Annotated in this window: 93 protein-coding genes, 1 tRNA gene, 2 pseudogenes and 1 riboswitch; of the genes and pseudogenes, 41 read left to right on the top strand and 55 right to left on the bottom strand. The window is 71.7% G+C overall.

Going from position 1 to position 100,376, the window contains the following annotated elements:
- From MOX02_RS32135 to MOX02_RS10755, 4 genes are all read left to right on the top strand, one after another.
- On the top strand, positions 1-472 hold a 472-nt coding region (locus tag MOX02_RS32135; protein ID WP_373866732.1), incomplete at its 5' end, for a DUF6504 family protein.
- Positions 469-3,819 (top strand): error-prone DNA polymerase, encoded by a 3,351-nt coding sequence (locus MOX02_RS10765; RefSeq protein WP_147025787.1) that lies wholly within the window; start codon positions 469-471, stop codon positions 3,817-3,819. The genes MOX02_RS32135 and MOX02_RS10765, both read left to right, overlap by 4 nt.
- A gap of 48 nt (positions 3,820-3,867) precedes the next feature.
- Positions 3,868-4,305 (top strand): hypothetical protein, encoded by a 438-nt coding sequence (locus MOX02_RS10760; RefSeq protein WP_147025786.1) that lies wholly within the window; start codon positions 3,868-3,870, stop codon positions 4,303-4,305.
- On the top strand, positions 4,302-4,643 hold the full coding sequence (locus MOX02_RS10755; protein WP_147025785.1) for a hypothetical protein: 342 nt from the start codon (positions 4,302-4,304) through the stop codon (positions 4,641-4,643). The genes MOX02_RS10760 and MOX02_RS10755 overlap by 4 nt, the downstream gene beginning before the upstream one ends.
- A 17-nt stretch (positions 4,644-4,660) precedes the next feature.
- On the opposite strand, the gene MOX02_RS10750 is transcribed toward MOX02_RS10755, so the two are convergent.
- Positions 4,661-5,200 carry a formaldehyde-activating enzyme gene (locus MOX02_RS10750; protein WP_147025784.1) on the bottom strand — a complete coding sequence of 180 codons (540 nt, stop codon included), beginning with the start codon at positions 5,198-5,200 and terminating at the stop codon, positions 4,661-4,663.
- 265 nt (positions 5,201-5,465) lie between these two features.
- Here MOX02_RS10750 and MOX02_RS10745 point away from each other — a divergent pair, with 265 nt between their 5' ends.
- Complete coding sequence (locus tag MOX02_RS10745; RefSeq protein WP_373866731.1) at positions 5,466-5,645, top strand: hypothetical protein; 180 nt, start codon at positions 5,466-5,468, stop codon at positions 5,643-5,645.
- Between the two features lie 19 nt (positions 5,646-5,664).
- Here the strand turns inward: MOX02_RS10745 and MOX02_RS10740 are convergent, their stop codons facing one another.
- From MOX02_RS10740 to MOX02_RS10710, 7 genes are all read right to left on the bottom strand, one after another.
- Positions 5,665-6,111: a hypothetical protein gene (locus MOX02_RS10740; protein WP_147025782.1), complete on the bottom strand. Its 447-nt coding sequence runs from the start codon at positions 6,109-6,111 to the stop codon at positions 5,665-5,667.
- 134 nt (positions 6,112-6,245) lie between these two features.
- Positions 6,246-7,958: a PAS domain-containing protein gene (locus MOX02_RS10735; RefSeq protein ID WP_147025781.1), complete on the bottom strand. Its 1,713-nt coding sequence runs from the start codon at positions 7,956-7,958 to the stop codon at positions 6,246-6,248.
- Positions 7,959-8,121: 163 nt separating this feature from the next.
- Positions 8,122-11,871 (bottom strand): methionine synthase, encoded by a 3,750-nt coding sequence (metH, locus tag MOX02_RS10730; RefSeq protein WP_147025780.1) that lies wholly within the window; start codon positions 11,869-11,871, stop codon positions 8,122-8,124.
- A gap of 64 nt (positions 11,872-11,935) precedes the next feature.
- Positions 11,936-12,853, bottom strand: a complete 918-nt coding sequence (gene metF / locus MOX02_RS10725) for a methylenetetrahydrofolate reductase [NAD(P)H] (protein WP_147025779.1) — start codon at positions 12,851-12,853, stop codon at positions 11,936-11,938.
- 71 nt (positions 12,854-12,924) lie between these two features.
- Positions 12,925-13,941, bottom strand: a complete 1,017-nt coding sequence (locus MOX02_RS10720) for an ArsR/SmtB family transcription factor (protein WP_147025778.1) — start codon at positions 13,939-13,941, stop codon at positions 12,925-12,927.
- A gap of 55 nt (positions 13,942-13,996) precedes the next feature.
- Positions 13,997-14,911, bottom strand: a complete 915-nt coding sequence (locus tag MOX02_RS10715; protein WP_147025777.1) for an ROK family protein — start codon at positions 14,909-14,911, stop codon at positions 13,997-13,999.
- A gap of 7 nt (positions 14,912-14,918) precedes the next feature.
- Positions 14,919-16,319: a dicarboxylate/amino acid:cation symporter gene (locus MOX02_RS10710; RefSeq protein ID WP_147025776.1), complete on the bottom strand. Its 1,401-nt coding sequence runs from the start codon at positions 16,317-16,319 to the stop codon at positions 14,919-14,921.
- Positions 16,320-16,543: 224 nt separating this feature from the next.
- Between MOX02_RS10710 and MOX02_RS10705 the strand changes: the two genes are divergently transcribed.
- Positions 16,544-16,972 carry a L,D-transpeptidase gene (locus MOX02_RS10705; RefSeq protein ID WP_238179910.1) on the top strand — a complete coding sequence of 143 codons (429 nt, stop codon included), beginning with the start codon at positions 16,544-16,546 and terminating at the stop codon, positions 16,970-16,972.
- A 30-nt stretch (positions 16,973-17,002) separates the two neighbouring features.
- Here the strand turns inward: MOX02_RS10705 and MOX02_RS10700 are convergent, their stop codons facing one another.
- The 6 genes from MOX02_RS10700 to MOX02_RS10675 all read right to left on the bottom strand — a co-directional run bounded on the left by MOX02_RS10700 (position 17,003) and on the right by MOX02_RS10675 (position 23,307).
- Positions 17,003-17,944, bottom strand: coding sequence for a CYTH domain-containing protein (locus MOX02_RS10700; protein ID WP_147025775.1), 942 nt, complete (start codon positions 17,942-17,944; stop codon positions 17,003-17,005).
- Positions 17,945-18,206: 262 nt separating this feature from the next.
- On the bottom strand, positions 18,207-18,638 hold the full coding sequence (msrB, locus tag MOX02_RS10695) for a peptide-methionine (R)-S-oxide reductase MsrB (RefSeq protein WP_147025774.1): 432 nt from the start codon (positions 18,636-18,638) through the stop codon (positions 18,207-18,209).
- A 69-nt stretch (positions 18,639-18,707) separates the two neighbouring features.
- Entirely contained in the window at positions 18,708-19,865 is a 1,158-nt protein-coding gene (locus MOX02_RS10690; protein WP_147025773.1) for a YihY/virulence factor BrkB family protein, read from the bottom strand.
- Positions 19,866-19,964: 99 nt separating this feature from the next.
- A complete protein-coding gene (locus tag MOX02_RS10685) occupies positions 19,965-21,485 on the bottom strand; it encodes a malonate--CoA ligase (protein ID WP_147025772.1) in 1,521 nt (506 codons plus the stop codon).
- Positions 21,486-21,550: 65 nt separating this feature from the next.
- On the bottom strand, positions 21,551-22,960 hold the full coding sequence (locus MOX02_RS10680; RefSeq protein WP_147025771.1) for a malonyl-CoA decarboxylase: 1,410 nt from the start codon (positions 22,958-22,960) through the stop codon (positions 21,551-21,553).
- A gap of 143 nt (positions 22,961-23,103) precedes the next feature.
- The gene (locus tag MOX02_RS10675; protein WP_147025770.1) at positions 23,104-23,307 is read right to left on the bottom strand and encodes a hypothetical protein; all 204 of its coding nucleotides are present in this window, start codon (positions 23,305-23,307) and stop codon (positions 23,104-23,106) included.
- A 329-nt stretch (positions 23,308-23,636) separates the two neighbouring features.
- Here MOX02_RS10675 and MOX02_RS10670 point away from each other — a divergent pair, with 329 nt between their 5' ends.
- Positions 23,637-24,809 carry an MFS transporter gene (locus MOX02_RS10670; protein WP_147025769.1) on the top strand — a complete coding sequence of 391 codons (1,173 nt, stop codon included), beginning with the start codon at positions 23,637-23,639 and terminating at the stop codon, positions 24,807-24,809.
- Here MOX02_RS10670 and cobD read toward each other — a convergent pair.
- Complete coding sequence (cobD, locus tag MOX02_RS10665; protein ID WP_147025768.1) at positions 24,802-25,812, bottom strand: threonine-phosphate decarboxylase CobD; 1,011 nt, start codon at positions 25,810-25,812, stop codon at positions 24,802-24,804. The two genes, MOX02_RS10670 and cobD, sit on opposite strands and share 8 nt — an antisense overlap.
- Here cobD and cbiB point away from each other — a divergent pair.
- Complete coding sequence (gene cbiB, locus MOX02_RS10660) at positions 25,811-26,803, top strand: adenosylcobinamide-phosphate synthase CbiB (protein WP_147025767.1); 993 nt, start codon at positions 25,811-25,813, stop codon at positions 26,801-26,803. The two genes, cobD and cbiB, sit on opposite strands and share 2 nt — an antisense overlap.
- A gap of 12 nt (positions 26,804-26,815) precedes the next feature.
- Here the strand turns inward: cbiB and MOX02_RS10655 are convergent, their stop codons facing one another.
- From MOX02_RS10655 to cobU, 3 genes are read right to left on the bottom strand one after another with little or no spacing between them, the layout of a single operon-like run.
- The gene (locus MOX02_RS10655) at positions 26,816-28,270 is read right to left on the bottom strand and encodes a cobyric acid synthase (RefSeq protein WP_174804907.1); all 1,455 of its coding nucleotides are present in this window, start codon (positions 28,268-28,270) and stop codon (positions 26,816-26,818) included.
- Between the two features lie 16 nt (positions 28,271-28,286).
- On the bottom strand, positions 28,287-28,889 hold the full coding sequence (gene cobO / locus MOX02_RS10650; RefSeq protein WP_147025766.1) for a cob(I)yrinic acid a,c-diamide adenosyltransferase: 603 nt from the start codon (positions 28,887-28,889) through the stop codon (positions 28,287-28,289).
- The gene (cobU, locus tag MOX02_RS10645; protein WP_174804906.1) at positions 28,886-29,428 is read right to left on the bottom strand and encodes a bifunctional adenosylcobinamide kinase/adenosylcobinamide-phosphate guanylyltransferase; all 543 of its coding nucleotides are present in this window, start codon (positions 29,426-29,428) and stop codon (positions 28,886-28,888) included. The genes cobO and cobU overlap by 4 nt, the downstream gene beginning before the upstream one ends.
- 118 nt (positions 29,429-29,546) lie before the next feature.
- Positions 29,547-29,740: riboswitch (cobalamin riboswitch) on the top strand.
- Positions 29,741-29,775: 35 nt separating this feature from the next.
- On the opposite strand from cobU, the gene MOX02_RS10640 reads away from it, so the two are divergent.
- From MOX02_RS10640 to cobJ, 9 genes are read left to right on the top strand one after another with little or no spacing between them, the layout of a single operon-like run.
- Positions 29,776-29,958 (top strand): CbtB domain-containing protein, encoded by a 183-nt coding sequence (locus tag MOX02_RS10640; RefSeq protein WP_147025765.1) that lies wholly within the window; start codon positions 29,776-29,778, stop codon positions 29,956-29,958.
- 27 nt (positions 29,959-29,985) lie between these two features.
- A complete protein-coding gene (locus tag MOX02_RS10635) occupies positions 29,986-30,729 on the top strand; it encodes a CbtA family protein (protein WP_147025764.1) in 744 nt (247 codons plus the stop codon).
- A complete protein-coding gene (locus MOX02_RS10630; protein WP_174804905.1) occupies positions 30,722-31,117 on the top strand; it encodes a DUF1636 domain-containing protein in 396 nt (131 codons plus the stop codon). Before MOX02_RS10635 ends, MOX02_RS10630 begins: the two co-directional genes overlap by 8 nt.
- Before the next feature lie 21 nt (positions 31,118-31,138).
- Positions 31,139-32,173 carry a cobalamin biosynthesis protein CobW gene (cobW, locus tag MOX02_RS10625; RefSeq protein WP_147025763.1) on the top strand — a complete coding sequence of 345 codons (1,035 nt, stop codon included), beginning with the start codon at positions 31,139-31,141 and terminating at the stop codon, positions 32,171-32,173.
- A gap of 11 nt (positions 32,174-32,184) precedes the next feature.
- Positions 32,185-35,598, top strand: a complete 3,414-nt coding sequence (gene cobN / locus MOX02_RS10620; protein ID WP_147025762.1) for a cobaltochelatase subunit CobN — start codon at positions 32,185-32,187, stop codon at positions 35,596-35,598.
- Complete coding sequence (gene cobG / locus MOX02_RS10615) at positions 35,595-37,031, top strand: precorrin-3B synthase (RefSeq protein ID WP_147025761.1); 1,437 nt, start codon at positions 35,595-35,597, stop codon at positions 37,029-37,031. The genes cobN and cobG overlap by 4 nt, the downstream gene beginning before the upstream one ends.
- A gap of 10 nt (positions 37,032-37,041) precedes the next feature.
- Positions 37,042-37,674 carry a precorrin-8X methylmutase gene (locus tag MOX02_RS10610; protein WP_147025760.1) on the top strand — a complete coding sequence of 211 codons (633 nt, stop codon included), beginning with the start codon at positions 37,042-37,044 and terminating at the stop codon, positions 37,672-37,674.
- Positions 37,674-38,459 (top strand): precorrin-2 C(20)-methyltransferase, encoded by a 786-nt coding sequence (locus tag MOX02_RS10605; RefSeq protein WP_147025759.1) that lies wholly within the window; start codon positions 37,674-37,676, stop codon positions 38,457-38,459. The genes MOX02_RS10610 and MOX02_RS10605 overlap by 1 nt, the downstream gene beginning before the upstream one ends.
- Entirely contained in the window at positions 38,456-39,223 is a 768-nt protein-coding gene (cobJ, locus tag MOX02_RS10600; RefSeq protein ID WP_147025758.1) for a precorrin-3B C(17)-methyltransferase, read from the top strand. Before MOX02_RS10605 ends, cobJ begins: the two co-directional genes overlap by 4 nt.
- A 62-nt stretch (positions 39,224-39,285) precedes the next feature.
- On the opposite strand, the gene MOX02_RS10595 is transcribed toward cobJ, so the two are convergent.
- Positions 39,286-40,020, bottom strand: a complete 735-nt coding sequence (locus MOX02_RS10595) for a cobalt-precorrin-6A reductase (protein ID WP_147025757.1) — start codon at positions 40,018-40,020, stop codon at positions 39,286-39,288.
- Between MOX02_RS10595 and cbiE the strand changes: the two genes are divergently transcribed.
- From cbiE to MOX02_RS10575, 4 genes are read left to right on the top strand one after another with little or no spacing between them, the layout of a single operon-like run.
- Entirely contained in the window at positions 40,019-41,263 is a 1,245-nt protein-coding gene (cbiE, locus tag MOX02_RS10590; RefSeq protein WP_147025756.1) for a precorrin-6y C5,15-methyltransferase (decarboxylating) subunit CbiE, read from the top strand. The two genes, MOX02_RS10595 and cbiE, sit on opposite strands and share 2 nt — an antisense overlap.
- Positions 41,242-41,661 carry a cobalamin biosynthesis protein gene (locus MOX02_RS10585; protein WP_147025755.1) on the top strand — a complete coding sequence of 140 codons (420 nt, stop codon included), beginning with the start codon at positions 41,242-41,244 and terminating at the stop codon, positions 41,659-41,661. Before cbiE ends, MOX02_RS10585 begins: the two co-directional genes overlap by 22 nt.
- Positions 41,658-42,434: a precorrin-4 C(11)-methyltransferase gene (cobM, locus tag MOX02_RS10580; RefSeq protein WP_147025754.1), complete on the top strand. Its 777-nt coding sequence runs from the start codon at positions 41,658-41,660 to the stop codon at positions 42,432-42,434. The genes MOX02_RS10585 and cobM overlap by 4 nt, the downstream gene beginning before the upstream one ends.
- Entirely contained in the window at positions 42,431-43,759 is a 1,329-nt protein-coding gene (locus MOX02_RS10575) for a cobyrinic acid a,c-diamide synthase CobB (protein ID WP_147025753.1), read from the top strand. The genes cobM and MOX02_RS10575 overlap by 4 nt, the downstream gene beginning before the upstream one ends.
- Positions 43,760-43,842: 83 nt before the next feature.
- Here MOX02_RS10575 and MOX02_RS10570 read toward each other — a convergent pair whose 3' ends face one another.
- A complete protein-coding gene (locus MOX02_RS10570; protein ID WP_147025752.1) occupies positions 43,843-44,247 on the bottom strand; it encodes a helix-turn-helix domain-containing protein in 405 nt (134 codons plus the stop codon).
- Positions 44,248-44,687: 440 nt separating this feature from the next.
- On the opposite strand from MOX02_RS10570, the gene hmuQ reads away from it, so the two are divergent.
- Together hmuQ and MOX02_RS10560 are read left to right on the top strand one after the other, a co-directional pair.
- Positions 44,688-45,023: a heme-degrading protein HmuQ gene (gene hmuQ / locus MOX02_RS10565; RefSeq protein WP_147025751.1), complete on the top strand. Its 336-nt coding sequence runs from the start codon at positions 44,688-44,690 to the stop codon at positions 45,021-45,023.
- Positions 45,024-45,259: 236 nt separating this feature from the next.
- Positions 45,260-46,765 (top strand): exopolysaccharide biosynthesis polyprenyl glycosylphosphotransferase, encoded by a 1,506-nt coding sequence (locus MOX02_RS10560; protein WP_147025750.1) that lies wholly within the window; start codon positions 45,260-45,262, stop codon positions 46,763-46,765.
- 10 nt (positions 46,766-46,775) lie between these two features.
- On the opposite strand, the gene MOX02_RS10555 is transcribed toward MOX02_RS10560, so the two are convergent.
- Positions 46,776-47,276 (bottom strand): Fur family transcriptional regulator, encoded by a 501-nt coding sequence (locus MOX02_RS10555; RefSeq protein ID WP_147025749.1) that lies wholly within the window; start codon positions 47,274-47,276, stop codon positions 46,776-46,778.
- Between the two features lie 136 nt (positions 47,277-47,412).
- On the opposite strand from MOX02_RS10555, the gene MOX02_RS31160 reads away from it, so the two are divergent.
- Genes MOX02_RS31160 through MOX02_RS10545 form a run of 3 tightly spaced genes read left to right on the top strand, consistent with a single transcriptional unit; the run spans position 47,413 to position 49,354 of the window.
- The gene (locus MOX02_RS31160; RefSeq protein ID WP_170267799.1) at positions 47,413-47,574 is read left to right on the top strand and encodes a hypothetical protein; all 162 of its coding nucleotides are present in this window, start codon (positions 47,413-47,415) and stop codon (positions 47,572-47,574) included.
- Complete coding sequence (locus tag MOX02_RS10550; RefSeq protein WP_147025748.1) at positions 47,571-48,479, top strand: metal ABC transporter ATP-binding protein; 909 nt, start codon at positions 47,571-47,573, stop codon at positions 48,477-48,479. The genes MOX02_RS31160 and MOX02_RS10550 overlap by 4 nt, the downstream gene beginning before the upstream one ends.
- Before the next feature lie 50 nt (positions 48,480-48,529).
- Positions 48,530-49,354 carry a metal ABC transporter permease gene (locus MOX02_RS10545; RefSeq protein ID WP_147025791.1) on the top strand — a complete coding sequence of 275 codons (825 nt, stop codon included), beginning with the start codon at positions 48,530-48,532 and terminating at the stop codon, positions 49,352-49,354.
- A 10-nt stretch (positions 49,355-49,364) separates the two neighbouring features.
- Here MOX02_RS10545 and MOX02_RS10540 read toward each other — a convergent pair whose 3' ends face one another.
- Positions 49,365-49,967, bottom strand: coding sequence for an exopolysaccharide biosynthesis protein (locus tag MOX02_RS10540; RefSeq protein ID WP_280525315.1), 603 nt, complete (start codon positions 49,965-49,967; stop codon positions 49,365-49,367).
- 336 nt (positions 49,968-50,303) lie between these two features.
- Here MOX02_RS10540 and bcsS point away from each other — a divergent pair, with 336 nt between their 5' ends.
- Together bcsS and dnaE are read left to right on the top strand one after the other, a co-directional pair.
- A complete protein-coding gene (gene bcsS / locus MOX02_RS10535; RefSeq protein WP_238179433.1) occupies positions 50,304-51,032 on the top strand; it encodes a cellulose biosynthesis protein BcsS in 729 nt (242 codons plus the stop codon).
- A gap of 470 nt (positions 51,033-51,502) precedes the next feature.
- The gene (gene dnaE / locus MOX02_RS10530; RefSeq protein WP_147025747.1) at positions 51,503-55,063 is read left to right on the top strand and encodes a DNA polymerase III subunit alpha; all 3,561 of its coding nucleotides are present in this window, start codon (positions 51,503-51,505) and stop codon (positions 55,061-55,063) included.
- Between the two features lie 51 nt (positions 55,064-55,114).
- Here the strand turns inward: dnaE and MOX02_RS10525 are convergent, their stop codons facing one another.
- Positions 55,115-55,798 carry a gamma-glutamylcyclotransferase gene (locus MOX02_RS10525; protein ID WP_147025746.1) on the bottom strand — a complete coding sequence of 228 codons (684 nt, stop codon included), beginning with the start codon at positions 55,796-55,798 and terminating at the stop codon, positions 55,115-55,117.
- 41 nt (positions 55,799-55,839) lie between these two features.
- Entirely contained in the window at positions 55,840-56,262 is a 423-nt protein-coding gene (locus tag MOX02_RS10520; RefSeq protein ID WP_238179431.1) for a hypothetical protein, read from the bottom strand.
- Between the two features lie 102 nt (positions 56,263-56,364).
- On the opposite strand from MOX02_RS10520, the gene recO reads away from it, so the two are divergent.
- Entirely contained in the window at positions 56,365-57,096 is a 732-nt protein-coding gene (recO, locus tag MOX02_RS10515; protein ID WP_147025745.1) for a DNA repair protein RecO, read from the top strand.
- 49 nt (positions 57,097-57,145) lie between these two features.
- Positions 57,146-59,392 carry a DNA topoisomerase IV subunit A gene (parC, locus tag MOX02_RS10510; RefSeq protein ID WP_147025744.1) on the top strand — a complete coding sequence of 749 codons (2,247 nt, stop codon included), beginning with the start codon at positions 57,146-57,148 and terminating at the stop codon, positions 59,390-59,392.
- Positions 59,393-59,463: 71 nt separating this feature from the next.
- Here the strand turns inward: parC and infA are convergent, their stop codons facing one another.
- Together infA and MOX02_RS10500 are read right to left on the bottom strand one after the other, a co-directional pair.
- On the bottom strand, positions 59,464-59,739 hold the full coding sequence (infA, locus tag MOX02_RS10505; RefSeq protein ID WP_147025743.1) for a translation initiation factor IF-1: 276 nt from the start codon (positions 59,737-59,739) through the stop codon (positions 59,464-59,466).
- A 200-nt stretch (positions 59,740-59,939) separates the two neighbouring features.
- The gene (locus MOX02_RS10500) at positions 59,940-61,046 is read right to left on the bottom strand and encodes a branched-chain amino acid ABC transporter substrate-binding protein (protein ID WP_147025742.1); all 1,107 of its coding nucleotides are present in this window, start codon (positions 61,044-61,046) and stop codon (positions 59,940-59,942) included.
- Between the two features lie 201 nt (positions 61,047-61,247).
- On the opposite strand from MOX02_RS10500, the gene MOX02_RS10495 reads away from it, so the two are divergent.
- The 4 genes from MOX02_RS10495 to MOX02_RS10480 are packed head-to-tail and all read left to right on the top strand — an operon-like array spanning position 61,248 to position 63,895.
- Positions 61,248-61,571, top strand: a complete 324-nt coding sequence (locus MOX02_RS10495; protein WP_147025741.1) for an XdhC family protein — start codon at positions 61,248-61,250, stop codon at positions 61,569-61,571.
- Positions 61,571-62,263 carry an XdhC family protein gene (locus MOX02_RS10490; protein WP_147025740.1) on the top strand — a complete coding sequence of 231 codons (693 nt, stop codon included), beginning with the start codon at positions 61,571-61,573 and terminating at the stop codon, positions 62,261-62,263. Before MOX02_RS10495 ends, MOX02_RS10490 begins: the two co-directional genes overlap by 1 nt.
- Positions 62,260-63,297 carry a molybdopterin-binding protein gene (locus MOX02_RS10485; RefSeq protein ID WP_147025739.1) on the top strand — a complete coding sequence of 346 codons (1,038 nt, stop codon included), beginning with the start codon at positions 62,260-62,262 and terminating at the stop codon, positions 63,295-63,297. Before MOX02_RS10490 ends, MOX02_RS10485 begins: the two co-directional genes overlap by 4 nt.
- A complete protein-coding gene (locus MOX02_RS10480) occupies positions 63,290-63,895 on the top strand; it encodes a nucleotidyltransferase family protein (protein WP_147025738.1) in 606 nt (201 codons plus the stop codon). Before MOX02_RS10485 ends, MOX02_RS10480 begins: the two co-directional genes overlap by 8 nt.
- A 15-nt stretch (positions 63,896-63,910) precedes the next feature.
- Here the strand turns inward: MOX02_RS10480 and MOX02_RS10475 are convergent, their stop codons facing one another.
- Positions 63,911-64,069, bottom strand: a complete 159-nt coding sequence (locus tag MOX02_RS10475; protein ID WP_174804904.1) for a DUF2256 domain-containing protein — start codon at positions 64,067-64,069, stop codon at positions 63,911-63,913.
- A 2-nt stretch (positions 64,070-64,071) separates the two neighbouring features.
- Complete coding sequence (locus MOX02_RS10470; protein WP_147025736.1) at positions 64,072-64,938, bottom strand: methionyl-tRNA formyltransferase; 867 nt, start codon at positions 64,936-64,938, stop codon at positions 64,072-64,074.
- A 171-nt stretch (positions 64,939-65,109) separates the two neighbouring features.
- Here MOX02_RS10470 and MOX02_RS10465 point away from each other — a divergent pair, with 171 nt between their 5' ends.
- On the top strand, positions 65,110-65,844 hold the full coding sequence (locus MOX02_RS10465; protein WP_147025735.1) for an SDR family NAD(P)-dependent oxidoreductase: 735 nt from the start codon (positions 65,110-65,112) through the stop codon (positions 65,842-65,844).
- A complete protein-coding gene (locus tag MOX02_RS10460) occupies positions 65,810-67,465 on the top strand; it encodes a cryptochrome/photolyase family protein (protein WP_147025734.1) in 1,656 nt (551 codons plus the stop codon). The genes MOX02_RS10465 and MOX02_RS10460 overlap by 35 nt, the downstream gene beginning before the upstream one ends.
- Before the next feature lie 12 nt (positions 67,466-67,477).
- On the opposite strand, the gene MOX02_RS10455 is transcribed toward MOX02_RS10460, so the two are convergent.
- From MOX02_RS10455 to MOX02_RS10350, 22 genes are all read right to left on the bottom strand, one after another.
- A complete protein-coding gene (locus tag MOX02_RS10455) occupies positions 67,478-68,191 on the bottom strand; it encodes an ABC transporter ATP-binding protein (RefSeq protein ID WP_147025733.1) in 714 nt (237 codons plus the stop codon).
- 21 nt (positions 68,192-68,212) lie between these two features.
- Complete coding sequence (locus tag MOX02_RS10450) at positions 68,213-69,520, bottom strand: lipoprotein-releasing ABC transporter permease subunit (RefSeq protein WP_147025732.1); 1,308 nt, start codon at positions 69,518-69,520, stop codon at positions 68,213-68,215.
- 7 nt (positions 69,521-69,527) lie between these two features.
- A complete protein-coding gene (gene proS / locus MOX02_RS10445) occupies positions 69,528-70,853 on the bottom strand; it encodes a proline--tRNA ligase (protein WP_147025731.1) in 1,326 nt (441 codons plus the stop codon).
- A gap of 572 nt (positions 70,854-71,425) precedes the next feature.
- A complete protein-coding gene (locus tag MOX02_RS10440) occupies positions 71,426-72,745 on the bottom strand; it encodes a sugar MFS transporter (protein WP_147025730.1) in 1,320 nt (439 codons plus the stop codon).
- A gap of 96 nt (positions 72,746-72,841) precedes the next feature.
- A complete protein-coding gene (locus MOX02_RS10435; protein WP_147025729.1) occupies positions 72,842-73,165 on the bottom strand; it encodes a DUF1467 family protein in 324 nt (107 codons plus the stop codon).
- A gap of 13 nt (positions 73,166-73,178) precedes the next feature.
- Positions 73,179-73,583, bottom strand: a complete 405-nt coding sequence (gene mce / locus MOX02_RS10430) for a methylmalonyl-CoA epimerase (protein ID WP_147025728.1) — start codon at positions 73,581-73,583, stop codon at positions 73,179-73,181.
- A 73-nt stretch (positions 73,584-73,656) separates the two neighbouring features.
- Complete coding sequence (locus tag MOX02_RS10425) at positions 73,657-75,330, bottom strand: ribonuclease J (RefSeq protein ID WP_147025727.1); 1,674 nt, start codon at positions 75,328-75,330, stop codon at positions 73,657-73,659.
- A 19-nt stretch (positions 75,331-75,349) separates the two neighbouring features.
- On the bottom strand, positions 75,350-76,159 hold the full coding sequence (locus MOX02_RS10420) for a biotin--[acetyl-CoA-carboxylase] ligase (protein WP_147025726.1): 810 nt from the start codon (positions 76,157-76,159) through the stop codon (positions 75,350-75,352).
- A gap of 7 nt (positions 76,160-76,166) precedes the next feature.
- Positions 76,167-77,612, bottom strand: a complete 1,446-nt coding sequence (gene nuoN, locus MOX02_RS10415) for an NADH-quinone oxidoreductase subunit NuoN (protein ID WP_147025725.1) — start codon at positions 77,610-77,612, stop codon at positions 76,167-76,169.
- 14 nt (positions 77,613-77,626) lie between these two features.
- A complete protein-coding gene (locus MOX02_RS10410) occupies positions 77,627-79,147 on the bottom strand; it encodes an NADH-quinone oxidoreductase subunit M (RefSeq protein WP_147025724.1) in 1,521 nt (506 codons plus the stop codon).
- 34 nt (positions 79,148-79,181) lie between these two features.
- Positions 79,182-81,317 carry an NADH-quinone oxidoreductase subunit L gene (nuoL, locus tag MOX02_RS10405; RefSeq protein ID WP_147025723.1) on the bottom strand — a complete coding sequence of 712 codons (2,136 nt, stop codon included), beginning with the start codon at positions 81,315-81,317 and terminating at the stop codon, positions 79,182-79,184.
- Between the two features lie 76 nt (positions 81,318-81,393).
- The gene (nuoK, locus tag MOX02_RS10400; protein WP_003598182.1) at positions 81,394-81,699 is read right to left on the bottom strand and encodes an NADH-quinone oxidoreductase subunit NuoK; all 306 of its coding nucleotides are present in this window, start codon (positions 81,697-81,699) and stop codon (positions 81,394-81,396) included.
- Between the two features lie 143 nt (positions 81,700-81,842).
- Positions 81,843-82,463 carry an NADH-quinone oxidoreductase subunit J gene (locus MOX02_RS10395; protein WP_147025722.1) on the bottom strand — a complete coding sequence of 207 codons (621 nt, stop codon included), beginning with the start codon at positions 82,461-82,463 and terminating at the stop codon, positions 81,843-81,845.
- Between the two features lie 122 nt (positions 82,464-82,585).
- On the bottom strand, positions 82,586-83,074 hold the full coding sequence (gene nuoI / locus MOX02_RS10390) for an NADH-quinone oxidoreductase subunit NuoI (RefSeq protein WP_147025721.1): 489 nt from the start codon (positions 83,072-83,074) through the stop codon (positions 82,586-82,588).
- Positions 83,075-83,099: 25 nt separating this feature from the next.
- Complete coding sequence (gene nuoH / locus MOX02_RS10385; protein WP_147025720.1) at positions 83,100-84,122, bottom strand: NADH-quinone oxidoreductase subunit NuoH; 1,023 nt, start codon at positions 84,120-84,122, stop codon at positions 83,100-83,102.
- 11 nt (positions 84,123-84,133) lie between these two features.
- Positions 84,134-86,215: an NADH-quinone oxidoreductase subunit NuoG gene (nuoG, locus tag MOX02_RS10380; RefSeq protein ID WP_147025719.1), complete on the bottom strand. Its 2,082-nt coding sequence runs from the start codon at positions 86,213-86,215 to the stop codon at positions 84,134-84,136.
- Between the two features lie 40 nt (positions 86,216-86,255).
- Complete coding sequence (nuoF, locus tag MOX02_RS10375; protein ID WP_147025718.1) at positions 86,256-87,557, bottom strand: NADH-quinone oxidoreductase subunit NuoF; 1,302 nt, start codon at positions 87,555-87,557, stop codon at positions 86,256-86,258.
- 17 nt (positions 87,558-87,574) lie between these two features.
- The gene (nuoE, locus tag MOX02_RS10370) at positions 87,575-88,918 is read right to left on the bottom strand and encodes an NADH-quinone oxidoreductase subunit NuoE (RefSeq protein ID WP_147025717.1); all 1,344 of its coding nucleotides are present in this window, start codon (positions 88,916-88,918) and stop codon (positions 87,575-87,577) included.
- Between the two features lie 14 nt (positions 88,919-88,932).
- Positions 88,933-90,123, bottom strand: coding sequence for an NADH-quinone oxidoreductase subunit D (locus tag MOX02_RS10365; protein ID WP_147025716.1), 1,191 nt, complete (start codon positions 90,121-90,123; stop codon positions 88,933-88,935).
- Positions 90,124-90,133: 10 nt separating this feature from the next.
- Positions 90,134-90,781: an NADH-quinone oxidoreductase subunit C gene (locus tag MOX02_RS10360; RefSeq protein ID WP_147025715.1), complete on the bottom strand. Its 648-nt coding sequence runs from the start codon at positions 90,779-90,781 to the stop codon at positions 90,134-90,136.
- Positions 90,782-90,790: 9 nt separating this feature from the next.
- Complete coding sequence (locus MOX02_RS10355; RefSeq protein WP_147025714.1) at positions 90,791-91,378, bottom strand: NuoB/complex I 20 kDa subunit family protein; 588 nt, start codon at positions 91,376-91,378, stop codon at positions 90,791-90,793.
- Positions 91,379-91,425: 47 nt separating this feature from the next.
- Complete coding sequence (locus tag MOX02_RS10350) at positions 91,426-91,791, bottom strand: NADH-quinone oxidoreductase subunit A (RefSeq protein ID WP_109890497.1); 366 nt, start codon at positions 91,789-91,791, stop codon at positions 91,426-91,428.
- A gap of 413 nt (positions 91,792-92,204) precedes the next feature.
- Between MOX02_RS10350 and MOX02_RS10345 the strand changes: the two genes are divergently transcribed.
- Positions 92,205-92,281 (top strand) — tRNA-Asp (locus MOX02_RS10345).
- 161 nt (positions 92,282-92,442) lie between these two features.
- Here MOX02_RS10345 and MOX02_RS10340 read toward each other — a convergent pair.
- Positions 92,443-93,291, bottom strand: coding sequence for a helix-turn-helix transcriptional regulator (locus MOX02_RS10340; protein ID WP_170267807.1), 849 nt, complete (start codon positions 93,289-93,291; stop codon positions 92,443-92,445).
- 302 nt (positions 93,292-93,593) lie between these two features.
- Between MOX02_RS10340 and MOX02_RS10335 the strand changes: the two genes are divergently transcribed.
- Entirely contained in the window at positions 93,594-95,690 is a 2,097-nt protein-coding gene (locus tag MOX02_RS10335; protein WP_170267804.1) for a TonB-dependent receptor, read from the top strand.
- Complete coding sequence (locus MOX02_RS10330; protein ID WP_147025711.1) at positions 95,690-96,889, top strand: PepSY-associated TM helix domain-containing protein; 1,200 nt, start codon at positions 95,690-95,692, stop codon at positions 96,887-96,889. The genes MOX02_RS10335 and MOX02_RS10330 overlap by 1 nt, the downstream gene beginning before the upstream one ends.
- An 87-nt stretch (positions 96,890-96,976) precedes the next feature.
- Here MOX02_RS10330 and MOX02_RS10325 read toward each other — a convergent pair whose 3' ends face one another.
- Entirely contained in the window at positions 96,977-97,297 is a 321-nt protein-coding gene (locus tag MOX02_RS10325) for a hypothetical protein (RefSeq protein ID WP_147025710.1), read from the bottom strand.
- Positions 97,298-97,586: 289 nt separating this feature from the next.
- Here MOX02_RS10325 and MOX02_RS10320 point away from each other — a divergent pair, with 289 nt between their 5' ends.
- Positions 97,587-98,087: a CAP domain-containing protein gene (locus MOX02_RS10320; RefSeq protein ID WP_147025709.1), complete on the top strand. Its 501-nt coding sequence runs from the start codon at positions 97,587-97,589 to the stop codon at positions 98,085-98,087.
- A gap of 4 nt (positions 98,088-98,091) precedes the next feature.
- Here MOX02_RS10320 and MOX02_RS10315 read toward each other — a convergent pair whose 3' ends face one another.
- The 3 genes and pseudogenes from MOX02_RS10315 to MOX02_RS10305 form a co-directional block, all read right to left on the bottom strand.
- Positions 98,092-98,355 (bottom strand): hypothetical protein, encoded by a 264-nt coding sequence (locus MOX02_RS10315; protein ID WP_147025708.1) that lies wholly within the window; start codon positions 98,353-98,355, stop codon positions 98,092-98,094.
- Positions 98,356-98,498: 143 nt separating this feature from the next.
- Positions 98,499-98,804 (bottom strand): annotated as a pseudogene (locus MOX02_RS10310) (arsenic resistance protein); the annotation flags it as partial.
- A 73-nt stretch (positions 98,805-98,877) separates the two neighbouring features.
- Positions 98,878-99,232 (bottom strand): annotated as a pseudogene (locus tag MOX02_RS10305) (ArsR/SmtB family transcription factor).
- Between the two features lie 271 nt (positions 99,233-99,503).
- Here MOX02_RS10305 and MOX02_RS10300 point away from each other — a divergent pair.
- Positions 99,504-100,241: a hypothetical protein gene (locus MOX02_RS10300; protein WP_147025788.1), complete on the top strand. Its 738-nt coding sequence runs from the start codon at positions 99,504-99,506 to the stop codon at positions 100,239-100,241.
- Positions 100,242-100,376: the final 135 nt, after the last annotated feature.

Below are 100,376 nucleotides of genomic sequence, written 5' to 3'. Positions count from 1 at the left end.
GTCCCTCTCCCGAACGGGAGAGGGGACCCGCGCCGCCCGGCCGATCACCAGTTCCGTCGTGCCGACCGCGGGCGACATGATCTTCCGGCCATCCCCTCTCCCATTCGAGAAAGAGGGTTTCGAGCCCGTCACCCGCGTCAGCCTCCACTGGCCCGGCCCCGATCAGGGCCTGCGGCCCCGCCCCCTAGTCCTGTTCGAGCGCAGCGAGGCGACGGAGGTGGTGGCGCTCGCCCCCGAGGGGCCGCCGGAGCGGTTCCGCTGGCGGCGGCGGCTGCACCGGGTCGCCCACGCGGAGGGGCCGGAGCGGGTCGCCCCCGAGTGGTGGCGCGGGCCGGGCAAGAGCGGCCCGGCCAAGACCCGCGACTACTACGTGGTCGAGTGCGAGTCCGGGCGCCGGCTCTGGCTCTACCGGGACGGCGCCCACGCGACCGGCGAGCCGGCGGGCTGGTTCGTGCACGGGCTGTTCGCGTGAGCGTTCCTTACGCGGAACTCGCGGTCGCCACGAACTTCTCCTTCCTGCGCGGCGCCTCGCACCCGCAGGAATACGTGGAGCAGGCGGTCGCCTACGGGCTCTCGGCCATCGGCATCGCCGACCGCAACACGGTGGCGGGGCTGGTGCGGGCCTACGCGGCGGCGCGGGTGAAGCCGGAAGGGCTACGGGACCGGAGCCGGCCGGAAACCTGGAGGATCCGCTTCCTGCCGGGCGTGCGCCTCGTCACCGAGGAGGGCTTCGAGGCCGTCACCTACCCGATGGACCGGGCGGCCTACGGGCGGCTCTGCCGGCTGCTCTCGGCCGGCAACCGGCGCGCGCGGAAGGGCGCGTGCCGCTTCGCCTTCGCCGAGATGCTGGAGGCGGCCGAGGGTCAGATCTTCATCGCCATGCCCCCGGGGCGCCGGCTCACGCCCCCCGAGGGCTTCGCGGCCCGTCTCGAGGCGCTCGCCGCGGCGGCGCCGGGCCGGACCTATCTCGGCGGCGCCCATGTCCGCCGCGGGGACGAGCGGCGCCGCCTCGGCCTCCTGGCGGAGCTCGGCGAGCGCCTCGGCGCGCCCCTCGTGGCGGTCTCGGACGCGCTCTACCACCACCCCGACCGGCGCCCGTTCCAGGACGTGGTGACCTGCATCCGCGAGGGCTGCCGCCTGACGGAGGCGGGCTACCGGCTGGAGGCCAACGCCGAGCGCCACCTGAAGCCGGGGCACGAGATGGCCCGCCTCTTCGCCGACCATCCGGAGGCGGTCCGGCGCACCCTGGAGATCGCGCAGGCCTGCGGCTTCTCCCTCGGCGAGCTGACCTACGAGTACCCGGACGAGCCGGTGCCGCCGGGCCGGACGGCGCAGGAGTATCTGGAGGCGAAGACCTTCGAGCGCGCGGCCTGGCGCTTCCCGGACGGGCTGCCGCCGGGCGTCGAGGCGACGCTGCGCGAGGAACTGAGGCTCATCGCCCGGATGGACTACGCCCGCTACTTCCTGACGCTGTTCGACCTCGTGGAGTTCGCCCGCAGCCGGGGCATCCTCTGCCAGGGCCGCGGCTCGGCGGCGAATTCCGCCGTCTGCTACTGCCTCGGCATCACCGCGGTCGATCCGGCCAAGCACCGGCTGCTGTTCGCCCGCTTCATCTCCGAGAACCGGAACGAGCCGCCCGACATCGACGTCGATTTCGAGCACGAGCGCCGCGAGGAGGTGATCCAGTACCTCTACGCCAAGTACGGCCGCGAGCGCGCCGCGATCTGCTCCACCGTGATCCACTACCGGCCCCGCTCCGCCATCCGCGAGGTCGGCAAGGTTCTGGGGCTCACCGAGGACATCACGGCGGCGCTCTCCGAGACGGTCTGGGGCTCCTGGGGCAAGGACCTGCCGGACAGCCACGTCACGGAGGCCGGGCTCGACCCGGGAAACCCGGCGATCCGGCAGGCGGTGGACCTCGCCGTCGCCCTGATCGGCTTCCCCCGCCACCTGTCGCAGCATGTGGGCGGCTTCGTGCTGACCCGCGCCCGGCTCGACGAGACGGTGCCCGTCTGCAACGCCGCCATGCCCGATCGCACCTTCATCGAGTGGGACAAGGACGACATCGACGTGCTCGACCTGATGAAGGTCGACGTGCTGGCGCTGGGCATGCTCTCCTGCCTGAAGCGCGGCCTGGACTTTCTGGAGCGGGATTACGGCGCCTCCTACCCGACCCTGGCCGACCTGCCGCAGGAGGACGCGGCCGTCTACGCGATGCTGAGCCGGGCGGATTCGGTCGGCGTGTTCCAGGTCGAGAGCCGGGCGCAGATGTCGATGCTGCCGCGCCTCAGGCCCCGGGAATTCTACGACCTCGTGGTGCAGGTGGCGATCGTGCGGCCCGGCCCGATCCAGGGCGACATGGTCCACCCCTACCTGCGCCGCCGGGCGGGCGCCGAGCCCGTCGACTACCCGGCCCCCCACCCGGACCACGGGCCGGCCGACGAGCTCGAATCCGTGCTGAGCCGGACCTACGGCGTGCCGCTCTTCCAGGAGCACGCCATGCAGATCGCCATCACGGCGGCGGGCTTCACCCCTGCCGAGGCCGACGGCCTGCGCCGGGCCATGGCGACCTTCCGGCACGTCGGCACGATCGGCGTCTTCGAGGAGAAGTTCGTGGGCGGCATGACGGGCCGCGGCTACCCGCGCGACTTCGCCGAGCGCTGCTTCGCGCAGATCCGGGGCTTCTCCACCTACGGCTTCCCCGAGAGCCACGCGGCGAGCTTTGCCCTCCTCGTCTACGCCTCGGCCTGGATGAAGTGCCGGCACCCCGACGTCTTCCTCGCCGCGATCCTGAACGCCCAGCCGATGGGCTTCTACCAGCCGGCCCAGCTCGTGCGGGACGCGCGCGCCCACGGCGTCGAGGTGCGCGGGCCGGACGTGAACGCGAGCGACTGGGACTGCACCCTGGAGCCGGCCGCGGAGGCTCCGCCCCCCGGCGTGCCGCGGCGCCTCGCCGTGCGGATCGGCCTGCGCCAGGTGAGCGGCCTGCCCGAGGCCGCGATGCGCCGGCTCGTGGCGGTGCGGGGCAACGGCTACGCCAGCATCGAGGGTCTGCAGGCGGCGCTCGCGCTTCCTCGCAACGCCCTGGAGCGGCTCGCCGAGGCCGACGCCTTCCGCTCCCTCGACCTCGACCGGCGCGCCGCCCTCTGGATGGTGCGCACCCTCGAGGGCACCTCGGCGCGCAGGGCGGCGAAGGCCGCCGCGGAGGCCGGCCCCGACCGCCGGGCGCATCTCCTGGAGACGCCGCTGCCCCTCTTCGCCTTCCACGCCGACGACGGCCTGTTCCGGCACGAGCCCGCGGTGGCGCTGCCCGCCATGCCCCCGAGCGAGCAGGTGGCGGAGGATTACGTCTCGACCGGCCTCTCGCTCAGGGGCCACCCGATCGCCTTCTTCCGGGAGCGCCTCGCCCGGATCGGCGCGATCCCCGCCCGCGACCACGGAGACGAGGCGCTGCCCCCGAACAGCCGGGTGACGGTGGCGGGCCTCGTCCTCACCCGGCAGCGGCCGGGCACCGCCAAGGGCGTCGTGTTCCTCACGATCGAGGACGAGACCGGCATCGCCAACGTCATCGTCTGGCGCAAGGTCTTCGAGGCGAACCGGCGTGCGGCTATGACCGCCCGCTTCCTCGCGGTGCGCGGCCGCGTGCAGCGGGAGGGCTCGGGGGAGCACCGGGTGGTGCACGTGATCGCCGAGCGCTTCCGCGACCTCACGGACGAGCTGCGCGCCTTGCGGGAGGGCGGGGTGCGGCTGCCGGCCGAGACCAACGATTTCGGCGCGCCCCTCGACCGGCGGGTCTACCGCAGCCGGGACTTCCACTGACGCCAAGCGCCGCCTCGACAAGCGGCGGCGCCCGCGTAGAGTGCCGCCATGCTTCGACTCGCCCTCGCCCTTCTCCTCCTCGCGCCGGCCGCCGCCCGCGCCGACAGCTGCAACGGGCTCGCCCAGCAGATCGCCGCCGCCACGGGCGGCAAGGTCGGGCGCCGCTCGGGGCCGAGCATCGACATCAAGGTGCCGGGCAGCATCAAGCTCGACCTCACCTGCCGGGCCGAGCCCATCGTGCAGGCGAGCTCCGGCGACCCGACGCCCTCCGCGGCCTTCTTCCAGGATCTCTCGATCGCCTCGCAGCTCCTCGTCGGCGAGTCGCCCGGCACCGTCCAGGCGATCCTGACGAAGGCCTATCAGGCCTCGCTCGCCGAGCGCCGCAAGTCCTTCATCCAGCAGAACGGCTGGTCGGCGAGCTGCTACACGGACAGCGCCGGCTCGATCCGCACCCTCTGCTCGGTGGGACGGATCCCGCCGGGGTGACGGGCGCACTGGCCCTCGCCGTCGCGAGCGCGGACGGCGCCACGCAGGTGCTCGTCCTGCCGATCACCCACGCGCCGCCCTATCGGCCGGACGACGCGATCGAGATTCCCGCGGATGTCCGGAGGGCGTCGGGACTCGACGATGCGCCGCAATGGGTCGTCATCAACGAGTCGAACGTCTTCGCGTGGCCGGGCCCGGACCTTCGGGCGATCCCCGGCCGAACTCCGCCCACACACATCTATGGACGCCTGCCAGGCCGCTTCCTGCTGACCGTCGCGACCGCGTTCCGGGCGCGCAACCGCGGCAGCACCAGAGCCCAGGAGGTGCGACGCCCCTGACGCCGGCGCCCCGCCGATCAGTACTCGATCACGTCCTCAAGGGCGTAGTGCTTGACCGTCTTGCGGTTGGCGATCAGCTCGTCGACGGTCGGCTCGCCCTTCAGCGCCCGGGCGATGGCGAGCTTCGTCGCCTCGTAGTTCGTCCGGTAGAGGTCCTTGCGGTCGAGGTTCGGATCCTCGGCGCAGCGCGGGTCGAGCCAGATCATGATGATCATGCAGAGCTCGTCGACGCCCTCTTTCGGCAGGACGCCCTCGATGATGCAGTCGACGATCGCGTCGCCGGTCGCGGCCTGGACCACGCCGCCGAGGAGCTCGACGTACTCGGCCGTGTGGATCGTGGCCTTGGTGGTCATCATCGTGGCCGGGCGCACGAGCTGGTTGAGGTCGCGCACCACGAACATGCGGGTGTGGCCCTGGGCCTGCCCCATCATGCCGGCGAAAGCGTGCCCCGCCGGCCCGCGGGTGGAGCCGATCAGCACCTCCGGCATCGCGTCCGTGTACTGCCCTTCGGCGGCGAGCACCGTCGCCTCGCCCGTGCGGAACCAGATCTCGGACATCGCGTGACATTCCCTCGCTTCTGTGACGAGGGCGCGTAAAGCACCGGGGCGGCCGGGGCGTCAATCGGACGGGCCGATCAATCGAGCGGGCGAGCCATGCGATTTTGCGGGAGGCCCGCCCGCTCCGTCCCCGAAGGCGCTGGCCAGCGCCCGCGCGATGCGCCATGCAGGGCGGGCACCGCGGGGCGCGTGCGGGCCAAGAGGCGCGATGCCGATGAACGGATCAGAGAGGAGCCGCGACAGAAGCCGCGACTGGAGCCTTTCGGTGGCCGCGGCCGAGGACGGGGTCCGCCTCGAATTCGGCCTGAACGACCTCGACGGACGCCCCCTCACCGCCATCCTCGATCTCGACCGGGGCGAGGCCCGCAACCTCGCCCGGGCGCTGCTCGCCGCCGCCGGCGACGCGATGGAGCGGACATTCCCACACCCGGCGAGCGGGGATTAGGCCCCTCGCGCGGACGCGCTCAGCGCACGCCGACCTCGCGGCGGCCCGGCAGGCGCGGCACCCGGCTTCCGCGGGGCTCGACTGGTCCGGCGCAGGTGTAGGCGAACTCGGTCTGCAGGTCGGTGAAGATGGTCTCGCCGGAGATCCGGCAATCCTCGCGCAGGGTCTCGTCGAGGTAGGTGCGGGCGGCGAGGCGGAAGCGTTCCGTCCGGGTCGCCGCCGGGTCGTGCCCGGCATAGCGGTCGCCGATGCCGCAGCCCGTCACTTCCCGCAGGGCGTTCGAGACGATCAGCATCCGGCGCTGCTGGCGCTGGTCGTAGACCTCATAGGGATCGTTGCAGCCGATCGTCACGACCTGCGGCGTGAGGCTCACATAGGTCTTCGAGATGTAGGAGAAGCCGGTGCAACCCGCGACCGACAGGCCGAGGGCGAGAACCGGAACGAGCCGTCTGCCTGTCATCGCCATCCCGACCGGGCTCTCCTCGGATCTCCCGCCGCCGCCCGCATTGAAGCGGCTCCCGGCCCGCGGTCAAGCTCGGTCAGGACACGCTCGGCGGGAAAGGCGGGACTGTGCCCGGTTCCCGATGGGGGAGCGCCGCCCTAGGCCCAGGCGGCGAGGCCCTCGCCGATGCTGCGCACGTCCACCGCCGCGTTCTGCATGCTGACCGAGATGTCGCGCGTCACGGCACTCTGCTCCTCGATCGCGCAGGCGGCCTGCGTCACGAATTCCTGCACCGAGGAGATCCCTTTGCTGATCGAGGCCAGGGTGTCGGCGACCTCGTCGGAGACGCCCTGCATGGCCGCGATCTCCTCCGAGATCCGCGAGGTCGCCACCGTCGCCTGGTTGGCGAGGTTCTTCACCTCGTTGGCCACGATCGCGAAGCCCTTGCCGGCCTCGCCCGCGCGCACGGCCTCGATCGTCGCGTTGAGGGCCAGCAGGTTGATCTGCTCGGCGATCTTCGTGATCGCCTGAACCACCCCGTCCATCGACTGGGCCGCCTGCCGCAGGCGCATCTGGGCGTGGTCCGCGACCTCGGCCTCGCCGTTGATCGTGTCGACGGCCATCTTCGAGCGCACCATGACGCCCGCGATCTCGGAGACCGAGGCGCTCATCTGCTCGGCGGCCGCGGCCACCGACTGCACGTTGCTCAGGGTCTGTGCCGTCGCCCCGACGGCGCGGGCACGCGCCTCCATGTTGAGCGTCACGTCGGTGGCGTACTTCACCACCTTGAAGGGCCGGCCGTTCATGTCGAGGATCGGGTTGTAGGTCGCCTGGATCGAGACCTTGCGCCCGTTGCGGCCGACGCGCTCGAAGATCGCGGAGAAGAACTCGCCCCGGCGCAGGCGCTGCCAGAACTCGTCGTACTCGCGGCTCGCCGCGTAGGCCGGCTCCACGAACATGCGGTGGTGGTGCCCGCGGATATCGCCGACCCGGTAGCCCATCGCGTCGCAGAAGTTCTCGTTGGCGTCGAGCACGACGCCGTCGAGATCGAACTGGATCACCGCCTGGGAGCGGCTGATCGCCTCGAACTGCCCGGTGAAGTCGGCCGTCCGCAGCTTGGTCGCCGTGACGTCGGTGGCGAACTTCACCACCTTGAAGGGTCGGCCGTCCCTGTCGAGGATCGGGTTGTAGCTCGCCTGGATCCAAACCTCGCGCCCGCCGTGGGCGACGCGCTTGAACTCGCCCTGCTGGTACTCCCCCGCCCGCAGCTTCTGCCAGAACGAGGCGTAGTCCCACCCCTCCACCGCCGCCGGCTCCATGAAGATCCGGTGATGCTGGCTGACCACCGCCTCGCGCTCGTAGCCGAACAGGCGCAGGAACACGTCGTTGGCGTCGAGGAGGGTGCCGTCCATCGCGAGGTGGGCCACGGCCTGGGACTTGTTGACCGCGGCGACCTGCCCGCGGAAATCGGCGTTGCGCCGCGTCTCGTCCGTGACGTCGGTGGCGAACTTCACCACCCGGACCGGGCGGCCGTGACGGTCGAGGATCGGGTTGTAGGTCGCCTGGATCCAGACCTCGCGGCCGCCGCGGCCGATCCTCTTGAACTCGGCCGACTGGTAGTGGCCCCGCTTCAGGTCCTGCCAGAAGTCCCGATAGGCCTCGCTCTCGGCGACCCCCGGCTCGACGAACATGCGGTGGTGCCGGCCGCGAACCTCTTCGAGGTCGTAGCCCATCAGCGCGAGGAAGTTCGGGTTGGCGTCGAGGATGGTGCCGTCCATCGCGAACTCGATCGTCGCGAGCGAACGGTCGAGCGATCGCAGCAGTGCCTCGCCGTCGCTCCTCTGCTCCTTGCTCTGCTTCAACCACGTCATGACGACCTCCCGATTTCCAGGAGGTTAGGGGCGGCACATTTAAGAAAGACCTTGATCCAAGCCGAAGTTCTGGCGGGAACGAAAGACCGCAAATGCTCTTTGCGGCCCTCGATACTGCAGCTTTGGCAGATTTCGCCTCACCGAGACCCGGAGGCTCTTCCGCTTACTCCGCCGCAGCGCGGAGATAGCGTGCCGGGTCGTAGTTCAGGATCGGACCGAGCCAGCGCTCGATCTCGGCCACGTCCATCCCCTTGCGGACGGCATAGTCCTCCACCTGATCGCGCTCCACCTTGGCGACGCCGAAATAGTGCGCCTCCGGGTGGGCGATGTAGAGGCCCGAGACCGACGAGCCCGGCCACATGGCGTAGGATTCGGTGAGCTTCACCCCCGTCTGCGCCTCGGCGCGGAGCAGTTCGAACAGCGTCACCTTCTCGGTGTGATCGGGCTGGGCCGGGTAGCCGGGCGCGGGGCGGATGCCGTCGTACTCCTCCCGCATCAGGTCCTCGGGCGAGAAGGTCTCGGCGGCCGCGTAGCCCCAGAGCTCCCGGCGCACGCGCTCGTGCATGCGCTCGGCGAGGGCCTCGGCGATTCGGTCGGCCAGGGCCTTCACGAGGATCGAGCGGTAATCGTCGTTCGCCCGCTCGAAGCGCTCGGCGATGCGCACCTCCTCGAGCCCCGCGGTGACGACGAAGCCGCCGACGTAGTCGGCGATCCCGCTCTCGGCCGGGGCCACGAAGTCCGACAGGCAGGTGTTGGCGCGACCGTCGCGCTTCGTCAGCTGCTGGCGCAGGCCGTGGAAGGTCGCGAGCCGCTCCTGCCGACTCTCGCCCGTGTAGAGGGCGATGTCGTCGCCGACGCTGTTGGCCGGCCAGAAGCCGACCACGGCCTTCGGGTTGAACCAGCGCTCCTCGACGATCTGGCGCAGCATGCCTTGCGCGTCCTCGAACAGGGCGCGGGCGGCCGGCCCCTGCTCCGGATCCTCGAAGATCGCGGGGTAGCGGCCCTTGAACTCGTAGGTCTGCAGGAAGGGCGTCCAGTCGATGTAGGGGACGAGCTCCGACACCTCGTAGCTGCGGAAGACGCGGGTTCCGGTGAAGCTCGGCTTCGTCGGCGCGTAGCCCGACCAGTCGATCTTGAAGGCGTTCGCGCGCGCCCTGGCGATCGGCAGGCGCTGCTTGTCGGCCTCCGAGCGGGCGTGGGCATCGGCCACCTTGCGGTACTCGGCGCGCACCTTCTCGATCGTGGCCGCGCGGGTCTCCTCGGAGATCAGGCTCGACACGACGCCGACCGCGCGGCTCGCATCGGTGACGTAGACCGCCTGGCCCTGGCTGTAGGCCGGGTGGATCTTCACCGCCGTGTGGACGCGGCTCGTGGTGGCTCCGCCGATGAGGAGGGGCACGTCGAGCCCCTCGCGCTCCATCTCGCCGGCCACGTGCACCATCTCGTCCAGGGAGGGCGTGATCAGGCCCGAGAGGCCGACGATGTCGACGTTCTCGCGCTTGGCCGTGTCGAGGATCTTGGCCGCCGGCACCATCACGCCGAGATCGATGATCTCGTAGTTGTTGCAGGCGAGCACGACGCCGACGATGTTCTTGCCGATGTCGTGGACGTCGCCCTTGACGGTCGCCATCAGCACCTTGCCGGCGGCCCTGCGCGCACTGCCGCCGTTGGCCTTCTTCTCCTCCTCCATGAAGGGCTCGAGATAGGCCACCGCCTGCTTCATCACGCGGGCCGACTTCACGACCTGGGGCAGGAACATCTTGCCCGAGCCGAACAGGTCGCCGACCACGTTCATGCCGGCCATCAACGGACCCTCGATGACGTGGAGCGGGCGCTCGGCCTGCTGGCGGGCCTCCTCGGTGTCGGCCACGATGTACTCGGTGATGCCGTTGACCAGCGCGTGCTCGAGCCGCTTCTCGACCGGGGCCTCGCGCCAGGACAGGTCGGCGGTCTTGGCCTGGGCGGCCCCGCCCGTCTTGAAGCGCTCGGCGGATTCGAGGAGCCGCTCGGTGGCGTCGTCCCGGCGGTTCAGCACCACGTCCTCGCAGAGATCGCGCAGGTCGGCCGGGATCTCGTCGTAGACCGCGAGCTGGCCGGCATTGACGATGCCCATGTCCATGCCGGCATGGATCGCGTGGTAGAGGAAGACCGCGTGCATCGCCTCGCGCACGGGCTCGTTGCCGCGGAAGGCGAAGGAGAGATTCGAGACGCCGCCCGAGATGTGGGCGTGGGGCAGGGTCTCGCGGATCTGGCGGGTCGCCTCGATGAAGGCGACGCCGTAGGGGCTGTGCTCCTCGATGCCGGTGGCCACCGCGAAGATGTTCGGGTCGAAGATGATGTCCTCGGGCGGGAAGCCGACCTCCTCGGTGAGGATCCTGTAGGCGCGGCTGCAGATCTCGACCTTGCGCTCCAGCGTGTCGGCCTGGCCCTTCTCGTCGAAGGCCATCACGACGACGGCGGCGCCGTAGGAGCGGCAGACCTTCGCGTCGTGGATGAACTTCTCCTCGCCCTCCTTCATCGAGATCGAGTTCACGATCGCCTTGCCCTGCAGGCACTTGAGGCCGGCCTCGATCACCTCGAACTTCGAGGAATCGACCATCACGGGCACGCGGGCGATGTCGGGCTCGGCGGCGACGAGGTTGAGGAACTCGACCATCGCCTTCTTCGAGTCGAGCAGGCCCTCGTCCATGTTGACGTCGATGACCTGAGCGCCGGCCGCCACCTGGTCGCGGGCGACGTCGAGGGCCGCCGCGTAGTCGCCGTTGGTGATGAGCTTGCGGAACTTGGCCGAGCCCGTGACGTTCGTGCGCTCGCCCACGTTCACGAAGGGGATCTCCTTCGTGAGCGTGAAGGGCTCGAGCCCCGAGAGCCGCATCAGCGGCGCGATCTCGGGCATTCTGCGCGGGCTCTTGCCGGCCACCGCCTCGCTGATGGCGCGGATATGGTCCGGCGTGGTGCCGCAGCAGCCGCCGACCATGTTGACGAGGCCGCTCTCGGCGAACTCGCCCACGAGCGCGCCCATCGCCTCCGGGCTCTCGTCGTAGAGGCCGAACTCGTTCGGCAGGCCGGCATTCGGGTAGGCGCAGACCAGGGTGTCGCAGACGCGCGACAGCTCGCTGATGTGGCCGCGCATCTCGCGGGCGCCGAGCGCGCAGTTGAGGCCGAAGGTGAGCGGGCTGGAATGGCGCAGCGCGTGCCAGAAGGCGGTCGGCGTCTGGCCCGACAGGGTGCGGCCGGACAGGTCGGTGATCGTGCCCGAGATCTGGATCGGCAGCCGGATGCCGGTCTCCTCGAAGACCTGCCAGGCCGCGGCCACGGCGGCCTTCGCGTTCAGCGTGTCGAAGATCGTCTCGATCAGGATCAGCTCGGCCCCGCCCGCGATGAGGCCGCGCACCTGCTCGGCGTAGGCGTCGCGGACCTGATCGAAGGTGACGGCGCGATAGCCAGGGTTGTTCACGTCCGGAGAGATCGAGAGCGTCCGGTTCGTCGGGCCGATGGCGCCGGCCACGAAGCGGCGGCGCCCGTCCCGCTCTTCCGCGAGCTTGGCCGCCTCGCGGGCGAGCCGCGCCCCCTCCGCGTTCAGTTCGTGGATGATCGACTCCATGCCGTAATCGCCCTGGGCGATCGTGGTGCCGGAGAAGGTGTTGGTCTCGCAGACGTCGGCGCCCGCCAGAAAGTAGTCGAGGTGGATCTGCCGGATGGCGTCGGGCTGCGTCAGGATCAGGAGGTCGTTGTTGCCCTTCTGATCGTGGGCGTGGTCTTTGAACCGGTCCCCGCGAAAATCCTGCTCGGTGAACTTGAGACGCTGGATGACGGTGCCCATCGCCCCGTCGAGCACCAGGATCTTCTCCCGCGCGCGCTGGCGCAGGGCGCGCTCGATCTCGCGGCCGTCGACGGGGGCAAAGTCGGTCATCAGGTCTCTCGGGTTGCTACGGTCATCCCCCGCCCCGCGCGGGCAGGCGTGAATGCTGCGGATGTCAGGCCGCCGCGCGCTCCGCCGCCGCGGGGCGCTCGGCGCGCAGGCCGAGCAGGTGGCAGATCGCGTAGACGAGGTCGGCGCGGTTCATCGAGTAGAAGTGGAAGTCGTGGATGCCGCGGTCCACGAGGTCGAGCACCTGCTCGGCCGCCACCGCGCCCGCGATCAAGCGGCGGGTGTCGACGTCGTCGTCGAGCCCCTCGAAGCGGTGGGCGAGCCACTCGGGCACCGAGGCGCCGGTGCGGCGGGCGAAGTTCGCCGCCTGCTTGAAGTTCTGCACGGGCAGGATGCCCGGCACGATCGGGATGTCGATGCCGCGCGCCCGCACCCGGTCGACGTAGCGCAGGTACACGTCGTTCTCAAAGAAGAACTGCGTGATGGCCCGGTCCGCGCCCGCATCGACCTTCGCCTTCAGGGCGTCGATGTCGGCGTCGAGGGAGGCGGCCTCCGGGTGCTTCTCCGGGTAGGCCGAAACTGAGACCTGGAAGTCGCCGATGCGCTTGATGCCCGCGACGAGGTCGCAGGTCTGCCGGTAACCGCCCGGATGGGGCGCGTAGGCCGAGCCGACGCCCTCGGCCGGATCACCGCGCAGCGCCACGATGTGACGCACGCCGACGTCCCAGTAGGAGCGCACCACCTCGTCCACCTCGTCCCGGGTGGCGTTGACGCAGGTGAGGTGGGCGGCGGGCTTCAGGTTCGTCTCGCGCACCATGCGGGCCACGGTGTTGTGGGTGCGCTCGCGCGTCGAGCCGCCCGCGCCGTAGGTCACCGAGACGAAGCTCGGGTGCAGGGGTGCGAGGCGCTCGATGGACGACCAGAGCGTCCTCTCCATCTCCTCGGTCTTCGGGGGGAAGAACTCGAAGGAGACCCGGATCGGGCGGCAGCCCTCGCGGCTCGCGCGGTAGGTGGAAGCGGGCATGGCGGTCCTCTTGTGGTTCCGTTCGACCCGCCCCGGCTCGGCCGGCGCAGGCGCTGCATTCCTGCGGGCGGTCAGGCGACCGCACGCTCCTCGGCGAGATCGTCCAGGCCCTCTCGGCTCTCCTCGGCGAGCCAGAGGGTGACGGTGAGCTGGTGCTCGGCCTGCGCGGTCGGGGCGAGATCGCGGGTCTCAACGGAGCCGAGCCCGGCCTCGGCGAGCCAGGCCGACACCTGCTCGGGGGCGAAGCCGAGCCGGCGATGGGCCTGCGACTCGCGCAGGAACTCGAGATCATGCGGCGCGAAATCGACCACCAGAAGGCGCCCGCCCGGCGCGACGAGGCGGGCCGCCTCGCGCAGGGCCCGGGTCGGATCGTCGAGATAGTGCAGAACCTGGTGCACCACCACGAGGTCGAAGCTGCCGCGGCCGAAGGGCGGCGCGTGGATGTCTCCCTGGCGCAGATCCACCCGCGACAACCCGAGCCGCTCCAGATTCGCGCGCGCCACCGACAGCATGGCGTGGCTCGAATCGAGGCCGGTGGCGCGGCCGGCGCGGGGGGCGAGCAGCGCCAGCATGCGGCCGGTGCCGGTGCCGAGATCGATGAGGCTCTGGATCGGGCGCGAGCCCAGCACCTCGAGCACCGCCGCCTCGACGGTGGCCTCCGGCACGTGGAGGGAGCGGAGGCGGTCCCATTTCGGGGCGAGCCGCGCGAAGAAGCTCTGCGCGGCCTCCGCGCGCTGCGCCCGCACCGCCTCGCGCCGGGCCTGATCCTCCGAGAGCGGCGGCACCCCGCGGTCGAGCCCGGCGATCAGGGGATCGACGAGGCCCGCGGCCCCCTCGCAGAGGCGGAAGAAGGCCCAGGCGCCCTCCCGGTGCCGCTCGATCAGCCCGGCCTCCACAAGGAGCTTCAGATGGCGCGAGATGCGCGGCTGCGACTGGCCGAGGATGTCGGTGAGGTCGGAGACCGAGAGCTCACCGTCCGCCAGCAGGGCCAGGATGCGCAGGCGCGTCTCCTCGGCCGCCGCGCGCAGGACGCCGAGGGCGTCCGCGAAGGGGACCGGAGCTGCCGCGATGGTGCGCTCGTTAGACATAAAGATATCTTTATGTGCGTCGCGAGCCGTTGGCAAGAGTCTTTGTCGACCCGCCTCAACCCTCGTTCCACAGCCACGCCGCGCCGCGCACGCCCGAGGCGTCCCCGTGCAGGCTCGGGCGGACAGGCGTGTCGAACGCGTCCGAGAAGACGTGGGGCGCGGTCGCGGCGGGCAGCCCGGCGAGGAGTTCGGGCACCCGGGAGAGCCCGCCGCCGATGACGATGACGTCGGGGTCGAGGATGTTGACGACGTGGGCGACGGCGCGCCCGAGCCGGTCGAGATAGACGGAGAACGTGGCCCGCGCTCCCGCGTCGCCCGCGCGGAGCGCGGCGACGATCGCCTCGCCCGAAAGGGGATCGCCCGTGCGCCGGGCGTGGTCGGCCGAGAGCCCGGGCCCGGACAGGAAGGTCTCGATGCAGCCGCTCCGGCCGCAGTAGCAGGCGGGGCCGGGGCGCTCGTCGCCGCGGGGCGCCGGCAGCGGGTTGTGGCCCCACTCCCCCGCGATGCGGTCCCGCCCCGACAACACCCGGCCCCGGATCGCGATGCCGGAGCCGACCCCGGTGCCGAGGATGATCGCCCAGACGGTCTCGGCACCCGCCCCCGCGCCGTCGACGGCCTCCGAGACGGCGAGGCAGTTGGCATCGTTCTCGACCCGCACGGGGCGGCCCAGCGCGGCGCAGAGGTCGGCGACGAAGGGCCGGCCGTTGAGCCAGGTCGAGTTCGCGTTCTTGATGAGCCCGGTGCGGGCCGAGACCGCGCCCGGCATGCCGATGCCGACGCTGCAGGCGCCCTCGGCCTCGGCCTCCAGGCGGCGGACGAGGCCCGTCACCGCCTCGACCGTCGCCCCGTACGCCCCGCGCGGCGCCGGGATGCGGCCCTCGGCGAGGGCCCGGCCCGCCCGGTCGAGGACGATGCCGGCGATCTTGGTGCCGCCGAGATCGATGCCGAGGCGGAAGGTCTCCGCGCTCATTCGCCCGTCACTGCGCGGCGGCGACCTTCGGGGCGCGCTCGCTCGTATCCATCGGCTCGGGCGACTCGTCGGAGATGTGGGTGCCGATCGAGACCGGGTGGGCCATCACCTCGTTGAGCTTCGTCGCGTCGAGCTCGCCCTCCCAGCGGCTGACGACGACGCAGGCGACGCCGTTGCCGATGAGGTTCGTCAGCGCGCGGCACTCGGACATGAACTTGTCGATGCCGAGCACCAGCGTCATCGCGGCCACCGGCACCGGGTTGTTCGGGATCGCGGCGAGCGTCGCGGCGAGCGTGATGAAGCCGGCCCCCGTCACGCCCGAAGCGCCCTTCGAGGTCAGCATCGCGACGATGATGATGGTCGCGTACTGGCCGATCGAGAGGTCGGCCCCCACTGCCTGCGCCAGGAACAGGGTCGCGAGCGTCATGTAGATGTTGGTGCCGTCGAGGTTGAACGAGTAGCCGGTCGGGATGACGAGGCCGACCACCGAGTCGGAGCAGCCGAGGCGGCGCATCTTCGTCATCATGTGCGGCAGCACGGTCTCCGAGGAGGAGGTGCCGAGGACGATGAGCAACTCGTCCTTGATGTAGGCGAGGAAGCGGAAGATCGAGAAGCCGGCGAAGCGCGCGATGCCGCCTAGCACCACGATCACGAAGAGCAGCGCCGTGACGTAGAAGGTTCCGACGAGCCAGGCGAGATCGACCACCTTCTGGATGCCGTACTCGCCGATTGTGAAGGCCATGGCGCCGAAGGCGCCGATCGGCGCGAGCTTCACGATGAGGCCGATGATGCGGAAGAAGACCTGACCCGCCGTGTCGATGGCGTGAGAGATGCCCTCGGCCCGCGCGCCCATGCCGGTGACGACGACGCCGGTGAGGATCGAGATCAGCAGCACCTGCAGCAGGTCGCCGGTGGCGAAGGCGTCGAAGAAGCTCTTCGGGATCAGCGCCATGATGTGGGCGACGGTTGAGTCGGCAGCCGCCTTGCTCGCGTAGGTCGCGACCTTGCTGGCGTCGAGCTTCGACGGGTCGGCGTGGAAGTCGGCGCCGGGCTGGATGATCTCGCCGACGAGGACGCCGATCAGGAGCGCGACGGTGGACACCACCTCGAAGTAGATCAGGGCCTTGAGGCCGACGCGGCCGACCTTCTTGAGGTCGCCGATCGAGGCGATGCCGTGAACGATGGTGCAGAAGATGATCGGCGCGATCATCATCTTGATCAGCGCCACGAAAGCGTCGCCGAGCCATTTCAGCGACTTGCCGAAATCCGGGTAGAAATAGCCCACCGCGATGCCGAGCGCGATCGCGATCAGGACCTGGATGTAGAGGACCTTGTACCAGGGCTCGCTGGCTGTCGCTGTCGCGGGGGCGGCCGTCGTCGGTGCTGCGGGGGTCGTCGCCTGGGACATGTCCTCACCCGTGCGCGCCGCTGCGCGCCCTTCCTGATCTCTGTTGGTTTTTCGCGACGCTAACGAAGTTGCCCCGGGCGCTCAACTCGGCCTCGGTAGTCGGACTCGGCCGGAGTGTTACAAAAGCTGTCGATGTCGCGGAAGACGATCTTCCCAAGACGGCCGCGCAGCCTCACTCAGGGAGTGATGCGGCCGGCATAGGCCGCGCACCGACGAGCCGCGCCGTGCCCCTCCCTCACGCCCTGCGGAACGCCGCTCTGGCGGTCCTCCTCCTTCTCGCGGGCGGGGGACCGGCCTGCGCCGGAATCGTCGCGCGGATCGATCAGTCGAGCCAGCGCATGCGGGTCTACGTCGACGGTATGCTGGCCTACGACTGGCCGGTCTCGACCGCCCGTCGCGGCTTCGTGACGCCGAACGGGAGCTACCGGGTCGGGCTGATGGCGCCGATGTGGCGGTCGCGGAAGTACCACGGCTCGCCGATGCCGCACGCCATGTTCTTCCGCGGCGGCTACGCCATCCACGGAACCTACGCGGTGGGCCATCTCGGCCGCCGGGCGAGCCACGGCTGCATCCGGCTGAGCCCCGGCAACGCCCGCACGCTCTTCCAGTTGACCCGGATCTACGGCGGCGCGCGCGTGCTGATCCGGAACTGAGCGCCGCCGGAGGACCGGCGGCGCCCGTCCTCAGTTCTGCTGCTGGGTCCGGCGGGGCCGCACGGTCCAGCGCTCGAAGGCGGAGGTCGTGTCGTCCTCGCGGGGCGCCTCGTTCTGCGCCTCCTGCGGCTGGTGGATCGCCGCGCCGAGGGCGGCCGACAGGCTCTCGATCACGTCGTCGATGCGGGCGTCGCCCTGAGCGGCCTCGGGCTCCTCGGGAGCGGCGGCCTGCGGCTCGAGCTCCGGGGCAGGCTCCGGCGCCGGGGCCTCGGGAGCGGGCGCGGCGATGACGGCGGCCGCGGCCGCGGCCGGCGCGGCGGCCGCAGCCGCCGGGGCACCGGTGCCGGCGATCCGGCGCAGCGCGTTCACCACGCCGTCGTCCTCACCGGACTTTCCCTCGGCCGGGCGGCCCTCCGCGGCCTTCGGGGCGTTGTAGCGGCCGAAGCCGAAGCGGGGCTCGATCAGGTCGAGCACCGCGTCGAGGGCGGCGTTGTTGATGGAGATCTCGCCGGCCTGCGGCGGCCCCTGGAGCGCCACCGTGTGCCGCTCGTAGGCCGCGTCCTGCGAGACCTCGCGGCCGAACCAGACCGGGGCGACGAAGGAGTTGGCGTCGTTCTCGTTGTCGAAGGCGATGCTGATGAGGTCGAGGCTGCCGGGGCTCACGTAGCGGTCGATCCGCACCTCGCGGCCGTTCACGTTCAGCGTCGTGCGGTCGTAGGCCGCCTTGCCGGTGCAGACGTCGAGAAGGGCGTCGCCGTGGGCGCGCGGCACGTCGGTGCGCTCCTCGCTGGCGCTCCCGTCCTGGCCCGTCGTCACGAGGATCAGGTGGCACTGCTGCCCATCGACGCGCACGAAGGAGGTGCGGCCGGCCTGGGGCGCGAAGTAACCTTCGGTGATGCGGGACCCGCCGCGTTCCTTGCGGATCAGACGCACCAGGGACGGTGCCACGAGAAACCGCCGAACGACACTCATACTCAGCCTCCGCGCATTCGCCGCCCGCCGCCGACGGGTGGACGCTCGTACCGTCATGTCTCGGAGGACCGAGGCTGGATGCGAAGACTTTCGGTTGCCGCGCCAACAGCTTTGCCGCGAAACCCGAGAATCTTCGCCCCGCCCCGCCTATTCCTCGGTCTCGCGAGACATTTCGGCTCAGGGTTCATCAGGGACTAAGGAAAAAGGCGTCGAAATCAAGACCGCGGACGGACCGACATCTACCGTACGAACCCTTTCCCCATCAAAGGGATGCTTGGCCGCCGGCGGCCGGTTCGAACGTCAGCGCCGCCCCGTTCATGCAGTAGCGCAAGCCCGTGGGCGGGGGACCGTCATTGAAGACGTGGCCGAGATGGCCCTTGCAGCGGGCGCAGTGGACTTCGGTGCGCACCATCCAGTGGCTGCGGTCGGTCCGCGTCTCGACGGCGTCCGGCAGCGGATCGAAGAAGCTCGGCCAGCCTGTCCCGGACTCGAACTTGGTGCCGGTGACGAAGAGCGGCGTGCCGCAGCCGGCGCAGGCGAAGGTGCCGTCGCGCTTCTCGGCGAGCAGGCAGCTCGTTCCGGCGCGCTCGGTGCCGTGCTCACGCAGGACCCGGTACTGCTCGGGGGTGAGCGCGGCGCGCCATTCCGCCTCGGTGCGGGCCTCGGGGCCGGTGCCGGCGATCGTGTCGGCCATGGTGTCCTCCAGTGTGTCTCGGGTCTCGGGCCCGATATGGTGACAGGCCGCCCCCTGCGGGAGGCGGCGTCACGCCGCCGCCCCGACCGAGTCCGCCATGCGTGCCTCGCGGGCGCCGAGCGGCAGTTCGGGGCCGGTGGTCGTGTCCCGGACCGTCTGGTGCTCCATCTCGGCGTTGATCTCGCCGCCGAGCAGCACGATCGTGGCCGAGATCCAGATCCAGGTCATGAAGCCGATCACCGCGCCCAGCGACCCGTAAGTCTCGTTGTAGTTGCCGAAGTTCGCCACGTACCACGAGAAGAGGAGCGAGGCGACGAGCCAGAGGATGCAGGCGACGAGGCTGCCGGTGCCGACCCAGCGCCAGCGCGCGCGCTCCCGGCTCGGGCCGTACCGGTAGAGCACGGAGAGGCCGGCGAGCAACACCACGAGGAGCGCGGGCCAGCGCAGCAGCGCGATGAACCACGCGCTGTCGCTGATGCCGATGAAGGCGAACACCACCGGCAGCACCACGATCGAGGTGAGCGCGAAGATGATGAACAGGAGCGCGCCGGCCGTGAAGGTCAGCGACCGCAGGTTCAGCATCAGGAAGGAGCGTTTCTCCTCCTCCTCGTAGACGACGTTAAGGGCGTCGAACATCGCCTTCATGGCGGCGTTCGCGCTCCAGAGGGAGATCAGGAGGCTCGTGAAGAAGGTGACGCCGAGGGCGCCCCCGCCCTTCGAGGCGATCCGCTTGACCTGGTCGCCGATGATCTCGACGGCGCCGGAGGGCAGCACGCCCTGCAGACTGGCGAGATGCTGGTTGATCACGCCGACGTCGGCGAAGAGCCCGTAGCAGGTGACGAGGGCCGCGACTGCGGGGAAGAGGGACAAAAGCGAGTAGAACGTGACGCCCGCGGCCACGGACAGGACCCGGTCCTTGTTGAACTCGAGATAGACCCGGACCGCGATGTCCTTCCAGCCGGCGCCCGTGATCTCGGTGGGGTTGCGGGCCTTGCGGCCGCGCTCCGGCTGCGTCGCGCCGACGAGCTCCGCGGCGCGACCCGTGTGGGAGCGGGCGCCGCCGTCGCTCGCGCGGACCGGCTCCGCCTCGGGCAGCGAGGACGGGCGGCGGCCCTTCGGCGCGGCGGCGAGCGCGATCAGCGCCGTGCCGACGAGGAGGGTCCACAGGATCGAGCCGCCCGCGCCGGGCTCGGGCGTGGCGGGCGGGCGGGACGGGGACGCTGTCATGCGGGATAGGGCTCGGGAGGCTGCGCGGGGCCCCGCGCACGGAGCCAAGAACGTCAGCGCGGACGCGCCGTTCCGCGCACCCTACAGGCGCGCGGCGCCTCAAGACCGATAAAGCTGTGCATGGATCTCGCGCAGGACGTTCTTCTGCACCTTGCCCATGGCGTTGCGCGGCAGGTCGTCGGCGAAGAGCACGCGCTTCGGCAGCTTGAACTTGGCGAGCCGCCCTTCGAGATGGGCGAGCACGGCGGCCTCGTCCGGGGCGTTCTCGCCCCCGACCACGACGGCGGTGACGCCCTCGCCGAAATCGGCGTGGGGCAGGCCGATCACCGCCGATTCCACCACGCCCGGCAGGCCGTCGATCTCGGTCTCGATCTCCTTCGGGTAGACGTTGAAGCCGCCCGAGATGATGAGGTCCTTGCCCCGCCCGACGATGTGGACGTAGCCGTCCGGATCGACCTTGCCGAGGTCGCCCGTGATGAAGAACCCGTCCGCCCGGAACTCGGCGGCGGTCTTCTCGGGCATGCGCCAGTAGCCCTTGAACACGTTCGGGCCCTTGACCTCGATCATGCCGACCTCGCCCGCCGGCAGGTGCGCGCCGGTGTCGGGGTCGACCACCCGCAATGCCACGTCCGGCAGCGGGAAGCCGACCGTGCCGGCGATGCGGGCGCCCTCGTAAGGGTTCGAGGTGCTCATGTTGGTCTCGGTCATGCCGTAGCGCTCGAGGATGGCGTGCCCGGTGCGGGCCTGCCACTCCCGGTGCGTCTCGGCGAGCAGCGGCGCCGAGCCCGAGATGAAGAGGCGGACCGAAGCGGCGGCCTCCCCCGTCAGGCCGGGCTCCTTGAGGAGGCGGGTGTAGAAGGTCGGCACACCCATCATGGCGGTGGCCCGGGGCATCAACTCGAGGATCTTCTTCGGATCGAGCCGGGGCAGGTACAGCATGGTGCCGCCCGTGGCGAGGACGATGTTCGTGGCTACGAACAGGCCGTGGGTGTGGAACACCGGCAGGGCGTGGATCAGCACGTCGTCGGCCGTGAAGCGCCAGAGATCGACCAGGGTGCGGGTGTTCGAGGCGAGGTTCTCATGCGTCAGCATGGCGCCCTTCGAGCGCCCGGTCGTGCCCGAGGTGTAGAGGATGGCCGCGAGGTCGTCCGGCGCGCGCTCGACGTCGGCGAGGGTCGTGGCCGCGGCGTCGGCCGCCTCCGCCATGCTTCCGCGCCCGTCGCCGCCGAGGGTGCGCAGCGCCTTCACGCCCGCCGCCTCAGCGACGGGCTCCAGCGCCTCGCGCCGGCCCGGGTCGCAGACGAACAGGGCGGGCTCGGCGTCCGAGAGGAAGTACGCGATCTCCGCGCCCGTATAGGCGGTGTTGAGGGGCAGGAAGACCGCCCCCGCCCGCACGGCGCCGAGATACAGGAAGATCACCTCCGGGCTCTTGTCGACCTGCACGGCGACGCGGTCGCCGACCGTCACGCCGAGGGCGACGAGGGCGTTCGCGTAGGCCGCGGAGCGCGCGAGGAGATCGGCGTAGGTGAGCGTCGTGCCGTCCGGCGTCTCGATGAAGGTCTTGGCCGCGGGGTCGGCGGGCAGGCCGGCCCGCACGAGGTCGAAGAGGTGGTTCGTCATGCGCGGGTGCCTAGCACATCGCCCGTTTTTCTGACGAGGGGTGGCTCGTCCGCAGGATCGGGGGTTCAGGCGTCGGCAAGCGCCACGGCCCGCGGCGGCGGGAGGTTCGCGCGCAGCTCGCGGCTCACCGTGCCGGAGGCCGCGACCGTGCCGAGGTTGGCGTAGGTCTCGTGGTTCTTCTCGATGGCCGAGAGATCGTAGAGGTAGTTCACCATCAGCCCGTAGGATTGCTTCATGCCCTTTGGCGAGGTGTCGCCGAGGAAGTTCAGGCGCTCAAGCCGTGCCCCGTTGCCGAGGTGGAAACGGGCGACGGGGTCGAGGGGCCGGCCGCGGTCGTTCTTTGCGCGCAGGAAATAGGCCGCCGCTCCCGGCAGCATCGCCTTGCGCACCGCCTCGCACTTCGCCTTGTCGCCCTGCCAATCCGACTGCTCCAGGAGGCGCAGGGTCTCGACATCCTCCTTGCTCAGGCCCTGCGGCGCGTCGGCGCGGCGCTCGCGGTCGAGCCAGCGGGCGAAACCCGGCACCGGCGAGAGGGTCACGAAGGTCTTGAGGGAGGGGATCTCGCGGGCGAGATCCTCCACCACCTGCTTGATCAGGAAGTTGCCGAAGGTGACGCCGGCCAGCCCCCGCTGGCAGTTCGAGATCGAGTAGAACACGGCGGTAGTGGCCGCGCGCGCGGGCAGCGGGTCGCGCTCGTTGGCGAGGATCGGAGCGATGGCCGCGGCGATGCCGCCGGTGAGCGCCACCTCGACGAAGATCAGGGGCTCGTCCACCAGGGCCGGGTGGAAGAAGGCGAAGCAGCGCCGGTCCGGGGGCTCGATGCGGCGGCGCAGGTCGTCCCAGCCCTGGATCTCGTGCACCGCCTCGTAGCGGATGATCTTCTCCAGGATGTGGGCGGGCGTCGTCCAGTCGATGTGGCGCAGCACCAGGAAGCCCCGGTTGAACCACGAGGCGAACAGGTGCTCGAAATCGCAGTCGAGGCTGTCGGCGGCGTCGATCAGGTCTGGCTCCGCCCCCTCCTCTCCGCGCAGGGCCGCGCGCAGGTCCATCAGATCCTCGCGCATCCGCACCAGGGCGAGCGTCCCGTCGCGGGCGAGGTTGAGGCGGCGGATGAGCTCCTGGCTGCGGGGCTCGGCCGCCTCGTGCAGGTGCCCGAGGCGCGCGCGGGTCGGGTCGGCGCGGTAGGCCGCGATGGCCGCGTCCACCGCGCGATGGTCGGCGTCGAATTCCTGCGCGATTAGGCGCAGGAAGGCGTGGCGCTCGGGCCGGGGGAAGCTCGCGTAGCGGTCGAGGATCAGGCGGGCGAGCGCCACGCCCGAAGCCTCGCCGCGGCGGGAGATCAGATCCTCGCAGAGCTTGACGAGTTCGGGCGCGTTCGCCTTCGCGGCGAGGTCGCCGCGGCCGAAGCTGATGAGGTCGCGGCCGCGGTCGCTGATCGTCTGAAGCAGGTCGCCGAAGAAAGAGATCGCCGCCATGAAACGCCGTCCGCTCCGTCGCCACCTGCTCCGAGGTCGCTACCCGCTCAGGATGTGCGGCCGTCGTGACGGGACGGCCAGCGCAGCCGTTCTAGGCCGGGCGCGCCGGGAGGACCAGAGGTCTGCCCCCCGGCGGCGGCGGTTCAGGCGCGATGAGGTTCCGTCGCCGCGATCTCGCAACGGTCCGCCCGCTCGCGCCAGTCATCGACGCCGTGCAGGCGCGCGAAGCGGAGTTCGGCGGCCCGCCGCGCACGCTCCGGATCGCGCGCCCGCGCGATCTCCACGGAGCCGACGGTGAAGGGCACCCCCAGAATCTGCTTGGCGAAACTGACGCGGTAGTTCGGCATGCGGAACTCCCTGTTGTCCAGCGAAAGCCTGTCGCGGGTGCGAATCAGCGAGCGGCGATCGTCGCACCCCGATGAGAGCCCGAAACGCGAACGTTTCCAAGGGCACTCGGCGCGGCAGCCGGGCATAAGTCCTTCTGCCGCAACGATTGTGATATGGTGGTGAGCGAACCCTGATGAAAGGGGTGAACATTGTTCGCCGATCCGCGAGCGGGACGGGGTCGTTTCCCGCCACTTGCGCGAGGCGGGCCAGGCCGGCGCCCAGGGCGGTTGCAGGACCGGAGCGGGCAGCCTAGGGGCTCTGACGGCCTCCCCGCACCAAGACCCCTCCCTTGCAGACACCCCATCTCACGACCCGCGCCCGGCTCGGGCTGACGCTGATCGCGGGCGGCGCCGTCGCCAACATCTATTACAACCAGCCGCTCCTGGCGCTGCTCGTCTCCGAGTTCGGCGCGCGGGCGGCGGTCTGGGTGCCGACCGCCTGCCTGATCGGCTACGGGCTCGGCATCCTCGGCCTCGTGCCGCTCGGCGACAGCCTGCCGCGGCGCAGCCTGATCATGGGCCAGCTCGCCGCGCTGAGCCTCGCGCTGCTGCTGGCCGGGGCGAGCCCGGACCTGTCGGCTCTGGCGCTCGCGAGCCTCCTGATCGGCTTCCTCGCCTCGGCGGCGCAGCAGGCCGTGCCCTTCGCGGCCGAGCTCGCCCCCGACGCGAGCCGCGGGCGCATCGTCGGCCAGGTGATGACGGGGCTCCTCACCGGCATCCTGCTCGCCCGCACGGTGAGCGGCCTGTTCGGTGCGCAGTTCGGCTGGCGGGCCGTGTTCTTCGCGGCCTCCGGCGTGGCGATCGCGATGGCGGGAATCGCCGCTGCGACGCTGCCGCGCACGCCGCGGACGAAGCCCCTTCGCTACCGGGCGCTGATGCTCTCGATCCTCTACCTCGTGCGGACGCAACCGACCTTGCGCACCGCGACCCTGTCGCAGGCCCTGCTCTTCGCGAGCTTCAACGCCTTCTGGGCAACGCTCGCGCTCCTCGTCGAGGCGCCGCCTTTCGACCTCACGGCGGCGGGTGCCGGCCTGTTCGGCGTGATCGGCGTGGCGGGCGCGCTCGTCGCGCCCATGTCCGGCCGCTTCACGGACCGGCGCGGGGCGCGCCCCGTCGTGGTGGCGGGCAGCCTGTGCGTCGTCGCCGCCTTCGCGGTGCTCTGGATCTGGGGCGGCACGTCGCTCGTCGGCGTCGGCGTCGGCGTGCTCCTCGTCGATATCGGGCTGAACGGCGCGCTGATCGCGAACCAGACCCGGGCCTACGCCCTCGTCCCCGGCGCGCGGGGGCGGATCAACACGGTGCTGTTCACCGCGATGTTCGTGTTCGGGGCATTCGGGGCCTATGCTGGCTCCCGAGCCTTCCTGGCTGCGGGCTGGCCGGGCGTGTGCGCGGTCGGCGCGGTCCTATCGGGCCTCGCCTTCCTCGTCGCCGTGCTCGACAGGCCCCGGCCGCCGGCTACCTGAGGATCCGCGACAGGCGGCACCACGCGGCCTTGTCGGGCGGCAGGCCGAAGCGCAGGCGCTGCGGCGCCTCGGCGAAGCGGCGCACGTAGATGCCCGCCCCGCCGAGGCGACGGAACAGGGCAGGCCCATCGGGGAAATCCGCGGTGCGGAACAGAGCGGTGCCGCCGACGACGCGGCCGCCGCCCCGCGCGATCATACGGTCGAGGCGGCCCGCATCAGCCCGGCGGGCCAGGGCGGCCGCCTCCCGCCAAGGCAGGTCCGCGAGGGCGGCGCGCCCGATCGCGAGGGCCGGGCCCGAGACCGCCCAGGGCCCGAGCGCCGCGGCGATCCGCCGGCCGAGCGCGGCTTCGGCCACCGCGAAGCCGAGGCGGATGCCAGCGAGCCCGTAGGTCTTGCCGAAGGAGCGCAGCACGACGAGGCCTGGCCCCGCGTCTGAGCACAGGCTCCGAACGGGCTCCAGGTCCGCGAACGCCTCGTCCACCACGAGGAGGCCGCCCCGCGCGCGCAAGCGCTCGGCCAGCGCGAGGAGGTCCGCCGCCGGCCAGGCGCGGCCGTCCGGGTTGTTCGGGTTGACGACGACGACGACCTCCGCCCCGCCGACCCCCTCGAGATCCGGCACGGCCGTGACGGCGTGGCCGCCCCGCGCCCAGGCGGCGGCATGCTCGGCGTAGGTCGGCGAGACCACCGCCACGCGCGAGCGCGGCCGCAGGCGCGGCAGGGTCTCGATCAGGATCTGCGTGCCCGGCGCGGCGACGATGCCGGCCGGGTCGGCGCCGTAGGCCGCGGCGGCGGCTCCCAGGAGGGCGGCAAGGTCGCCCGGCGCCGGCAGCCGCTGGAGCAGGCTGGCCGCCAGCGGCGGACAGGGATAGGGGACCGGGTTGATCCCCGTCGAGAGATCGATCCACGGCTCGGGCGCCGCCGGGAACAGGCTGCGCGCGGCGTCAAGGTCGCCGCCGTGGCTCACGACCGGCGCGCCGCCCCCCGCTCCTCCCTGAGACCCCATGTCCTGGACCACCCTCGCCCATCCGCCCGACACGCTCATCATCCTCGCCCTGGCCCTCGTGATCGAGGCCGCGGCGGGCTATCCGGACGCGCTCTACAGGGCGCTCGGCCACCCTGTCACCTGGATCGGTCGGTTGATCGCCGCCCTCGACCGCGGCCTGAACCGTGGCGAGACGGGCGCGCGCCGCCTCAAGGGCGTCCTCGCCCTCGTCATTTTGCTCGCGGCGGCCGCGGGCGCCGGCCTCGCTCTGACCGCCGTCGCGGGGCTCGGAGGGCCCGTGCTCGGCCTCTTCCTCGTCGCGCTCCTCTGCGCGAGCCTGCCGGCCCAGCGGAGCCTCGACCAGCACGTCGCCCGCGTCGCCGCGGCCCTGCGCCGGGAGGGCCTGCCGGGAGGGCGGCGGGCCGTCTCGATGATCGTGGGGCGGGACCCGGAGACGCTCGACGAGGCGGGCGTCTGCCGCGCCGCCATCGAGAGCCTCGCCGAGAACTTCTCGGACGGCATCGTGGCCCCGGCCTTCTGGATCGGCCTCGGCGGCCTGCCCGGCGGCCTCATCTACAAGGCGGCGAATACCGCCGACAGCATGATCGGCCATCGCACGCCCCGCCACGCCGCCTTCGGCTGGGCCGCGGCCCGGTTCGACGATCTCGTGAACCTGCCCGCCTCCCGCCTCACGGCGCTGCTGATCGTCGCCGCCGCCCGCCTCACCCGCGGCGCCTCGGCCCGGGGCGCCTGGGAGGCCGTGCGGCGGGATGCCCGCCGCCACCGCTCGCCGAATGCCGGCTGGCCGGAGGCGGCGATGGCCGGCGCCCTCGGGCTCCGCCTTGCCGGCCCCCGGGTCTACGGGGGCGAGCGCGTCGCCGATGCCTGGATGGGGGACGGCCGCGCCGAGGCGACGCCCGCCGACATCGAGCGGGCGCTCCGGGTCTACCGGACCGCCTGCGCGCTGCTGTTCGGACTGGCGGCGGTGCTCGCCACCCTGCTCGCGGCCTGACGGGCCGCCGGTTCACCGCGCCAGGCCGAGCAGCCGGTCGCAATCGACATGCGCCTCGATGTGCCGGGCGAGCGCGTCCAGCGTCGCCTCGATTCCGGCCTCGTAATCCGTACCGGCCGACGCGGCGCCGAGGCGCGCGAGCCAGGCCGCCCGCTGACGGTCGTCGGCGAAGAGTCCGTGGACGTAGGTGCCCATCACCTGCCCGTCCGCGGAGACCGCCCCGTCCACACGGCCCTCCGCGAGGCGCAGCAGCGGGCGCGCGGCGTCGGGCCCCACGGTCTCCCCGATATGCATCTCGTAGCCGGCAAACGGTACGTCGTCGGCGACGCTCCGCCCCGTCACCGCCTCGAGCCGCTTCAGCGGCGTCATCACCGTCTCGACGTCGAGCAGGCCGAGGCCCGTGACGCTGCGGGCTTCGCCCTCGATACCGTGCGGGTCGCTGATCGTCCGGCCGAGCATCTGGTAGCCGCCGCACAGGCCGAGCACCCGGCCGCCCCGGCGCAGGTGCGCCCGGATATCGATGTCCCAGCCCTGCTCCCGAAGATAGGCGAGGTCCTCGATCGTCGTCTTAGAGCCCGGCAGCAGGACGAGGTCGGCGTCGCCCGGGATCGCCTCGCCGGGCCGCACCAGCACCACCCGCAAGCCGGGCTCCGTGCGCAGGGGGTCGAGATCGTCGAAATTGGCGATGCGGGGTAGAACCGGAACGGCGACCGTGCGCGCGCCATCCCCCGCCTCGGAGCCCCGCAGCCCGAGCACGTCCTCGGCGGGCAGGCGGGCGGCCTCGGGGAAGTGCGGCACGAGGCCGAGGCTCTCCCAGCCGGTGCGCTCGGCGATGATCCGCATGCCGTCCGCGAACAGGCTCGGATCGCCCCGGAAGCGGTTCACGATGAAGCCGCGCACCATCGCGGCGTCAGCCTCGTCGAGCACGGCCCGGGTGCCGACGAGGCTCGCGATGACGCCGCCCCGATCGATGTCGCCGAGGAGCACCACCGGCGTGCCGGTGGCGCGGGAAAAGCCCATGTTGGCGATGTCGCCCGCGCGCAGGTTGACCTCGGAGGCCGAGCCCGCGCCCTCGACGAGGACGAGGTCGGCTTCCTCCCGCAATCGGCCGAAGCTCTCCAGCACCGAGGCCAGGAGCCGCGGCTTCCAGCCCTGATAGTCGCGCGCCTTCGCGGTACCGACCATGCGGCCCTGCACCACCACCTGCGAGCCGACCTCGCTCTGGGGCTTCAGCAGGACGGGGTTCATGTGCACCGAGGGCGGGACGCCGGCCGCCCGCGCCTGCAGCGCCTGGGCGCGGCCGATCTCGCCGCCATCCGCCGTGACGGCGGCGTTGTTCGACATGTTCTGCGGCTTGAACGGGCGGACGCGCAGGCCCCGGCGCACGAAGGCGCGGGCGAGGCCCGCCACGATCAGCGACTTGCCGACATCCGAGCCCGTGCCCTGGATCATGAGGGCACGGGTCATGCGCGGATCGCGCCCATCAGAACTCGATCCCCTCCTGCGCCTTCACGCCCGCCGAGAAGTGGTGCTTCACGTTGCCCATCTCGGTGACGAGGTCGGCGGCCTCGACAAGCGGCGCCTTGGCGTTGCGGCCAGTCACGACGACGTGCAGGTCCGGCCGCCGCGCCCGCAGGACCGCCACCACCGCCTCGACGTCGAGGTAGTCGTAGCGGAGCGCGATGTTCAACTCGTCGAGGACGAGCAGGCGGATGGTCGGGTCCGCCATCAGGGCCTGCGCCTGAGCCCAGGCCTGCGCGCAGGCGGCGATGTCGCGGGCCTTGTCCTGCGTCTCCCAGGTGAAGCCCTCGCCGAGCGTGTGCCAAGCGACGCGGTCTCCGAACGCCTGCAGCGCGTGCTTCTCGCCTGTGTCCCAGGCGCCCTTGATGAACTGCACGATGCCGACCCGCCAGCCGCGCCCGAGGGCCCGCACCGCGAGGCCCAGCGCCGCCGTCGTCTTGCCCTTGCCGGGGCCGGTGTTCACGATGAGGAGACCCTTCTCGATCGTCTTCGAGGCGACCTCGGCGTCCTGCACGGCCTTGCGCTTCAGCATCTTCTCGCGGTGGCGCGCGTCCTCGTCGCTCATCCGATCTCTCCTCCCTGTCCCGTCGCGGGCTTGACGACCATTGGGAGCCCGGCGACCACGAACACGACGCGGTCCGCCTCGCGCGCGAGGCGCTGGTGGAGGCGCCCCGCGGCGTCGCGGAAGGCCCGGGCCATGGCGTTGTCCGGCACGATGCCGAGCCCGACCTCGTTCGAGACGAGGACGAGAGGCCCCGCGGCCTCCGCGCAGGCCGCCGCGAGATCCTCGCACGCCTCGGCGAGGTCGGCCTCGTCCAGCATCAGGTTGGTGAGCCAGAGCGTCAGGCAGTCGACGAGCACGGGCCCTCGTGCCTCTCGGATCGCGTCGGCGAGGTCGCGCGGCACGTCCCGCGTCATCCATCCCTCGCTCCGGCGCTCGCGGTGGAGGGCGATGCGCGCCCGCATCTCGTCGTCCCAGGCCCGCGCCGTCGCGAGGTAGGTCCAGGGCGGCGGGCAGGACTCGATCAGCGCCTCCGCGTGCGTGCTCTTGCCCGAGCGGGCGCCGCCGAGCACCAGGGTCATGCGGGGAGCGGCCTGAAGCATCGGGCTCCTTTGCCCCAAGCGCCCATCGCGGTCAAAAGCCCTGTCCCCGGCCTCCGTCCCCAGTCGAAAGAATCGCGTGAGGTGAACCGGCCCGCGTTGTGCGGGACCGCGCGACAGGCTAGAAGCCTCGGACGACGGTGCCCCGGCGACGGGGTGAAAAGGGAATGCGGTGAGGGGTTTCGGCCTCGATTCCGCGGCTGCCCCCGCAACTGTGAGCGGTCAGCTCCTGCCAGGACGCCACCGGGGCCACCGGGAAGGCGGCAGGCGCGACGACCCGCGAGCCAGGAGACCTGCCGTCCCCCGCTTTCCTCGAACGCCGCCGGCGGGGCGGCCGGAGACCTGACCCGATGTCGACGAACGTCCAGACCCTCGGCACCACCGGCACCCGCGCGAGCGAGGGCGCCGCCGCGATCGTGATCGCCGCCTTCCTCGGCATCGGCCTCGTGTTCCTGGCGGGCTTCGCGCCGGCCTCGGCGCTGCACAACGCGGCGCACGACTTCCGGCACACCCAGAACTTCCCCTGCCACTGACCGCTCTGCCGGACCCGCAGAGACGTCATGATCACCCGGCTCCTGTCGGCGGCCCTCGTCGCCGGCTTCCTCGCGGCCGTCGTCGCGACGGGCCTGCAGCTCGCGCTGACCTCGCCGCTCATCATCGCGGCCGAGCGCTACGAGACGCACGCCGCCCTCGACGCGGATGACGCCCGCCTGCCGATCGTCCTCGCCCACAGTTCGGGCCACGACCACGGCGACGGCAAGGCTCAGGCCGAGGCGGCGTGGCAGCCCGGTCCCGGCCTGCCGCGCATGGCCTTCACCGGGCTCGCGACCCTGATCGGCGGCGTCGGCTACGCCCTGCTGCTCGGGGCCGCGATGCTCGCCTGCCGCCGCGAGCCGACGCCCGAGCGGGCGCTCGCCTTCGCGTTGGCGGGGTTCGCCGCCGTGGCGCTCGCCCCCGCCCTCGGCCTGCCGCCGGAACTGCCGGGCAGCGAGGCCGCGCCGCTCGCCACCCGGCAGGCGTGGTGGCTGATGACCGCCGCCGCCACGGCGATGGGCCTCTACCTGATCCTGATCCGGCGGGCGGCCGTCACGATCCTCGGCGGCCTCGTGCTCATCGTCGCGCCGCATCTGGCCGGGGCGCCGGTGCCGCCCGCGGAGACCTCCGCCCTGCCCGCTGTCCTCGCGGCCCAGTTCGCCGCGCGCTCCCTCGGCATCGCCTTCGTGTTCTGGGCGATGATCGGCCTCGCCTTCGGCTGGGCCTGGCAGGTCTTCGGGCACCGGGCCGAGGCGCCGGCCCGTGCCTGATACCGCCTCGGAGCCGGTGGTGCTCTACGTCTGCACCACCTGCCGCGCGGAGGGGGACGGGGACGGCCCGCGTGCGGGCGCCCGGCTCCTCGCGGCGATCCAGGCGGAACTTGAGGCCGGACCGGCGGGCGCCCTGCGCGTCGAGCCGGTGGAGTGCCTCTCGGTCTGCAAGCGGCCCTGCACCGTGGCGGTCGCCGGCCCCGGCCGGTGGACCTACGTCTACGGCGACCTCGATCCCGGCCACTCCGCCCGGACCATCCTCGACGGGATCGGCTTCTACGCCGAGGCTCCGGACGGCATCGTGCCCTGGCGGGCGCGGCCGGAGGCATTCCGCAAGGGCGTCGTCGCCCGCATCCCGCCGCGCGGCGAAGGGCCCGCCGGCCGCTGAGCCAGTTCCTGCGAGACACCCATGAGCATCGTCGAGAAGATCCCCTGCACCATCGTCACCGGCTTCCTCGGGGCCGGCAAGACGACCCTCGTGCGCCACGTGATGGAGAACGCGGGCGGGCGGCGCCTCGCCATCCTCGTCAACGAGTTCGGCGATGTCGGCTTCGACGGCTCCTTCCTCGCCGCCTGCGGCGTGCCCGGCTGCACCGAGGAGGCCATCGTCGAGCTGCCGAACGGCTGCATCTGCTGCACCGTCGCCGATGATTTCGTGCCTGCCCTCAACACCCTGCTGGAGCGGTCGGAGCCGCCAGAGCACATCCTGATCGAGACATCGGGCCTCGCCCTGCCGAAGCCCCTTGTCCAGGCGTTCCAGTGGCCGGCGATCCGCTCGCGGGTGACGGTCGACGGTGTCGTCGCGGTGGTGGACGGGCCGGCGGTCGCCTCCGGCGCCTTCGCTGAGGATCCGGACGCGCTCGCCGCCCAGCGCGCGGCGGACGCCAGCGTCGAGCACGAGAATCCGCTGGAGGAAGTGTTCGAGGACCAGCTCCTCTGCGCCGACCTCGTGGTGCTCAACAAGGCGGATCTGCTCTCGGAGACCGAGCGCGCCGGCGTGCGCGCCGAGATCGAGCGCCAGCTGCCGCGGGCCGTGAAGGTGGTGGAGACGGCCCACGGCGCCATCGACGCCCGGGTCCTTCTCGGCCTCAACGCGGCGGCCGAGGACGACCTCGACGCGCGCCCCTCCCACCACGGCGAGGGCGAGGACCACGACCACGACGATTTCGAGACGGTCGCCCTGCCGGTCCGCCCGGCGCGGACGCCGGCCGACCTCGCCGCGCGGGTCGAGAAGGCCGCCGAGACCGCGGGCGTGCTGCGCATCAAGGGTTTCGCCGAGGTCGAGGGCAAGCCGATGCGCCTCGTGGTGCAGGGCGTCGGCACCCGCGTCGCCCACCATTTCGACCGGCCCTGGCGCGCCACGGAACCCCGCGACGGCCGCCTCGTCGTGATCGGCCTCAAGGGCTTCGACCGCGACGCGGTCGCCGCGGCGCTCGCCGGATGATATAAGCCGCCATGCACCTCGTCCGCATCGATACGGTCTCCCTCGACGAGGGCGAGGCGGCGGTCGATCTCGGGCAAGCGCCGGGCGACATCGTCTTCCTCTCCTTCACCGATTCCGATCTCGCGGGCGTCGCCGCCGCCCACGCATCGGCCGGACCGGACGCGCCCACGCTGCGGCTCGCCAAGCTCGCGCGCCTGCGCCACCCGATGTCGGTGGACCTCTACGTCGACGGCGTGATCGCCCGCGCCCGGATCGTGGTGATCCGCTGCCTCGGGGGCCTCGACTACTGGCGCTACGGAATCGAGCGCGCCCACGCCGCGGCCGTCGCCAACGGGGTGGCGCTGGCAGTCCTGCCGGGCGACGACCGGCCGGACCCGCGCCTCGACGCCTACGGGACGGTGCCGGGCCTCTCCGCCGATCTCGACGCCTATTTCCGCGCGGGCGGGCCCGACAACCTGCGCCGGATGCTCGGGCGCCTCGCGGCCGAGATCGGCCGGCCCGTCGCGGTCGAGCCGCCGGAGCCGCTGCCGCGGGGCTTCGGGTGGTGCCCGGGCTGCGGGCCGATCCCCGTCGAGACGACCCTCGCGGCCGCCGGCTCTCCGATGGCGCTCCTCCTCGTCTACCGCTCCGCCGTCCTCGGCGGGGACACCGAGCCGGTCGCCGCGCTCGCGTCGGCGCTCCGGGCGCGCGGGATCGGCAGCGCCGTCGTCGCGGTGTCGAGCCTCAAGGACCCCGCGGCCTTAAAACCGCTGCGCGCGCTCCTCGCCGCCCGCCGCCCCGACATCGTGGTGGCGACGACCGCCTTCTCGGCGCGCGAGGACGCGCGCTTCGTCCTTGATGGCGCCGATTGCCCGATCCTGCAGGGCTTCACGGTCGGCGCGCCCCGCGCCGCCTGGGCGGCTTCTTCCCGCGGCCTGAACGCGGCCGACCTGGCCATGCAGGTGGCGCTGCCGGAATTCGACGGGCGGCTCTCCGGATTCCCGATCTCCTTCAAGGAGGAGGCGCCCGAGATCGAGGGCTACGTCGAGCGGCGGGCGGTCCCGGATCCGGAAGGCATCGCCGCCCTCGCCGACCGGGCCGCCGCCTGGGTCCGCCTCGCGCGCCGGCCGCGTGCCGAGCGCCGCCTCGCGATGGTCCTCTCCGACTATCCGGCCCGCGGCGGGCGGGCGGGCTTCGCGGTCGGCCTCGACACGGCGGAGAGCGCGCGAGCCATCGCGGCGGACCTCGCGGCGGCGGGCTATGCCGTCGGGCCGATGCCGGACGCGGACGCCCTGATGCGGGCGCTGACGGAGGGCGAGCCGACCTTCGCCGTGCCGCTCGACGATTACCGGGCATGGCTCGCAACCTTGCCGCCCGAGGCACGCGAGGCCCTGAGCGCCCGCTGGGGACCGCCGGAGAGCGATCCGGCGCTCATCGACGGGGCGTTCCGCTTCAGGTCGGCCGCAGGTCCCCCGTCCCACACGGGAGAGGGACAGGGTGAGGGATCCAGGTCGATCCGGATCTGTCGCACCCCTCACCCCAGCCCTCTCCCGAGCGGCAGAGAGGGCGCGTCGAGCCGTGCGGCCGGCGGCCTCGAAATTTTCCTCCAGCCCGACCGGGGCCGGGGCGGCGACCGAAAGGCCGGTTACCACGACCCGGACGAGCCGCCGAGCCACCCCTACCTCGCCTTCCATCTCGGGCTGCGCCGGCACTTCGACGCGCTGATCCATCTCGGCACCCACGGCACCACGGAGTGGCTGCCCGGCAAGGTGGTCGCCCTCTCGCCGGTCAGCTGGCCGGCGCTCGCGGTCGGCGCGCTGCCCGTGATCTACCCCTTCGTCGTCGACGATCCCGGCGAGGCCGCGCCCCTGAAGCGGCGCCTCGGCGGGATCGCGCTCGGCCATCTGACCCCACGGATCGAGCGGGCCGAGCTGTCGCCCGCGGCAGCGCGCCTGCGCGAGCTCGTGGAGGAATATTCGTCCGCGAGCGTGCTCGATCCGCGCCGCGCCGCAATCATCGCGCGGGCGATCCTGGAGGACGCGGAGGCGGCGGGCCTCCTCGACGGCGCCGGCATCGCGGCCGACACGCCGATCGAGGACGCCCTCACCGCCCTCGACGCGCATCTCTGCGACCTCGCCGAGACGGCCTTCCGCGACGGGCTCCACGTCTTCGGCCGCGCTTCCGAGGGCACCGAGCCCGAGCGGCGCGCCTGCGCCGAGGCCGAGCGGCTCGGCCTGCTGGCGGCGCTCGACGGGCGCTTCGTGCCGCCCGGCCCCGCAGGCTCGCCCTCGCGCGGGCGCACCGACGTGCTGCCTACGGGGCGCAATCTCACCACTCTCGACCCGCGCGCCCTGCCGACGCGGGCCGCCGCGACGCTCGGCGCCAAGGCGGCCGAGGCGGTGGTCCGCCGCTACCTGCAGGACGAGGGCGATTACCCGTCGCGCATCGTCATGGACCTGTGGGCGTCGCCGACCCTGCGCACCGGCGGCGAGGATGTCGCCCACGCGCTCGCGCTGATGGGCGTGCGCCCGGTCTGGGACCATGCGAGCACCCGCGTCACCGGCTTCGAGGTTCTGCCGCTCGCGCTCCTCGACCGGCCGCGCATCGACGTGACGGTGCGCGTCTCCGGCGCCTTCCGCGACACCTTCCCGGAGACGCTGGCGCTCCTCGACCGGGCCGCCCGCGCGGTGGCCGCCCGCGACGAGGAGGAGGATGCGGAGAACCCGCTGGCGGCTGCCCGGCGCCGCGGCGAGGCCACCGCGCGCGTCTTCGGCGCCGCCCCCGGCCAGTACGGGGCCGGCGCGGCCGAGACCGCCCTCGACGGTGCCTGGGAGACCCGCGACGATCTCGGCGCCGCCTACCTCGCCGCGACCTCCTACGCCTACGGCGACGCCGAGGGGATGGATGCGGGCTTCGCCGAGCGGGTGGCGCGGGCCGACGCCTACGTCCACGCCTTCGACGTGGCCGAGCGCGACCTCCTCGACGGCGACGCGGGCGCCGACGCCATGGGCGGCTTCGCGGCCGCCGCAGCAGCCCAGGGGGTACGGCCCGCCCTCCTCAGCCTCGACGTCGCCGACCCCGAGCGCCCGAAGGCGCGCACCGCCCGCGAGGATGTGGCGCGCCTGATCCGCGGCCGGCTCGCCGAACCGCGCTGGATCGCCGCCCAGCTCCGCCACGGCTACCGCGGCGTGCAGGAGTTGGCGCAGGGAATCGACGCGGTGTTCGTGCTTGCCGCCACGACGGACGCCGTGCGCGGCGCCGACCTCGACCATCTCTACGGCACCTGGATCGCCGACCCCGAGACCTTCGAGCGGATCGCGGCGGCGAACCCGGCCGCGACGCGCGCCATCCTGGAGCGGTTCGAGGAGGCGCGGCGGCGCGGCCTCTGGGAGAGCCGCCGCAACGCCATGCCCCCCGACGCGCTGATGCCGGAGGCGGCCGAATGAGCCTCGCGCGCCGCGTCCTTCCCGCCGCCGCGTCACGGCGCGGCTGGTGCCCGGGCCTCGCCCGGCCGATGGCCACCGGCGACGGGCTGCTCGCCCGCGTCCACCCGGCGCAGGGCAGGTTGAGCCTCGCGCAGGCGCGCGCCGTGGCCGAGGCCGCGCGCCGCTTCGGCAACGGCCATATCGACGTGACGGCCCGCGCGAACCTGCAGATCCGCGGCGTCACGGAGGCGACGCGCGGCGCCCTCGTCGCCTGCCTCGAAGCGGCCGGCCTCGGGGACGCGCGGGGCGACGGCGGCCCGCAGCGGCTGACGCTGGCGAGTCCGCTCGCCGGCCTCGAACCGGAGGAGCGGATCGACGTGCCGGCGCTGGCGCTGGCGATCGAGGCAACGGGACGCCCGATCGCAGGGCTGCCCGCGAAAACCCTGGTGAGCCTCGACGGTGGCGGCCGCTTCGGGCCAGGCGAGGCCGAGGCCGACATCGTCCTGACCGCGGGCTCAGACGGCCGGGTCGCGCTCGCCCTCGCCAGCGCGGACGGGCCGGACCGGATCGGTGAGATCGCCGAGGCGGAAGCGGCCGGCGCGGTGGCGGATCTGCTGGCCGCCTTCGCCCGCACGGGACGGCGGCGCGTGCGCGACCTCGACCCGGACGAGCGCCACGCTCTCATGCGCGCCGCGGCCTGCCTCACCTCTCCCGTCCGGGAGAGGTCGGGTTCGCGGGACGTGGACCGGGTGAGGGGCGCGACATCTCCGGACAACGCGAACCCCTCACCCCAGCCCTCTCCCGAACGGGAGAGGGGGTCCGTTGCGGCAAACGGCGACCGGGCCCGGGAGAGCGGGCTGCCGCCTGCGGCCGGCCTCCTCACCCTCTCCGCCACTCGCACCATCCTCGCCCTCGAGGCACCGTTCGGCCGCTGCGACGGCCACTCCCTCGATGCCCTGACGCGGATTGCCGCAACACTCGGAGCCTCCGAAATCCGCCTCTCCTCCACCCGCGGCTTCGTGCTGGCGGCGCCCGATCCCGCCGCCGCCGAGGTCGCCCTCGCGAATCTCGCCGCCGCCGGCTTCATCGTGGCTCCCGACGATCCCCGCCGCGCGGTCGCCGCCTGCCCCGGCGCGCCGGCCTGCGCCTCGGGCGCGACATCGGCACTCAGCGACGCCGCCCGTCTGGCCGACGCCTTCCGGGCGCTCGCCGCCCGCGGCCTCACCATGCACGTGTCCGGCTGCGCCAAGGGCTGCGCCAGACCGGGCCGCTCGGATCTCACCCTGGTCGGGCAGGCGGGGGGCTACGGGATCGTTCTCGGCGGAGGTCCCGGCGACGAGCCGGCTCTGCAACTGACTTTCGAGGCGGCGCTCGAACGCGTAAGGAGGGCGGATTCCGCGCACGGCCTCGACCGAGAGTTCGGGGTCCCTGCCATCCCACGTTCCGACCTGTGAGTTACGACCGATGAGCGCGCGCCTCGACTACCTGCGCGACGGGCAGGCCATCTACGCCCGCTCCTTCGCCATGATCCGCGCCGAGGCCGACCTCGCCCGCTTCCGCGGGGCAGCCGAGCGCGTCGTGGTGCGCATGATCCACGCCTGCGGCATGACGGACCTGCCCGCCGACGTGGAGATGTCGGAGGGTTTCGCCGAGGCCGGCGAGGCCGCCCTCAGGGCCGGAGCCCCGATCCTGTGCGACGTGCGCATGGTGGCCGACGGCGTCACCCGCGCGCGCCTGCCCGCCAGCAATCCCGTCATCTGCACCCTCGGCGACCCGCGCGTGCCCGGACTCGCCGCGGAGGCCGGCACCACCCGCTCGGCAGCCGCGATGGAGCTGTGGCGCGAGCATCTGCCCGGCAGCGTGGTCGCGGTCGGCAATGCGCCGACCGCCCTGTTCCGGCTCCTCGAGATGCTCGACGAGGGCGTGAGCCCGCCGGCCGCCGTGATCGGCATCCCGGTCGGCTTCGTGGGCGCGGCCGAATCCAAGGAGGCGCTCGCGCGCGACGGGCGCGTGCCCTTCGTCGTGGTGCACGGCCGGCGCGGCGGCAGCGCCATGACGGCCGCGGCGGTGAACGCGCTCGCGAGCGAGGTCGAGTGATGGACGCGCGCGACAGCCTCCTCACCGACGAGCCCGCCGCCGAGGCGCCCGCCCTCGTCACGACCGGCACCCTCTACGGCGTCGGCATGGGCCCAGGCGACCCGGACTACCTGACCGTGCGCGCCGTGCGCGTGCTGGAGCGGGCTCCGGTGCTCGTGCACTTCTGCAAGAAGGGTCGGCGCGGCAACGCCCGCACCATCGCGGACGCGATCCTGCGCGACCCCGCCCGCGAGTTCCCCCTCGTCTACCCCTACACCACCGAGCTCGCCCCCGACCACGCGGACTACGTGGCGGCGCTCGCGGGCTTCTACGACGACGCTGCGGGCAAGCTCGCCGACCATCTCGGCGCCGGCCGCGACGTGGCGATCCTGTCCGAGGGCGACCCCTTCTTCTACGGCTCCTTCATGCATCTCTGGCGGCGCCTGAAGGACCGCTTCCCCGTGGAGGTAGTGCCGGGCGTCACCGGCATGTCCGGCTGCTGGACGCGGGCCGGCACCCCGATCACCTGGGGCGACGACGTGCTCACCGTGCTGCCGGCGACCCTCGGGCGGGCCGCTCTCGCCGAGCGCCTGCGCGGCACCGACGCGGCCGTGGTGATGAAGCTCGGCCGTCACCTCCCGAAGGTGCGCGCAGCCCTCGCCGAGGCCGGGCTCCTCGACCGGGCGGTCTACGTCGAGCGCGGCACCATGAAGGGCGAGCGCGTGATCCCCCTCGCCCGCAAGGCGGACGACGAGGCGCCCTACTTCTCGATGGTGCTGGTGCCCGGCGAGGGCCGCAGGCCGTGAGCGGCAGCGTCACCGTCGTCGGCCTCGGCCCCGGCGACCCGGGCCTCGTCACCCCCGCCGCCAGCGCCGCCCTGGAGCGAGCGACGGACCTCATCGGCTACATCCCCTACGTCGCCCGCGTGCCGGAGCGGCCGGGCCTCACCCGCCACCCGAGCGACAACCGCGTCGAGGTCGACCGCGCCCGCCACGCGCTGACGCTGGCGGCGGAGGGCCGGCACGTCGCCGTGGTGTCGGGGGGCGATCCGGGCGTCTTCGCCATGGCCGCCGCCCTGTTCGAGGCGGTGGAAGACGGCGAGCCCGCGTGGCGCCGGCTCGCGATCACGGTCGAGCCCGGCATCACCGCGATGCTGGCCGCCGCCGCGCGCCTCGGCGCGCCGATGGGGGGCGATTTCTGCGCCGTCTCGCTGTCGGACAACCTGAAGCCCTGGAAGATCGTGACCGCCCGTCTCGAGGCGGCGCTGCGGGCCGACTTCGTGATCGCGCTCTACAATCCGATCTCCTCGGCCCGCCCCTGGCAGCTCGGCGCAGCTCTCGGCCTCGCCCTGGAGATCCGCAGCGCCGACACGCCGGTTGCCTTCGCCCGCGCCGTGACGCGGCCGGACGAGGCCATCCGCGTGATGACGCTCGGCGAGGCACGGGAGGCGCCCGCCGACATGGCGACCCTCGTGATCATCGGCGCCTCGGGCACCAGGCTGATCCCGCGTGGGCCCGGCGAGCGCCCCTTCGTCTACACGCCGCGCAGCGTGCCGACGGAGCGGGTGTGATGAAGGCCGCGCAGGATCCGCACCGCCCCCACCTCTCCCGGACGGAAGAGGCCACCCGCACGCTACGTCGTGCCGAGAAGAACTCGCAGCGCCGACTCCGCGTTCTCGACCGCCGGAACCTCGGGCTTGTCCGGGCGGCGGACCATCACGACCGGGATGCCGAGTTCCCGCGCCGCCGCGATCTTGCCGTAGGTCGCATCTCCCCCGGAATTCTTGCTGACCAGCACGTCGATGCCGGAGCCGCGCAGGAACGCCGCCTCCGCCGCCGCGTCGAAGGGCCCCCGCGCCGCGATCGCCGTCAGGTGCGGGACGCGCAGCACCTCCGCCACCGGCTCGATCGCGCGAACCACGTAGTCGTGCTGGGGCGCAGCCTCGAACGCGGCGAGCTCCAGCCGGCCGACCGTGAGGAAGGCGCGCACGGGCGCCTCGCCGAGGCAGGCGACGCTCTCGGCGACGCTCGCGGCCTCGCGCCAGTCGTCGCCTGCCTGTCGCTCCCACGGCGGTCGGCGGATCGCGAGCAGGGGCACCCCCGCGAGACGGCTCGCCGCGGCGGCGTTGCGCGAGATCCGCGCGGCGAAGGGATGCGTCGCGTCGACCAGACGGTCGATGCCGCTCTCGGCGAGATAACGCGCAAGCCCCTCCGGGCCGCCAAAGCCGCCGACGCGGGTGGGCACGGCCTCGCGCTTCGGCGTGGCGGTGCGCCCGGCGAGCGACAGGGTGACGGCATGGCCGCTGCCCGCGAGGCCCCGCACCAGGGCGCTCGCCTCGCCCGTGCCGCCGAGGATGAGGATGCGCATGGCCGCCTTGTCCGATAGCGCCGCGCCGGTGTCGAGCCGGGAGCCGTGGCTGACCCTCGTCGGGATCGGCGAGGACGGCCGCGCCGGGCTCTCTCCGGCCGCGAGCGCGGCCCTCGACGCGGCGGGTGTCGTCTACGGCGGAGAGCGCCACATCGCGCTCGCCGCCCCCCTCGCCGCCGAGGCGCGGCCCTGGCCGAGCCCGTTCGCCGGCGCCTACGCCGAGGTTCTGGCGCGGCGCGGCGAGCCGACCTGCATCCTGGCCACCGGCGACCCGTTCCACTACGGCATCGGTGCCGAGATCGCGCGGCTGGTGCCGCCGGCCGAGATCCGCGCCTTCCCGCAGCCCTCCGCCTTCAGCCTCGCCTGCGCCCGTCTCGGCTGGCCGCTCGCCGAGTGCGCCTGCCTCACCCTTCACGGCCGCGCGCTCACGCGCATCCTGCCCCATCTCCAGCCCGGCGCCCGACTCCTCGTCCTGTCCTGGGACGGCACGACGCCGGGCCTCGTCGCCGCCCTGATGGCGGAGCGCGGCCTCGGGGCCTCGCGCCTCACGGTGCTCGAAGCGATGGGCGGGCCGCGCGAACGCATCCGCGCCGCCGCGGCTGTGGGCTTCGATCTCGACGGGATCGACCCGCTGAACACCCTCGCGGTGGAGGTCGCGGCCGAGCCCGGCGCCTGGGTGCTGCCGCTCGCGCCCGGTCTCGACGACGCGGCCTTCGAGAGCGACGGGCAGCTCACCAAGGCCGAGATCCGTGCCGTCACGCTCGCCGCCCTCCGCCCTCGGCTCGGTGAGCGCCTCTGGGACATCGGCGGCGGCGCCGGCTCCGTCGCCATCGAGTGGATGCTGCGCCACCCCGCCATGCGGGCAGTGGCCGTCGAGGCGCGCCCGGACCGCGCGGCCCGCATCCGCCGCAATGCGGAGAGCCTCGGCGTCCCCGACCTCGCGGTGGTCGAGGGTGCTGCACCGGCCGCCCTCGCCGGCCTGCCGCCGCCCGACGCCGTCTTCGTCGGCGGCGGCGTCTCGGAGCCCGGTCTCCTGGCCCGGGCCGCGGAGGCGCTGCCCCCGGGCGGGCGCCTCGTCGCCAACGCGGTGACCCTGGAAGGCGAGGCGGCGCTCCTCGGTGCCTTCTCCGAGACGGGAGGCGCGCTGCGCCGCCTCTCCGTCGCCCGGGCCGACCCGGTCGGCGGGATGCACGGCTGGCGCGCCGCCATGCCGGTGACCCAGTGGGTCTGGACGAGGCCGTGAGCGCCTCCCCGCCCCTCGTCGCCGGGATCGGCTTCCGCCGCGGGACGGCTAGCGCCGAGATCGTCGCCCTGGTCCGGCGCGCGCTCGCCGAGACGGGCCTCGCCGAGTCGCGCCTTCGCGCCCTCGCCACCGCGGAGGATCGGGCGGCGGAGCCGGCCCTGCGCGCCGCCGCCGAAGTCTTCGCACTGGCCCCAACGCCCGTGTCGCCGCGGGAGCTCGCCGCCGCCGGCGCCCGGGTCCTCACCCGCTCGGCGCGGATCGAGGCCCTGCGCGGCGTCGGCTCGCTCGCCGAGGCGGCGGCCCTCGCCGCGGCCGGGCCGGGCGCCCGCCTCGTCCTTCCCCGCATCGCCAGCGCCGGGGCCACCTGCGCCCTGGCCGCGCCTCCCGATTCCCCATGACCGTCCACTTCATTGGCGCCGGACCGGGCGCTGCCGACCTCATCACGGTACGCGGCCGCGACCTGATCGCCGCCTGCCCCGTCTGCCTCTATGCGGGCTCCCTCGTGGCGCCCGAGATCCTGCGCTGGTGCCCGCCCGACGCGCGGGTCGTCGACACGGCGCCGCTCGACCTCGACGCCATCGTGGCCGAGTGCGCGCGCGCCCACGCGGCGGGGCAGGACGTCGCCCGCCTGCACTCGGGCGACCTCTCGATCTGGAGCGCGCTCGCCGAGCAGACCCGCCGCCTGGAGGCGGCCGGCATTCCCTACACGGTGACGCCCGGCGTGCCCGCCTTCGCGGCCGCCGCCGCGGTGCTGCGGCGGGAGCTGACCGTGCCCGGCCTCGCCCAGTCGGTCGTGCTGACCCGGACCTCGGGCCGCGCCAGCGCCATGCCGGAGCGGGAAACCCTCGCGACTTTCGCCGCGACGGGCGCGACGCTGGCGCTCCACCTCTCGATCCACGTCATCGAACAGGTCGCCGCGGAGCTCGTCCCGTTCTACGGCGCCGAATGCCCGGCCGCCGTGGTCTTCCGCGCCACCTGGCCCGACGAGCGGGTGATCACGGCCAAGCTCGCGGGCATCGCCTCCGCCGTCGCCGAGGCGGGACTGGAGCGCACGGCGCTGATCCTCGTCGGCCCGGCGCTCGCGCCCGGCGACTTCCGCGAGAGCGCCCTCTACGCGCCGGATTACGACCGCCGGTTCCGGGCTCGGGGATCCGGGAGGCCGCCGGCGTGAGCGCTCGCGGGCTCCTCGTCGCCGCCCCGCGCTCGGGATCCGGCAAGACCACCGTGACTTTGGCGCTGATGCGGGCGCTCGCCCGGCGCGGCGTGGCGGTGCGGGGGGCGAAGTGCGGGCCCGACTACATCGATCCCGCCTTCCACCAGGCGGCCACGGGACATCCGAGCTTCAACCTCGACAGCTTCGCGATGGACGGCGCGCTCCTCGACGCGGTCGCCCGGCTCGCCGCGGCCGAGGCGGACCTCGTCGTCGCCGAGGGCTCGATGGGCCTGTTCGACGGGATCGTGGCGGGAGAGGGCCGCACCGGGGCGAACGCCGACATCGCCGCCCGCTACGGCTGGCCGGTCCTGCTCGTCCTCGATGTCTCGGGCGCGGCGCAATCGGCGGCGGCGGTGGCGCTCGGCTGCGCCGCCTACGATCCTCGGGTGCGGATCGCCGGGGTGGTGCTCAACAAGGTCGCGAGCCCGCGCCACCGGCGGCTCGTCGAGGCGGGCCTCGCGCGGATCGGGATGCCGGTGCTGGGGGCGCTCGCGCGCGACGCGAGCCTCGTTCTGCCGGAGCGGCATCTCGGCCTCGTCCAGGCGCGCGAGACCTCCGACCTCGATGCCCGGCTCGACCATCTCGCCGACCTCGCGGAAGCGGGTCTCGACCTCGACGCGATCCGCGCCCTCGCGGGCGGCGCCGGACCGCCGGCCGCAAGCGCCGGAGGGCTGCCGCGCCCGCCGGGCCAGCGGGTTGCCGTTGCCTCCGACGCGGCCTTCACGTTCCTCTACCCGCACATGGTGGCAGGCTGGCGCGCGATGGGCGCCGAGATCGTGCCCTTCTCACCTCTGGCCGACGAGGCGCCGCCGGAGAGCTGCGACGCCTGCTGGCTGCCCGGCGGGTATCCCGAGTTGCACGCGGCGCGCCTCGCGGCGTCCGGCCGCTTCCTCGCCGGGCTGCGGCACTTCGCGGCCGCGAAGCCGGTCCACGGCGAGTGCGGCGGCTACATGGTGCTCGGCGAGAGCCTGGAGGACGCGGCCGGGCAGACCCACGCCATGGCGGGGCTCCTGCCGGTCGCCACCTCCTACAAGGCGCGCCGGCTCCATCTCGGCTACCGGGTGGCGACGCTCCTCGAGGACGGCATCCTCGGCCGCGCGGGAGCGCGGCTCGTCGGCCACGAATTCCACTACGCGAGCGAGCTGACCGAGCCTCCCGCGCTACCGGAAGCGCTCGCGCAGGTCACGGATGCCGAGGGCAGGCCGCTCGGGCCGGCCGGTCACCGGCGCGGTCGGGTCAGCGGCAGCTTCTTCCACCTCATCGGGACCCGGGCGGCAGGCTGACGGCGCGACCCGGACCGGCGCGGACGGCGGCCTTCGGGATGCGATGCCCGATTGCACGGCCTTGATCCTGCCGGTGAGGCGGATCAGGCCGTGGCTTCGACGGACGGGGTGCCCTGGCCAAGGCGGGAGGCCGTGCGGACGATGGCGAGGACGTCCCGACGGAGCTGGTCGTCCTGGATGGCCGCGTAGGCGCGCAACACCTCGATGGCGCCGTGGGCGCTGAGGAAGCCGAACACGTCCTCCTGCGGCTGGCCGCTGGCGTCGTTCTCCTCGAAGAAGGCCGAGACCGGCACTTCGAGCAGGCGGGCGATCTCGCGCAGGCGGCCGGCGCCGACGCGGTTCTGGCCCTTCTCGTACTTCTGCACCTGCTGGAAGGTCACGCCCACCGCGGTGCCGAGCGCCGTCTGGCTCATGCCGCGGGCCTTGCGCAACGCCGTGATGCGGAGACCGACAAGGCGGTCCACGTCGGTGGTCTGCTTGGGCATCATCGTTCAACACGGTCCTTCTTCTGAGGTGCTCGCCCGCCGCCGGACCTCCGGCGAGACGTGCTCGTGTCCTGAGACGGCGTTCCTTCCGCTGTCGGAGCTTCGAGATCTCGCGGGTCTCGACGGAAAACCATTGCGGTTTCCGCGAAGCCCGGCGCCCAGACCTGATCACCGGGCGGTGACGGTCGAGGCGGATCTCGGCTCGCATGAAGGTTGCCCCCGCAACAACTTGACCACGAAGCTCAGGCAGATTGCAAGTCATGCCTCGGCGCCGCCGCGTCTTTTCGCCTGTGAGGAATGCTGAGTCGCGGACAGGTGATGCGCAATTCACGCACTCGCGGCGATGCGTCGGACTTCGCGCGATCCGCGACAGAGGATAGGCTTCCCGGGATCGAACGGCCGGGAGACCCGGCCTCGTCATCCGGAGCGCAGGAGACCCGCCCATGTTCATCGCCATGAACCGCTTCAAGGTGGTCAAGGACGCGACACAGGAATTCGAGCAGGTCTGGCTCGGGCGCGACAGCCACCTCGGCGAGATGGCGGGCTTCGTGGAGTTCCAGCTCCTGCGCGGGCCCGAGCACGAGGACCACGTGCTCTACGCCTCCCACACAATCTGGCGCTCGCGGGCCGATTTCGAGGCCTGGACCCGCTCCGAGCAGTTCCGCAAGGCCCACAGCCGGGTGCCGACGACGAAGCCGCTGTATCTCGGCCATCCGCAATTCGAGGGCTTCGAGACGATCCAGACCGTCGCTCGCGCCGGCGAGGCGGACGCCGCCTGACCGGCGCCGTGCCGGGTTCGGAATAGGCCGGCCCGGAGACCTCGTTTCACAGTCTCGCCGCGCGGATTGCGCGGCGAATACGCAACCAGTAAGAGCGTTATCGAGTTGGGCGCAACCGATCTGAGCAGGACCGTCCGAGGTCCGAACGTTGCTCGGATGTCCTCGAGAGCCCGGACGGATCCGAGATCCGTATCAGTCCGGGACAGAGCTTGGCTCACGACGGAACAGAGCGCCCGATGTTTCAGGATCGCCTTCCCGAGACGTATCAAAGCGTCCGCCCGGCCGACGGCCGGCGCAGGAACGTCTGGGCCGCGCTCCTGCCGCGCCGGAGCCGAGCCGCCTTCCGCCTCGGGATCTCGGCGACCGTCGCGCTCGCCGATGTTCTGACCATCTGCGGCCTCGGCCTCGCGATCGAAGTCGTCTACTATTACGCCCAGGCCGGCACGCTGATCCCGGGCTCGGAGATCCGCAGCCTGCGCATCTCGGGCCTCGTCGCCCTGTTCGTCCTCCTCACGAACCTCGTGCGCGAGGAGTACAGCATCGAGACCTCGCTGGCGCGGCGCCCGCACCTGCGCCGCGCCGCCACGCTCTGGCTGGTCGCCTGGGCGGTGGTGCTGGTGTTCGGCTTCGCCACGAAAACCACGACCGACTTCTCCCGCGTCGTCGCCGTCACCCTGTTCGTCCTCGGGCTGCCCGCGATGCTGAGCATGCGTGCGGCGATGATCGCCCTCGTGCGCAAGGGTATCACGCCGGCCTCCGCCTCCGTCAGCCGGGTGCACCTGGTCGGCTTCGAGGAGGACATCGCACGCTTCTACGCGAGCAACGACGCCGACGCGCTCGGCCTCCGGGTGATCGGCACGAGCTACCTGCGCCGCGTCGACGCGACGGCGGACGAGGCGGCGCGCCAGGCCCAGCTCTCCGAGGACCTCGACCTAGCGGTCTCCGTGGTGCGCTTCCTGCGCCCGGACGACGTCTTCATCCTCGTGCCCTGGGCGGACAATGCCGAGGTCGAGCGCTGCATCGACGCCTTCCTGCGGGTTCCGGCCGCCCTCCACCTGCGGCCGGGCGCGGTGCTCGACCGCTTTCCCGACCTCGAGATCGCCCGCGTCGGGCGGCTCTCTGGCATCAACATCGGGCGGCGCCCGCTCAACATCGGCGAGATCCTGCTGAAGCGCGCTTTCGACCTCGCCCTGTCGCTCACCGCCCTGGCGCTCCTCGCCCCGCTGATGGCGGCGGTGGCCGTGCTGATCAAGCTCGACAGCCCCGGTCCGGTCTTCTTCCGGCAGCGCCGCTACGGCTTCAACCAGCAGCCCTTCGACGTCTTCAAGTTTCGCAGCATGAAGGTCGAGGAGAATGCGGGCTTCCGGCAGGCGACGCGCAACGATTCCCGCATCACCCGCATCGGCGCGATGCTGCGCCGCTCGAACATCGACGAGCTGCCGCAACTCCTCAACGTGGTGCTCGGCGAGATGTCGCTCGTCGGGCCGCGCCCGCACGCGCTCGCCCATGACCGCAGCTTCGAGCGGCGCATCGCGCTCTACGCCCGCCGCCACAACGTGAAGCCCGGCATCACGGGTTGGGCGCAGGTGAACGGCCTGCGCGGAGAGACGCTGACCGACCTCGACATGGAGCGGCGCGTCGCGCACGACCTTCACTACATCGACAACTGGTCGATCTGGTTCGACATGCAGATCATCGTCCAGACGGTCATCTCGCCTCGAGCCTACCGGAACGCGTTCTGAGGCAGGCGGCTCAGGAGGCGGCCTCGCGCTGAAGGCAGGCCTCGCACTCGCCCTCGACCTCGAGGATGCGGCTCGCGGGCCGGAAGCCGGCGCGCGCCAGGGTGCGGCCGAGCTGGTCCTCGATCTCCGGGGACGTGGTCTCGTCGATGCCGCCGCAGCTGCGGCAGATCATGAAGACGAGGCCCGCCCCCTCGCCGTGCGCGTGGGCGCAGGGAACGAAGGCGTTGCGGCTCGCGATGCGGTGGACGAGGTCGTGCTCCGTCAGGAAATCGAGGGCGCGGTAGACCGAGACCGCGGCGACCCGCCGCCCCGCCCCGCTCAGGCGCTCCGCGATGTCGTAGGCGCCGAGCGGCTTGCCGGCTTCCGCCACGACCCGCAGCACGTCCCGGCGCAGGCGCGTGAACTGCAGGTCGCGCTCGCCGCACAGGCGCTCGGCCCGTTCGATCACGTCCCCGCCGCAGCAGCCCGGGCCGTCGTGCCCGCCCGCGTGATGATGACTGTGCTCCGTCACGGCGCCCGTCCCGATTGAACTCCGAGGGTGTTACAGTGTATCAGCCGGGACTATAGGGCTCCGGCCCGATCCCGGCAATTCGCCCGCCGCGCCCGACGTCGGTCCCCGCCGCCGCGCCACCGGAACCGACCCCGACGTGACCCGAACCGACCGGCCCGCCCCGTCCTCCCGTCCGCCTTCGTCCCGTCTGTCCCTGCCGCGCGCCTCGCTGTTCCGCGCCGGGCTCGGCTTCCGCCTCGCGCTTGCCGGCCTCTGCGCGGCCGGGCTCTGGGCCGTGATCCTGTGGGCGCTCCGGTGACCGGCCGCGCGGGCGAGGCCGGTGCCGTCGCCTTCGAGGGGCTGACCCTCGGCTACGACCGCCATCCGGCCGTTCACCACCTCGACGGGACGATCCCGCGCGGCGACCTCCTCGCTCTGGTCGGGCCGAACGGGGCGGGCAAGTCCACCCTGCTGAAGGGCATCGTCGGCGAGATCGGCTGCCTCGACGGGCGGATCGAGCGCGACCGCGGCGCGATCGCCTACCTGCCGCAGGCGGACGAGATCGACCGCTCCTTCCCGCTGAGCGTCCTCGATCTCGCCAGCATGGGCCTCTGGCGGCGGCTCGGTCCCTGGGCGAGCCTGAAGCGGCAGCGGGAGACGGTTCTCGCCGCCCTCGCCGCGGTCGGGCTCACCGGATTCGAGGATCGGGCCATCGGGACCCTATCCGGCGGGCAGTTCCAGCGGGCCCTGTTCGCCCGCCTCATCCTCCAGGACGCGGCCGTCCTCCTTCTCGACGAGCCCTTCACCGGCGTCGATGCGCGCACCACCGACGACCTCGTTCGCCTGATCCGAGGCTGGCACGGGCAGGGACGGACCATCGTCGCGGCCCTCCACGACCTCTCGCAGGTGCGGGCCCACTTCCCCACGACCCTGCTGCTCGCCCGCGAGCCCGTGGCCTGGGGCCCGACCGCCGCCGTGCTGACGCCCCTGAACCTCGCGCGCGCCACCCGCCTCTCGGAAGCCTGGGACGAGAACGCCGCGATCTGCGCCCGCGACCATGCCGGGCACGGTCCGGCGCACCCGCAGGGCGGCCACGAGCACGTCCATGACGAGCACGCCCATCACGGCCACGCCCACCACGATCATGCGGATCACCTCCACCCGGCAGGGCCCGAGATCCGCGAGCACGGACATGGCCGGCACCGCCATCGGAGCGCCTCGTGATCGATCTGGTGACCGCTCCCGTCCTCGGGCCTTTCGTCGAGTTCGGCTTCATGCGCCGTGCCCTGGCGGGCTGCCTCGCCCTGTCTGTGTCGGCGCCGCCGATCGGCGTGTTCCTGATGCTGCGCCGGATGAGCCTGATGAGCGAGGCGATGAGCCACGCGATCCTGCCGGGCGCGGCGGCGGGCTTCCTGGTCGCCGGCCTGTCGCTGCCGGCCATGACCCTCGGCGGACTCGCCGCCGGTCTCGCGGTGGCGCTGCTCGCCGGGCTCGTCACCCGCTCGACCATGCTCAAGGAGGATGCGAGCCTCGCCGCCTTCTACCTGATCTCGCTCGCGGCCGGCGTGCTCCTCGTCTCGCTTCGGGGCTCGCAGATCGATCTCCTGCACATCCTGTTCGGGACTGTGCTGGCCCTCGACGACCCGGCGCTCCTGCTCCTCGGCGGCATCGCCACCGTGACGCTCCTCGCGCTGGCGGTGCTCTACCGTCCTCTCGTGATGGAGTGCGTGGACCCACTCTTCCTGCGCACGGTGAGCCGCGCGGGCGGCCCGGTCCATCTCGCCTTCCTCGGTCTCGTGGTGATGAACCTCGTGGGCGGCTTCCAGGCGCTCGGCACGCTCCTGGCGGTGGGGCTGATGCTGCTCCCGGCGATCACCGCCCGTTTCTGGGCGTCCGATCTCACCGGCCTGATCCCCGTCTCGATGCTGGTCGCGGTGCTGGCGAGCGTGATCGGGCTCAGCCTGTCCTACAACGCCGATCTGCCTACCGGCCCGGCCATCGTGCTGGCGGCGGGCGGGCTCTACCTCGCCTCGATGCTGGTGGGGCCGCGCGGCGGCCTCGTCTACCGCCTGGTGCGCCCGCGCCACCTCGAGGCCTGAGCCGGCGCCGTCAGAGGCTGAACAGGCTCATGATCCCGGCGACGATCGCGTAGACGAAGCCCGCATTGAGGGCGACGCCGACCGTGCCGATGGCGAGGCCGACCAGGACGACGATCCCGTCCCGCTCCACGAGGCCGAGGCCCACGAGGCAGACCGCTAGCCCGAGCGGGATCTGCCCGACCACGGGTGCGGCCACGATCAGCGCCATCGCGAGCGTGAGCAGGATCAGCCCCATGCCGCGCATGCCGAGCGCGGTCTCGAACACGGCCATGCGCGGGCGCGACCAGCGCTCCAGCCGCCGCAGCACCGGCACGGCACGGTTGACGGCCCGCTCCACGTCGCTGCGCGCCACGGAGCGGCCGAGCAGCGCGCGGGGCAGCCAGGGCGCGGACATGCCGGCGGCGATCTGCACCGCGACGAGCAGGAGCAGCAGGCCGCAGATCAGCGGGATCGGCGGCGGCATCGGCAGGCAGTTCGGCAGGCCGAGGATGACCACGAGCAGCGCGAAGGCACGGTCCCGCAGCACGGCGACGATGTCGCCGACGGTCAGCCGGTCGCCCTCCTGGCTCGCGAGCACGGTGAGGACGTCGGAGGTTCGTGCACCGGAATACAAGAGGGTTCGGCCGCTGGCTGCTGTCCCGGGCGCGGCTCTAGCCGAGTTCTCCGCCTCCGCCAAGCGCGGCAGCGCACGTGCCGTCGATCCCTCGGCACCACCCGCAGGGCGTGCAGATGGCACCAGGTCAGCGGCCGACGACAGTTCGCTGAAGTTATCGATCTCGGAAAAATCCGATCTAAGGTTCTCTTCAATCATGCCGAATGGATAGCGCACCGCCGATCTGAAGCAACCAGAAATAATTCCTGATTTCCGGCGATCAGATGCGCCGCATCTCTGGCGAAATCGAGGCGGACGATACTACACTGATGCGAACTCGACCGATGCGGGTTCCCGGTGACACACCGCCTTCTGCCTGTCGCGTGTGCCGCCTTCGCCCTCCCGCTCGCGCTCGGGCCCGCCCAGGCCGAGAGCTACCCGCTCCGCGCGGTCGTGTTCGGCAGCCTCGACGCGGCGCCCTCTTCCTTCGCGGCGAACGGGGTCAAGGTCGAACTGGAAGGGGGCGGCACCGGCCCCGTGATCCTGGCGAGCGCCGGCTTCGGGCGCCGGTTCGAGACGGCTCTCTGCACCTGCGGCGCGAGCGTCCACACCGCGCGGCTCGCCCGCTACACCGTCGCGGCAGCGATGGTCGGAGGGTATCAGTGGACGGGCGACTGGGGCACCGCGGCCCTCTATGCCGGGCCCGAGGCGTCGCTGGAGGCGCTGACGGACGGCCTGGGCGTCGCAGTTCTCCCGGCGCGGATCGGATTGCGGCTGCACGGGGAAGTCTGGGCGCATCCGAGCCCGGACATGCTCGTGAACGGCACCCTCATCGCGGGCACTGCGCGGGGCGACGTGTGGAGCCGCCTCGCCATCGGCTACCGGATCTGGGATGCCTTTCTCGGGCCGGAGACGAGCCTCTACGCGGATCAGACCGGGTACGCCAAGTGGAGCCTCGGCCTGCACGCCACCGACGTGCCGCTGTGGCGCTATCGCCTGCGCGTCTCCGCCGGGGTCCAGTTCGAGACGGGGCGCGAGCGGCCGAGCCCGTACATCTCCCTGACGGCCTGGGCGACGCCTCAGTGAGCGGACCGAGGCGCGATCGATCCTTGCCCGCGCACGGTCCCGTTCATCCCTCTTAACGAGCCGCTAACCACGTCGCGGCCTAGCCCGCCGTCCTCGCTTTACATAGAACAAAACAGGAACAAAACTGTACCCATCAGATGGAGGCCGAGATGAGAGCGGACGGGATCAAGCGGAACATCCTCACGGGGTTCATCGAGTTCACGGCCTTCGGGCTCCTGTCGAGTGCGGTCGCGCTCTGGGCCGTAGCCTTGGCGCCCCTGCATTAAGGGTGTCCTCCTGTTCGCGAAAAGTTCCCGGTTTACGGGCGTCGCCCACAGGAAAGCGCGCGCAGCGTGCGGTTTCGCGCGCCTCAGGGGCGCCTGTGATGCCCGGAGGGCACATGGCGGTGGACATCTGCGGACAGCCCCGTCTTTGCGGATGACACCTTAAGGCTGAGCCGGAATCCTGGCCGACCACGAACAAGGTCGGTCATGGCGCGCCAGCTCAAGGAGGTCGGATTCGTCCACCTCCACGTTCACTCGTCCTTTTCCCTGCTCGAGGGCGCCTTCAAGGTCGCCGACCTCGTCAAGGCCGCCGTCGCCGACCGGCAGCCCGCGCTGGCGCTGACCGACACGAACAACCTGTTCGGCGCGCTGGAATTCTCCGAGAAGGCCGCGGGCTCCGGGATCCAGCCGATCGCCGGCATGCAGCTCTCCGTCACCTTCGAGGCGCACGATCCGCTGGCGCGCCTGAGCGTGCCGGCCTGCAACATCGTCATCCTGGCCCAGGACGAGGTCGGCTACGGCAACCTGCTGCGCCTCGCGAGCCGCGCCTACTTCGACGGGCCGCTGGGCGAGGCGCCGCGCGTCGCGGCCGACGCCCTCGTCGACGCCGCGGAGGGGCTGATCGCGCTGACGGGCGGCCCGACCGGGCCGCTCGACGCGGCCCTGCGGGCCGGCCGGCCGGAACTCGCGGGCGCGAGGCTCGCCCGGCTCCTGGACGCTTTCGGCGAGGACCGGCTCTACGTCGAGCTTCAGCGCCACGGCCTCGACGAGGAGCGCCGGGTCGAGCGTGAACTCCTGCGCCTCGCCGACCGCCACGGGCTGGCGGTGGCCGCGGCCAACGAGCCCTTCTTCGGGAAACCCGACGATTACGACGCACACGACGCGCTGCTGGCCATCGCGGAGGGCCGCCTCGTCTCGGACGAGCGCCGCCGGCGGCTCACCCCGCGCCACGCTTTCAAGACCCGCGCCGAGATGGCGGACCTGTTCCGCGACCTGCCGGAGGCCCTCTCGGCGACCGTCGAGATCGCCATGCGCTGCGCCTACCGGGTGCGGACCCGCAAGCCGATCCTGCCGAATTTCGGCAGCGTCGCCGCCGGGGACGCGTGCAAGGGTTCCGGCACGGATCCCGCAAGGGAAGCGGCCCTCGCCGAGAAGGCCGAGGCGCGGGCGGACGCCGCCAACGCCGTGGCCGAGGTGATCGCCCTCGACGAGCCGGCGGAACTCCGCCGACAGGCCGAGGAGGGGCTGGAGCTGCGGCTGAAGCAGCACGGCACCGCGCCGGGGATCGCGGAGGACGTCTACCGCGAGCGCCTCGCCTTCGAGCTCGACGTCATCGTCAAGATGAAGTTCCCGGGCTACTTCCTCATCGTCTCCGACTTCATCAAGTGGGCGAAGGACCACGACATCCCGGTCGGGCCGGGCCGCGGCTCGGGCGCCGGCTCGCTCGTCGCGTGGTCGCTCCTGATCACCGATCTCGACCCGCTCCGCTTCGGCCTGCTGTTCGAGCGCTTCCTCAACCCGGAGCGCGTCTCGATGCCGGATTTCGACATCGACTTCTGCGTCGAGGGCCGCGAGCGCGTCATCCAGTACGTGCAGGAGCGCTACGGGCACGCGCAGGTGGCACAGATCATCACCTTCGGCACCTTGCTGGCCCGCGGCGTGCTGCGCGACGTCGGCCGCGTGCTGGAGATGCCCTACGGGCAGGTCGACAAGCTGACGAAGCTCGTGCCGCAGAACCCGGCCAACCCCGTGACGCTGGCCCAGGCCATCGAGGGCGAGCCGAAGCTGCAGAGCGCGATCGAGGAGGAGCCGATCGTCGCGCGCCTCATGGAGATCGCCAGGAAGCTCGAAGGGCTCCACCGCCACGCCTCGACCCACGCGGCGGGCGTCGTGATCGGTGACCGGCCGCTCGAGCAGCTGGTACCGCTCTACCGCGACCCGAAGACGGGCATGCGGGTGACCCAGTTCAACATGAAGTGGGTCGAGCAGGCGGGGCTCGTGAAGTTCGACTTCCTCGGTCTCAAGACCCTGACCATGCTGCGCTGCTGCACGGACCTCCTGAAGCAGCGCGGCATCGAGGTCGACCTCGCCAGCCTGCCCCTCGACGACGAGAAGACCTACGAGCCGATGAAGCGCGGCGAGACGGTCGGCGTGTTCCAGGTGGAATCGGCGGGCATGCGCAAGGCGCTGTGCGAGATGCAGGCCGACCGTTTCGAGGACATCATCGCGCTGGTGGCCCTCTACCGGCCGGGCCCGATGGCCAACATTCCCGTCTACTGCGAGCGCAAGCTCGGGCGCGACGCCGGCAACGAGGCGAGCTGGTACCCTCACCCGAAGCTGGAGCCGATTCTGAAGGAGACCTTCGGCATCATCGTCTACCAGGAGCAGGTGATGGAGGTGGCCAAGGTGCTGGCCGGCTACTCGCTGGGCGACGCCGACCTCCTGCGCCGGGCCATGGGCAAGAAGATCAAGGCGGAGATGGACGCCCAGCGCGACCGCTTCGTGAAGGGCTCGGTGGAGCGGGGTCTGACCAAGGCGAAGGCCGACGAGATCTTCGACCTGCTGGCGAAGTTCGCCGATTACGGCTTCAACAAGAGCCACGCGGCGGCCTACGCGCTGCTGACCTACCAGACCGCCTACCTGAAGGCGAACCATCCGGTCGAGTTCCTCGCCGCGGCGATGACGCTCGACATCGACAACACCGACAAGCTCGCGGAATTCCGCCAGGACGCCCAGCGCCTGAAGATCGTGGTGGAGCCGCCCTCGATCAACGCGTCCGGCGTCGTCTTCGAGGTGCATGACGGGCGCATCCGCTACGCGCTGGCCGCCATCAAGGGCGTCGGCCGGGCCGCGGTCGAGGCGATCGTCGAGGCGCGCGGCACGCGGCCGTTCAAGGATCTCGCCTGCCTCGCGCGCCGCCTCAACCCGCGCCACGTCAACAAGCGGACGCTGGAGAACCTGATCGCCGCGGGTGCCCTCGACTGCATCGAGCCGGACCGGTCGCGCGCCTTCGCGGCGGTCGAGCCCATGATGAAGCTGGCGCAGGGGGCGGCCGAGGCCGAGACGACCGGCATCGTCGACATGTTCGGCGGCGTCGCGTCGGCCGACGTCTCCCTGCGCATCCCGCCGCACGACCCCTGGCCGATGGCCGAGAAGCTGAAGAAGGAGTACGACGCGGTCGGCTTCTTCCTGTCCGGGCACCCCCTCGACGAGTACGGGCATCTTCTGGAGAAGCTGCGCGTCCAGACCTGGGCCGAGTTCTGCCGCGCCGTGCGGGCCGGGTCGACCAGCGTCGGGCGGGTGGCGGCCTCGGTGCTCGACCGCTCGGAGCGGCGCACCAAGACCGGCAACAAGCTCGGCATCGTCACCCTCTCGGACCAGACCGGTCACTTCGAGGCGATCATCTTCTCCGAGGGGCTCGGCCACTACCGCGACATCCTGGAGCCCGGCCGGCCGCTGGTGCTCCAGCTTCAAGCGAACCTGGAGGGCGAGGACGTGCGCGCCCGCATCCAGACCGCCGAGCCCCTGGACCAGGCGGTCGCCCGCTACCAGAAGGGCATGCGGATCTACCTGCGCGACGAGCGCCCGATCGGCTCGGTCCAGCAGCGCCTGTCGCTTCGCGGCGAGGGCGAGGTCTCCCTGATCCTCATCCTCGACGGCGGCGAGCGCGAGGTCGAGGTGAAGCTGCCGGGCAAGTACCAGGCGAGTCCGCAGGTCGCGGGCGCGCTGCGGGCGGTGCCGGGCGTGGTGCAGGTGGAGGTGAACTGAGGCGCGCCTGCGCATCCGTCGCGGAGAGGGCGAACCGCTCCGCGGCAGCTCCTATCCGCACCCGCCCAATCGCTCGGCCACCAGGGCCTCAAGCCGCATCAGGTGCCGGTCGCGGATGCCGAGTTCGGCGCAGGCCTGCGCGGTGCGCAGGAGGTACTCGGCGCTGGGGCCCAGATGCCCGCAGGCCGCCGCGATCATCGCGGCGATCTCGTCCTCCGTCAGGCGCCCCGCGTAGCGGTCGCCGAGGCGATTGACGATGAAGGTCAGGGCATGGACCCGTCCGGCCTCCGTCTCGACCGGCAGCCAGCGCGCCTCGTAGCCGTTGCCCTTCATCTCGCGGCGCCAGACCGGCATCAGGACCGCCATCGGGTCGGTGCCGGCGAGGCGGAAGGCGACGCCCTTGCAGGTACCGCCCCGGTCGAGCGCCAGCACGAAGCCCGGCCGCTCCCTCGTGCCGCGGAAGCGGCGCTGCAGCAGGCAGAAGCGGCGGTGGAATCCGCGCACCACGCCGATCCGCCGCTCGGCGACCGCGAATTCCGGCTGCCACATCAGCGATCCGTAGGCGAAGACCCAGACCTCGTCGGCGGGCCCCGGCTTGCCCGCGACGGCGCTCGCGAGACCCGGCCGCAACTCGTCGTCGGTGAGGAGGTGCAGGGCGGTGGCGTCGTCCGCGACGGGCTCCGGATGGGCGCGGGCGATGAGATCCAGGGTGAGCGCGAGGTTCGAGGCAGGCATGCCCCAAGGGGAGCATCGCTGCGGCGCGGGATCAACCCGGGTCAGGTCCGCCGCGCCGCGTAGGCTTCCAGTTCCGGGAAGGGCACGGAGCGGTGGCCCTCGCAGACCTCCGGCTCGTCCTCCACGACGCTGAGCTTCTCGGTGCCGATCTCCTCGCGGATCACGACCTTCGCGCGCTCGGTGCCGAGCAGGCTTCGGCCGCGCAGACGGCTGGTCACGCAGTAGAGCGTGCGCCCGCCATCCTCGAAGGGGCCGGCGATGCGGCTCTTCTCGAAGCTGACGGGGATCACGGAGACGGATCCGAACGGCACCTGCCGCAGGGCGAGCGCCGCCACGCGCTCCTTGAAGCCGGTCGGCGCCGCCTCGGTCGCCATGATCGGCGGCTTCGATGCGCCCGAGCAACCGGAAAGCCACGAGAAGGCCAGCAGGGTGCCGAGGCGGAGGGCGTGCGCGGCGGGAATCACAGGTCTTCGTCTCCGAACCCTGGGGAGAATACGGTTGCTCCCGCAACCATCAAGGCGATCCGACCGCTCACATCCCAGCCCCGGAATGCTTATCTGTCGTCCATGCAGTGGAGCGACGACGCCTTCGTGATCGGCCTGCGCCGGCACGGTGAATCGGGGGTGATCCTGGAGGCGATGACGGCCGAGCACGGTCGGCATCTCGGGCTCGTCCACGGCGGTCGATCCCGGCGGATGCAGCCCGTGCTGCAGACCGGCAACCGACTGCGCGTGACTTGGCGCGCGCGGCTCGACGAGGGCCTCGGCTCCTACGCGGTGGAGCCGCTCGATCTCGTCGCCTCGCGCCTGATCGATTCCGGCCTCGCCCTCTACGGGGTCAATCACATGGCGGGCCTGCTGCGGCTCCTGCCCGAACGCGATCCCCACCCCGCCCTCTACGAGGCGGCTCAGGTGCTGATCGCGCATCTCGACGACAAGGCGATCGCCTCGGCGCTGATGGTGCGCTTCGAGCTCGCGGTGTTGGCCGAGCTCGGCTTCGGCCTCGATCTCCAGGCCTGCGCGGCGACCGGCGCCAACGATGCCCTGATCTACGTCTCGCCGAAGACGGGTCGCGCGGTCAGCGCCTCGGCCGGCGAGCCTTACCGCGACCGCCTCCTGCCGCTGCCCGCCTTCCTGGGTGAGCGCAGCGGAGCCAACCGCGTGCCCGGTCCGGATGACGTTCGTCAGGGATTTACCTTGACGGGCTATTTCCTGGCTCGCCACCTCTGGGAGCCGCGCGGCCTCGCGGTGCCCGAGGAGCGGACGCGATTCGTCGCACTCGGACTCGCGCCAGCGTGATACTGTTCGTGCTATGTTCTCTTTTTGACCGATTCCCACCGGAGCTTTCATGGGCCAGCCCTTCGAGCCCCCGACCGGCGACGTCGAGAGCGTCGAGCTGAAGACCGCGCTGGAAGAGCGCTACCTCGCCTACGCCCTCTCGACCATCATGCACCGGGCCCTGCCCGACGCCCGCGACGGCCTGAAGCCGGTACACCGGCGCATCCTCTACGGCATGCGGCTTCTGCGCCTCGATCCGAACACCGCGCACAAGAAGTGCGCCAAGATCGTCGGCGACGTGATGGGCGATTTCCACCCGCACGGCGATCAGGCGATCTACGACGCGCTGGTGCGCCTCAGCCAGGATTTCTCGCAACGCTACCCGCTCGTCGATGGCCAGGGCAATTTCGGCAACATCGACGGCGATGGCCCGGCCGCCTACCGCTACACCGAGGCCCGGCTCACGGAGGTGGCGCGCCTCCTCCTCGACGGGATCGACGAGGACACCGTCGATTTCAGGCCCTCCTACAACGGCGAGAAGGAGGAGCCGTCGGTCCTCCCCGCGGCCTTCCCGAACCTCCTCGCCAACGGCTCGCAGGGCATCGCGGTCGGCATGGCGACCTCGATCCCGCCGCACAACGCGGCCGAACTCTGCGACGCGGCCCTCTACCTGATCAGCCACCCGGCCGCGACCTCGGAGCAGCTCAACAGCTTCGTGAAGGGGCCGGACTTCCCGACGGGCGGCATCCTGATCGATTCCGCGCAGACGATCACCGAGGCCTATCGCACGGGCCGGGGCGCCTTCCGGGTCCGCGCCCGCTGGGCGAAGGAGGACCTCGGACGCGGCACCTGGAACATCGTCGTCAGCGAGATCCCCTACGGCGTGCCGAAGGCGCGGCTCATCGAGAAGCTCGCGGAGCTGCTGCAGGAGCGAAAGCTCCCGCTGCTCGCCGACGTGCGCGACGAGTCGGCCGAGGACGTGCGCATCGTGCTGGAGCCGCGCTCGCGCAGCGTCGATCCCGTCGTGCTGATGGAATCGCTGTTCCGGCTCTCGGAGCTCGAGGCGCGCATCCCGCTGAACATGAACGTCCTCGTGGGCGGTCAGGTGCCCCGCGTGATCGGCCTCGCCGAGGCCCTGAGGGCTTGGCTCGACCATCGCCGGGTGGTGCTGCAGCGCCGCTCGCAGTATCGGCTCGGCCAGATCGAGCGGCGCCTTGAGATCCTGGGCGGCCTGCTCATCGTCTACCTCGACCTCGACGAGGTCATCCGCATCATCCGCGAGGAGGACGAGCCGAAGCCGGCCCTGATCGCGCGGTTCACGCTGACCGAGATCCAGGCGAACGCGATTCTCGACACGCGCCTGCGCTCCCTGCGCAAGCTCGAGGAGATGGAGCTGAAGCGCGAGCTCGAATCGCTCACCGCCGAGAAGGAGGGGCTCGAGGGGCTGCTCGGCTCCGAGGCCCAGCAATGGACCTCGATCAAGGCGCAGATCCGTGCCGTGAAGAAGACCTTCGGCCCCGAGACGAAGATCGGCGCGCGCCGCACCACGCTCGAGAACCCGCCGGACACGGCCGGGATCGACTTCACCGCCGCGATGGTGGAGCGCGAGCCGATCACCGTGATCGTCTCGCAGAAGGGGTGGGTGCGGGCGCTCAAGGGCCACGTCGCGGACCTCTCCGGCATCACCTTCAAGGGGGACGACAGCCTCAAGATCGGCTTCCCGAGCGAGACGACGGCCAAGATCCTGGTCCTCGCCTCGAACGGCAAGGTCTTCACGCTGGAAGCCTCGAAGCTGCCCGGCGGGCGCGGCTTCGGCGACCCGATCCGCCTGATGGTCGATCTCGACGAGGGCACCGAGATCGTGGCGGCGCTGCCCTACCAGGCCGGCAGCCGCCTGCTCATCGCGGGGTCGGACGGGCGCGGCTTCCTGGCGCCGACGGATGCCCTCATCGCCAACACCCGCAAGGGCAAGGGCATCCTCGGCCTCGACGGGGAGGCGGTGGCGGCCGTGCTCGTACCGGCGGGCGAGGGCGACCACGTCGCCGTCTGCTCCTCGGACAAGCTGCTGCTCGTGTTCCCGGCCTCGGAACTGCCGGAGCTCGCCCGCGGCAAGGGCGTGCGCCTGCAGCGCTGCCGGGGCGCGGCGCTCGCCGACGCCTGCGTCTTCACCCTGGCGGAGGGACTGCCCTGGCGGGAGGCTTCGGGTCAGTCGCGGCTCGCGAACGCGCAGGTCCTGGAGAAGTGGATGGGCCACCGCGCCGAGGCCGGCACCCTGATGACCCGCAGCTTCCCGAAGTTCGAGCGCTTCGGGCGCTGAGGTCGGCCCAGACGCACGAAAGCCGGCGCGCGTCTGCGGGCCGGCTTCGGATCAGGACGATCGGGGAAAGGTCAGCGGCGGCGGAACTGCCCGCCGCGGACCGGCGGGCGCGGGCCGGCCGAACGCTCGTCCTTGTGGCGGAAGACGAGACGGCCCTTCTCGAGGTCGTAGGGCGACATCTCGACCGTGACACGGTCGCCGGCGAGGGTCTTGATGCGGTTCTTCTTCATCTTGCCGGCCGTGTAGGCCACGATCTCGTGGCCCTGGTCGAGCTGCACGCGATAGCGGGCATCCGGAAGGATCTCGAGAACGAGACCGTCGAACTGCATCAATTCTTCTTTCGCCATCCATCCTCTCCAGCCGGATCGCCCGGCGATCGCGGGGACCCGGGACCAATATCACCGGCCAATCAGCAAAACGCCGGGGCGGCGGGTCCGATCCCGTCGGATGCGCGAAGCCGTCAAGCGTAGGACGCATGTAGTGTCGGCGCGAGGCCGACGCAAGCGCGCCCGCCCGCACACGCCCGCCCATCGACAGGAAAGCGGGTTCAGGGACCGTTCTCGCTTCCCAGATAGTCGATCCGCCCGTCCGCCGTGCGCCGCCACGTCCGCAGGACGAGGTCGGGATAGCGCGTGTCGCCGGCCTGATCGAAGCTGAGGTCGCCAACGAGGGTGCGGATCGGGCCGCCCTCGCGCAGGGCGGCCGCGACTTTCGTCCCTTGGGTCGATCGCGCCCGCGCAGCGCCCTGCGCGAGAAGCTCCACCGCCGCATAGGACCGTGCCGCAACGGCATCGGCCTCCGGCGTGCGCGGGATCGTCTTGGCGCCCCGCACCTCCGGCAGCCGGCGCGGCTCGGGCTCCATCGTCATCACCGTGCCCTCGGCGCCGGGGCCGGCGGCCGGCGCGAAATCCTTGTCGAGGATGCCGTCGCTGCCGACCATGGGCGCGTCGAGACCCGCTTCTCGCATCGCATTGATCAGGAGTGCCGCCTCGGGCGCGAGGCCGCCGAAGTAGACGACCTCCACCGCCGCCCGCTTCAGCCGCGCGGCGAGGTCCGAGGCGTCCTTCGAGCCGCGGACGAGGCTCTCGAACAGCACCTCGCGGCGGCCCCGCGCCTTCAGCGTGCGCGACACCTCGTCTGCGAGGCCGCGGCCGAACGTCGTGCGGTCGTGCACGATGCCGATGCGGCGCGTCCCATATCGCTCCGCGATGTAGGCGCCCGCGAAGGCCGCCTGCTGCGCGTCGCTCGGCGCGAGACGGAAGAGGTTCCAGGCGCCGCGCGCGCTGAGCGGCGACCAGGTGGCGCCGGGCGCCACCATCACGATGCCGGCCTCCTCGTAGGCCGGGAGCGCCAGCGCCGCCACCGAGGATGCGAACGGACCGATCGCGAGGCTCACGCCCTCGGCCGCGAACTTCCGGGCGATCGCCACGGCCTGCTTCGGGTCGCCGGCATCGTCCGCCACGACGAGAGCGATCTTGCGCCCGCCGCTCCGGTTGAGGTCGGCCACCGCCTGCTCCGCGCCGAGCCGCAGGCCCTGGCCGAAGGCTGCGTCCGGCCCGGTCAGCGGCGCGGACAGCCCGATCTTCAACGGCGCCTGCGCCAGCGCCGGGGCAGAGGCCAAGATAGCGACGAGCAGGGCCGTCAGGATTCTCATAAGTGCGCGTCCCGCTGCGCTCGGCGGACGATGGAGGAGTGATCGTGATATCCTGGCCCGCGCGGTGCGGAAAGGCACCCGCAGGCCGCCCCTTTCCGGCATCCGGGTTGCGACCGGCAGCGGAGGGCCTAACTGCCTCTGGCTCCAAACCATCGGACGCTGCCGAGGGCCGGCAGGGCGTCCGTTGCGGGATCCCGCACTATGCACGCCACCGACACAGACATCCTCGCCGCAGCCGAGACTTGGCGGCGCGACGGGCGCGACGTCGCGCTCGCCACCGTGATCGAGACCTGGGGCTCGGCGCCGCGGCCTGTCGGCAGCCACCTCGTCATCGACGGCGGGGGCAACTTCCTCGGCTCGGTCTCCGGCGGCTGCGTCGAGGGCGAGGTCATCACCGAAGGTCTCGACGTGATCGCCGACGGGCGCTCGCGCATTCTCGAATTCGGTGTCGCCGACGAGACGGCGTGGCGGGCCGGCCTCTCCTGCGGCGGGCGCATCCGCGTCTTCCTCGAGCGGGTCGCCTGATGCGCATCGAGACCCTCCGCGCGCTCAACGCGGAGCGCGCCGCGCGCCGGGCCGCCATCCTCGTGACCGACGTGGGAGACGGAGAGCAGCGGCTCGTGCGCGAACCTGACATCGCGGCCGATCCCCTGGCCGAGGCGCTGCGCGCCCATCTCACCAGCGGCCGCAGCGGGCTCGTCGAGGCCGGAGGCCGCCAGCTCTTCCTGACCGTCCAGGTGCCGCCGGTGCGGCTCGTCGTGATCGGCGCGGTACACATCAGCCAGGCCCTCGCCCCGATGGCGGCCGCCCTCGACCTCGCCGTCACGGTGATCGACCCGCGCACCGCCTTCGCGACGCCCGAGCGCTTCCCCGACGTCGATCTCGTGCCGCTCTGGCCGGACGCGGCGCTCGCCGGCCCGGTCCCGCCCCTCGACCGTTACTGCGCGCTCGCCGCGCTGACCCACGATCCCAAGATCGACGATCCCGCCCTCGCGGCCGCCCTGCGGGCAGGCTGCTTCTACGTGGGGGCGCTCGGCTCGCGGAAGACGCACGCCCGGCGCGTCGAGCGCCTGACGGCGGCGGGCTTCAGCGAGGCCGAGATCGGCCGGATCCGGGCGCCGATCGGTCTCGACATCGGCGCCGCCACGCCCGCGGAGATCGCGCTCTCCGTCCTCGCCGAGATCGTCGCTGCGGGCCGGGCTGGAGGGTCGGCGTGAAGTTCGGCCCCGTTCCCCTGGCCGAGGCGGCGGGCCTCATCGCGGCCCACGCTGTGCGCGCGGACGACACGGTTCTGCGCAAGGGGCAGGCGATCTCGCCGGAGGTGGTGGCGCGGTTCGAGGCCGCGGGCCTCAGCGAGGTGGTGGCCGCCCGCCTCGAAGCCGGCGACATCGGCGAGGACGAGGCCGCCCGCGACCTCGCCCGGCACCTCGCCGGAGACGGGGTCGAACCGGCAGTGCCCTTCACCGGCCGCTGCAACCTGCACGCGGAATGGGCCGGGGTACTGCGCCTCGCTTCGGATGCCGTCGACGCCGTGAACGCCGTCGACGAGGCGATCACGGTGGCGACGCTCCCGCCCTTCCGACCCGTGGCGGCGGGCGAGATGGTGGCGACGGTCAAGATCATTCCCTACGCGGTTCCCGGCACGCTGCTCGGGCGGGCCCGGCAGGCGGCCCCCTCCGCGCCGATCGCGGTGGCGCCCTACCGGCTGACCCGCGTCGGCGTGGTCTCGACCCTGCTGCCCGGCCTCAAGGACGCGACCGTCGACAAGACCCTGCGGACCCTCGCCCGCCGCCTCGCGCCGACAGGCGCCGGGATCGTGGCCGAGCGCCGCGTGGCCCACACGTCCGTGGCGGTCGCGGACGCGCTCAGCGCCCTGGTCGAGACGGACGGGGCCGAGATCGCCGTGATCTTCGGCGCCTCGGCCATCGCCGACCGGCGGGACGTGATCCCCTCCGGCATCGAGGCGGCCGGGGGACGCGTCGACCATCTCGGCATGCCGGTCGATCCGGGCAACCTCCTCCTTGTCGGTGCGCTCGGTGGCGTTCCGGTGATCGGCGCGCCGGGCTGCGCCCGCTCGCCGAAGGAGAACGGCTTCGACTGGATCCTGCACCGGCTCCTCGCCGGGCTCGCTGTGACTCGCGCCGACATCGTGGCGCTCGGCGTCGGCGGCCTCCTCACCGAGATCGTCTCGCGGCCGCAGCCGCGGGCGGGCGGGGCGAGCGCCGAGGAGGGTGCGGAGGAGGATGCCTGAAGCGGTCGCCGGCCTGATTCTCGCGGCGGGGCGCGGCACCCGTTTCGGCCTGGAGCCGAAGCTGCTGGCCGACCTCGAGGGGCGCCCCCTCGTTCGCCACGCGGCGGAGGCCGCGCTCGCCTCGCGGCTGCGCCCGGCCGTGGCCGTGCTCGGCGCGCATGCGGCCGGCGTGCGCGCGGCGCTCGCCGGCCTCGATCTCGCCCTGGTGGAGAACCCGGACTACGCGGCCGGCCTCTCGACCTCGCTGAGGGTCGGCCTCTCGGCACTGCCTCGGACGAGCGAGGCGGTGGTCGTCCTCCTCGGCGACATGCCGCGGGTCTCCGCCCGCACCCTCGACCGGTTGGCGGACGCCTTCGCGGGTGCCGGCCACGCGCCCGCGGCGGTGGTGCCGGTCCACGCGGGCCGGCGCGGCAATCCCGTGCTCCTCAACCTGCGCCGGCTCGGTCCGGCGCTCGCCGGCCTCACGGGAGACCGCGGTGCCGGGCCCATCCTCGCCGGGCGGGACGACGTGGTGGAGATCGCGGGCGATGACGGCTGCCTCTACGACGTGGACACGCCGAAGGCGCTGGCCGCCCCGGGATATCCGCCGCGGGACTGACGCCCCGGATCCGCCTCAGGTCGCCCGCTGCCGCTTCGCCTCCGCGCGGCACCGATCGGAACAGTAGCGCACCTCCTCCCAGACCCGCTCCCACTTCTTGCGCCAAGCGAAGGGCCTTCCGCACTGCGCGCAGGTCTTGGTCGGCAGGTCGCCCTTGCGGCGCATCCGGGCCACGCTCAGCGCCCGAGCTGAGCCGCCTCGGCGAGCGGCACGAGGCTCCAGCGGGTGATCAGGACGTAGCCGTCGCGGGCCGCGACGACGATCTGGCGGCGGTAGCGGTGGACGATCGTGCCCGGCGTGTGGGTGTGCGCCTCCCGCCAGCCCTCGGCGGCGGCGACGAAGACGCGGCTGTCGCCGAGCCGGGCGATCGTCTCGATGGAGCCGAAGGCGCGCACCCGCCGCAGCACCGTCTCGACCTCCTGGCGGAAGTCGAGGGTGCGGTCGGCATCGCTCACCCGCGGCCAGTAGGTGCCGTCCCCCTGCGGCTCCGGACGGCGCCAGCGCGCCGGCAGTTCCCGCGCGATGGGCCCTGCGGCGAGCCGGCGCGCCGCCATCTGGCACTTGGCGAGGAGCGTCTCGTGCGTCTCGCCGGGCACGAGCGGGAAGATGTCCTGAGCCAGGATGTCGCCCGTGTCGAAGCCCTGCTCGGCCAGGACATGCGCGGTGACGCCCCAGCTCTCATAGCCCGCGTCGATCGCCTGGAAGAGCGGATAGGGGCCGCGCCCGGTGGGCAACGGCGAGGGGTGGATGTTGAGGGCGTAGGCGGCCCGTCCGTGCCAGCCGGTGACGAGCCAGGGATAGCCCGAGACGACGAGGGCCCAGTCGCGGCCGTGAGCGGCGTTCAGAGCGTCGAGGTCGGACTGGCGCAGCCGCGAGAGCTGCATCGGCAGCCGGCGCTGGCGCGCGAGGGTCACGACGGCCTCGTTGTGGTCGTAGATTCCGTCGCAGGGGCGGGTGAACAGCTTGATCGGCGTCCAGCCCGCCTGGATCAGCGCCTCGAACACGCCGCCGAGGAAATCGATGCCCGCAAAGGCGAACTTCATACGGGCTCCTGACACCGCGGACCGGGCCGCGGCTGCGACATTGACGATTGAGGCGCGGGGGCGCGCCGCGACTCCACAGGGGATACGCGCGCCATACCTAACCACCAATCGGCGCCCGGGTCGCGGGGCGGGTGAAATTTCGGTGCCGGCCGGCGACAGACGGAGTGCCCCATGGAGCGGGTGTTGATCTACGGCGGGACGGGCGGCATCGGGCGCGCCACGGCGCGGGCCCTGCGCGCCCGCGGCTACCCGCTGCATCTCGCCGCCCGCGATGCCGCGAAGCTCGAGGAGGCCGCGGACCATCTCGGCGACACCACGATCAGCGCGGGCGACGTCACCGATCCCGGCTTCTTCGATCACGCCACGCGCGAGGCCGGCGAGCGCCTCGGCGGCCTCGTCTACGCGGTCGGCACGATCAACCTGCGCCACCTTCCCCGGCTGACGGCGGAGGATGTCGAGGCCGATTTCCGCATCAACGCGCTCGGCGCGTTCCTGGCCATCCAGGCCGCCGCGCCCGCCCTCAAGGCCGGCGCGGGCGAGGCGGGAGCCGGCGTCGTCCTGTTCTCGACGGTGGCGGTGGCGCAGGGCTTCCCCTCGCACGCCTCTGTGGCCATGGCGAAGGGGGCGGTGGAGGGGCTCGCCCTCTCGCTCGCGGCCGAGCTCGCGCCGCAGGTGCGGATCAACGTGGTGGCGCCCTCCCTCACCCGAACGCCGCTCGCCGCCGCGATCACGGGCAACGAAACCCTGGCCCAGGGCATCGCGCAGATGCACGCCCTGCAGCGCCTCGGCCGGCCGGAGGACATCGCCGCGCTGGCGGGCTTCCTCGTCTCCGAGGAGGCGGCCTGGATCACCGGTCAGATCATCGGCGCCGATGGCGGCCGCGCGATGCTGCGCACCAAGGGGTGAGGCGGTGGGATCTGCGGCGACGGCGAGCCGCCCGGAACGGATCCTGCGCTTCGTCCTCGGCGACCAGCTCCACCGGCGCGTCAGCTCCCTGACCGACCTCGACCCCGACCGCGACGTGGTCCTGCTCGTCGAGGTGGAGGCCGAGGCGACTTACGTCCGCCACCACAAGCAGAAGATCGCCTTCCTGCTCTCTGCCATGCGCCACTTCGCGGCCGAGATCACGGCGGAAGGGATCACTGTCGATTACGTGCACCTCGATGAGGCCGGCAACACCGGCACCTTCACGGGCGAGCTGGAGCGGGCGGTCGCCCGCCACAGCCCCGACCGGATCGTGGTGACGGAACCCGGCGAGTGGCGCGTCTGGGAGATGATGCTGGGGTGGCGGGACGACCTGCCGGTACCGGTCGAGATCCGTGGCGACAACCGCTTCCTGTGCCCGCGAGCCGACTTCGGGGCCTGGGCCGGGGATCGCCGCAGCCTGCGCATGGAGACCTTCTACCGCGGCATGCGCCGCCGGACCGGCATCCTGATGGAGGGCGACGAGCCGGTCGGCGGCCGCTGGAATTTCGACACCGACAACCGCAGGCGCCTGCCGAAGGGGCATGTCCCGCCCCGCCGCGCCGGCTTCCCGCCGGACGCGACCACGCGCGCGGTGATCGAGCTCGTGGCCGCGCGCTTCCCCGACCATTTCGGCGATCTCGACGGCTTCGGGTGGCCGGTCACCCGGGCGGATGCGCTGCGGGCGCTGACGCACTTCGTCGCGGAGTGCCTGCCGGTCTTCGGCGACTATCAGGACGCGATGCAGGCGGGCGCGCCCTTCCTCTACCACGCGCTTCTCGCCCCGGCCCTGAACGCCGGCCTCCTCACCGCGGAGGAGGTCTGCCGCGAGGCCGAGCGCGCCTACGCCGAGGGCCGGGCGCCGCTGAACTGCGCCGAGGGCTTCATCCGCCAGATCCTCGGCTGGCGCGAGTATGTGCGCGGGCTCTACTGGGCGCGGATGCCGGACTATGCCCGCACCAACGCGCTCGCGGCGACGCGCGACCTGCCCTGGTTCTACTGGTCGGGCGAGACGCGGATGAACTGCCTCGCGCATTGCATCCGCGACACGCAGGCGAACGCCTACGCCCACCACATCCAGCGCCTGATGGTGACAGGAAACTTCGCGCTTCTGGCCGGCATAGACCCGGCCCAGGTCGAGGAATGGTACCTGATCGTCTACGCCGACGCCTTCGAGTGGGTCGAGCTGCCCAACGTCCACGGCATGGTGCTGTGGGCGGACGGCGGCGTGATGGGCTCGAAGCCCTATGCCGCCTCCGGCGCCTACATTGACCGGATGTCGGATTACTGCGGCGCCTGCAGCTTCGACGTGCGCGCCAAGGCCGGAGCGGGCGCCTGCCCGTTCAACTACCTGTACTGGAACTTCCTGATCGAGAACGCGGAGCGGCTCTCGGGCAATCCCCGCCTCGCGATGCCCTATCGGACCCTGGCGCGGATGAACGCGCGGCGCCGGGCGGCGATCACGGCGGACGCCGCACGCTTCCTCGCCTCACTCGGGGATGACGCGCCGGAGCCGCCGCAGGGTCAGCTCGCCCTCGAACTCGGTGCGGACAGCGGGCGCTGAGGGCGGGCGGCTCTATGCGAGCTGCTCGATCAGCCCCTCGCGGATCGTCACCCGGCGGTCCATCCGGGCCGCGAGATCGAGGTTGTGGGTGGCGATCAGGGCCGCGAGGCCGGAGGCGCGCACCAGCGCCATCAGGATCGAGAAGACGTGGTCCGCCGTGTGCGGGTCGAGATTGCCGGTCGGCTCGTCGGCGAGCAGCAGGCGCGGCCCGTTGGCGACGGCCCGCGCGATGGCGACGCGCTGCTGCTCGCCCCCCGAGAGTTCGGCCGGGCGGTGCTGCAACCGGTCCTTGAGGCCGAGGAAGCTCAGGAGCTCGGCCGCCCGGGTCTTCGCCTCCGCCCGCGAGAGGCCGCGGATGAGCTGGGGCATCACCACGTTCTCCTGCGCCGAGAACTCGGGCAGCAGGTGATGGAACTGGTAGACGAAGCCCATCTCCTCCCGGCGCAGCCGCGTGCGCTCGGCGTCCCCCATCGCCGCCGTGGGCTGGCCGCCGATATAGACCTCGCCGCCGTCCGGCTTCTCGAGGAGGCCAGCCAAGTGGAGCAGGGTCGACTTGCCGGCACCGGAAGGAGCCACCAGGGCGACGAGCTCGCCCGGCCAGATCGCGAGATCGGCGCCGCGCAGGATCTCCAGCGCGCCTTCCGCCTGCTTGTAGCGCCGCTCGACGCGGGCGAAGAACAGGGCCGGCACCGGCTGCGCGCCGGCGGGCTCGGGCGTCGTACTCATGACGGGATCCCCTGTGACGCCTCAGCCGTACCGCAACGCCTGGACCGGATCGAGCCGGGCGGCGCGCCAGGAAGGATAGAGCGTCGCGGCGAGCGAGAGCAGGAAGGCGGTGATGACCACCACCGTGATCTCGGTGGCGTTCATCTGGGCCGGGATCTCGGCGAGGAAGCGCACGGTCGGGTCCCAGGCGCTCGGGAAGAGGAAGCGCTGGATCGGCTTGATGTTCAGCGTGATGACGATGCCGAGCAGCAGGCCCGCCAGCGTGCCGACGAAGCCGATCAGCGCGCCGTTGATCAGGAACACGCGCATCACCGTGCCCGGCGTCGCGCCCATGGTGCGCAGGATCGCGATGTCGCTCGACTTGTCGCGCACGAGGAGGATCAGGCCCGAGACGATGTTGAGCGTCGCCACCACCACGATCAGGCTGAGGATCAGGAACATCACGTTCCGCTCCACCTCCAGCGCCCCGAAGAAGGTGCGGTTTCGCTGACGCCAGTCGGTCAGCAGGACCGGGCGCTCGGCCGCCATCTCCAGGGGCTCGCGCATCTCCGCGACCCCGTCGGCGTTGTCGAGGTAGATCTCGATCAGGCTGACGTCGCCCTCCCGGTTGAAGAAGGCCTGCGCCTCGGCGAGCGGCATGAACACGAAGGTCGCGTCGAACTCCGTCATGCCGATCTCGAACACCGCCTTGACCGTGTAGGACTTGGTGCGGGGCGCCGTGCCGAAGGGCGTCGTCGCGCCCTTCGGGGTCGAGAGGGTGATCTGGTCGCCGGCCTGAAGGCCGAGGGATTCGGCGAGGCGCCGGCCCAGTGCGACGCCGGTGCCGTCGTCGAAGCCGCTCAGGGTGCCGCCGCGGAGATTCTTCGAGATCGCGGCGATGCCGTCGAGGTCCTGCTCGCGCACGCCGCGCACCAGCACGCCGCTGCCGCCGTAGGGCGAGGAAGCGAAGGCCTGCCCCTCGACGAGGGGGATGGCCGCGCGCACGCCCGCCACCTTCGAGAGGCGGTCCGACAGGTCGGTGTAGTCGGTGAACAGCTTGTCGATCGGCGTGACGAAGACGTGGCCGTTGATGCCGACGATCTTCGAGAGGAGCTCCGCCCGGAAGCCGTTCATCACGGAGAGCACGATGATCAGCGTCGCGACGCCGAGCGCGATCCCGAGCACCGAGAAGAAGGCCACCACCGAGACCCCGCCGCCGCGGCGGCGGGCGCGGAGGTAGCGCCCGGCGATGATCCACTCGAAGGGCGCGAAGGGCGCCGTCGAGCCGGAGCGCAGGCTCGCGCCGATGCCCCTGACCCGATCCCCCAGCCTGCGCGCGTGCCCCGACATCGCGGCCTCAGATCCGCTTCAGCCGCGCGAGGAGGTCGACCGGCGCCAGGGTCTCGCGCTCGCCGGTGGCGCGGCGCTTCAGCTCGACCTTGCCCTCGGCGAGACCCTTCGGCCCGACGATGACCTGCCAGGGCAGGCCGATCAGGTCGGCGGTGGCGAACTTGGCGCCCGGACGCTCGTCGCGGTCGTCGTAGAGGACGCTCAGGCCCGCGGCCTCGAGTTGGGCCTGGATCTCGGCGCAGGCGCCGTCCGTGCCGCCATCGCCGACCTTGAGGTTGATCAGGGCGACGTCGAAGGGCGCCACCGCGTCCGGCCAGATGATGCCGGCCTCGTCGTGGCTCGCCTCGATGATCGCGGCCACGAGACGGCTCGGCCCGATGCCGTAGGACCCCATGTGCACGGGACGCTCGATGCCGTCCGGCCCGGTCACCCGGGCGCCCATCGGCTCGGAATACTTGGTGCCGAAATAGAAGATGTGGCCCACCTCGATGCCGCGGGCCGAGAGCCGGCTCTCCTCGGGCACCTCCGCGAAGGCGTCGGGCTCGTGCATCTCATCGGTCGCCGCGTAGTGCGAGGTCCAGGCGTCCACGATGCCCTGGAGCCCCGCGACGTCCTCGAAATCCGTCGTGGCCGGCGGGATCTCGAAATCGAGATAGGCGCGGTCGCAGAACACCTCGCTCTCGCCGGTGCTCGCCAGGATGATGAACTCGTGGCTGAGGTCGCCGCCGATCGGCCCCGTATCGGCCCGCATCGGGATCGCCTTGAGGCCGAGGCCGGCGAAGGTGCGCAGGTAGGCCACGAACATGCGATTGTAGGCGTGGCGCGCGCCGGCCTGATCGAGGTCGAAGGAGTAGGCATCCTTCATCAGGAACTCGCGCGAGCGCATGGTGCCGAAGCGCGGGCGCACCTCGTCGCGGAACTTCCAGGAGATCTGATAGAGGTTCTTCGGCAGGTCCTTGTAGGAGCGCACGCTCGCCCGGAAGATCTCGGTGATCACCTCCTCGGCGGTGGGGCCGTAGAGCATCTCGCGCTCGTGGCGGTCGGTGATGCGCAGCATCTCCTTGCCGTAAGCCTCGTAGCGGCCCGATTCCCGCCAGAGCTCGGCCGATTGCACGGTCGGCATCAAGAGCTCGACCGCGCCGGAGCGGTCCTGCTCCTCGCGGATCACCGCACAGACCCTGTTGAGCACCCGCAGGCCGAGCGGCAGCCACGCGTAGATGCCGGCCGCCTCCTGGCGGACCATCCCGGCGCGCAGCATCAGGCGGTGCGAGACGATCTCGGCTTCCTTGGGCGTCTCGCGCAGGGTGGGCAGGAAGTAGCGGGAAAGACGCATGGGAAGCCTGGGGAAACCCTAAGTCGAGTCCGGATGTCGCGGGCCGCCGGCGGAACGCGCGGGGGCACACAACACATTGCACCGGGAAAACACAAGCGCCGCAGATGCCTGCTGCTGCCCGGCGAGGCGACCGAACGGTCCCGCTTCGGGTGCTTCGCGGGACCCACTGCCGCGGTTTCCCACCGCTTTGGGGCGGTTTGCCGCATCGCCGGCAAAAAAACGCAGATTTCTGCTCCGGCCCCCGTGACAGGGCGAAATCTTATTCCTATAAGCGTGCCGCGATGGTCGCGCAGCCGTCCAGAGGCAGCGCACGGTCCGAGTCTTGGGAGGAACATTCAGCCGCCACGCAGGAAATGCGTAGGACAATGCAAGGCTGAGACGAGCAGAAGCTCTTCAAGCAAGGCGTAATGCCTTGCTTTTTTGTTTGTCCGTCACCCAACCGAATGCCTCCGCGACCCGCAAGAAACCCCATTGACGCTTGGTGTCGGCGTTTCAGCTCAACCTGAGGGTGCAATGCCGGCATCGAGGCGGGCGGCGAAAATTCTCACGCCGCAGCTTCCCGTCGCGGACGATCAGGCGATCGCGCCGCTCGGCTGCGCGTCGGATTCCTGAGCCGGCTCGCGCAGGTTCGCGAGGCCGTAACCGGCGATGCAGAGGTAGCAGAGGACAGGGGCACCGAGAGCGAGGCTGAGGCCGACGTGGTCGGCGAGGTAGCCGGTCACCACCGGGATGATCGCCCCGCCGACGATGGCGACGCAGACGATGCCGGCCCCCTGTGCGGTCCGCTCGCCGAGACCCTCGATGGCGAGCGCGAAGATCGTCGGGAACATGATGGCGTTGGCGAGCCCGACCGAGAGCAGTGTCCAGGCAGCGAGCGGCCCCTCGGACAGGCCCGACACCGTGGCGAGCAGCCCCGCCGCGAGGGCGCAGACCGCGAGCGCCGCCCCCGCCCGCACGAAGCGGAGGGCGAAGCTGCCGACGATCCGCCCGACCAGCGCGCCGCCCCAATAGAAGCTCAGGAGGTGGCCGGCGGTGGCCGGGTCCGCGCCGAGCACCCGCGGCTGCTCCAGGTAGCTGACCATCAGCGTACCGATCGCGACCTCAGCGCCGACGTAGAGGAAGATCGCCGCTGCCCCGAGCGCGAGGCGGGGCCGGCGCAGCAGATCGAGACCGAGGCCGTGCACCTCGACGGCGTGCTCCTCCTCCCGCACCCAGGAGCGCACCGACCAGAACAGGATCGCGAGGCCGATCAGCCCGCCCGCGATCACGAGGAAGGGTGTCTGCAGCACGGCGGCCTCCGCCTGCCGGGCCGCGGCCAGTGCCGCAGGCGAGAGCGCAGCCGGGTCGGGCGGCGTCGCGGGTCCGTGCGAGAGGATCGCCCAGGCACCGATCGCGGGGCCGACCGTGGTGCCGAGCGAGTTGAAGGTCTGGGCGAGGGTCAGGCGGCTCGGGGCCTGGGCGGCTGGCCCGAGCTTCGTGACGAGGGGGTTGGCCGCGACTTGCAGGACCGCGATGCCCGACGCCATCACGAACAGGGCGAACAGGAAGAGCGGGTAGAGGCCGATCTTGGCGGCCGGCGCGAAGGTCAGGCCGCCCGCCGCCATCACGACGAGGCCGAGGACGAGCCCGCGCATGTAGCCGATGCGGGCGACGAGGAGCCCCGCCGGGAGGGAGACGATGGCGTAGGCGAGGAAGAAGCAGAACTGGGTGAGCGTCGCCTCCGCGAAGCTCAGCGCGAAGAGGCTCTTCAGCTTCGGCGTGATGATGTCCACGAGGACGGTGGCGAGCCCCCAGGTGAAGAACAGGGCCAGCATGAAGGGCAAGAGCCAGCGCCTGCGCCCGGCACCGGCCTCGTCCACGGCGTCGGACGCGCTGCTCGCCTGTGGCAGCATGGCTTCCTCCCGATCCCGGTGACGCGTCGGGTGCACCCGCACGTCTTGTCCAAGGTTTGTCGGGAGCGCCCGGCGGGCTGTCAATCGCGCGGGCGTTTACAAACCCGCGAGGGGGAAGACCGCCAGCGCCGCCAGGAAGGCGGCGCCCGCGAAGAGGCTCGTCCAGATCGCCTTCTCGCGCAGGCGCGGCAGGGCGGGAGCGCCGGGGTCCTGGCCCGGCACGATGTGCTCGGGCCGGTGCTCCGGCTGGTTGCGCAGGGGCAGGATCGCGAAGAGCAGCGTCCACCACAGCACGAAGTAGAGCGCGACGGCCCCGCCGACGGTGAGCTTGAACAGGCTCACCGCCAGCGCCACGAAGACCGCCGCCAGCGCCACCACGGCGGCGACGGTGAGCGGCGTGGATCGGCTCAGGGCATGCATCTCGCCGTCCCGCTCAGACCTGCTCCAGCTCGACCAGCGTGCCGAGGAAGTCCTTGGGGTGCAGGAACAGCACGGGCTTGCCGTGCGCGCCGATGCGCGGCTCGCCGGTGCCGAGCACCCGCGCGCCCTGGCCTTTCAGACGGTCGCGGGCCGCGATGATGTCGTCCACCTCGTAGCAGACGTGGTGGATGCCGCCGCCCGGGTTGCGCTCGACGAAGCTCTCGATCGGCGAGCCCTCGCCGAGGGGCTCCATCAGCTCGATCTTGCTGTTGGGCAACTCGACGAACACGACGGTGACGCCGTGCTCGGGCTGCGGCAACGGCTCGGAGAGCTTGGCGCCGAGCGTGTCCCGGTACACGGCGCAGGCCGCACCGAGATCGCGCACCGCGATGGCCACGTGGTTGAGCCGCCCGATCATCGTTGTCTCCTCCCTGCGCTGTGCATCGTCCCTCTCCTCGGCGGGGAGGGTTCGTCTCGTGACCGCCAGTTTATCACACCTCGACCACCTGAACGTGGCAGGCGGGCTTCTTGCCCCAGACCTCGTTGACGCCGGAGCGGATGGCGCGGTCCACCGCCTTCTCGACGGCGTCCGCGTCCCGCCGCTTGCCCTTCGACAGGCCCGACAGGGTGCGCGAGACGATCTCCACCACCGTGTCGATCAGCGGCTCGCCGTCGCGGCCGCGGTTCGGCAGGCCCATGATGTCGACGGCCGGCTCGCCCGCCACGTCGCCGTCCTCGTCGATGGCGATGGCGACCGAGACCATGCCCGCCTGCGCGAGCTTGCGCCGCTCCGGGATCGCGCGGTCCCGGTCGTCGACGAGGACGTTGCCGTCCTTGAACAGGCGCCCCGCCTTGACGTGCTCGACCACCTCCGGCGTGCCGGGTGCGAGGCGGATCAGGCTGCCGTTGCGGGCCTTGACCACGTTGCCGACGCCCTGCGCCCGGGCGAAGCGGGCGTGCTCGTCGAGGTGGAGCGCCTCGCCGTGCACGGGGATCGCGGTGCCGGGGCGCGTCCAGGCGTACATCTCGGTCATCTCGTCCCGGCGCGGGTGCCCGGAGACGTGGACGAGTTCGGTCCGATCGGTCACGACCTCGACACCCTGGTTGATCAGGTCGTTGATGATGGCGCCGACGTCGCGCTCGTTGCCGGGGATGGCGCGCGAGGAGAAGATGACCCGGTCGCCGGCCGCCAGCGTGATGCTCGGGTGGTCGCTGCGCGAGACCCGGGACAGGGCGGCCCGCGGCTCGCCCTGCGAGCCCGTCAGCAGCGCCACGACCTTGCCGCGGGGCAGGTTGCCGTAGGAATCGGCGCTGAGGAAGTCGGGCAGGCCTTCGAGGTAGCCGCACTCGCGGGCGACGTCGATGACCCGGTCCATGGCGCGGCCGACCGCGATGACCTCGCGGCCGCAGGCCTGGGCCGCCTCCGCCACCGCCCGGATGCGGGCGACGTTCGAGGCGAAGGTGGTCACGGCGACCCGGTGCGGCGATTCCGTGATGAGGCGCTTGAGCGTCGCGGCGACCTCGGCCTCGCTCGGCGAGCGGCCCTCGCGCACCACGTTGGTCGAATCGCAGACCAGCGCCAGGATGCCCTCGTCGCCGAGCTTGCGGAAGGCGGCCTCCTCGGTCACGTCGCCGAGGATCGGCGTCGCGTCGAGCTTCCAGTCGCCGGTGTGCACGACGAGGCCGTGGCTGCTGCGGATCGCGACGGCGTTCGACTCGGGGATCGAGTGGGAGACGGGCACGAACTCGATCTCGAAGGGGCCGACCTTCACGCGCCGGCCGGGCACGATCTCCCTCAGCTCCACCTTCGGCGCGCCGGGCTCGCCGAGGCGGCGGGTCTCGAGCAGGTTCTTGGCGAAGCGGGTGGCGTAGACGGGCGCGCGCAGGCGCGGCCACAGCTCGCTGATCGCCCCGATGTGATCCTCGTGCGCGTGCGTGATGAAGATGCCGAGGAGATCGGCCTTCCGCTCCTCGATGAAGGAGAGGTCCGGGAACATGAGGTCGATGCCCGGCATCGCCTCCTCGCCCGCGAAGCCCATGCCGCAATCGACCATGATCCATTTGCGGCTCTTCTCCGGGCCGATCCCGTAGAGAGCCGCGTTCATCCCGATCTCGCCCACGCCGCCGAGCGGCAGGAAGACGAGTTCGTCTTGCCCTGTCGTCATCAAACAACCCAACCCAAGTTCAGGCCGCCGTCGCGGCCGTCCCGAAATGCACCTCGCCCGCCGTCACGGTCCTGCGCGTGCCGTCCGGGGCGAGGATCACGAGCCGCCCCCCCTCGTCGATCGTGTCGAACAGGCCTTCCAGCGTCTCGGCGCCGGTGCGGACCGCGATCGGCGATCCGAGGCCGGCCGCCCGCGCCAGCCAGCGCGCGCGAATGCCTGCGAAATTCCGTCCGCCCTCCCAGAGGCGTGCCGCCTCGGTGACATGGCCGGAGAGGAATTCAAGAACTTTCTCCGCGCCCGTCGCGCTGCCGAGCGCGGCGAGCGAGGTCGCGGGGTATGGCAATCCCTGGGGCGCGGCCGCCACGTTGACGCCGAAGCCGATCACCACGGCCCGCCGCCCGCCGGGCAGCATCTCCGCCTCGAGCAGGATGCCGGCGAGCTTGGCGCCCCCCGCGAGCACGTCGTTCGGCCATTTCAGAGCGATAGATCGGGTCGCGCCCGCCGCATCTGAACCCGGCACGGTGCCGCAGGCCTCGTCCAGGGCGGCCGCGAGCGCGACGCCGGCGACGAAGCCCAGCGTCGCGATCCGATCTGGCTCGACGCCCGCGACCGGCCAGAGCAGGCTCGCGGCGAGGTTTCCGGGCAGCGAGGTCCAGCTGTTGCCGCGCCGGCCCCGGCCCGCTTCCTGGCGGCGGGCGACGACCCAGAGCGGCCCGGTCTCGCCGGATCGCGCCCGCTCCAGGGCCTCCGTGTTGGTGGAGCCGAGGCTGTCGTGGACGTGGAGCCGGTGCCCCGCCGCCCGGGCCGCCTCGCTGAGCCTGACGTTCAACGGGATCTCAGAACAGCGATCTCGCCGCGGCGTCCGCCGCGCCCCGGAGCGGGCCGGGCACGAGGAAGAACAGGATCACCACGACGCTGGAGACGGCGAGGACGATGCGCAGGCCCGGCGCCATCGCCTCGTAGGGCGCCTTCGCCTCGTCGAAGTACATCACCTTGACGATGCGCAGGTAGTAGTAGGCGCCGACGACGCTCGTCACCACGCCGATCACGGCGAGCGTCACGAGGCCCGCCTTGATGGCGGCGGCGAAGACGTAGAACTTCGCGAAGAAGCCGGCCAGCGGCGGGATGCCGGCGAGCGAGAACATCATCATCGCGAGGCAGAAGGCGAGCACCGGGTGCGTGCGCGAGAGGCCCGAGAGGTCGTCGATCGTCTCGAACATCTCGTCCCGGCGCCGGAGCGACAGGATGATCGCGAAGGCGCCGAGCGTCATGGCGAGATAGATGATCATGTAGATCACCACGCCCTGCACGCCCTCCTGCGAGCCCGCGGCGAGCCCGATCAGCGCGTAGCCGATATTGCCGATCGAGGAGTAGGCCATCAGGCGCTTGATGTTGCGCTGGCCGATCGCCGCGAAGGAGCCGAGCGCCATCGAGGCGATGGCCACGAAGACGATGATCTGCTGCCAGACCGCGGTCAGGTCCGGGAAGGCGCCGATGAAGACGCGCACGGTCATCGCCACCGCAGCCATCTTGGGCGCCGAGGCGAAGAAGGCGGTCACCGGCGTCGGCGAGCCCTCGTAGACGTCCGGCGTCCACATGTGGAAGGGCACCGCCGACATCTTGAAGGCGACGCCCGCCGCCACGAACACGATGCCGAGCACGATGCCGAGGCTGGCGCTGCCGTGGAGCGCCGAGACGATGCCGGGGAAGGAGACGGTGCCGGTGAAGCCGTAGATCAGCGAGGCGCCGTAGAGCAGCATGCCCGACGAGAGCGCCCCGAGGACGAAGTACTTCAGGCCGGCCTCGGTCGACTTGAGGTCGTCCCGGTGGAAGGCGGCGATGACGTAGGCGGCGAGCGACTGCAGCTCGAGGCCGAGATAGAGGGCGATGAGGTCGTTGGCCGAGGCCATCACCATCATGCCGATCGTGCACAGCACGATCAGGATCGGGTACTCGAACCGGTCGATGCGCTCGCGCTGGAAATAGTCCCGCGAGAGCAGGATGGTGGCGGCCGAGCCGAGCAGGATCAGCCCCTTCATCACCCGCGAGAAGGCGTCCGAGATGAAGGCGCCGGACAGCGTCGTCACCTTCAGGCCGGCGGGCTGCGAGACCACCACGAAGAAGGCGAGGAGGAGCAGGAGGAGCGCGCCGACGTTGACGCCCTCCACCGAGCGCTCGCCCCGGAAGGCCCCGTAGAGGATCAGCACCATGACCCCGACTCCGAGGATCAGCTCGGGCAGGAGGGGTGCGAGGGTCGGAAGGACGGTCTGGGCGGCGGTCATGGGTCCGTATGCCTTCAGCGCGCGACGGGCAGCGCGGCGGCCGCGGTCTGCGTGTTCGAGAGGGCGGTCTTGATGCTCGCCATCAGCGCCTCGGTGGAGGGCGCGAAGGTGTCGAGGATCGGGGCCGGGTGCACGCCGTAGTAGATCGTCAGGGCGACGAGCGGCGCGAGGATCAGCTTCTCGCGGTTGTCGAGGTCGAGGATCCCCTTGAGCGATGGCTTCTCCAGCTTGCCGTAGATCACCCGGGCGTAGAGCCAGAGCGCGTAGGCCGCCGAGAGGATGATGCCGAAGACCGAGAAGAAGGCGACCGTCGGGTTCGCCTTGAAGGCGCCGGTCATCGCCAGGAACTCGCCGACGAAGCCCGAGGTGCCGGGCAGGCCGACATTGGCCATGGTGAAGACCATCATCGCCACCGCATAGAGCGGCATCCGGTTCACGAGGCCGCCGTAGGCCGCGATCTCGCGGGTGTGCATGCGGTCGTAGACGACGCCGACGCAGAGGAAGAGCGCGCCCGACACGATGCCGTGCGAGATCATCAGGAACAGCGCGCCCTGGATGCCCTGCTCGTTCATCGTGAAGAGGCCGAGCGTCACGAAGCCCATGTGGGCGACCGACGAGTAGGCGATGAGCTTCTTGATGTCGGTCTGCATCATCGCGATCAGCGAGGTGAAGATGATCGCGATGATCGAGAGCGCGAAGACGAGGGGCGCGAAGTGGTGCGAGGCGTCCGGGAACATCGGCAGCGAGACCCGGATGAAGCCGTAGCCGCCCATCTTCAGGAGGATGCCGGCCAGGATCACCGAGCCGGCGGTCGGCGCCTCGACGTGGGCGTCGGGGAGCCAGGTGTGGACCGGCCACATCGGCATCTTCACCGCGAAGGAGGCGAAGAAGGCGAGCCAGAGCCAGGTCTGCATGCCCGTGGGGAAGCGGGTCTGCAGGAGGGTCGGGATGTCGGTGGTGCCGGCGTGCCAGTACATCGCCATGATGGCGAGCAGCATCAGCACGGAGCCCAGCAGCGTGTAGAGGAAGAACTTGAAGCTCGCGTAGATGCGCCGCTTGCCGCCCCAGATGCCGATGATGAGGAACATCGGGATCAGACCGGCCTCGAAGAACAGGTAGAACAGGACGAGGTCGAGGGCCTCGAACACGCCGATCATCGTCGTCTCGAGGACGAGGAAGGCGACGAAGTACTCCTTCACGCGGGTTCCGATCGCGTGCCAGGAGGCGCCGATGCAGAACGGCATCAGGAAGGTGGTCAGCAGGATCAGCGGCATCGAGAAGCCGTCGACCCCGAGCTTGAAGCGGATCGTGTCGGTGAGCCAGGCGTGGCTCTCCACGAGCTGGAAGCTCGACGAGGTGGCGTCGTAGCGGCCCCAGGCCACCAGCGAGAGCAGGAAGGTGATGACCGTGGTGGCGAGCGCCGCCCAGCGGGCGTTGCGCTTCACCGCCTCCTCGTCGCCGTTCAACGTGAGGATGAAGGCCGCGCCGGCGAGCGGCACGATCAGCAGGCCGGAGAGAATACCGAGGCCGAACATCAGCGGAGGTTCCCGTACTTCTCGTTGCCGGCCATCAGTGCCCGCCCTTCGGCAGGCCGGACATCAGGTACCAGGTGATGAGACCCGCGACGCCGACGAGCATCACGAAGGCGTAGTGGTAGACGTAGCCGGTCTGGAGGCGGACGACGCCGCGGGTCACGTCCACCACGCGGGCGGCGATGCCGTTGGGACCCATGCCGTCGATGACGCGGCCGTCGCCCTCCTTCCAGAGGAACAGGCCGAAGTCCTTGGCGGGCCGCACGAAGATGCGGTCGTAGATCTCGTCGAAGTACCACTTGTTGAGGAGGAAGCGGTACAGGACCGGCTGCTGCGCGGCGAGCCGGCCGGGCAGCTCGGGCCGGCGGATATACATCCAGAAGGCCACGATGAAGCCGAGCACCAGCATGATGAACGGCGAGGCGACGACCCAGCCCGGCACGTGGTGCATGTCGTGCATGATGTGGTTGTCGGGCCCGTGCGCGAGCGCGTGGCCCCAGAACGCCTCCATGCCCTCGCCGATGAAGCGGTCCTTGAAGATGAGGCCGGCGAACAGCGCGCCGAAGGCGAGGATCGCGAGCGGGATCGTCATCACGAGCGGGCTCTCGTGCGGCGTGTGGGGGTGATGGTCGTGGTGCTCGATCGCGCTGTGCGAGGCCGGCTCGACGTCGTGGCCCTTGTCATCGTGCGCGACGCCCTCGTGGTGGCCCGGAAGCCCGTCCGCCTGGTGAGGGTCGGCGTGCACGGAGGCCTGCGCGACGGGAGCGTGATGGTCGGCGTGCACGGCGCCGTGCGCGTCCTGCGCGTCGTGACCATGGGCGCCGTGGTCCGCCCAGCGCGCCGGACCCTCGAAGGTCATGAAGAACAGGCGCCAGGAGTAGAACGAGGTGAAGAAGGCGGCGATCACGGTGGCCAGGAAGGCCAGGGTGTGGCCGGGCCGGGTCGAGGCGTAGGCCGCCTCGATGATCGCGTCCTTCGAGTAGTAGCCCGCGGTGAACGGGAAGCCGATCAGCGCCAGCGTCCCGATCGCCATCATGGCGGTGGTGAAGGGGATGTAGGGCCGCAGCGCGCCCATGTTCCGCATGTCCTGCTCGTGGTGCATCGCGTGGATGACCGAGCCGGCGCCGAGGAACAGCAGCGCCTTGAAGAAGGCGTGGGTGAACAGGTGGAAGATGCCGACCGAGTAGGCGCCGACGCCGAGGGCCACGAACATGTAGCCGAGCTGCGAGCAGGTCGAGTAGGCGATGACCCGCTTGATGTCGTTCTGCACGAGGCCGACCGTGGCCGCGAAGAAGGCGGTGATGCCGCCGATGACGGTGACGACGATGAGGGCGTTCGGCGCCAGCTCGAACAGCGGCGACAGGCGCGCCACCATGAAGACGCCGGCCGTCACCATGGTGGCGGCGTGGATCAGCGCCGAGACCGGGGTCGGGCCCTCCATCGCGTCCGGCAGCCAGGTGTGCAGCAGGAACTGCGCCGACTTGCCCATCGCGCCCATGAACAGGAGCAGGCAGGCGAGCGTCAGGGCGTGCCACTCGTAGCCGAGGAAGTGGAAGTGCGCGTCCTTGAGCTCGTTCACGCGCGGGAAGATGCCGTCGAAGGCGACCGAGCCGAACAGGACGAAGACGAGGAAGATGCCGAGCGAGAAGCCGAAATCGCCGACGCGGTTGACGATGAACGCCTTCATGGCGGCGGCGTTGGCCGAGGGCTTCTCGTACCAGAAGCCGATCAGCAGGTAGGAGGCGAGGCCGACGCCCTCCCAGCCGAAGAACATCTGCACGAGGTTGTCGGCCGTCACCAGCATCAGCATGGCGAAGGTGAACAGCGACAGGTAGGCGAAGAAGCGCGGCCGGTGCGGGTCCTCCTCCATGTAGCCGATGGAGTAGAGGTGCACGAGGGTCGAGACCGTCGTCACGACGACGAGCATGACCCGGGTCAGGGTGTCGATGCGGAAGGCCCAGTCGACCACGAGGTCGCCCGCCGTGAACCAGGTCGCGACCTGCACCCGCGTGGCGTGGTCGGCCCCCTCGAAGAAGACGCCCCAGGAGAGCAGCGCCGAGAAGGCGAGGCAGCTCGTCGTCAGGTACTCGCAGGCCCGCGCGCCGAGGAAGCGGCCGAACAGGCCGGCGACGAGCGCGCCGATGAGGGGGAAGAAGACGATCGCGTGATACATCGTTCTCTAGCGTCCGGCCTCGCGCGGCGCCGGGCGCCGCGCGTCGAAACGAAGGGGTTCAGTCGGCGGCGTTCCGTCAGCCCTTCATCATGCTGACGTCCTCGACCGCGATGGAGCCGCGGTTCCGGAAGAACACGACGAGGATGGCGAGGCCGATGGCGGCCTCGGCTGCGGCGACCGTGAGTACGAACAGCGCGAAGACCTGGCCTGTGATGTCGTTGAGGTGGGTGGAGAACGCCACGAGGTTGATGTTCACGGCGAGCAGGATCAGCTCCACCGACATCAGGATGACGATGACGTTCTTGCGGTTAATGAAGATGCCGAGCACGCCGAGCGTGAACAGGATCGCGGCGACCGTCAGGTAGTGGCTCAGTCCGATCATCGTCTTCTCAAGCTCCGCACGTCGCCCCTCCCCCTCGTGGGAAGGAGCCGGAGGCGGGGGGCGGCGCGGGCGTCAAGCTCGACGCCCCGCCCTGCACCGGTCCCGCCCTCGATCCCTCCCCGCGCCGGGGAGGGCCAGAATCCTCAAACCTCGACGCCCTGACGGGAGGGCACCTTGCGGGTCTCGACCGCCATCGCCTGCGTCCGCGCGTTCTGCACGCTGATGTTCTGCCGCTTCACGCCCGGCCGGTCGCGCAGCGTCAGCACGATGGCGCCGATCATCGCGACGAGGAGCACGAGGCCCGCGATCTGGAAGAAGTAGGCGTACTCCGTGTAGAGCACGCGGCCGAGCGCGGCGGTGTTGGTGAAGCTCTCGCCCGCCGCGACGGTGCCGAGCGGCGCCTGCACGAGGCCCGGGTCGATCGTCCAGGAGCCGACCACCAGGATCAGCTCGATGGCGAACACCGCGCCGATCAGCGCGCCCACCGGCAGGTACTGCTGGAAGCCCTGGCGCAGCTCGGCGAAATCGACGTCGAGCATCATCACGACGAACAGGAACAGCACCGCGACGGCGCCGACGTAGACGACGACGAGGATCATCGCCAGGAACTCGGCGCCCATCAGCACGAACAGGCCGGCAGCGTTCACGAAGGCGAGGATCAGGAACAGGACCGAGGCGACGGGATTGCGCGAGGCGATCACCATGAACCCCGACGCGACGGTGACGCTCGCGAAGAGATAGAAGAAGGCGGCAGCTGCGGTCATCGGATTGTCGGCGTCAGCCGCGCGGGGCGGCCCCTTCTGCCTCGAGAACCATCGGGTCGCGCGGGCGGCCCGTCTATAGGCCCCGCCGCTGCGTGGCACAACAGCGCGGGGTGCGGGACGCCTCAGCGGTAGGGGGCGTCCATCGCGATGTTGCGGGCGATCTCGCGCTCCCAGCGGTCGCCGTTCAGGAGGAGCTTCTCCTTGTCGTAGAGGAGCTCCTCGCGGGTCTCGACCGAGAACTCGAAGTTCGGCCCCTCCACGATGGCGTCCACCGGGCAGGCCTCCTGGCACATGCCGCAGTAGATGCACTTCACCATGTCGATGTCGTAGCGGGTGGTGCGGCGCGTGCCGTCGTTGCGGCGGGGCCCCGCCTCGATGGTGATCGCCTGGGCCGGGCAGATCGCCTCGCAGAGCTTGCAGGCGATGCAGCGCTCCTCCCCGTTCGGGTAGCGGCGCAGCGCGTGCTCGCCCCGGAAGCGGGGGCCGCGATGGCCCATCTCGAAGGGGTAGTTGATCGTGGCCTTGGGCTTGAAGAAGTACTTCATGGCGAGGACGAACCCCGACACGAACTCCTTGAGCAGAAGGCCCTTGGCGACCTGATCGAGCTTCATGGCGCGATCTCCGATTGGGTGTGGCTCAGGCGCCCGGCGCGAGGCCGGTGAGCTTGAGGACGAAGGCGACGACGACGACCGAGATGAGCGAGAGGGGCAGGAACACCTTCCAGCCGAGCCGCATGAGCTGGTCGTAGCGGTAGCGGGGCACCATGGCCTTCACCATGGCGATCATGAAGAACAGGAAGCTCGCCTTCAGGGCGAACCAGATCACGCCCGGCACCCAGGTGAAGGGCGCGAACGGGATCGGCGAGAGCCAGCCGCCCAGGAACAGCACCGTGCCGAGGGCGCACATGGTCATGATGGCCACGTACTCGCCGAGCATGAAGAGCAGGTACGGGGTGGAGGAATACTCCACCATGTAGCCGGCCACGAGCTCGGACTCGGCCTCCGGCAGGTCGAAGGGCGGGCGGTTCGTCTCGGCCATGGCCGAGATGAAGAACACCACGAACATCGGGAACAGCCAGAGCCAGTACCAGCCGAACAGGCCGAGCGCCGTGTCCTGCGCGAGCACGATGCGCGAGAGGTTGAGCGAGCCCGCGCAGAGCAGCACGCAGATGATCACGAAGCCGAGCGAGACCTCGTAGGAGATCATCTGCGCGGCCGAGCGGAGCGCGCCGAGGAAGGCGTATTTCGAGTTCGAGGCCCAGCCGCCCATGATGACGCCGTAGACGCCCAGCGACGAGATCGCGAAGATGTAGGTGATGCCGACGTTGATGTCGGCGATGGCCCAGCCCTCGGCCAGCGGGATCACCGCCCAGGAGGCGAGCGCCAGCGTCGCGAAGACGAGGGGCGCGAGCAGGAAGATGGCCTTGTTGGCGCCGGCCGGGATGACCGGCTCCTTGAGCACGAACTTCAGGAGGTCGGCGAAGGATTGCAGCAGGCCCCAGGGGCCGACGACGTTCGGGCCGCGGCGGAGCTGCACCGCCGCCCAGATCTTGCGGTCGGCGAGCAGCGCGTAGGCGATGAAGACGAGCAGCGCGGCGAGGAGCACGAAGCTCTTCAGCGCGATCAGGAGGACGGTGCCGAGCACTTCCCAGGAGGTCATCGCAGGCGGCCTTATTCCGCGGCCTCGAGCGCGCGCCCGCGGGCGAGGCTCGAGCACTCGGCGAGCACCCGCGAGGCGCGGGCGATCGGGTTGGTCAGGTAGAAGTCGAGGATCGGCGAGCGGAACGGGTCGCGGGCCGGGGTGCCGCCGAGGGCCGCCAGGGTTCCGGCCGCGGCGACCGCGTCGGCGGGCTCCACCGCGTCGACGCCCGCGAGGTGCGGGTGGGCGGCGTAGAGCGCGCGGCGCAGCGCGGTGAGCGAATCGTAGGGCAGGCGCTGGCCCAGCACGTCCGAGAGCGCGCGCAGGATCGCCCAGTCCTCGCGGGCGTCGCCCGGCGGGAAGGACGAGCGGTTCGCCCACTGCACGCGGCCCTCGAGGTTGACGTAGGTCGCGTTCTTCTCGGTGTAGGCGGCGCCCGGCAGGATCACGTCGGCGCGCGAGGCGCCGCGGTCGCCGTGGGTGCCCTGGTAGACCACGAAGGCGCCCGCGCCGATCTCGACCTCGTCGGCGCCGAGGTTGAACAGCACGTCGAGGGCGCCGGGCGCGACCATCCCGGCGACGTCGAGGCCGCCCTCGCCCGGCACGAAGCCGAGGTCGAGCGCGCCGACGCGGGCGGCGGCCGTGTGCAGCACGCCGAAGCCGTTCCACTCGGGCGTGACCGCGCCGACGTCGCGGGCGAGCGCCGCGGCCGCGGCGAGGATCGCCGCGCCGTCCGGCCGCGCCAGCGCGCCCATGCCGACGACGACGACGGGCCTGGAGGCCGCCTTCAGGGTCTCGGCGAAGCTGTGGCGGCCCGCGGCGAGCTCGGCCAGCGTCTCGGGGCCGGCGCCGAGCTGGATGTGGGGGTAGGTCAGGTCGGCCGGCTCGCCGATCATGCCGACCGGCAGCGGGCCCATGCGCCAGCGCTTGCGGATGCGCACGTTGAGGAGCGAGGCTTCGAGCCGCGGGTTGGCGCCCACGAGCAGGATCGCGTCCGCCTCCTCAATGCCGGGGATCGTCGGCCCGAACGTGTAGGCGGCCCGGCCCCAGGCCGGGTCGATCCGCTCGCCCGCCTGCCGGCAGTCGAGGTTCGTCACGCCGAGCGCGGTCATCAGGCCCTTCAGCGCGAACGTCTCCTCGACGCCCGCGAGGTCGCCGACGAGGGCGCCGACGCGCGCCTCGTCCGCGCCCTTCATGCGGGCCGCGATGGCGCCGAACGCCTCGTTCCAGGTGGCGGGGCGCAGGCGGCCGTTCTCGCGCAGGTAGGGCCGGTCGAGGCGCTGCAGGCGCAGGCCGTCGACGGCGTGGCGGGTCTTGTCGGAGATCCACTCCTCGTTGATCGCCTCGTTGACCCGCGGCTCGATCTGCATGACCTCGCGGCCGCGGGAATCGACCCGGATCGCCGAGCCGACCGCGTCCATCACGTCGACCGAGTCGGTCTTCGTCAGCTCCCAGGGGCGGACGTTGTAGCTCTGCGGCTTGTGCACGAGGGCGCCCACGGGGCAGAGGTCGGCGACGTTGCCCTGCAGCTCCGAGTGCATCGCCTGCTCGAGGTAGCTCGTGATCTCCATGTCCTCGCCGCGGCCGATGGCGCCGAGGTCCGGCACGCCGGCCACCTCCGCGAGGAAGCGCACGCAGCGGGTGCAGTGGATGCAGCGGTTCATGGCGGTCCGCACCAGCGGGCCGATGTACTTCTCCTCGACGGCGCGCTTGTTCTCGCCGTAGCGGGTCGAGTCGACCCCGTAGGCCATGGCCTGGTCCTGCAGGTCGCAATGGCCGCCCTGATCGCAGATCGGGCAGTCGAGCGGGTGGTTGATGAGGAGGAACTCCATCACCCCCTCGCGGGCCTTCTTGGTCTGGCCGGAGCGCGTCAGCACCTCCGGCGGCTCGCCGTTGGGGCCGGGCCGGCAATCCTTGACCGCGTAGGCGCAGGAGGCGACGGGCTTGGGCGCCCCCTTCAGCTCCACGAGGCACATGCGGCAATTGCCGGCGATCGACAGCCGCTCGTGGAAGCAGAAGCGCGGGATCTCCGCGCCCGCGACCTCGCAGGCCTGGAGCAGCGTGTACTCGGCCGGGACATCGACCTCGGTGCCGTCGACGACGATTCTTGTCATACGTGCTTCTCGGTCTCGAACTTCATCGCGGGCGGCAGGCTCACTCCGCCGCCATCGGCACGGGGTCGGGATGCGGGTTCGCGCTGTAGCGGTCGATCCGCTTCTCGATCTCGGGGCGGTAGTGCCGGATCAGGCCCTGGATCGGCCAGGCGGCGGCGTCGCCGAGGGCGCAGATCGTGTGGCCCTCGATCTGCTTCGTGACGTCGAACAGCATGTCGATCTCGCGCTTCTGGGCGCGGCCTTCCGCCATGCGCAGCATCACGCGCCACATCCAGCCCGTGCCCTCGCGGCAGGGCGTGCACTGGCCGCAGCTCTCGTGCTTGTAGAAGTAGGCGATGCGGGCGATCGCCTGGACGATGTCGGTGGAGCGGTCGAGGACGATCACCGCCGCGGTGCCGAGGCCGGAGCCGAGGTTGCGCAGGGTGTCGAAGTCCATCTTGGCGTCGATGATCTGCTCGGCCGGCACGAGCGGCACCGAGGAGCCGCCGGGAATCGAGCAGAGCAGGTTGTCCCAGCCGCCGCGCATGCCGCCGCAATGCTTGTCGATGAGCTCGCGGAAGGTGATCCCGAGCTCCTCCTCGACGTTGCAGGGCTTGTTGACGTGGCCCGACACGCAGAACAGCTTGGTGCCGGTGTTGTTCTTGCCGCCGATCCCGGCGAACCACGCGCCGCCGCGCCGCAGGATGGTGCCGGCCACCGCGATCGACTCGACGTTGTTGACCGTCGTCGGGCAGCCGTAGAGGCCCATATTGGCGGGGAACGGGGGCTTCAGGCGCGGCATGCCCTTCTTGCCCTCGAGGCTCTCGATGAGGGCCGTCTCCTCACCGCAGATGTAGGCGCCCGCGCCGTGGTGGACGTAGATGTCGAAGGGGTAGCCGTGGACGTTGTCCTGGCCGACGAGCCGGGCCTCGTAGGCCTCGTCGACGGCCTTCTGGAGGGCGTGCTTCTCGGCCACGTACTCGCCGCGGATGTAGACGTAGCAGGCATGCGCGTCCATCGCGAAGGAGGCGAGCATGCAGCCCTCGATCAGGAGGTGCGGGTCGTGCCGCATGATCTCCCGGTCCTTGCAGGTGCCCGGCTCCGACTCGTCGGCGTTGACGACGAGGTAGTGGGGGCGCCCGTCGGACTTCTTGGGCATGAAGGACCATTTGAGGCCGGTCGGGAAGCCGGCGCCGCCGCGCCCGCGCAGGCCCGAGGTCTTCATCTCCTCGATGATCCAGTCGCGGCCCATCTCGAGGAGGAACTTGGTTCCGTCCCAGGCGCCGCGCTTGCGGGCAGCCTCCAGGCCCGGCGAGTGCAGGCCGTAGAGGTTGGTGAAGATGCGATCCTGATCGGAGAGCATGTCGGTCGTCCCCTGCCCTAGCGGCTCAGCGCACGCGCCTGCCCCACCCAGTCCTCGCGGTCGATCCGGCCGGGGAAGGCGAGGTAGGTGCCGACCCAGGCGATCTCGTCCCGGGTCCAGGCGGCGATCTGGTCGAAGTGGTAGATGCCGAGATCGTGCAGCCGGCGCTCGTTGCCGGGGCCGATCCCCTTGATGCGGGTGAGCGCGTCGGGCGCGCCCGCCCGCGCCGCCGGGAGGGCCGCGGGCCGGGTGCCGACCGCGTCCGCCCGCTGCTCGGGGGTCGCGTCCCTGGGCAGGCCCGCGAGCTTCTCCGCGATGCGGCTCTCCTCGGCCTCGGCGGCGACCTCGCCCTCGCTGGCGCCGGACGCCTCGGGCTGCGGCGGGACCTCGTCGCGCCGCAGCGCCGACTGCGCGCCGGCCTCGGCGGCCGCCGGCTCGCCCGCGACGGCGCGCTCGGCCGGGGTGTCGAGGACGGGGGCGTCGGTGGGCCGGGCCTCGCCGTGCTTGGCGGTGGAGTGTCCGCGCTCGGCCGCGGCGGCCTGGTCCTCGGGCTTGACCGGCGCCTCGCCCGCGGCGGCGCGCTGGGCCGGCGCGTCGGCGACCGGCCGCTCGACGGTGCGGCCGGCGTCGGGGCGGGCCGGCTTCGGGTTCACCGCGGCCTGCCGCTCGCTCGCGGCGGCCTCGTCCTGCGCGCCCTCCTCCGTCCGCGTCTCCTCGAAGCGCTTGCGCCAGGCGCCGATGCGGGAGCCGTCGAACAGGCTCGGGTCCTGCAGCGTGGCGACCGCGCCCTCGGGCTCGGAGGAGTGGCGGCCGGTCTGCGAGCCGGTCTTGACCGGGCGGCCGGCGGCGAGGTCGTCCATGAGCCGGCCGAGGGATTCCGGCGTCAGGTCCTCGTAGTAATCGTGGTTGATCTGCGCCATCGGCGCGTTGCAGCAGGCGCCGAGGCACTCGACCTCGAGCCAGGAGAAGTTGCCGTCCGGGCTGACGTGGCCGGGGGGCCCGAGCCGCTCCTGCAGCATCGCCTTCAGTTCGCGCGCCCCGCAGGAATCGCACGGCACCGTGCCGCAGACCTGGATCCAGTAGCGGCCGACCGGCTCCAGCGCGAACATCGTGTAGAAGGTCGCGACCTCGAGCACGCGGATGTGGGGCATGCCGAGCTGGTCGGCCACCGCCTCGATGGCGGCGCGCGGCAGCCAGCCGCCGTTCTGCTCCTGCGCCTTCCACAGGAGCGGGATCACGGCCGAGGCCTGGCGCCCCTCCGGGTACTTGGCGATCTGCCCCTGCGCCCACTCGGCGTTCTCAGGGGTGAACGCGAAGCTCTCGGGTTGCTCGGCGGCGGGGGCGAGTCTGCGGTTTGCCATCTCTCACGTAGCCTTCAGCGGTCCACTTCGCCGAACACGATGTCGAGCGTGCCGAGCACGCAGGAGACGTCGGCCAGCATGTGGCCGCGGCACATCCAGTCCATCGCCTGCAGGTGGGCGAAGCCCGGCGCGCGGATCTTGCAGCGGTAGGGTTTGTTGGTGCCGTCCGAGACGAGGTAGACGCCGAACTCGCCCTTGGGCGCCTCGACGGCCGCGTAGACCTCGCCCGCCGGCACGTGGAAGCCCTCGGTGTAGAGCTTGAAGTGGTGGATGAGCGCCTCCATCGAGCGCTTCATCTCGCGCCGGGGCGGGGGCGCCACCTTGCCGTCGAGCGCCGCGATCGGGCCCTGGCCCGCCGGCTCGCGCAGCTTGGCGATGCACTGCTTCATGATGCGCACCGATTCGCGCATCTCCTCCATGCGGATCACCTGGCGATCGTAGGTGTCGCCGTTCTTCCCCACGGGGATGTCGAACTCCATCTCCTCGTAGGCCTCGTAGGGCTGCGACTTGCGCAGGTCCCACGGGATGCCCGAGCCGCGCACCATCACGCCCGAGAAGCCCCACTCCATCGCCTCGTCGACCGTGACGATGCCGATGTCGACGTTGCGCTGCTTGAAGATGCGGTTGGCCATGACGAGGTTGTCGAGGTCGTCGACCACCTGCGGGAAGGTCTCGCAGAACGCCTCGATGTCGTCGATGAGCTTGGGCGGCAGGTCCTGGTGGACGCCGCCGGGCCGGAAGTAGTTGGCGTGGAGCCGGGCGCCGGACGCCCGCTCGTAGAAGATCATCAGCTTCTCGCGCTCCTCGAAGCCCCACAGGGGCGGCGTCAGCGCGCCGACGTCCATCGCCTGCGTGGTGACGTTGAGGAGGTGGGAGAGGAGCCGCCCGATCTCGCAGAACAGCGTCCGGATGAGCTTGGCCCGCCGCGGCACCTCGAGCCCGAGGAGCTTCTCGATGGCGAGGCAGAAGGCGTGCTCCTGGTTCATCGGCGCGACGTAGTCGAGCCGGTCGAAGTAGGGCGTCGCCTGCAGGTAGGTCTTGTACTCGATCAGCTTCTCGGTGCCCCGGTGCAGGAGCCCGATATGCGGGTCGACCCGCTCGACGATCTCGCCGTCGAGCTCCAGCACGAGGCGCAGCACCCCGTGCGCCGCCGGGTGCTGCGGCCCGAAGTTGATCGCGAAGTTGCGGATGTTGTGCTCGGTCATTGGGATCTCCTCAGACCGACTTCTTCTCGTCGCCCGGAAGCACGTACTCGGTGCCCTCCCACGGCGACAGGAAGTCGAAGTTGCGGAATTCCTGGGTGAGCTTCACGGGCTCGTAGACGACGCGCGCCTCGTCCTGGTCGTAGCGGACCTCGACGAAGCCGGTGAGCGGGAAGTCCTTGCGCAGCGGGTGGCCCTCGAAGCCGTAATCGGTGAGGAGGCGCCGCAGGTCCGGGTGGCCCGAGAACAGGATGCCGTAGAGGTCGTAGGTCTCGCGCTCGTACCAGTTGGCGGCCGGGTAGACCTCGATCACGGAGGGGACCGGCGTCGTCTCGTCGGTCTGCACCTTCACCCGGATGCGCGCGTTATGGCGCAGCGAGAGCAGGTGGTAGACGACGTCGAAGCGCTTCTCGCGGCCCGGATAGTCGGCGCCGCAGATGTCGATGAAGCAGCGGAAGGCGCAGGCCGGGTCGTCGCGCAGGTAGGTCAGCGCGTAGACGATGTCGCTGGCCTGCACGATCAGGGTGAGTTCGCCGAAGGCGATGCGCCGCTCGACGATGGCCGGGCCGAGGGCCGCGGCGATGCGGTCGCCGAGCGCCCGCAGCGCGGCCTCGCCGCTCTCCGGCTGGGTGTGGGGAAGGATCGAGATGCCGTTCGTCATGGGCGGGGCTCAGCGCTCGATCGTGCCGGTGCGGCGGATCTTCCGCTGCAGCAGCAGCACGCCGTAGAGCAGGGCCTCCGCGGTCGGCGGGCAGCCCGGCACGTAGATGTCGACGGGCACGACGCGGTCGCAGCCGCGCACCACCGAGTAGGAGTAGTGGTAGTAGCCGCCGCCGTTGGCGCAGGAGCCCATCGAGATGACGTAGCGCGGCTCCGGCATCTGGTCGTAGACCTTGCGGAGCGCCGGGGCCATCTTGTTCGTGAGCGTGCCGGCCACGATCATCACGTCGGACTGGCGCGGGCTGCCGCGGGGGGCGAAGCCGAAGCGCTCGCAATCGTAGCGGGGCATCGACATCTGCATCATCTCGACGGCGCAGCATGCGAGCCCGAAGGTCATCCACATCAGCGAGCCGGTGCGGGCCCAGTTGATCAGCTCGTCCGCCGAGGTCACGAGGAAGCCGCGGTCGGCGAGCTCGCTGTTGATCGACAGGAAGGTCGGGTCGTTCTCGCCGATCGGCCGGCCGGTCGCGGGGTCGATGATGCCCTTGGGCTGGGGCGCGATGGTCGGGGCGCGGGAGAGTTCGGTGGTGAGGGCCATGGATGCCTCGGAGGGTGTGCGGCTCTTGTGCTGCGGGTCGGCGGGGCTCAATCCCACTCGAGGGCGCCCTTGCGCCACTCGTAGACGAACCCGACGGTGAGCACGCCGAGGAAGACCATCATCGACCAGAAGCCGTACCAGCCGAGCTCGCCGAAGGTGATGGCCCAGGGGAACAGGAAGGCCACCTCGAGGTCGAAGATGATGAACAGGATGGCGACCAGGTAGAAGCGCACGTCGAACTTCATGCGCGCGTCGTCGAAGGCGTTGAAGCCGCACTCGTAGGCGGAGAGCTTCTCCGGGTCCGGGCTGTTGTAGGCCACGAGGAACGGAGCCACGAGCAGCGCCACCGCGATGAACAGCGACACGCCGATGAAAACGATGAGCGGCAGGTAATCCGCCAGCAGGCCGGTCATGCGAGGCCTCTCTCGTGCTCGTGTGGGACCGCGGGCGCCCTCCTGAACCGTGGCATGTGGAATTCCTCCAATGCCAGAGAGCGCACGGCGCGAGGCTTAGACGAGCGGTTCGGGTGAAACAAGAGCGTTGCGCGTCGCACAAACAGCCCTGCGACAGTGAGGTGGGGGCGCGGGGCGCCCGGCGGCAGTGGGCAGACAAGGGGCAGATCGGCGCAGGGGCGGCCGGGGCCGGCATTCCCGGCACCGCGCGGTCGATCCGGGCGCGGCCGGACCCGGTCCCCTCGGTTCCGGGGCCGTCGTCACTGCGCTCGGCGCGCGCGCGGACGCGCTCCGCGATTCTGCGCGCGGCTGCTTGACAGCCCCCGGCCGCCCTCCTAAACCCCGGCCGTCGCCGCACGAGGCGGCCACGCCACGCGGGCGTAGCTCAGTTGGTTAGAGTGCCGGCCTGTCACGCCGGAGGTCGCGGGTTCGAGCCCCGTCGCCCGCGCCACGTTTCCCGATCCCCCACATCGCCCGGAACCGCACGCCCCGACGCACGTCGGCGCGCGGACACGCCATCCTGCCTCCGATCCCGCCGCTCGCGGGAGAGCCCGGCTGACGCCCGCCTCGTGAACGGAAGCGGGCGACGCGAGCCTGCGCGCGGAGAAAACCTCACCCCTCGCGGCGCCACGCCGAGGGCGACGCGCCCGTGTGGCGGCGGAAGGCCGAGGCGAACTGGCTCGGGTTGGCGTAGCCGCTGAGCGCCGCGATCTCGGTGATCGACAGGCTCGTCCCCGTCAGCAGCCGGGCGGCCTCATCGAGGCGCCGGCGCGTCAGGAAGGCGTAGGGCGGGAGGCCGGTGGTCGCGCGGAAGCACCGGCTGAAATGGTTGGGGCTGAGATCGAGCACCGCGGCGAGCTGCGCCACCGACAGGTCGGCCCCGGACGCCTCGATGAAGCCGGTCAGGCGCTCCATCTGCCGGCCCGTGAGACGATGCCGGGCGCCCGGCGGCACGCTCCGGACGCCGGCGGCGATCCGGTGCAGCACCACCGCCAGCGCGTGATCGACGAAGGCGCTCGAGAGCCCGTGCTCCCCGCCCTCCTGCCACATCGCCCGGAGCGATGCCGCGAGCAGGGGGTCGTCGTGGAAGGCCGAGGCCGCGGCCTCGAGATCGAGCCGCTGGCCGGGGAGTTCCGCGACGAGCGCGGACAGGCGGGCCGGCGCGATGCCGAGCGCCAGGAGATCCATGCGGGGGCCGTGCCCCTCGCCGCCGACGCCGACCGCACCGAGACCCACGCGCCCGGGCAGGAACGCCCCTTCGAGGTTCTGCGACGCGTTCCGCCTGACGAGCTGCCCGCCGCCCTCGAGGCACAGATAGACGCCGAGAAAGGGCAGCGCCGGGTAGGCGCCCACGTAGCCGTCGTAGCGTGCGCGCGCCATGATCACGTCGCCCCGCCGGCTCTCGCGCAGGGACTGCGCCTGAGGATGCGGACCGATGGTCTCCACACCCACCCCGTTCACGGCACTGCTCAAGCGGTCGCCCCATCCAGGTTCCATCCGGCCGGCGACTTGCCGGCGACAGATTTGAGAAGCTCCAAGTCAGTCAATCTGGCATTATTCTAATGTCAAAGTGCAAACGGGTGACAGCGAATTACTTTTCCTCATCCTAACACGGATCGTGACGGGTTTGGGGCATCCATCGTAGGAACTGGGTAGCGTGCGCGCCCGAAGCTCGCCATTCGCTTGCTGATCCCGGCTTCGCGGTAGGCTCGTTCGTCGCCATGCTTCCCTCCCCTCGCTTCCGAAGCCACGCGGACTGGCCGATGCGTCCGCTCGGCCTCGCCGCGGCGGTCTCCGCCGCCTTTTGCCTCCCCGCTCCGGGCGCGGCGCAGGACGGCCGCTCCCCCGCCCCCGCGGCCGTGACCCTGGGCGAGCTCAGCGTCGAGGGCGAGCGCCGGGTGCAGAGCCTTCTCGACACCGCCACGAGCGTCACGATCATCACGAAGCCGGAGCTGGAGCGGCGGATCACGCCGGGCCGGACGCTCTTCCAGGACATCGAGAACGTCCCCAACACGACGCCCCTCGGCGCGAGCGAGGTGCCGGCCATCCGCGGCATCCAGTCGAGCGGCGCGGGGGGCCTTCCCAGCAACATCCTGCAGGGCACGCTGCCGCGCGCGCCGCTCATCGTCGACGAGATCGTTCGGCCGACGACGCTCGCCGTCTCGAACTTCCTGACCACCTACGACGTGGAGCGCGTCGAGGTGCTGCGCGGGCCGCAATCGACCCTGCGGGGCCGCAACGCGATCGCCGGCGCGTTCATCGTCAACACGGGCGACCCGGTGCCGGTGGCCGAGGCCGGCGCCCGGGCGGGCTTCGCCTTCGACCGCTTCGGGCCGGCCTTCACCCTGGCGGGCCTCGCCAACGTCCCGCTCGTCCCGGACGTGCTGGCCGCGCGCCTCGTCGTCGAGCAGGAGGGCAGCCCGGACCCCCGGAGCATGATCGAGGTGCCGCAAGGCGTCGATCCGGGCCGCCTGCTCGAAGCCCGGGCCACGCGCGTGCGCGGCAAGCTGCTCTACACGCCGGACGGGCCGGGCTCGGACCTCTCCGTCAAGCTGCTGGCCGACTACCAGAGCGGCACCGTCCCGCAGACGCGCAACGTCGTGGCCGGCCCCGACGTCATCGGCCAGCCCTTCCGGGCGCGCCTGATCCCCTACGCCCGCGGCGGCTACCAGCGCGTGTTCGACGCGCAGGCCGGAGCGTTCGGCGCCGACACGATCTACCGGCTGCCCGGCGAGGCCGGGCAACTGCGCGCGATCACGAGCTACGTCTTCGATCACCTCGACAGCGCCCGGTTCCAGACCGACGCGACGCGGTTCCGGCTGCGCGAGGAGATCTTCAACCAGGACGTGCTCTACACGTTCGGCACCGTCGGGACCGGCCTCAGCGGCCTCGTCGGCCTGAACGTCAACGAGCGCTGGCAGGACGCCGCCGCGATCGGCCTGACGCGATCGATCGGCCGCACCTCGGCGCAGGCGCTGTTCGCCGACCTCCGCTACGCCCTCACCCCGGACCTCGACCTGCTGTTCGGCGGCCGCCTGAACCGGAACGACGACGCGCGGACGCAGACGCTCACGCCGCGCCGCCTCACGACCGCCGCCGGCACCGACGAGGTCGTCTTCCTCCCGAAGATCGGCGCGAGCTACCGCATCGACCCCGTGCAGACCGTGGCGGTGACCGCCCGCGAGGGCTACAATCCGGGCGGCGGCTCGATCAACCTCTTCACCGGCAATCCCTACACGTTCCGGTCGGAGACGGTCTGGACCTTCGAGACGACCTACCGGCGCGTGCTCCCGGACAACCGCTTCGTCCTTGGGGTGACGGGCTTCTACAACCTGCACGACAATCCGCAGCTCTACCTGCAGCGCGATCCCGCCAACCGGTTCTCGCTGGAGGTCGTCAACCTGCCCGCCGGCGTGTCCTACGGGGCCGAGTTCGAGGTGAGCGCGCGCGTCGCCGAGGATCTCGACCTCCGCGCCGGCCTCGGCCTGCTGCGCACCGAGATCACCGAGGGCCTGCCGACGAACCCGAACCTGCGCGGCAACCGCTTCGGGCGCGATCCCGCGGTCACGCCGTCGGCGGGCTTCGTCTGGCGCGTCTCGCCGACCCTCGCGTTCGATGCCAACGTCCTCTACGTGTCGAGCTACTTCAGCGACCTGACGAACCTCTTCGTCGAGAAGGCGGGCAACTACGCGCTCGTCGATCTCGGCGTCACCGCGACGCTCGCCGAGGGCGTGACCTGCCGCGCCTTCGTCCGCAACCTGACCGACGAGGTCGGCTTCACCCGCAGGATCGGCGCGGGGACGGCGGCCGATCTCACGCCGCCGCGCACGGTCGGCCTCCTGATGCAGGCGCGCTTCTGATGCCCCCCGCCGTGGCGACCTCCGCGGAACCGTCCACCTCCGCCGTGCCGCGCGGCCGGAGCCGGCTGCGCACCCTCTGGCGGCGCGTGCACCTGAGCCTCGGCCTCGTTGCCGGGCTGATCCTGGCCGTGGTCGGGGCCAGCGGCGCCGCCCTCGTCTTCGCCGAGCCGATCGTCCGCGCCGAGCACGGGCCCGCCCTGTTCCCGGACGGGGCGCCGCCCTCGCCCGCGTGGCCGCCCGTCGAGGCGTGGATGGCCCGGGCGAAGGCCCGGCACCCCGAGCTCGAGACGATCCTCGTCGTGGCGGCCCCCCACGCCGCGCCGCTGCCGGCCGCGGTCCCGCTCGTCGCCGGGCACCTGCGCCACGATCCCGGCGCGCCCGAGGAGCACGGGGTCGTCGCGGTGGACGTCGCCTCCGGCGACCCGCGCGGCTTCATCGTCATCGAACGCTCCTGGTGGGGCTTCCTCGTCCACCTCCACGCCGCGCTGATGGTGCCGCCCTACGGCCTGTTCGCGACCGCCGTCGCCGGGATCCTCTTCCTGATCTCCGCCGCCACCGGCGTCTACCTCTGGTGGCCGCGCAACGACCGCACCTGGCGCCAAGCCCTCACGGTCAAGAGCGGGGCAAGCGGCCGGCGCCTGCTCCTCGACTGGCACAACGTCCTCGCGGTCTGGCTGCTCGTGCCGCTCACGGCCGCGATCCTGTCGGGCGTGTACCTCCTGCGCCCGATGTGGTTCGACTGGGCGCTCGCCGGCGTCTCGACCCTCCGCGCGCCGGCGCCCGGCCTGCTCGCGCCCGCGCCGGAGGGCGCCTGCCCGGGCGGCGCCGGGCCCGACCGCGCGCTCGCGGTGGCGCGGGCCGCCTACCCGGACCTGAGCTTCCGCCTCCTGATCATGCCCGAGAAGGCGGGCGCCCCCTATCAGCTCTCGCTGGCGCCGCCGGACGCGCCTCACCGGGTCCAGTCCACGGAACTCTGGATCGCGCGGGATTGCCCGCGCCTGCTCTTCGCCCGGACCGGCAACGACCTGAGCGCTGCCGAGACCCTGAAATCCTGGATCTCGCCGATCCACGCCCGCTTCGCGCTCGGGCCTGCGGGCCAGGCGCTGATGGTGCTCGTCGGCCTCAGCCTGCCGGCGCTGTTCGTCACCGGCCTCTGGCTCTGGATCGCCAAGTTCCGCGCCCGGGCGCGGCGGGGATAGGCCGCCCCGCGCGTCCGGTCCCGGCGCTCGGCCCGAGCGGCGCGGCCCCCGGGCCGTCCGTGCGAGCCGCGCGGATGCCGGCCCGGGTCAACCGTCGAGGTCGCTCTCCGAGACCGCCCCGGCCTCGATCTCGGACGGGTCCGCGCCGTCCGCAAGATAGAAATGGACCGTGATCTCCTGGTCGTCGGAGGTCTCGTTGGTGACCGTCACGGCCTGCCGCCACGCCTCGCCCCCCGGAGCCGTCGGGGTCGGGCTCCACTGCAGCGAGAGGGCCGCGGAGACCCTCTTCGACGGATCGCGCGGCTTCTTCGCCGGGTTGCGGTGTTCGAGCCACAGGAGAACGGCCGGCCAGGGATTCGTCCTGCCTTCCAGGGTGAAGACGGCTTGGCGCCTCGCCCCGACAGTCAACGGTATATTTCCACTTGTCATTGTAGCGCTGCCACTAGACCGAGCATTGATGGAATCAGTCGAACCATTCGACGGATCGCATGCAATACTGCGTTTCATGGCTTGGATTCGTCAACGAAGACGCGCATCGGGTACCGGTGCAGGCCGGAACTCCCCTCCGGCCCGGGGCCGGATCCGCGCATCGGAGCGCCGACGTCGGAATCGGCGCGGGCCCGATCCGCCGGCGCCCCGCTTTCGCCGCATCGGCCGAGAATGAGGCTCGGGCGATTCCCCGCCAGATGCCGCGCCGATGCCCCTGCCCCTTCTCGCCCGCCCCCGGACGGCCGCCCTCGCCGCCCTCCTGCTCGCGCTTGCCGGATGCGGCTCGCCGGGGGTCCTGCCCGAGGCCGACGCCCCGGCGAGCCTCGTGATCCTCGACGAGCAGGCGGCCGCCGCCGCCATCTCCCGCTACCGCGCCCAGCACGGGCTCGGGCCGGTGAGCGTCGATGCCGGGCTGACGCGGGCGGCCTCCTACCAAGCCACCGCGAACGCGCGGGCCGGCCGCCTCAGCCACGATCTCGGCGGCACCTTCACCTCGCGGATGTCGCAGGCCGGGCTCGGGCGCGCCCACGCCGCCGAGAACCTGTCGGCGGGCTCCGAGACGTTCGAGCAGGTCTTCGCCCGCTGGAAAGCCTCGCCCGAGCACAACCGCAACATGCTGATCCCACAGCTCCGCCGGATCGGCATCGCCCGGGCCGATGCCCCGACGACCCGCTACCGGCGCTACTGGGCGCTGGTCCTGGGCGGCTGAGCCCTCAGATCCCGGAGCGGGGCGTCCGGCCCCGCGCCGCCCGCCCCTCGCCCCCCAGTGCCGCGGCGGCGCGGCGGAGGGCGTCTCGCGTCGAGGCCGGGAAGTCCGCGCGCTCCGCCGCCGCCTCGAGGCTCCGCATCACCTGCAGCGTCAGGACGGGAGGCCGGCCCGAGCGCGACGGCGCGACGTGCGCGGTCACCAGCGCGAGGGCCTGCTCCAGCGTGCGGCAGCGCGCCACCAGCGCCTCGGTCGAGTCGTTGTCGTTCACGCGGGATCGCTCCGGGACCGCCTGGGCGGCACGGTTAATTCTAGTCCAGGTTATCAATAGGTCGGCGCATACACGTCTTGGATGCGCACAGACTGCGTAAGCGCGCCTGAGCGCGGAACCGCGCCGGACGGTCCGCCGCCCCGTCAGGTCTCGCGGGCGGCGGGCTTCAGGGCGACGGTGCGCGCGGCGCCGCGCTCGAACCAGCCCCCGCTCCGGTTCACGATCCACGCCACCGTCAGCATGACCGGCACCTCGATGAGGATGCCGACGACCGTGGCGAGCGCCGCGCCCGAATCGAACCCGAACAGGCTGATGGCGGCCGCCACGGCGAGGCCGAAGACGTTCGAGGCGCCGATCAGCGCCGAGGGGCCGGCCACGTCGTGCTGCTGACCGGCCACGTCGTGCTGCTCGCCGGCCGCGCGGTTCAGGAGGTCGGCGAGGCCGGCGTTGCGGATCATCGCGAGCACGTTGCGCGAGGTGCCGCAGGCGGGGTTGTGGTAGATCACGACGTCGATCGTGAGCTCAGGCACGGGCGGTCTCCGTCCGGGTGCAGCAGGCATCGAGGGCGGCCATCGCGGGGGCGCAGACCTCCGGGCGGCCCTGGCAGCAATCCCTCGTCAGGAAGGCGATCAGCGCCGACAGCGTCGGGTAGACGGCGCTGTCGATGATCGAGCGGCCCTCGCGGCGGGACCGGACGAGGCCCGCATGCTCCAGCTCCTTCAGGTGGAAGGACAGGTTCGAGGTGGACGCGCCGACGCCCCCGGCCAGGATCCCCGCCGCCACACCGTCCGGACCGGCCGCGACGCGGTGCCGGACGATGCGCAGGCGGGTCTCCTGCGAGAGCCGCGAAGGCGGAGAGGGCGTGCCGCTCGTCCAACGATCTCGCTATTTCTACAGATGTTGAATTACAAGCCGTTCGGGCCTGCGGGGCAAGCCGGATCATCACCGGGGAGACGGATTTGAGACGATCCGGGGATCGCGGCGGCCTCGACGCCCTCGGGCCGCCCGCGCGGAGCGCCGCCGGCCTCGGCTCGCGGGCCATCGTGAAGACTCGAGAGCTTGCCCCGGGTCGCGGGCCGCACGCCGTGACGGCGTCCTCGCCGCCGCGGGCGGTTGCCCTGCCGGGCAGGGCTGCGTACAGCGCCGCGATGGCGGCTTCGGATTGGCGCGCGACGCGCAACAGGCAGGCATTGCTGCGGCTCGAACGGGCGCTGCCACCGATCTTCCCCGCCGCGGTTCTCCAGCACGCCCTGTCGCGCCCGCTCGTCCCGCCGACGCCCCGCCTCGCGGTCGAGAGCTTCTGGCGCAGCCACGTCCTGCGGGCCGACCGCCTCGCCCGCGCCCTCGCCGCCCGCTCGGGCGCCCCGGAGGGCTGGACCTGGCGCCCCGGCGCGGAGACCGGCGGCGGCGGAGCGGCCGGTTTCCGCGCGCCGCCCTCCCCCTACCGCGAGGCCGCCCACCTGCTCGGGCGCGGCCGTTGCTGCGTCTGCGGCCAGCCGGTCTACCGCTTCGGCTGGCACGTGGACCTCTGGGGCACCGGCATCCCGAACCGGAACGCGGGCTGGCACTCCGCCTGCGTGGCGGCCTGGAAGCTCTGGCTCGCGCCGAGCGACCAGATACCGGCGCTCAAGCGCCGCCAGGGGCATCGCTGCGCCGTCTCCGGCAAGCGCCTGCTGCGCACGGCCGAGATCGACCATCGCGTGCCGCTGTACCGGGTCTGGCGCGAGCACCGCGACGCGCCCTGGCCGAGCCTGCTGGCGTTCTGGGGCGCGCCGAACCTGCAGGTGGTCAACCGCGCCGTCCACGCCGCGAAATGCCGGGACGAGGCGGGTGAGCGGGCCCGCCTGCGGCGGGCGAGCGACCCTGACGCGGCGGCCGACGGCTGAGCATGGCCTCAGCGCGGACGCGCGCCCAGCGGGGGCGGCTCACCGCGCCCCGGCGCCGCCCGGCTCCTGAGGTGCCCGGTCCTGGGGCGCCGAGTCCTGGGGCGCCGAGTCCTGGGGGCGCCGAGTCCTGGGGCG

It is taken from the genome of Methylobacterium oxalidis (assembly GCF_007992195.1).
In the GTDB taxonomy this organism is placed as follows: domain Bacteria; phylum Pseudomonadota; class Alphaproteobacteria; order Rhizobiales; family Beijerinckiaceae; genus Methylobacterium; species Methylobacterium oxalidis.
Note: the sequence above shows the minus strand (reverse complement) of the source record. Positions and strands in the feature narration are given on the sequence as shown.

Coding starts and splice junctions, on each gene's coding strand:
- MOX02_RS10525 (WP_147025746.1), bottom strand. CDS start 55,798: ATGCCTGCCTCGAACCTCGCGCTCACCCTGGATCTCATCGCCCGCGCC.
- MOX02_RS10750 (WP_147025784.1), bottom strand. CDS start 5,200: ATGTCCGAGATCTGGTTCCGCACGGGCGAGGCGACGGTGCTCGCCGCC.
- MOX02_RS10435 (WP_147025729.1), bottom strand. CDS start 73,165: ATGCATGCCCTGAGCCGATCCACGCCGCTCACCGTCGCCGCCGTGGTG.
- MOX02_RS10465 (WP_147025735.1), top strand. CDS start 65,110: ATGGAGCGGGTGTTGATCTACGGCGGGACGGGCGGCATCGGGCGCGCC.
- proS (WP_147025731.1), bottom strand. CDS start 70,853: ATGCGTCTTTCCCGCTACTTCCTGCCCACCCTGCGCGAGACGCCCAAG.
- cobN (WP_147025762.1), top strand. CDS start 32,185: ATGCACCTCGTCCGCATCGATACGGTCTCCCTCGACGAGGGCGAGGCG.
- MOX02_RS10735 (WP_147025781.1), bottom strand. CDS start 7,958: ATGACGTGGTTGAAGCAGAGCAAGGAGCAGAGGAGCGACGGCGAGGCA.
- MOX02_RS10410 (WP_147025724.1), bottom strand. CDS start 79,147: ATGTTCGGCCTCGGTATTCTCTCCGGCCTGCTGATCGTGCCGCTCGCC.
- MOX02_RS10605 (WP_147025759.1), top strand. CDS start 37,674: ATGGACGCGCGCGACAGCCTCCTCACCGACGAGCCCGCCGCCGAGGCG.
- MOX02_RS10560 (WP_147025750.1), top strand. CDS start 45,260: ATGTTTCAGGATCGCCTTCCCGAGACGTATCAAAGCGTCCGCCCGGCC.
- MOX02_RS10700 (WP_147025775.1), bottom strand. CDS start 17,944: ATGAGTGTCGTTCGGCGGTTTCTCGTGGCACCGTCCCTGGTGCGTCTG.
- MOX02_RS10365 (WP_147025716.1), bottom strand. CDS start 90,123: ATGACCGAGCACAACATCCGCAACTTCGCGATCAACTTCGGGCCGCAG.
- MOX02_RS10740 (WP_147025782.1), bottom strand. CDS start 6,111: ATGGCGATGACAGGCAGACGGCTCGTTCCGGTTCTCGCCCTCGGCCTG.
- MOX02_RS10635 (WP_147025764.1), top strand. CDS start 29,986: ATGATCACCCGGCTCCTGTCGGCGGCCCTCGTCGCCGGCTTCCTCGCG.
- cobW (WP_147025763.1), top strand. CDS start 31,139: ATGAGCATCGTCGAGAAGATCCCCTGCACCATCGTCACCGGCTTCCTC.
- cobG (WP_147025761.1), top strand. CDS start 35,595: ATGAGCCTCGCGCGCCGCGTCCTTCCCGCCGCCGCGTCACGGCGCGGC.
- MOX02_RS10655 (WP_174804907.1), bottom strand. CDS start 28,270: ATGACCCGTGCCCTCATGATCCAGGGCACGGGCTCGGATGTCGGCAAG.
- msrB (WP_147025774.1), bottom strand. CDS start 18,638: ATGGCCGACACGATCGCCGGCACCGGCCCCGAGGCCCGCACCGAGGCG.
- infA (WP_147025743.1), bottom strand. CDS start 59,739: ATGGCGAAAGAAGAATTGATGCAGTTCGACGGTCTCGTTCTCGAGATC.
- MOX02_RS10330 (WP_147025711.1), top strand. CDS start 95,690: ATGCCCCCCGCCGTGGCGACCTCCGCGGAACCGTCCACCTCCGCCGTG.
- MOX02_RS10320 (WP_147025709.1), top strand. CDS start 97,587: ATGCCCCTGCCCCTTCTCGCCCGCCCCCGGACGGCCGCCCTCGCCGCC.
- MOX02_RS10425 (WP_147025727.1), bottom strand. CDS start 75,330: ATGACGACAGGGCAAGACGAACTCGTCTTCCTGCCGCTCGGCGGCGTG.
- cbiB (WP_147025767.1), top strand. CDS start 25,811: ATGTCCTGGACCACCCTCGCCCATCCGCCCGACACGCTCATCATCCTC.
- MOX02_RS10690 (WP_147025773.1), bottom strand. CDS start 19,865: ATGACAGCGTCCCCGTCCCGCCCGCCCGCCACGCCCGAGCCCGGCGCG.
- dnaE (WP_147025747.1), top strand. CDS start 51,503: ATGGCGCGCCAGCTCAAGGAGGTCGGATTCGTCCACCTCCACGTTCAC.
- MOX02_RS10350 (WP_109890497.1), bottom strand. CDS start 91,791: ATGACCGGCCTGCTGGCGGATTACCTGCCGCTCATCGTTTTCATCGGC.
- MOX02_RS10335 (WP_170267804.1), top strand. CDS start 93,594: ATGCGTCCGCTCGGCCTCGCCGCGGCGGTCTCCGCCGCCTTTTGCCTC.
- MOX02_RS10685 (WP_147025772.1), bottom strand. CDS start 21,485: ATGACGAACCACCTCTTCGACCTCGTGCGGGCCGGCCTGCCCGCCGAC.
- MOX02_RS10360 (WP_147025715.1), bottom strand. CDS start 90,781: ATGACGAACGGCATCTCGATCCTTCCCCACACCCAGCCGGAGAGCGGC.
- nuoK (WP_003598182.1), bottom strand. CDS start 81,699: ATGATCGGACTGAGCCACTACCTGACGGTCGCCGCGATCCTGTTCACG.
- nuoG (WP_147025719.1), bottom strand. CDS start 86,215: ATGACAAGAATCGTCGTCGACGGCACCGAGGTCGATGTCCCGGCCGAG.
- metH (WP_147025780.1), bottom strand. CDS start 11,871: ATGACCGACTTTGCCCCCGTCGACGGCCGCGAGATCGAGCGCGCCCTG.
- metF (WP_147025779.1), bottom strand. CDS start 12,853: ATGCCCGCTTCCACCTACCGCGCGAGCCGCGAGGGCTGCCGCCCGATC.
- mce (WP_147025728.1), bottom strand. CDS start 73,583: ATGATCGGGCGGCTCAACCACGTGGCCATCGCGGTGCGCGATCTCGGT.
- MOX02_RS10480 (WP_147025738.1), top strand. CDS start 63,290: ATGCCTGAAGCGGTCGCCGGCCTGATTCTCGCGGCGGGGCGCGGCACC.
- MOX02_RS10570 (WP_147025752.1), bottom strand. CDS start 44,247: ATGATGCCCAAGCAGACCACCGACGTGGACCGCCTTGTCGGTCTCCGC.
- MOX02_RS10720 (WP_147025778.1), bottom strand. CDS start 13,941: ATGTCTAACGAGCGCACCATCGCGGCAGCTCCGGTCCCCTTCGCGGAC.
- MOX02_RS10680 (WP_147025771.1), bottom strand. CDS start 22,960: ATGGCGGCGATCTCTTTCTTCGGCGACCTGCTTCAGACGATCAGCGAC.
- cobM (WP_147025754.1), top strand. CDS start 41,658: ATGACCGTCCACTTCATTGGCGCCGGACCGGGCGCTGCCGACCTCATC.
- recO (WP_147025745.1), top strand. CDS start 56,365: ATGCAGTGGAGCGACGACGCCTTCGTGATCGGCCTGCGCCGGCACGGT.
- MOX02_RS10495 (WP_147025741.1), top strand. CDS start 61,248: ATGCACGCCACCGACACAGACATCCTCGCCGCAGCCGAGACTTGGCGG.
- nuoL (WP_147025723.1), bottom strand. CDS start 81,317: ATGTATCACGCGATCGTCTTCTTCCCCCTCATCGGCGCGCTCGTCGCC.
- MOX02_RS10440 (WP_147025730.1), bottom strand. CDS start 72,745: ATGCTGCCACAGGCGAGCAGCGCGTCCGACGCCGTGGACGAGGCCGGT.
- MOX02_RS10595 (WP_147025757.1), bottom strand. CDS start 40,020: ATGCGCATCCTCATCCTCGGCGGCACGGGCGAGGCGAGCGCCCTGGTG.
- MOX02_RS10675 (WP_147025770.1), bottom strand. CDS start 23,307: ATGCCGAACTACCGCGTCAGTTTCGCCAAGCAGATTCTGGGGGTGCCC.
- MOX02_RS10710 (WP_147025776.1), bottom strand. CDS start 16,319: ATGTCCCAGGCGACGACCCCCGCAGCACCGACGACGGCCGCCCCCGCG.
- MOX02_RS10395 (WP_147025722.1), bottom strand. CDS start 82,463: ATGACCGCAGCTGCCGCCTTCTTCTATCTCTTCGCGAGCGTCACCGTC.
- nuoN (WP_147025725.1), bottom strand. CDS start 77,612: ATGACCGCCGCCCAGACCGTCCTTCCGACCCTCGCACCCCTCCTGCCC.
- MOX02_RS10455 (WP_147025733.1), bottom strand. CDS start 68,191: ATGAGTACGACGCCCGAGCCCGCCGGCGCGCAGCCGGTGCCGGCCCTG.
- MOX02_RS10460 (WP_147025734.1), top strand. CDS start 65,810: ATGGCGGCCGCGCGATGCTGCGCACCAAGGGGTGAGGCGGTGGGATCT.
- nuoH (WP_147025720.1), bottom strand. CDS start 84,122: ATGACCTCCTGGGAAGTGCTCGGCACCGTCCTCCTGATCGCGCTGAAG.
- MOX02_RS10450 (WP_147025732.1), bottom strand. CDS start 69,520: ATGTCGGGGCACGCGCGCAGGCTGGGGGATCGGGTCAGGGGCATCGGC.
- parC (WP_147025744.1), top strand. CDS start 57,146: ATGGGCCAGCCCTTCGAGCCCCCGACCGGCGACGTCGAGAGCGTCGAG.
- MOX02_RS10640 (WP_147025765.1), top strand. CDS start 29,776: ATGTCGACGAACGTCCAGACCCTCGGCACCACCGGCACCCGCGCGAGC.
- MOX02_RS10545 (WP_147025791.1), top strand. CDS start 48,530: ATGCGCCGTGCCCTGGCGGGCTGCCTCGCCCTGTCTGTGTCGGCGCCG.
- hmuQ (WP_147025751.1), top strand. CDS start 44,688: ATGTTCATCGCCATGAACCGCTTCAAGGTGGTCAAGGACGCGACACAG.
- MOX02_RS10300 (WP_147025788.1), top strand. CDS start 99,504: ATGGCGGCTTCGGATTGGCGCGCGACGCGCAACAGGCAGGCATTGCTG.
- MOX02_RS10470 (WP_147025736.1), bottom strand. CDS start 64,938: ATGAAGTTCGCCTTTGCGGGCATCGATTTCCTCGGCGGCGTGTTCGAG.
- cbiE (WP_147025756.1), top strand. CDS start 40,019: ATGGCCGCCTTGTCCGATAGCGCCGCGCCGGTGTCGAGCCGGGAGCCG.
- cobD (WP_147025768.1), bottom strand. CDS start 25,812: ATGGGGTCTCAGGGAGGAGCGGGGGGCGGCGCGCCGGTCGTGAGCCAC.
- MOX02_RS10760 (WP_147025786.1), top strand. CDS start 3,868: ATGCTTCGACTCGCCCTCGCCCTTCTCCTCCTCGCGCCGGCCGCCGCC.
- MOX02_RS10610 (WP_147025760.1), top strand. CDS start 37,042: ATGAGCGCGCGCCTCGACTACCTGCGCGACGGGCAGGCCATCTACGCC.
- MOX02_RS10355 (WP_147025714.1), bottom strand. CDS start 91,378: ATGGCCCTCACCACCGAACTCTCCCGCGCCCCGACCATCGCGCCCCAG.
- nuoE (WP_147025717.1), bottom strand. CDS start 88,918: ATGGCAAACCGCAGACTCGCCCCCGCCGCCGAGCAACCCGAGAGCTTC.
- nuoF (WP_147025718.1), bottom strand. CDS start 87,557: ATGCTCTCCGATCAGGATCGCATCTTCACCAACCTCTACGGCCTGCAC.
- cobU (WP_174804906.1), bottom strand. CDS start 29,428: ATGCTTCAGGCCGCTCCCCGCATGACCCTGGTGCTCGGCGGCGCCCGC.
- cobO (WP_147025766.1), bottom strand. CDS start 28,889: ATGAGCGACGAGGACGCGCGCCACCGCGAGAAGATGCTGAAGCGCAAG.
- nuoI (WP_147025721.1), bottom strand. CDS start 83,074: ATGAAGCTCGATCAGGTCGCCAAGGGCCTTCTGCTCAAGGAGTTCGTG.
- MOX02_RS10490 (WP_147025740.1), top strand. CDS start 61,571: ATGCGCATCGAGACCCTCCGCGCGCTCAACGCGGAGCGCGCCGCGCGC.
- MOX02_RS10715 (WP_147025777.1), bottom strand. CDS start 14,911: ATGAGCGCGGAGACCTTCCGCCTCGGCATCGATCTCGGCGGCACCAAG.
- MOX02_RS10500 (WP_147025742.1), bottom strand. CDS start 61,046: ATGAGAATCCTGACGGCCCTGCTCGTCGCTATCTTGGCCTCTGCCCCG.